Source organism: Streptacidiphilus sp. EB129, from assembly GCF_041262645.1.
In the GTDB taxonomy this organism is placed as follows: domain Bacteria; phylum Actinomycetota; class Actinomycetes; order Streptomycetales; family Streptomycetaceae; genus Streptacidiphilus.
Genome location: NZ_JBGCCS010000005.1, coordinates 115,343 through 230,384, shown reverse-complemented (window position 1 = coordinate 230,384; position 115,042 = coordinate 115,343). Strand labels below are relative to the sequence as shown.

Annotated in this window: 99 protein-coding genes, 1 pseudogene and 1 riboswitch (2 of these 101 cut by a window edge); of the genes and pseudogenes, 37 read left to right on the top strand and 63 right to left on the bottom strand. The window is 71.3% G+C overall.

Annotated elements, in window-relative coordinates; translation table 11 throughout:
* Positions 1-526, bottom strand: partial view of a cysteine desulfurase family protein gene (locus tag ABH925_RS08825; RefSeq protein WP_370146637.1) — the 5' portion only. 650 nt of this gene lie to the left of the window's left edge; only the first 526 of its 1,176 coding nucleotides appear in the window; its start codon is at positions 524-526; its stop codon lies off the left edge, out of view.
* A gap of 209 nt (positions 527-735) precedes the next feature.
* On the opposite strand from ABH925_RS08825, the gene ABH925_RS08820 reads away from it, so the two are divergent.
* Complete coding sequence (locus tag ABH925_RS08820; protein WP_370146819.1) at positions 736-1,485, top strand: IclR family transcriptional regulator; 750 nt, start codon at positions 736-738, stop codon at positions 1,483-1,485.
* 42 nt (positions 1,486-1,527) lie between these two features.
* On the opposite strand, the gene ABH925_RS08815 is transcribed toward ABH925_RS08820, so the two are convergent.
* The 8 genes from ABH925_RS08815 to ABH925_RS08780 form a co-directional block, all read right to left on the bottom strand.
* Positions 1,528-2,199: a trimeric intracellular cation channel family protein gene (locus ABH925_RS08815; protein ID WP_370146636.1), complete on the bottom strand. Its 672-nt coding sequence runs from the start codon at positions 2,197-2,199 to the stop codon at positions 1,528-1,530.
* Positions 2,200-2,338: 139 nt separating this feature from the next.
* Positions 2,339-3,397 carry an ABC transporter ATP-binding protein gene (locus ABH925_RS08810; RefSeq protein WP_370146635.1) on the bottom strand — a complete coding sequence of 353 codons (1,059 nt, stop codon included), beginning with the start codon at positions 3,395-3,397 and terminating at the stop codon, positions 2,339-2,341.
* 106 nt (positions 3,398-3,503) lie between these two features.
* Positions 3,504-4,655 (bottom strand): ABC transporter ATP-binding protein, encoded by a 1,152-nt coding sequence (locus tag ABH925_RS08805; protein WP_370146634.1) that lies wholly within the window; start codon positions 4,653-4,655, stop codon positions 3,504-3,506.
* The gene (locus ABH925_RS08800; protein ID WP_370146633.1) at positions 4,652-5,653 is read right to left on the bottom strand and encodes an ABC transporter permease; all 1,002 of its coding nucleotides are present in this window, start codon (positions 5,651-5,653) and stop codon (positions 4,652-4,654) included. Before ABH925_RS08800 ends, ABH925_RS08805 begins: the two co-directional genes overlap by 4 nt.
* Before the next feature lie 109 nt (positions 5,654-5,762).
* Entirely contained in the window at positions 5,763-7,523 is a 1,761-nt protein-coding gene (locus ABH925_RS08795) for an ABC transporter substrate-binding protein (RefSeq protein ID WP_370146630.1), read from the bottom strand.
* A gap of 94 nt (positions 7,524-7,617) precedes the next feature.
* The gene (locus ABH925_RS08790; protein ID WP_370146629.1) at positions 7,618-8,616 is read right to left on the bottom strand and encodes an ABC transporter permease; all 999 of its coding nucleotides are present in this window, start codon (positions 8,614-8,616) and stop codon (positions 7,618-7,620) included.
* 823 nt (positions 8,617-9,439) lie between these two features.
* Positions 9,440-10,213: an enhanced serine sensitivity protein SseB C-terminal domain-containing protein gene (locus ABH925_RS08785; RefSeq protein WP_370146627.1), complete on the bottom strand. Its 774-nt coding sequence runs from the start codon at positions 10,211-10,213 to the stop codon at positions 9,440-9,442.
* Positions 10,214-10,255: 42 nt separating this feature from the next.
* Complete coding sequence (locus ABH925_RS08780) at positions 10,256-11,131, bottom strand: enhanced serine sensitivity protein SseB (RefSeq protein WP_370146626.1); 876 nt, start codon at positions 11,129-11,131, stop codon at positions 10,256-10,258.
* Positions 11,132-11,326: 195 nt separating this feature from the next.
* A riboswitch (glycine riboswitch) is annotated at positions 11,327-11,442 on the top strand.
* 182 nt (positions 11,443-11,624) lie between these two features.
* Between ABH925_RS08780 and gcvT the strand changes: the two genes are divergently transcribed.
* From gcvT to ABH925_RS08760, 4 genes are all read left to right on the top strand, one after another.
* A complete protein-coding gene (gene gcvT / locus ABH925_RS08775; RefSeq protein ID WP_370146624.1) occupies positions 11,625-12,764 on the top strand; it encodes a glycine cleavage system aminomethyltransferase GcvT in 1,140 nt (379 codons plus the stop codon).
* Between the two features lie 158 nt (positions 12,765-12,922).
* Complete coding sequence (gene gcvH, locus ABH925_RS08770; RefSeq protein ID WP_370146622.1) at positions 12,923-13,300, top strand: glycine cleavage system protein GcvH; 378 nt, start codon at positions 12,923-12,925, stop codon at positions 13,298-13,300.
* Between the two features lie 25 nt (positions 13,301-13,325).
* Positions 13,326-14,594, top strand: a complete 1,269-nt coding sequence (glyA, locus tag ABH925_RS08765; protein WP_370146621.1) for a serine hydroxymethyltransferase — start codon at positions 13,326-13,328, stop codon at positions 14,592-14,594.
* A 240-nt stretch (positions 14,595-14,834) separates the two neighbouring features.
* Entirely contained in the window at positions 14,835-16,202 is a 1,368-nt protein-coding gene (locus tag ABH925_RS08760; protein ID WP_370146618.1) for an L-serine ammonia-lyase, read from the top strand.
* Between the two features lie 102 nt (positions 16,203-16,304).
* Here the strand turns inward: ABH925_RS08760 and ABH925_RS08755 are convergent, their stop codons facing one another.
* Entirely contained in the window at positions 16,305-16,562 is a 258-nt protein-coding gene (locus tag ABH925_RS08755; RefSeq protein ID WP_370146616.1) for a hypothetical protein, read from the bottom strand.
* A gap of 290 nt (positions 16,563-16,852) precedes the next feature.
* Between ABH925_RS08755 and ABH925_RS08750 the strand changes: the two genes are divergently transcribed.
* Positions 16,853-17,122 (top strand): type II toxin-antitoxin system Phd/YefM family antitoxin, encoded by a 270-nt coding sequence (locus ABH925_RS08750; RefSeq protein ID WP_370146615.1) that lies wholly within the window; start codon positions 16,853-16,855, stop codon positions 17,120-17,122.
* The gene (locus ABH925_RS08745; protein WP_370146613.1) at positions 17,112-17,570 is read left to right on the top strand and encodes a type II toxin-antitoxin system VapC family toxin; all 459 of its coding nucleotides are present in this window, start codon (positions 17,112-17,114) and stop codon (positions 17,568-17,570) included. The genes ABH925_RS08750 and ABH925_RS08745 overlap by 11 nt, the downstream gene beginning before the upstream one ends.
* 303 nt (positions 17,571-17,873) lie before the next feature.
* Here the strand turns inward: ABH925_RS08745 and ABH925_RS08740 are convergent, their stop codons facing one another.
* Together ABH925_RS08740 and ABH925_RS08735 are read right to left on the bottom strand one after the other, a co-directional pair.
* Positions 17,874-18,431 carry a hypothetical protein gene (locus ABH925_RS08740; RefSeq protein ID WP_370146609.1) on the bottom strand — a complete coding sequence of 186 codons (558 nt, stop codon included), beginning with the start codon at positions 18,429-18,431 and terminating at the stop codon, positions 17,874-17,876.
* A 73-nt stretch (positions 18,432-18,504) separates the two neighbouring features.
* On the bottom strand, positions 18,505-19,854 hold the full coding sequence (locus ABH925_RS08735; protein ID WP_370146605.1) for a carotenoid oxygenase family protein: 1,350 nt from the start codon (positions 19,852-19,854) through the stop codon (positions 18,505-18,507).
* Positions 19,855-20,002: 148 nt separating this feature from the next.
* Here ABH925_RS08735 and ABH925_RS08730 point away from each other — a divergent pair, with 148 nt between their 5' ends.
* Entirely contained in the window at positions 20,003-20,527 is a 525-nt protein-coding gene (locus ABH925_RS08730; protein ID WP_370146602.1) for a PadR family transcriptional regulator, read from the top strand.
* A 38-nt stretch (positions 20,528-20,565) separates the two neighbouring features.
* Here ABH925_RS08730 and ABH925_RS08725 read toward each other — a convergent pair whose 3' ends face one another.
* Complete coding sequence (locus ABH925_RS08725) at positions 20,566-20,775, bottom strand: hypothetical protein (RefSeq protein WP_370146601.1); 210 nt, start codon at positions 20,773-20,775, stop codon at positions 20,566-20,568.
* Positions 20,776-20,786: 11 nt separating this feature from the next.
* Positions 20,787-21,175: pseudogene (locus ABH925_RS08720) on the bottom strand (VapC toxin family PIN domain ribonuclease).
* Positions 21,176-21,336: 161 nt separating this feature from the next.
* On the opposite strand from ABH925_RS08720, the gene ABH925_RS08715 reads away from it, so the two are divergent.
* Complete coding sequence (locus ABH925_RS08715) at positions 21,337-22,212, top strand: DUF3626 domain-containing protein (RefSeq protein ID WP_370146600.1); 876 nt, start codon at positions 21,337-21,339, stop codon at positions 22,210-22,212.
* Positions 22,213-22,328: 116 nt separating this feature from the next.
* Entirely contained in the window at positions 22,329-22,664 is a 336-nt protein-coding gene (locus ABH925_RS08710) for a MazG-like family protein (RefSeq protein WP_370146599.1), read from the top strand.
* Here ABH925_RS08710 and ABH925_RS08705 read toward each other — a convergent pair.
* The 6 genes from ABH925_RS08705 to ABH925_RS08680 form a co-directional block, all read right to left on the bottom strand.
* The gene (locus ABH925_RS08705; protein ID WP_370146598.1) at positions 22,636-24,342 is read right to left on the bottom strand and encodes an ABC-F family ATP-binding cassette domain-containing protein; all 1,707 of its coding nucleotides are present in this window, start codon (positions 24,340-24,342) and stop codon (positions 22,636-22,638) included. The genes ABH925_RS08710 and ABH925_RS08705 overlap by 29 nt on opposite strands.
* Before the next feature lie 383 nt (positions 24,343-24,725).
* Positions 24,726-25,280 carry a GNAT family N-acetyltransferase gene (locus ABH925_RS08700; RefSeq protein ID WP_370146596.1) on the bottom strand — a complete coding sequence of 185 codons (555 nt, stop codon included), beginning with the start codon at positions 25,278-25,280 and terminating at the stop codon, positions 24,726-24,728.
* A 403-nt stretch (positions 25,281-25,683) separates the two neighbouring features.
* Positions 25,684-26,238 (bottom strand): ATP-binding protein, encoded by a 555-nt coding sequence (locus ABH925_RS08695; protein WP_370146594.1) that lies wholly within the window; start codon positions 26,236-26,238, stop codon positions 25,684-25,686.
* Positions 26,239-26,362: 124 nt separating this feature from the next.
* Positions 26,363-27,148 carry an enoyl-CoA hydratase/isomerase family protein gene (locus ABH925_RS08690; protein WP_370146593.1) on the bottom strand — a complete coding sequence of 262 codons (786 nt, stop codon included), beginning with the start codon at positions 27,146-27,148 and terminating at the stop codon, positions 26,363-26,365.
* A 116-nt stretch (positions 27,149-27,264) separates the two neighbouring features.
* Entirely contained in the window at positions 27,265-28,566 is a 1,302-nt protein-coding gene (locus tag ABH925_RS08685; RefSeq protein WP_370146592.1) for an Ig-like domain-containing protein, read from the bottom strand.
* A 221-nt stretch (positions 28,567-28,787) separates the two neighbouring features.
* A complete protein-coding gene (locus tag ABH925_RS08680; RefSeq protein WP_370146590.1) occupies positions 28,788-30,032 on the bottom strand; it encodes an Ig-like domain-containing protein in 1,245 nt (414 codons plus the stop codon).
* A 163-nt stretch (positions 30,033-30,195) separates the two neighbouring features.
* Between ABH925_RS08680 and glgX the strand changes: the two genes are divergently transcribed.
* The 3 genes from glgX to ABH925_RS08665 are packed head-to-tail and all read left to right on the top strand — an operon-like array spanning position 30,196 to position 33,874.
* Positions 30,196-32,619, top strand: coding sequence for a glycogen debranching protein GlgX (gene glgX / locus ABH925_RS08675; protein ID WP_370146589.1), 2,424 nt, complete (start codon positions 30,196-30,198; stop codon positions 32,617-32,619).
* Between the two features lie 44 nt (positions 32,620-32,663).
* Positions 32,664-33,200, top strand: coding sequence for a sigma-70 family RNA polymerase sigma factor (locus tag ABH925_RS08670; RefSeq protein WP_370146588.1), 537 nt, complete (start codon positions 32,664-32,666; stop codon positions 33,198-33,200).
* The gene (locus ABH925_RS08665) at positions 33,197-33,874 is read left to right on the top strand and encodes an anti-sigma factor (RefSeq protein WP_370146586.1); all 678 of its coding nucleotides are present in this window, start codon (positions 33,197-33,199) and stop codon (positions 33,872-33,874) included. Before ABH925_RS08670 ends, ABH925_RS08665 begins: the two co-directional genes overlap by 4 nt.
* A 118-nt stretch (positions 33,875-33,992) precedes the next feature.
* On the opposite strand, the gene ABH925_RS08660 is transcribed toward ABH925_RS08665, so the two are convergent.
* Positions 33,993-35,606, bottom strand: a complete 1,614-nt coding sequence (locus ABH925_RS08660; protein ID WP_370146585.1) for a purple acid phosphatase family protein — start codon at positions 35,604-35,606, stop codon at positions 33,993-33,995.
* Positions 35,607-35,848: 242 nt separating this feature from the next.
* Between ABH925_RS08660 and ABH925_RS08655 the strand changes: the two genes are divergently transcribed.
* Together ABH925_RS08655 and ABH925_RS08650 are read left to right on the top strand one after the other, a co-directional pair.
* The gene (locus ABH925_RS08655) at positions 35,849-37,774 is read left to right on the top strand and encodes an ABC transporter ATP-binding protein (protein ID WP_370146584.1); all 1,926 of its coding nucleotides are present in this window, start codon (positions 35,849-35,851) and stop codon (positions 37,772-37,774) included.
* A gap of 50 nt (positions 37,775-37,824) precedes the next feature.
* A complete protein-coding gene (locus ABH925_RS08650) occupies positions 37,825-39,711 on the top strand; it encodes an ABC transporter ATP-binding protein (protein WP_370146818.1) in 1,887 nt (628 codons plus the stop codon).
* 195 nt (positions 39,712-39,906) lie between these two features.
* On the opposite strand, the gene ABH925_RS08645 is transcribed toward ABH925_RS08650, so the two are convergent.
* The 5 genes from ABH925_RS08645 to glgP all read right to left on the bottom strand — a co-directional run bounded on the left by ABH925_RS08645 (position 39,907) and on the right by glgP (position 45,617).
* Positions 39,907-40,233 (bottom strand): hypothetical protein, encoded by a 327-nt coding sequence (locus ABH925_RS08645; protein ID WP_370146583.1) that lies wholly within the window; start codon positions 40,231-40,233, stop codon positions 39,907-39,909.
* Between the two features lie 209 nt (positions 40,234-40,442).
* A complete protein-coding gene (locus ABH925_RS08640) occupies positions 40,443-41,147 on the bottom strand; it encodes a hypothetical protein (RefSeq protein WP_370146582.1) in 705 nt (234 codons plus the stop codon).
* A gap of 88 nt (positions 41,148-41,235) precedes the next feature.
* Positions 41,236-42,462, bottom strand: a complete 1,227-nt coding sequence (locus ABH925_RS08635) for a hypothetical protein (RefSeq protein ID WP_370146581.1) — start codon at positions 42,460-42,462, stop codon at positions 41,236-41,238.
* Positions 42,462-42,785: a type VII secretion target gene (locus tag ABH925_RS08630; RefSeq protein WP_370146580.1), complete on the bottom strand. Its 324-nt coding sequence runs from the start codon at positions 42,783-42,785 to the stop codon at positions 42,462-42,464. The genes ABH925_RS08635 and ABH925_RS08630 overlap by 1 nt, the downstream gene beginning before the upstream one ends.
* 147 nt (positions 42,786-42,932) lie before the next feature.
* Positions 42,933-45,617 carry an alpha-glucan family phosphorylase gene (gene glgP / locus ABH925_RS08625; protein ID WP_370146579.1) on the bottom strand — a complete coding sequence of 895 codons (2,685 nt, stop codon included), beginning with the start codon at positions 45,615-45,617 and terminating at the stop codon, positions 42,933-42,935.
* A 1,059-nt stretch (positions 45,618-46,676) separates the two neighbouring features.
* Here glgP and ABH925_RS08620 point away from each other — a divergent pair.
* The 5 genes from ABH925_RS08620 (at position 46,677) to aroA (ending at position 56,463) form a co-directional block, all read left to right on the top strand.
* Positions 46,677-48,650, top strand: a complete 1,974-nt coding sequence (locus ABH925_RS08620; RefSeq protein WP_370146812.1) for an alpha-1,4-glucan--maltose-1-phosphate maltosyltransferase — start codon at positions 46,677-46,679, stop codon at positions 48,648-48,650.
* Positions 48,647-50,359: a maltose alpha-D-glucosyltransferase gene (gene treS / locus ABH925_RS08615; protein WP_370146577.1), complete on the top strand. Its 1,713-nt coding sequence runs from the start codon at positions 48,647-48,649 to the stop codon at positions 50,357-50,359. The genes ABH925_RS08620 and treS overlap by 4 nt, the downstream gene beginning before the upstream one ends.
* Positions 50,360-50,669: 310 nt before the next feature.
* Entirely contained in the window at positions 50,670-52,490 is a 1,821-nt protein-coding gene (locus ABH925_RS08610) for a maltokinase (protein ID WP_370146575.1), read from the top strand.
* 94 nt (positions 52,491-52,584) lie between these two features.
* Positions 52,585-55,089, top strand: a complete 2,505-nt coding sequence (gene glgB, locus ABH925_RS08605; protein ID WP_370146572.1) for a 1,4-alpha-glucan branching protein GlgB — start codon at positions 52,585-52,587, stop codon at positions 55,087-55,089.
* A 135-nt stretch (positions 55,090-55,224) separates the two neighbouring features.
* Positions 55,225-56,463, top strand: coding sequence for a 3-phosphoshikimate 1-carboxyvinyltransferase (gene aroA / locus ABH925_RS08600; protein WP_370146570.1), 1,239 nt, complete (start codon positions 55,225-55,227; stop codon positions 56,461-56,463).
* 46 nt (positions 56,464-56,509) lie between these two features.
* Here the strand turns inward: aroA and ABH925_RS08595 are convergent, their stop codons facing one another.
* Positions 56,510-57,196 carry a pyridoxamine 5'-phosphate oxidase family protein gene (locus ABH925_RS08595; RefSeq protein ID WP_370146569.1) on the bottom strand — a complete coding sequence of 229 codons (687 nt, stop codon included), beginning with the start codon at positions 57,194-57,196 and terminating at the stop codon, positions 56,510-56,512.
* Positions 57,197-57,632: 436 nt separating this feature from the next.
* On the opposite strand from ABH925_RS08595, the gene ABH925_RS08590 reads away from it, so the two are divergent.
* The 5 genes from ABH925_RS08590 (at position 57,633) to pyk (ending at position 65,221) form a co-directional block, all read left to right on the top strand.
* A complete protein-coding gene (locus tag ABH925_RS08590) occupies positions 57,633-59,060 on the top strand; it encodes an APC family permease (RefSeq protein ID WP_370146811.1) in 1,428 nt (475 codons plus the stop codon).
* Positions 59,061-59,258: 198 nt separating this feature from the next.
* Positions 59,259-60,233, top strand: a complete 975-nt coding sequence (locus ABH925_RS08585) for a hypothetical protein (RefSeq protein WP_370146566.1) — start codon at positions 59,259-59,261, stop codon at positions 60,231-60,233.
* Between the two features lie 153 nt (positions 60,234-60,386).
* Positions 60,387-62,555 (top strand): phosphate acetyltransferase, encoded by a 2,169-nt coding sequence (pta, locus tag ABH925_RS08580; RefSeq protein WP_370146563.1) that lies wholly within the window; start codon positions 60,387-60,389, stop codon positions 62,553-62,555.
* A complete protein-coding gene (locus tag ABH925_RS08575) occupies positions 62,552-63,715 on the top strand; it encodes an acetate kinase (RefSeq protein WP_370146562.1) in 1,164 nt (387 codons plus the stop codon). The genes pta and ABH925_RS08575 overlap by 4 nt, the downstream gene beginning before the upstream one ends.
* 75 nt (positions 63,716-63,790) lie before the next feature.
* Positions 63,791-65,221, top strand: coding sequence for a pyruvate kinase (gene pyk, locus ABH925_RS08570; RefSeq protein ID WP_370146560.1), 1,431 nt, complete (start codon positions 63,791-63,793; stop codon positions 65,219-65,221).
* 78 nt (positions 65,222-65,299) lie between these two features.
* Here pyk and ABH925_RS08565 read toward each other — a convergent pair whose 3' ends face one another.
* The 4 genes from ABH925_RS08565 to ABH925_RS08550 form a co-directional block, all read right to left on the bottom strand.
* Positions 65,300-66,703 carry a hypothetical protein gene (locus tag ABH925_RS08565; protein WP_370146558.1) on the bottom strand — a complete coding sequence of 468 codons (1,404 nt, stop codon included), beginning with the start codon at positions 66,701-66,703 and terminating at the stop codon, positions 65,300-65,302.
* Positions 66,693-67,256 carry a DUF6114 domain-containing protein gene (locus ABH925_RS08560; protein ID WP_370146557.1) on the bottom strand — a complete coding sequence of 188 codons (564 nt, stop codon included), beginning with the start codon at positions 67,254-67,256 and terminating at the stop codon, positions 66,693-66,695. The genes ABH925_RS08565 and ABH925_RS08560 overlap by 11 nt, the downstream gene beginning before the upstream one ends.
* A 160-nt stretch (positions 67,257-67,416) precedes the next feature.
* Positions 67,417-68,052 carry a DUF6230 family protein gene (locus tag ABH925_RS08555; RefSeq protein ID WP_370146556.1) on the bottom strand — a complete coding sequence of 212 codons (636 nt, stop codon included), beginning with the start codon at positions 68,050-68,052 and terminating at the stop codon, positions 67,417-67,419.
* Between the two features lie 640 nt (positions 68,053-68,692).
* Positions 68,693-69,673, bottom strand: coding sequence for a tetratricopeptide repeat protein (locus ABH925_RS08550; protein ID WP_370146553.1), 981 nt, complete (start codon positions 69,671-69,673; stop codon positions 68,693-68,695).
* Positions 69,674-69,992: 319 nt separating this feature from the next.
* On the opposite strand from ABH925_RS08550, the gene ABH925_RS08545 reads away from it, so the two are divergent.
* A complete protein-coding gene (locus ABH925_RS08545) occupies positions 69,993-70,613 on the top strand; it encodes a TetR/AcrR family transcriptional regulator (RefSeq protein ID WP_370146552.1) in 621 nt (206 codons plus the stop codon).
* A 16-nt stretch (positions 70,614-70,629) separates the two neighbouring features.
* On the opposite strand, the gene ABH925_RS08540 is transcribed toward ABH925_RS08545, so the two are convergent.
* The 4 genes from ABH925_RS08540 to ABH925_RS08525 form a co-directional block, all read right to left on the bottom strand.
* The gene (locus ABH925_RS08540; RefSeq protein ID WP_370146551.1) at positions 70,630-72,288 is read right to left on the bottom strand and encodes a methylmalonyl-CoA mutase; all 1,659 of its coding nucleotides are present in this window, start codon (positions 72,286-72,288) and stop codon (positions 70,630-70,632) included.
* 147 nt (positions 72,289-72,435) lie between these two features.
* On the bottom strand, positions 72,436-72,774 hold the full coding sequence (locus ABH925_RS08535) for a DUF3817 domain-containing protein (protein ID WP_370146550.1): 339 nt from the start codon (positions 72,772-72,774) through the stop codon (positions 72,436-72,438).
* Positions 72,775-72,806: 32 nt separating this feature from the next.
* Positions 72,807-73,328 carry a MarR family winged helix-turn-helix transcriptional regulator gene (locus ABH925_RS08530; RefSeq protein ID WP_370146549.1) on the bottom strand — a complete coding sequence of 174 codons (522 nt, stop codon included), beginning with the start codon at positions 73,326-73,328 and terminating at the stop codon, positions 72,807-72,809.
* Positions 73,329-73,348: 20 nt separating this feature from the next.
* A complete protein-coding gene (locus tag ABH925_RS08525; protein WP_370146548.1) occupies positions 73,349-73,657 on the bottom strand; it encodes a DUF3817 domain-containing protein in 309 nt (102 codons plus the stop codon).
* 136 nt (positions 73,658-73,793) lie between these two features.
* Between ABH925_RS08525 and ABH925_RS08520 the strand changes: the two genes are divergently transcribed.
* Together ABH925_RS08520 and ABH925_RS08515 are read left to right on the top strand one after the other, a co-directional pair.
* A complete protein-coding gene (locus ABH925_RS08520; protein WP_370146546.1) occupies positions 73,794-74,579 on the top strand; it encodes a DUF2127 domain-containing protein in 786 nt (261 codons plus the stop codon).
* 35 nt (positions 74,580-74,614) lie between these two features.
* On the top strand, positions 74,615-75,097 hold the full coding sequence (locus ABH925_RS08515; protein WP_370146543.1) for a MarR family winged helix-turn-helix transcriptional regulator: 483 nt from the start codon (positions 74,615-74,617) through the stop codon (positions 75,095-75,097).
* 5 nt (positions 75,098-75,102) lie between these two features.
* On the opposite strand, the gene meaB is transcribed toward ABH925_RS08515, so the two are convergent.
* Both meaB and ABH925_RS08505 read right to left on the bottom strand, forming a co-directional pair.
* The gene (gene meaB, locus ABH925_RS08510) at positions 75,103-76,056 is read right to left on the bottom strand and encodes a methylmalonyl Co-A mutase-associated GTPase MeaB (protein ID WP_370146542.1); all 954 of its coding nucleotides are present in this window, start codon (positions 76,054-76,056) and stop codon (positions 75,103-75,105) included.
* Between the two features lie 407 nt (positions 76,057-76,463).
* Positions 76,464-77,657 (bottom strand): acetyl-CoA C-acetyltransferase, encoded by a 1,194-nt coding sequence (locus tag ABH925_RS08505; RefSeq protein WP_370146541.1) that lies wholly within the window; start codon positions 77,655-77,657, stop codon positions 76,464-76,466.
* A 221-nt stretch (positions 77,658-77,878) separates the two neighbouring features.
* Between ABH925_RS08505 and mce the strand changes: the two genes are divergently transcribed.
* The 3 genes from mce (at position 77,879) to ABH925_RS08490 (ending at position 84,135) form a co-directional block, all read left to right on the top strand.
* Positions 77,879-78,322 (top strand): methylmalonyl-CoA epimerase, encoded by a 444-nt coding sequence (gene mce / locus ABH925_RS08500; RefSeq protein ID WP_370146539.1) that lies wholly within the window; start codon positions 77,879-77,881, stop codon positions 78,320-78,322.
* Between the two features lie 308 nt (positions 78,323-78,630).
* Complete coding sequence (locus tag ABH925_RS08495) at positions 78,631-83,088, top strand: hypothetical protein (protein ID WP_370146538.1); 4,458 nt, start codon at positions 78,631-78,633, stop codon at positions 83,086-83,088.
* 111 nt (positions 83,089-83,199) lie between these two features.
* Positions 83,200-84,135, top strand: a complete 936-nt coding sequence (locus tag ABH925_RS08490; protein ID WP_370146536.1) for a cellulose-binding protein — start codon at positions 83,200-83,202, stop codon at positions 84,133-84,135.
* Between the two features lie 111 nt (positions 84,136-84,246).
* Here the strand turns inward: ABH925_RS08490 and ABH925_RS08485 are convergent, their stop codons facing one another.
* Positions 84,247-85,041: an alpha/beta fold hydrolase gene (locus ABH925_RS08485; protein ID WP_370146534.1), complete on the bottom strand. Its 795-nt coding sequence runs from the start codon at positions 85,039-85,041 to the stop codon at positions 84,247-84,249.
* 103 nt (positions 85,042-85,144) lie between these two features.
* Here ABH925_RS08485 and ABH925_RS08480 point away from each other — a divergent pair, with 103 nt between their 5' ends.
* Together ABH925_RS08480 and ABH925_RS08475 are read left to right on the top strand one after the other, a co-directional pair.
* Positions 85,145-86,155 carry an ABC transporter ATP-binding protein gene (locus ABH925_RS08480; RefSeq protein ID WP_370146532.1) on the top strand — a complete coding sequence of 337 codons (1,011 nt, stop codon included), beginning with the start codon at positions 85,145-85,147 and terminating at the stop codon, positions 86,153-86,155.
* Position 86,156: 1 nt separating this feature from the next.
* The gene (locus ABH925_RS08475) at positions 86,157-86,924 is read left to right on the top strand and encodes an ABC transporter permease (RefSeq protein WP_370146530.1); all 768 of its coding nucleotides are present in this window, start codon (positions 86,157-86,159) and stop codon (positions 86,922-86,924) included.
* 48 nt (positions 86,925-86,972) lie between these two features.
* Here the strand turns inward: ABH925_RS08475 and ABH925_RS08470 are convergent, their stop codons facing one another.
* Entirely contained in the window at positions 86,973-87,320 is a 348-nt protein-coding gene (locus ABH925_RS08470) for an ATP/GTP-binding protein (RefSeq protein ID WP_370146528.1), read from the bottom strand.
* A 355-nt stretch (positions 87,321-87,675) separates the two neighbouring features.
* Between ABH925_RS08470 and ABH925_RS08465 the strand changes: the two genes are divergently transcribed.
* Positions 87,676-88,788, top strand: coding sequence for an LLM class flavin-dependent oxidoreductase (locus tag ABH925_RS08465; protein ID WP_370146810.1), 1,113 nt, complete (start codon positions 87,676-87,678; stop codon positions 88,786-88,788).
* Positions 88,789-88,969: 181 nt separating this feature from the next.
* On the opposite strand, the gene ABH925_RS08460 is transcribed toward ABH925_RS08465, so the two are convergent.
* Positions 88,970-89,362: an SCO5389 family protein gene (locus tag ABH925_RS08460; RefSeq protein ID WP_370146527.1), complete on the bottom strand. Its 393-nt coding sequence runs from the start codon at positions 89,360-89,362 to the stop codon at positions 88,970-88,972.
* A gap of 514 nt (positions 89,363-89,876) precedes the next feature.
* Here ABH925_RS08460 and nucS point away from each other — a divergent pair.
* Positions 89,877-90,536 carry an endonuclease NucS gene (nucS, locus tag ABH925_RS08455; RefSeq protein ID WP_370146526.1) on the top strand — a complete coding sequence of 220 codons (660 nt, stop codon included), beginning with the start codon at positions 89,877-89,879 and terminating at the stop codon, positions 90,534-90,536.
* A gap of 169 nt (positions 90,537-90,705) precedes the next feature.
* Here nucS and ABH925_RS08450 read toward each other — a convergent pair whose 3' ends face one another.
* From ABH925_RS08450 to ABH925_RS08440, 3 genes are all read right to left on the bottom strand, one after another.
* Complete coding sequence (locus tag ABH925_RS08450) at positions 90,706-93,225, bottom strand: ATP-binding protein (RefSeq protein ID WP_370146525.1); 2,520 nt, start codon at positions 93,223-93,225, stop codon at positions 90,706-90,708.
* A gap of 221 nt (positions 93,226-93,446) precedes the next feature.
* Complete coding sequence (locus tag ABH925_RS08445; protein ID WP_370146523.1) at positions 93,447-93,785, bottom strand: STAS domain-containing protein; 339 nt, start codon at positions 93,783-93,785, stop codon at positions 93,447-93,449.
* A 252-nt stretch (positions 93,786-94,037) separates the two neighbouring features.
* A complete protein-coding gene (locus ABH925_RS08440) occupies positions 94,038-94,901 on the bottom strand; it encodes a 3-hydroxyacyl-CoA dehydrogenase family protein (RefSeq protein WP_370146522.1) in 864 nt (287 codons plus the stop codon).
* A 156-nt stretch (positions 94,902-95,057) separates the two neighbouring features.
* Here ABH925_RS08440 and ABH925_RS08435 point away from each other — a divergent pair, with 156 nt between their 5' ends.
* Positions 95,058-95,387 (top strand): hypothetical protein, encoded by a 330-nt coding sequence (locus ABH925_RS08435; protein WP_370146521.1) that lies wholly within the window; start codon positions 95,058-95,060, stop codon positions 95,385-95,387.
* Positions 95,388-95,479: 92 nt separating this feature from the next.
* Here the strand turns inward: ABH925_RS08435 and murA are convergent, their stop codons facing one another.
* Positions 95,480-96,772 carry a UDP-N-acetylglucosamine 1-carboxyvinyltransferase gene (gene murA, locus ABH925_RS08430; protein ID WP_370146519.1) on the bottom strand — a complete coding sequence of 431 codons (1,293 nt, stop codon included), beginning with the start codon at positions 96,770-96,772 and terminating at the stop codon, positions 95,480-95,482.
* A gap of 163 nt (positions 96,773-96,935) precedes the next feature.
* On the opposite strand from murA, the gene ABH925_RS08425 reads away from it, so the two are divergent.
* Complete coding sequence (locus ABH925_RS08425; RefSeq protein ID WP_370146518.1) at positions 96,936-97,487, top strand: Uma2 family endonuclease; 552 nt, start codon at positions 96,936-96,938, stop codon at positions 97,485-97,487.
* Here ABH925_RS08425 and ABH925_RS08420 read toward each other — a convergent pair whose 3' ends face one another.
* The 19 genes from ABH925_RS08420 to ABH925_RS08330 form a co-directional block, all read right to left on the bottom strand.
* Positions 97,488-98,060 carry a cob(I)yrinic acid a,c-diamide adenosyltransferase gene (locus ABH925_RS08420; protein ID WP_370146517.1) on the bottom strand — a complete coding sequence of 191 codons (573 nt, stop codon included), beginning with the start codon at positions 98,058-98,060 and terminating at the stop codon, positions 97,488-97,490.
* 67 nt (positions 98,061-98,127) lie between these two features.
* Positions 98,128-98,661 (bottom strand): DUF2550 domain-containing protein, encoded by a 534-nt coding sequence (locus ABH925_RS08415; protein ID WP_370146516.1) that lies wholly within the window; start codon positions 98,659-98,661, stop codon positions 98,128-98,130.
* Positions 98,662-98,906: 245 nt separating this feature from the next.
* Positions 98,907-99,278: a F0F1 ATP synthase subunit epsilon gene (locus tag ABH925_RS08410; protein ID WP_370146515.1), complete on the bottom strand. Its 372-nt coding sequence runs from the start codon at positions 99,276-99,278 to the stop codon at positions 98,907-98,909.
* A gap of 120 nt (positions 99,279-99,398) precedes the next feature.
* Positions 99,399-100,844, bottom strand: coding sequence for a F0F1 ATP synthase subunit beta (gene atpD / locus ABH925_RS08405; protein WP_370146514.1), 1,446 nt, complete (start codon positions 100,842-100,844; stop codon positions 99,399-99,401).
* A 5-nt stretch (positions 100,845-100,849) separates the two neighbouring features.
* Entirely contained in the window at positions 100,850-101,761 is a 912-nt protein-coding gene (locus ABH925_RS08400) for a F0F1 ATP synthase subunit gamma (protein ID WP_370146513.1), read from the bottom strand.
* A gap of 28 nt (positions 101,762-101,789) precedes the next feature.
* Positions 101,790-103,364, bottom strand: coding sequence for a F0F1 ATP synthase subunit alpha (gene atpA, locus ABH925_RS08395; protein ID WP_370146512.1), 1,575 nt, complete (start codon positions 103,362-103,364; stop codon positions 101,790-101,792).
* Between the two features lie 125 nt (positions 103,365-103,489).
* Positions 103,490-104,305, bottom strand: coding sequence for a F0F1 ATP synthase subunit delta (locus ABH925_RS08390; protein ID WP_370146510.1), 816 nt, complete (start codon positions 104,303-104,305; stop codon positions 103,490-103,492).
* Positions 104,302-104,847 carry a F0F1 ATP synthase subunit B gene (locus tag ABH925_RS08385; RefSeq protein ID WP_370146809.1) on the bottom strand — a complete coding sequence of 182 codons (546 nt, stop codon included), beginning with the start codon at positions 104,845-104,847 and terminating at the stop codon, positions 104,302-104,304. The genes ABH925_RS08390 and ABH925_RS08385 overlap by 4 nt, the downstream gene beginning before the upstream one ends.
* Positions 104,848-104,890: 43 nt before the next feature.
* Positions 104,891-105,130 (bottom strand): ATP synthase F0 subunit C, encoded by a 240-nt coding sequence (gene atpE, locus ABH925_RS08380; RefSeq protein WP_370146508.1) that lies wholly within the window; start codon positions 105,128-105,130, stop codon positions 104,891-104,893.
* Between the two features lie 77 nt (positions 105,131-105,207).
* A complete protein-coding gene (gene atpB / locus ABH925_RS08375; RefSeq protein WP_370146507.1) occupies positions 105,208-106,017 on the bottom strand; it encodes a F0F1 ATP synthase subunit A in 810 nt (269 codons plus the stop codon).
* Between the two features lie 291 nt (positions 106,018-106,308).
* Positions 106,309-106,761 carry a hypothetical protein gene (locus ABH925_RS08370; RefSeq protein ID WP_370146808.1) on the bottom strand — a complete coding sequence of 151 codons (453 nt, stop codon included), beginning with the start codon at positions 106,759-106,761 and terminating at the stop codon, positions 106,309-106,311.
* Positions 106,762-106,977: 216 nt separating this feature from the next.
* Positions 106,978-108,339, bottom strand: a complete 1,362-nt coding sequence (locus ABH925_RS08365) for a glycosyltransferase family 4 protein (RefSeq protein ID WP_370146506.1) — start codon at positions 108,337-108,339, stop codon at positions 106,978-106,980.
* A 162-nt stretch (positions 108,340-108,501) separates the two neighbouring features.
* Positions 108,502-109,779 (bottom strand): serine hydroxymethyltransferase, encoded by a 1,278-nt coding sequence (glyA, locus tag ABH925_RS08360; RefSeq protein ID WP_370146504.1) that lies wholly within the window; start codon positions 109,777-109,779, stop codon positions 108,502-108,504.
* 171 nt (positions 109,780-109,950) lie between these two features.
* A complete protein-coding gene (locus tag ABH925_RS08355) occupies positions 109,951-110,547 on the bottom strand; it encodes a protein-tyrosine-phosphatase (RefSeq protein ID WP_370146807.1) in 597 nt (198 codons plus the stop codon).
* Positions 110,548-110,756: 209 nt separating this feature from the next.
* Positions 110,757-111,404, bottom strand: a complete 648-nt coding sequence (locus ABH925_RS08350; protein ID WP_370146502.1) for an L-threonylcarbamoyladenylate synthase — start codon at positions 111,402-111,404, stop codon at positions 110,757-110,759.
* A gap of 85 nt (positions 111,405-111,489) precedes the next feature.
* On the bottom strand, positions 111,490-112,356 hold the full coding sequence (gene prmC / locus ABH925_RS08345; RefSeq protein ID WP_370146500.1) for a peptide chain release factor N(5)-glutamine methyltransferase: 867 nt from the start codon (positions 112,354-112,356) through the stop codon (positions 111,490-111,492).
* 103 nt (positions 112,357-112,459) lie between these two features.
* Positions 112,460-113,542 carry a peptide chain release factor 1 gene (prfA, locus tag ABH925_RS08340; RefSeq protein WP_370146499.1) on the bottom strand — a complete coding sequence of 361 codons (1,083 nt, stop codon included), beginning with the start codon at positions 113,540-113,542 and terminating at the stop codon, positions 112,460-112,462.
* 125 nt (positions 113,543-113,667) lie between these two features.
* Positions 113,668-113,892, bottom strand: coding sequence for a 50S ribosomal protein L31 (gene rpmE / locus ABH925_RS08335; RefSeq protein WP_370146498.1), 225 nt, complete (start codon positions 113,890-113,892; stop codon positions 113,668-113,670).
* A gap of 212 nt (positions 113,893-114,104) precedes the next feature.
* Positions 114,105-115,042, bottom strand: partial view of an LCP family protein gene (locus ABH925_RS08330; protein ID WP_370146496.1) — the 3' portion only. The gene runs 181 nt beyond the window's last position; the window shows 938 of its 1,119 coding nt (coding positions 182-1,119); the start codon falls outside the window, past its right edge; its stop codon occupies positions 114,105-114,107.

Sequence of the window (115,042 nt, the reverse complement as noted above, 5' to 3'; positions counted from 1 at the left end):
GGATGCCGAACTCCCGCGCCACAGCCGAGAGTTCGGCGACCGGCTGGATGGTGCCGACCTCGTTGTTGGCCCACATCACGGTGATCAGCGCGACGTCGGCCGGGTTGGACCGCACCGCCTCGCGCAGCGCCTCGGGGTGGACCCGGCCGTAGCCGTCCACCGGCAGCCAGTCGACCCTGGCGCCCTCGTGCCGCTCCAGCCACTCCACCGCGTCCAGCACCGCGTGGTGTTCGACCGGGCTGCAGAGCACCCGGACCCGGGCCGGGTCGGCATCGCGGCGCGCCCAGAACAGGCCCTTCACCGCGAGGTTGTCGGACTCCGTACCGCCGCCGGTGAACACCACCTCGCTGGGACGGGCGCCGAGGGCCTGGGCCAGCGTCTCCCGGGACTCCTCGACGACGCGGCGGGCGCGACGGCCGGCGGCGTGCAGGGAGGAGGCGTTGCCGGTGCTGCCGAGGTGAGCGGTCATCGCCTGGACCGCTTCGGGCAGCATCGGGGTGGTCGCCGCATGGTCGAGATAGGGCATGGCGAGATCAAGTGTAGAGGTGCCCGGATCCGCCGCGTGGCCACACCCTCGACTCAGCCCGGATTCCAGCCGGGCCCCGGATTCCGGCACGGCCCGGATTCCAACAGAGACACGGTTCCCCCAGGGCCGTTGCACCCCGTGCAACGCCTGCCTAGGATCCGGTGGACACGCGAACGAGGCAGTCGCGGGCGACCGAGCGGGGCGAGGGCATGGCGCAGACGGTGGACCGGGCACTGGTGATCCTCGCCTCGCTGGCCGAGGGCCCCTCCTCGCTGGAGCAGGCCGCCACCCGGATCGGCGTGCACAAGTCCACCGCGCTGCGGCTGCTGCGCACCCTGGAGGAGCACGGACTGGTGCACCGCCAGCCGGACTACCGTTACCGCCTCGGCAGCCGGCTGTTCTCGCTGGCCCAGCAGGCCCTGGAGAGCATCGACGTCCGGGTGGTCGCCGCGCCGCACCTGGCCGCGCTCAACGAGCGCTGCGGGCACACCGTCCACCTCGCGGTGTACGAGGACGGCGAGGTGACCTACGTCGACAAACTGGAGAGCCGCTACCCGGTCCGGATGTACTCGCGGATCGGCAAGCGCGCCCCGCTGACCGCCTCGGCCGTGGCCAAGGTGCTGCTGGCGGACCTGCCGGAGGCACGCCGCCGCGAGGTCGCCGAGCGGCTGGAGTACCCGGCCTACACCACCCGTTCGCTGCGCTCTCCCGAGGCCCTGCTGGCCGAGCTGCTGACGGTGCGTGACCAGGGCTGGGCGGTGGACCGCAACGAGTACGAGGAGACGGTGAACTGCGTGGCCGCTCCGGTGCGGGGCATCGACGGACGGGTGATCGCCGCATGCTCGGTGTCCACCCCGACCGTGGTCGCCCCGATGGCCGCGCTGCGGCGACTGGTTCCCGACCTGCTGCGGACCGCCGAGGCGGTCTCCCGCGAGTACGGCGGCCTCGCCGCCTCCTGACCGCCCGCCCGCCGGCCGTTCCCGGCCGGGTCCGGCGGGGTGTCAGCCTCCGTCGCCCTCGCCCTCGGGGCTGGCGCTGCCGCGGTGCCAGGCGCGCGGCGCACGCCAGTCGTAGCGCAGGGCGAGCATCCGCAGCACGAAGGCGCTCAGCGCGGCGAAGGTGCCGGTGACGGCGGTGAGGTGGTGCACCGTGATCAGCCCCGCCACGATGGCGGAGCCGACCAGCGCCGGAACGGCGTAGAGCGCCCGGTCCCAGCGCAGCAGCGAGGGCAGCTCGTTGGCGAGCAGGTCGCGGGCGACGCCTCCACCGACCGCGGTGGCCATGCCCAGGGCGACCGAGGCGACCACGCCGAGACCGTAGTCGTGGGCCTTGGCAGTGCCGGCGACGCAGAAGAGGCCGAGGCCGGCCGCGTCCAGGAGCTGGACGGTGCGGTTGATCCGCTGGACCTCGGGGTGCAGGAAGAAGACCACCAGTGTGGCCGCCAGGGGGTCGAGGAAGTACCCCATGTTCTGGAACGCGGCCGGTGGCACCGCCCCGATGATCAGGTCCCGGAAGACCCCGCCGCCGAGCGCGGTGACCTCGGCGAGCACCGCGATACCGAAGATGTCGAGGTTCTTCCGGACCGCGAGCAGGCCGCCGGACAGGGCGAAGACGAAGATCCCGACCAGGTCGAGTGTCTCCTGCACGCCGGGCTCAAACAGTTGCGAGGTCACCCCGTAGTTCTATCCGACACCCCAGGCAACCGAAGAACCACCACAAAGGGGCGCGAGGCTCTGTTGCACTAACTGCGTGCGCTGCCAACCACCCGCCCAGCAGCAGGTAGGCAGAACAGTCCCCCGCGCCCCGACAAAACTAGGCCGGCGCGTTCTCCGGGAAGTGGCACGCCACCTGGTGGCCCGTCTTCAGGGCAACCAGCGGCGGCTCCTGCGTGGAGCACACCTCCTGGGCCTTCCAGCAGCGCGTACGGAAGCGGCAGCCGGACGGCGGGTTGATCGGCGAGGGCACGTCACCGGTCAGCAGGATCCGCTCGCGGGCCGCCGCGCCCTTGCGGGTCGGGTCCGGCACCGGCACGGCCGACATCAGCGCGTTGGTGTACGGGTGCATCGGGTTGGCGTAGAGCGACTCGCGGTCGGCCAGCTCCACGATCTTGCCGAGGTACATCACCGCGACCCGGTCGGACACGTGCCGGACCACCGAGAGGTCGTGCGCGATCACGACATAGGTGAGGCCGAGGTCCTTCTGCAGGTCGTCCAGCAGGTTCACGACCTGGGCCTGGATCGAGACGTCCAGCGCCGACACCGGCTCGTCCGCGACGATCATCTTCGGACGCAGGGCCAGCGCGCGGGCGATGCCGATGCGCTGGCGCTGACCGCCGGAGAACTCGTGCGGGTAGCGGTTGTAGTGCTCCGGGTTGAGGCCGCAGAGCTCCAGCATGTCCTGGACCGCGCGCTTGATCCCGTTCTCGGTCTTGACGTTCTGCAGCCGGAACGGGGCGCCGACGATGGTGCCGACGGTGTGCCGGGGGTTCAGCGAGGAGTACGGGTCCTGGAAGATCATCTGGATGTCCCGGCGGTACGGGCGCATCTGGGCGGTGCTCAGGTGGGTGATGTCGGCACCCTCGAAGGTCACCTTGCCACCGGTCGGCTCCAGCAGCCGGGTGATCAGCCGGCCCATCGTGGACTTGCCGCAGCCGGACTCCCCCACCACGCCGAGCGTCTCGCCCTGGCGGACCGAGAAGGTCAGCCCGTCCACAGCCTGGACGGCACCGGCCTGACGCTGCAACAGCCCCTTCTTGATGGGGAAGTGCTTGACCAGTCCGTCGACCTCCAGCAGCGGCTCGCCTTCCGAGACCGATGCGGACGCGGGCGCGGGGACCGTCGCCGTCGCGGCGGTGGAGCTGTCATCAGCCATGGTGTTTCTCGTCTCCTCGACGTGCGACGTGTCGCCGCGCTGTGGTGCAAAAGTCGGGGCCCGGTCCCGTCCGTTCGTGGCGGACGGGACCGAAACCGAGGTGCTGCTAGAGCCGGGGCTGGATCTCGTCGGTGAAGATCTGGTGCCGGGTCTCCAGGTCCATGTGGCAGGCGGCCAGGTGGGAGTCGGCGGTCTGCACCAGCTCCGGGACCTCGGTCTGGGACCGTCCGCCGGTGCGGTCCGCGTACGGGCAGCGCGGGTGGAAGGCGCAGCCCGTCGGCAGGTTGATCAGGCTGGGCGGGTTGCCCTGGACCGGGATCAGCCGCTCCTGGATCTCCCGGTCGATGCGGGGCATCGAGCCGAGCAGGCCCCAGGTGTAGGGGTGCTCCGGGTTGGTGAAGATCTGGTCCGCCGGACCCTTCTCCACGCACCGGCCGCCGTACATCACCAGGATGTCGTCGGCCAGCTCGGCGACCACGCCGAGGTCGTGCGTGATGATGATGACGGCCGAGCCGAACTCCTGCTGCAGGTCTCGGATCAGGTCCAGGATCTGCGCCTGGACGGTGACGTCCAGAGCGGTGGTGGGCTCGTCCGCGATCAGCAGCGAGGGGTCGTTGGACAGCGCCATCGCGATCATCGCGCGCTGCCGCATCCCGCCGGAGAACTGGTGCGGGTGGTCGTCCACGCGCTTGTCCGGCTGCGGGATGCCGACCCGGTCCAGCATCTGGATCGCGTGGTCGCGGGCCGCCTTCTTGCTGGCCTGCGGGTGGTGCACCCGGTAGGCCTCGATGATCTGCTGACCGATCGTGTAGAAGGGGTGCATCGCGGTCAGCGGATCCTGGAAGATCATCGCCATCTGCTTGCCGCGCAGCTTGCGGACCTCCTCCGGGGAGGAGGAGATCAGCTCCTGGCCGTCCAGCCAGATCTCGCCGGACATCCGGGCGCCGCGGGTCTTGCCGGCCGCACGGTGCAGACCCATGATCGACAGCGAGGTGACCGACTTGCCGGAGCCCGACTCGCCCACGATGCCGAGGGTCTTGCCGCGCTCCAGCGAGAAGCTGAGCCCGTCCACCGACTTGACCAGGCCGTCGTCGGTGGGGAAGTGCACCCTCAGGTCGCGCACGGAGAGGAACTCGGCCGGCGGGCCCAGCGTGACGGCGGGGGTGGCCAGCTCGACCAGCGCCGCGCCGTCGGCGTCTGCGGTCTGTACGGCGCTCGCCGCGCCGTCGGTCGCGGAGGCGTTCTTGCGGATTTTCATGCGAGCCTCACACGGGGGTCGACGACCGCGTACAGCAGGTCGACGATCAGGTTGGCCAGAACGATGAAGAAGGCGGCGAAGAGCGTGACGCCCATGATCATGGGCAGGTCGCTCTTCTGGATCCCCTCCAGCGCCCAGAAGCCCAGGCCACGAAGGTTGAACACGTTCTCGGTGAGGATCGCGCCGCCGAGCAGGCCGCCGAGGTCCATACCGAAGATGGTGAGGATGGGGGTCAGCGTGGAGCGCATCGCGTGCTTCCCGACCACGACCCGTTCACTCAGGCCCTTGGCGCGGGCGGTGCGGATGTAGTCCTCGCCCATCACGTCGAGCATGGTGGCGCGGGTGAGCCGGGCATAGGTCGCCGCGAACAGGAACGCCAGGGTGATCCATGGAAGCAGCATCCCCTGGAACCACAGCCATGGATCCGCCGTGAAGCTGATGTTCCCCGAGTTGGGCAGCCAGTTCAGCTTGTAGACCACGATGGCCGAGCTGACCAGGCCGGTGAAGTAGACCGGGAGCGAGACGCCCGCGAGTGCGGTCATCATGGTGACCCGGTCGAGCAGGCTGCGTTTGCGCAGTGCGGACACGATGCCGGTGCCGACACCGGCGATCAGCCAGAGCACGGCGGCACCCGCCGCCAGTGAGGCGGTGACCGGGAAGGCACTGGTCAGCGTGGGCCACACCGGCTGGCTGTCCTGCGAGGACAGACCGAGGCAGGGAGCCGGGCAGAAGGTCTTGTCCGGCCCGTTGTCGTAGTGCCGACCGGCGACGATCCCCTTGAGGTAGAGGCCGTACTGCTCGTAGATCGGCTTGTCGAACCCCAGCTTGACCCGGAGGCCGGCGATGGCCGCGGGGTTGGCGTTCTTGCCGACGTAGAGCATCACGGGGTCCGTCCCGGTGAGCTTCGGGACCATGAAGAAGATGCCAAAAGTGATCATGGAGACCACCAGCAGCATGACGACCACGTGCATGAGTCGCCGGATGAGGTAAAGAAGCACTGCGCTCGGCCGGCCGCCGGCCGGCCGCCTTCCCTTGTGGGGTCGGCGGCCGACCGCGGCCTGCCTTCACCTGCCCTTCGGTCTAGCTGTACTTACAGGTGAAGTGAAATCACTTGCCGTCGGAGGTACCCAGGGCGGCGAAGTTGATCATGCCCAGCTCCTCCGAGAACATGACGTTGGTCAGGCGCGGGTTGAAGTAGTTGAGCGACTGCTCGACCACACCGGGGAAGTAGAGCGCCAGGTCCATGACCCGGTGGTTGACGTTCTGGTAGTCCTGAGCGGCAACCTTGGGGTCGGTCGTGTTCTGGGCGTCGATGATCCACTGCTGGATCTGCGGGTCGTTGATCTCGGAGTAGTTGTTGTTACCGGCCGGCAGGATCTGGCGACCGTCGACCAGCACGTCCAGGAAGCCCGAGGCGGTCGGGTAGTCCGAGCCCCAGCCGAAGACGTTGAGGCCGATCCCCTTGGAGTGCATGATCGCGGGGACACCGACGGTGGAGCTGGACTTCGAGCCGTCGTACTGGAAGATGTCGGCGTTGATGCCGACCTGCTTCAGGTCGTTCTGCAGCGAGACGGCCTGCTTGACGTCCTTCGGGCTGGTGCTGCGGGCCGCGATGACGGTGTTGAAGCCGTTCGGCTTGCCGCAGAGGGCCAGCTCCTGCTTCGCCTTGTCGACCTGCGGCTGGCCGCCGGCCAGGTTGTACGGGTCGTACGCGTCGTAGCCCGGGGTGGTGGGGGGCAGCATGTTCAGCGACAGCGCGCCGGACCACTTGCCGCCACGGGCGGTCTGCTGGTTGGTGCCGCTCACCGCGTACTCGACGGCCTTGCGGCAGTGGACGTTGTCGAAGGGGGCGACCTTCGTCTGCATCGAGATGTAGCGGATGGTGTTCTCGGGCGCGTTGACCGTGTTCGCCTTGAGCGACGGGGTGGTCAGGATCTTCGCCTGGGCCGCGGTCTGCACGCCACGCTGGCCCGCGTCGATGTCGGCGGTGCCGGCCAGCAGCTGGCTGTCGATGTCATCGGCGTTGGTGTCGATGGTGAAGTCGATCGCGTCCGGCAGGGCGGCGCGGATCGGGTCCGTGCTCTGGTCCCAGTAGGGGTTGCGGACGAACTTGATGGACTTCTGCGCCACATAGGAGGCGATCTTGTACGGACCGCTGGACTGGGGGGCCTGGGCGTACTTGGCGCCGGTGTCCTTGCTCTGCTCGACCGGCGAGGCCGAACCCATGGCCAGGTGGTACAGGAAGTCCGAGTTGGGCTGGGCCAGCTTGAAGACGACCGTGTTGGCGTCCGGGGTGGTCACCGACTTGAGGCCGACCGGGCTGGTGTCCTTGTACGGGCCGGGGTAGTTCTGGCCCTCGTCCAGGTCCGCGATCAGGTACGTCGGGCCGCCGGGCAGGACGTCCTGCGCGAAGGTGCGCTCGATGCCGTACTTGATGTCCGCGGAGGTGATCGGGTCACCGTCGTCGAACTTCAGACCGCTTCGCAGGGTGAAGGTGTAGGTCTTGCCGTCCGCCGAGATGGTCGGCATGGCCGACGCCAGGTCGGGAGCCAGGGCCAGGCCGGCCGCACCGGGCTTCATCGGGTAGGCGACCAGCGTGCGGGCGTAGAGCTGCTGGAGGTTCCACGCGAAGGCGTAGTAGGCGATCGCCGTGTCCAGCGAGTCCACGTCCTGGGTGCTCAGCAGGTGGAGGGTGCCACCCTTCTTGGTGGAAGGGTTCACGATGCTGGTGGCAGCCGCGTTGAACGTGGGACCGGTGGACTTGCTGCCGCCGCCGGTCGTACTGTTCGCGTTCCCGCTGCAGGCGCTGGTCACGGTCATCAGCCCGACGACGCCAACGGCCGCAAGTGCCATAATTCGCTTGTTCACTGGGTGTCAACCTCCGAGGAGTGACCAGGCGAGTGTGCACTGGTCGGGTGGTGAAATGCCGTGCCCGAGGCCCTGGGCGCCGGGTTCGGACGAACTAGTTGCCCTTCGGGTCCAGGGCGTCACGCAGCCCGTCGCCGAAAAGGTTGAACGCGAGGACGGTCACGAAGATCGCCAGGCCGGGGATCAGCAGGTTCGTCAGGTCGACCGTGTAGTACTGGATCGAGTCCGACAGCATCTGGCCCCAGGAGGGCGTCGGCGGCTTCACACCGACACCGAGGAAGCTCAGCGCGGCCTCGTTGAGGATGTTGGTCGGGATCATCAGCGTCGTGTAGACGAGGATCGGCGCGACCAGGTTCGGGAGCAGTTCCTTGAGCAGGATGTGCACCCGGCCCGCGCCCAGGCTCTGAGCAGCCTCGACGAACTCGCGTTCGCGCAGCGAGAGGGTCTGGCCGCGGACGATACGTCCGATGTAGGGCCAGCCGAAGAAGCCGATCACGAAGATCAGCACCATGATGCGTGGTGCGCTTCCACCCATCCCGAAGAGCTTCTCGGGGACGACCGAGACCAGTGCGATGGAGAAGAGCAGCTGCGGGAAGGACAGCAGGACGTCCATGGTGCGGCTGACGACGGTGTCGACCCAGCCGCCGAGGAAGCCGGCCGCCATGCCCAGCAGCACACCGATGACGACGGCCAGAGCGGCCGCGCCGAAGGCGACGATCAGCGAGATCTGCGCGCCGTAGACGACGCGGGCGAAGATGTCACGGCCGGTGCTCGGCTCCAGGCCCAGCCAGTGCGAGCCGCTGATGCCGCTCAGCGGGCCGTTCGGCATGCCGAAGCCGAGGTCGGTGTTGAGCAGGTTGGCGTGGAAGTCGTCGGGGTTCTGACCCTCGATCCCGCACAGCACCGGCGCCAGGATGCCGACCAGGATCAGCAGCAGCACCACCGCCCCGCCGACCAGCGAGAGTTTGTCCCTCTTCAGGCGCTCCCAGGCGATTCGTCCGGGCGAGCGCCCGACAATCTTCGCGGGTGCGGCGACCGGGTCGGCAGGAACCTCCAATGTCGCGGCTCCGCTGTCGTGAAGTGGCGCAGTCATTTGTGGATAGACCCCTCAAGCCGGTGGTGACCGACACACGGTGCCCGGTCGACACGCCGTCCGGGAATCCTGTCCAGGATCCGGTCCGGCCGGCGTGGTCGCAGTTCACTGTTGGTGCCAAGTGCGGTGGAACGACGCTGCGGTGGTGCTACGTCAAGTGCGGTGGTGCGGTGATGCGTTGAAACGGGTGGTGCGGTGCTGCGTTGAAACGGTGGTGCGGGGTGGTGCGCTGCCGGGGCAGTGGTGAAGCATTGAAGCAGAGGTGCGTGTGAACCGGGGAACCCTGGATACGGGTGTCCCCGGTGCGGTCGCGCGCCGTGATGCGGTGGTGACTTGGTGATGCAGTGGTGCCTTGGTGCGGTGAAACATGGTGCGGTGCAACGAGGATGGACGCTGGTGTGTGTCCGGTTCCCGCCTCTGCCCGGCCACCACTCCGGAACCGGGGTGGCGGTCGGACAGGATCACGGGAAAGCAAGCCGTCATGGGGGCCGACATCGTCCGGTTGGACGGGGGCTTCACCACTGTCTGGCTACAGCGTGTGAGGCGCCCTCGGCTCACCACTTCGCGGCGCCACTCTTCAACACCCGACAGAGGCTCCGCCAGACCCCCCACCTAAAGGTTGCATAACCGTGATCTGCACCGATACACGCCCGAGACCTGCGAATACGGCTCTTCATACGCCTGTTACATCGCCCCGGAGCGACCGAGTCAACGCGGGTAGAACGCATTCATCCTGGTCAGGCGCGCGTCTGCCACCACTCGGAGCGGTGTCACCCGTTCGGGACGGCCCCAATTCGTCCGCCAAGTGACGTTCTTACGATTCTCAGAACCGCGGGTAGCCGTACCCGGAGCCGGGCCGCCCTCCGCCGCCGGAAACACCCCGGTCGAAAAACGGAATCGCGCGCACCCGCAGCCAGAGCGCCACCGGGTCGTACGGGTCCGACATCGCCACCGTGGAGACCGCGACTCCCTGCGGCGCGCCGGGCAGGGCGTGCTGCATCATCAGCCGGACCGACTCCACCGCCGGCGGGCTGGAATCGTACAAATCCAGACCGATCACCAGATACGGGCTGCCCCAGGCGGGCTGGACCCAGCCCCGGCGCAGCGATCGGACCGCCGCGGTGCCCTGGGCGGCCTGGTTGAGCAGGGCGTAGAACTGGTCGGCGGCGACCGGCGGCTCGCCGATCGTCAGCGGCCCGGCCGGCAGCCGGTCCAGGCCGCCGGCCACCCGGCGCAGGTCGGCCCAGGGGATGCCGACGCCGCCGCCGGGCTGGTGCGGGTTCAGCCACAGCCCCCAGCGTTCGCGGTAGAGCGAGGCGGCGATCTCACGTCCGGAGGTGATCTGGTGCGCCCGGCTCCAGCCGCTGGCGGCGAGCTGCTCGGCGGAGGTCACACACGGTGCGTAACCGAATCCGCCGACTTCCATGTTCCCGTACTGGGCGTCGGGGCGGCCGGGCTCGCCGTGCCACAGCAGCATCCACACCGAGCCCTCGGCGACGGCCCGCAGCAACCCCTCGTAGGGCTCGAACCGCCCCGGGGCCACCTCCCGCAGCGCGCGCTCGATGGCGCCCCCGCCGGCTGCCTCGACCACTGCCACCTCTCCCCGCGTCGCGTCCCCTGTCCTCTGGCGACTGTCACCCTAGTGGTCGAGTGTCCCCTGACCGAGGGGGACGCGCTCGTAGAACGGCGGCACCGAGGCCACCATCCAGTCCCCCAGCGGATCCTGCGCCACGTCCAGCAGCACGATCCCGACCTCCCAGGGCAGCGGCACCGCGCCGAGCGCGCGGCCCAGCGCCTCGGTGGCCGCCTGCTGGTCCTCCGGCCGCCAGCTGTCCAGCTCGACGCCGACGAACAGCTTCTCGGGTTCGCCCTCGACCTGCACCAGTGCCCGACGTGCCGTCAGCACCTGCGGCGTGCGGCAGAGTTCGCCGACGCAGGCGGCGAGGAACTCCACCGGGTCCTGGTGCGGCCCGGGCTCCCGCAGACCCACCCGGGCGCCGGCCGGCGCTCCCGGCGTCCCGGGGCCGGTGCCCGCGCCGGCTCCGCCGACCGGCCCGCCGCAGAGCTCGGCCACCCCGGTCGCCGGGATCGGGATGCCGACCGCGCCCTCGGGATTGACCACGATGCCCACGCCCAGCGGCATCCCCTGCGCCAGCTCGCGGACCGGGGCGATGGTGAACGACATCTGCCCGGCGATCCGGCGCAGCTGCTCCTCGGAGCTGAACACCGGCACGAAGGGCTGGCCGGCCAGTTCGGTGGTGGGCAGCTCCAGGGTCGCCCCGTCGTACCCGCCACCGCCCGGCAGCGGCACCCACACCTGGCTGCGCCGCAGCACCTCGACCACGCGCGGGGTGGCCCCCGGGTCGCCGATCGCGGCGGTGAGCACCTGCTCCAGCTCGTTCGCCGGCCAGCCGCTCTGTGCCGGAATGCTCGCGGCCGCCATGCTCTGGGCCGCCATGCTCGCGGCCGCCATGCTCTGGGCCGGATCGCCCGCGGTGTCCGTGGGGTACTGCATCTGCGTGACCGCCGTTCCCTGCTGCCCGTCACCAAGCCCTGCCGGTACCGCCCGGCGGGTTCCACCGGCGTACCGGTACGCCGCAGGATAGCGACAGCGGGTCGGCGCGCGGGGCCGGCAGCACCGGACGCGTGCTGCGCGGGGCGCGCCCAGCGTGCCATGATGAGCGCGACCAACAACTCCACACCGGCCGATCGACCCCGCGCGGGAGAGCCAGGCCAGTCCCCGTCCGCATGGACCAGGACTGCAGTCGGCGCCGAAGGAGCAAGCCCTCCCCGGAATCTCTCAGGCACAGATACCGCACGGGCTAGGCAGATCTGGAAAGCGGTCATGCCGCCGCGGCTCGCCCGCTGCCATGCCCCACCCACGGTGCAAGCCGCGTCCCTGCTCCCTGTGGAGCGGTCCGACGCGGTGAAGCTCTCAGGTTGCGACGACAGAGGGGGAGCCCCTGCCGCAGCATGCCTTCCTTGAGAGAGCACGAGGAGCACCACCGATGTCAGCTGAGAACGCAGACCTCCGCCTCACCGCCCTGGACGCCGTCCATCGGGCCCTCGGCGCGACCATGACCGACTTCGCCGGCTGGGACATGCCGCTGCGCTACGGCAGCGAGCGCGAGGAGCACCTCGCCGTCCGCACCAGGGCCGGACTGTTCGACCTCTCGCACATGGGCGAGATCACCGTCACCGGGCCGCAGGCCGCCGAGCTGCTCGACTACTCGCTGGTCGGCTTCGTCTCCGCACTGGACCTGAACCGCGCCCGCTACACCATGATCTGCGCGGCCGACGGCGGCATCCTGGACGACCTGATCGTCTACCGCACCGGTGCGGAGGAGTTCCTGGTCGTCGCCAACGCCTCCAACGCCCAGCTGGTGCTGGACGAGCTGACGGCCCGGGCGGCCGGTTTCGACGCGGTGGTGCGCGACGACCGCGACGCCTACGCGCTGATCGCGATCCAGGGTCCGCAGGCCACCGCGATCCTGGCCCCGCTGACCGAGGCGGACCTGCCCGGGCTGAAGTACTACACCGCGCTGCCCGCCACCGTGGCCGGCCGCCCCGCGCTGCTGGCCCGTACCGGCTACACCGGTGAGGACGGCTTCGAGCTGTTCCTGGCCCCGGACGACGCCGAGCACGTGTGGACCACACTGTCCGCCGCCGGCGCCGACGCGGGTCTGATCCCCTGCGGCCTCTCCTGCCGCGACACGCTGCGCCTGGAGGCGGGCATGCCGCTGTACGGGCACGAGCTCAGCACCTCGCTGACCCCCTTCGACGCCGGCCTGGGCCGGGTGGTCCGGTTCGACAAGACGAGCAACGACGGCGCGTTCGTCGGCCGCGCGGCGCTGGAGAAGGCCGCCGAGCAGGCCGCCGCCACCCCTCCGCGGGTGCTGGTCGGTCTGGTCTCCCCCGGACGCCGGGTGCCGCGCGCCGAGATGAACGTGGTCACCGCGGACGGCGCGGGCACGGTCATCGGCTCGATCACCTCCGGCGCCCCCTCCCCCACCCTGGGCAAGCCGATCGCGATGGCGTACGTGGACGCGGCGCACGCCACCCCGGGCGGCACGGTCGCGGTGGACGTCCGCGGCACCCACGAGCCGGTCGAGGTCGTGGCGCTGCCGTTCTACAAGCGAGCCCGCTGAATCACGCCCGCTGAGGCGACTCCCGCGGACGCAGTCCTGCTGACGCAGGCCCGCTGACGCGGGTCAGCCGACGCCGAGCCCCGCCGGCTCCGCCCCGCACCGCCCCCTCCGGGGGGCCGTTTCGCCGTACCCGCATCCCATCCTGGAGAATCGACGCCATGAGCAACCCCCAGCACCTCACGTACAGCAAGGAACACGAGTGGCTGACCGCCCTCGAGGACGGTGTCGCCACCGTGGGCATCACCGCCTTCGCCGCCGACGCCCTCGGTGACGTGGTCTACGTGCAGCTCCCCGAGGTCGGCCAGACCGTGACGGCAGGCGAGACCTGCGGCGAGCTGGAGTCGACCAAGTCGGTCAGCGACCTCTACTCCCCCGCGACCGGTGAGATCGTCGAGGCCAACCAGGCCGTCGTGGACGACCCCGCCCTGGTGAACTCCGCCCCCTTCACCGAGGGCTGGCTGTTCAAGATCCGCCTCGACGGCACCCCCGAGGGCCTGCTGTCCGCCGACGAGTACGCCGCGCACACCGGCGCCTGACATCTCTGCCTAGGGGATACACACCATGACGGTTCTGAACCAGTCCCTGCACACCCTGGACCCCGAGGTCGCGGCGGCGGTCGACGCCGAGCTGCACCGCCAGCAGTCCACCCTGGAGATGATCGCCTCCGAGAACTTCGCCCCGGTGGCGGTCCTTGAGGCGCAGGGCTCCGTGCTGACCAACAAGTACGCCGAGGGCTACCCCGGCCGGCGCTACTACGGCGGCTGCGAGCACGTCGACGTGGTCGAGCAGCTGGCCATCGACCGGGTCAAGGCGCTGTTCGGCGCCGAGGCCGCGAACGTCCAGCCGCACTCGGGCGCCTCGGCCAACGCCGCCGCGATGTTCGCGCTGATCAAGCCGGGCGACACCATCCTGGGCCTGGACCTGGCCCACGGCGGGCACCTGACCCACGGCATGAAGATCAACTTCTCGGGCAAGCTCTACAACGTGGCCGCCTACCACGTCGACGCCGAGACCAACCTGGTCGACATGGACGAGGTCGAGCGCCTGGCCAAGGAGCACCAGCCGCAGCTGATCATCGCCGGCTGGTCCGCCTACCCGCGCCAGCTGGACTTCGCCGCCTTCCGCCGCATCGCCGACTCGGTGGGCGCGCTGCTGATGGTGGACATGGCCCACTTCGCCGGCCTGGTCGCCGCCGGGCTGCACCCCTCGCCGGTGCCCTACGCGGACGTGGTCACCACGACCACCCACAAGACCCTGGGCGGCCCGCGCGGCGGTGTGATCCTCTCCAAGGCCGAGTACGCCAAGAAGATCAACTCCGCGGTCTTCCCCGGCCAGCAGGGCGGTCCGCTGGAGCACGTGATCGCCGCCAAGGCGGTGTCCTTCAAGGTCGCCGCCTCGGAGGAGTTCAAGGAGCGCCAGCAGCGCACCCTGGAAGGCGCGAAGATCCTCGCCGAGCGGCTCACCCGCGCGGACGCCACCGAGGCCGGCGTCTCGGTGCTCTCCGGCGGCACCGACGTGCACCTGGTGCTGGTGGACCTGCGCAAGTCCGAGCTGGACGGCCAGCAGGCCGAGGACCGGCTGCACTCGGTGGGCATCACCGTCAACCGCAACGCCGTGCCCTTCGACCCGCGCCCCCCGATGGTCACCTCCGGCCTGCGGATCGGCGCCCCGGCGCTGGCCACCCGCGGTTTCGTCGCCGAGGACTTCACCGAGGTCGCCGACATCATCGCGGAGACCCTCAAGCCGGCCTTCGACGAGCCCAAGCGCGCCGCCCTGGCCGCCCGGGTCACCGCGCTCACCGAGAAGTACCCGCTCTACCCGGACCTGTAGGCCTCCATCAGGCCGACAGCGGGTTGCGTTTCCGTGAGCGGTGAGTGACGTCACCCGTCCGTACCGCTCCCTTCGACGGGGCACCGAGCACACTGGACAGTGAGCCGGTGCCCCCTCGTCTGCACTGCCGCACCGCATCACCACCGGCGCACCGCACCACCGCCTCCCGACGACGGGGCACCCACACCCCACCCTCGTCATCGCCGTCCCTCACCACCCACCCAGACAAGGGCGTCTCCCGTGGCCATCAGCGTCTTCGACCTCTTCTCCATCGGCATCGGGCCCTCCAGCTCGCACACCGTCGGACCGATGCGCGCGGCCCGGATGTTCGCCCGGCGGCTGAAGTCCGAGGGCCTGCTGGCCTCGACCGCCACGGTCCGGGCCGAGCTGTTCGGCTCGCTGGGCGCGACCGGGCACGGCCACGGCACCCCCAAGGCGGTCCTGCTCGGCCTGGAGGGCAACTCGCCGCGCACCGTCGACATCACGCAGGCGGACCTGGACGTGGACCGGATCAAGGCCGGCAAGCGGCTCTCGCTGCTCGGCGTCCACGAGATCGCCTTCGACCCGGACACCCAGCTGATCCTGCACCGCCGCCGGTCCCTCCCGTACCACGCGAACGGGATGACCATGTGCGCCTACGACGCGGCCGGGGTACCGGTGCTGGAGAAGACCTACTACTCGGTCGGCGGCGGCTTCGTGGTGGACGAGGACGCCATCGGCGCGAACCGGGTCAAGCCCGACGACAAGGTGCTGAAGTACCCCTTCCGTACCGGCGCGGAGCTGCTGCGGCTGGCCAACGAGACCGGCCTGTCGGTCTCGTCGCTGATGCTGGAGAACGAGAAGGCCTGGCGCACCGAGGAGGAGATCCGCAGCGGACTGCTGGCGATCTGGCAGGTCATGCAGGAGTGCGTGCGCAACGGCATGAACCACGAGGGCATACTCCCCGGCGGCCTCAAGGTGCGCCGCCGTGCGGCCACCGCGGCCCGCGCCATGCGGGTCGAGGGCATCGGCCCGGCCAACGCGATGGAGTGGGTCACCCTCTACGCGATGGCCGTGAACGAGGAGAACGCGGCCGGCGGCCGGGTCGTCACCGCCCCCACCAACGGCGCGGCCGGGATCATCCCGGCGGTCCTGCACTACTACCTGAACTTCATCCCGGGCGCCGACGACGACGGCATCGTCCGCTTCATGCTGACGGCCGGCGCCATCGGCATGCTCTTCAAGGAGAACGCCTCCATCTCCGGCGCCGAGGTCGGCTGCCAGGGCGAGGTCGGCTCCGCCTGCTCCATGGCCGCCGGCGGCCTCGCCGAGGTGCTGGGCGGCACCCCCGAGCAGGTCGAGAACGCCGCCGAGATCGGCATCGAGCACAACCTCGGCCTGACCTGCGACCCGGTCGGCGGCCTGGTCCAGATCCCCTGCATCGAGCGCAACGGCATGGCCTCGGTCAAGGCCATCACCGCCGCCCGCATGTCCCTGCGCGGCGACGGCCGCCACCACGTCTCCCTCGACAAGGCCATCAAGACCATGAAGGAGACCGGCGCCGACATGAAGGTCAAGTACAAGGAGACCAGCCGCGGCGGCCTCGCGGTCAACGTCATCGAGTGCTAGTCGAACAACCCCTGACCTGCAACCTTCTCCCTTTCGGGACTGTCAGGGCATTTCCTGCTCGCACAGCAAAAGGTCCCTGAAAAGTCCCTGGCGAACCCCTGGTCAGCAGCACACTGACCAGGGGTTTCTGGTCTCACCGGTTCCAGTCAGCCCGTGTCCCAAGACGCAACCGGCTTCAGAAGCGTTGTTGTAAATCGCCAGCCGCAGCCGCCAGCGACGCAACACACCCGCGATCTCATCCTCATTGGCAGACCCCATGTCGCGATAGAAAGCCATCCGCTGGGAAGGCGGCAGCGCGGCCCCGATCTCGTCCTGCGTCCGGGGATGCGCGCCGTACGCCTCGGTGGGCTGTGCGCTCATCGGCTCCTCCTGCTCTGCGCTGTGGCCAGCAACTTCTGTGGGAGCTCCTGGCAGCTGGCCTCCACTCCAGCGAGCAGCACGCGCGCTGGGGGCGCCGCTGCGAGGCACAGGCGCCGACAGTGCGACTCGGCCTCCGCCGACGCCCGTGCATCCACACCTGGGTCAACGTCATCGAGTGCTGAAACATCGAGCTCCAGGAGGTGACCTGCTGTCGAACATGCCCCATGCCCTGTAGCCGAACCAGGTGCAACCCTGTAGCACCGCGTGGCACGCACCGGTAGCCTGGTGGCATGACAGCGCAACCGGAGATCACCCAGCGAGACCTGCGCAGCAGGTCGAGAGAGATCATGGATGCCGTCGAGGCGGGCCAGTCCTTCACCGTCACTCGTGACGGCCACCGGATCGGGGAGCTGATCCCGTTGAAGCGCCGTCGGCGCTTCGTTCCCCGAGCCGAGTTCGCCGCGATGTCGCGAAGCGCACCCGACATCTCACTGGATGCCTTCCGGGCAGATCAGGACGCCACCGCTGCACAGGAGACGGACGATCCCTATGCCCGTTGAGCATGAGCGGGGTCTGCTCGACACCAACATCATGATCCTGCGTCGATGGGTGGACCCGGCCGAGTTGCCGGTTGAGATGGCCATCAGCGCAATCACGCTGGCAGAACTCTCCGCCGGACCGCACGAGGTCCGGCGGAACGAGGAGCAGGGCGACTACGACGAATACGCGGAGCGGGCCCGCCGGCTCGACGTCCTCCAACGCGCCGAGAACGAGTTCGATCCCATCACCTTCGACACCGAGGCAGCACGCATCTACGGCCGGATCTGTGCTGCCGTGATCGGCGCGGGGCGGAAACCGCGGAGGCGTGTGGCCGACCTGATGATCGCCGCCATCGCCATCGCCGAGGACCTCCCTCTGTTCACCACCAACCCCGACGACTTCAAGGGCCTGGAGACACTCCTGACCGTCGTCCCGGTCACCAGCCCGGCGCTTCCGCACGATCGCTGAGCAGGTGCCGGCCGAATTGTCCCTGGCAAGTCCCTGAGACCGGCGCCAGCACCGGAAAGGCAGCAAAATGCCTGGTCAGAGCCATGATCGAATGGCGCCGACATGAAGGTCAAGTACAAGGAGACCAGCCGCGGCGGCCTCGCCGTCAACGTCATCGAGTGCTAGCAAACCCGCGCTGACCTGCGACTCCGCCTCTTTCAGAGCATGCACCGCGGAGAGGGGCCGCCTGCCGCCGCCAAACACCCGAACCACCACCCGTACGCCCGACCGACCGGGATCCGGTGAGGGTTCGACGAGCGAGGGTCAGGAGGCCAGGCCGCGGAGCGCGGCAGCCTTGGCCTGGATGCGACGGGAGTAGTGGATCGTGAAGGTCGCCGGGGCGACGAACGCGGCGATCTGGACGACGGTCCGCGTGGTCGAGTCGTGAGCGACAGCGGCGAGCGTGATGGCGCCGATCACGAAGCTCGCCGTCCAGACGGCGGTGATGACGACATTGGTGCGGATGAAGAGCGGCTGGTCCCAGAACTCGCGCGGGGTGCTCTGTTTGGCGATGCCGAGGGTGAACGGGCGCCCGGCGGCCAGTGAGGCTCCGGCGATCACGGCCAGCGCGGTCGACGAGAGCGCCGGCGCGTAGGGGTGCAGCGCGGTGTGCGGGTCCGCAAAGGCGAGCACGGTCATCGCGGCGAAGAAGACGGCGGAGCCGATCTCGATGATCTGTGCGTCCAGGGTCCGGCCGGCGCTCGTCTGCCGGGCGACGACCAGGAGGGCGACGAGCAGAGCGGCCAGCGAGCCCCAGTTCCAGTTCGCCGAGGGGATGACGGCATAAACGATCCACGGGGCGAAGGTGCGCAGGTACGACATGACGTACTCCTTGAGGCTCCTCGCAAGGCTCCTGCCTTGACATGTCAAATCTAGAAGGTCCGGATTCAACCTGTCAATACTGGAATGTCAGTACATCGACGTCGGGGAGCCAGTTGCCGTGGAAGCCGGAGGGAACGCGTCGGGGCAGGTGAACGGTGGCGACCGGGGGGCCGGTGAGGTTGTCGGCGTCCAGGATGACCAGATCACTGCGATCGGTGGCGGCGTCGTGGACATACGCCATCAGCCAGCCGGGGCCTCCCGGCCTGTCGTCGGCGGGGACGAACGAGGCCTCGCCGGGTGTGCGACCCGGGCCGAAGAGGTGGCTGGCGACAGTGTTCGCACCGAGGTCGTAGCGGTGGATCGCGCCGCCGCCGGGGCCTTTCGCGGTGCTGGTGTGGCCGTGACCGTAGTGAAGGCCGGTGAGGCGGTCATCGATGCGGGGGAACTCGGTGCTTCGGTCGTCCAGTTGCTCCTCATGAACCACCCCTGCAGCAAGGTCGATGGTCCAGCGCCACAGTGACCCGTGGCCGTTGACGTCCACACCGTCGCCCAGTTTGTCCCAGCGGATGACGTGCAGGACCAGTCGCTGCCCGGCCGCCTCCTCGTGCGCACCCAGGGTGTGGAAGACGTAGCAGGGCTGGATCTCGAACCAGCGCACGGTGCCGTGGGGATCGTCGCGGCGCAGGACGCCGAGGCGGGCACCGTAGTCGGGTGTCCAGGTGTAGGGCATGCCGGCAGCGCCCGCCTTGGCCTTGGCCAGGTCGAAGACGACCGGCAGGTCCATGAAGACCACGTGCGCGGAGGTGAGCTGGAAGTCGTGCATCATCGTGTGCGCGGGTACTTGGATGGGGCGACTGACCGTCAGTTCACCTGTCGCGTCCGCTCGATGATAGGTCAGATAGGGGGCGGTCAGGCCGCCGTAGCCGAAGAAGTGCAGTTCGCCGGTGGTGGGGCAGGTCTTGGGGTGGGCGGTCATCGGGGTCTGCAGGCGCCCGTTGAAGTCGTAGGCGCCGATGGTTTCAAGCTCGCGCCCGGGCCGGAGGTCGAGTTCGTAAGGATAGGCGGACTCGACCAGGGCCAGCGTGCGCCCCGCGTGCCGCACGACGTGGGTGTTGGCGACGCCGGCGGTCAGGTCGTGATTGCCGTGGTCGTCGTACGGGCGGGCGCCGCGCGTGAAGGTGGCCGTTCGGACCCAGCGATTGCGGTAGGACGTGGCCCTCCCGCCCTCCAGTCGCACGCCGTGGACCATGCCGTCGCCCAGGAACCAGTGCGCGGAGGCGGCTTCGCGCGGGTTGGGCCCATTGCGCAGGTACCAGCCGGCCAGTTCGGGCGGTATGGAACCAGTGACGGACAGTTCGGTGACGGTGAGTTCGTCGGGGACGGGGGCGAAGTTGCCCAGCAGATGGGGGACGGTGGTGGTCATGGCGCACTCCGAAGGGCGTTGGCCGGGCCGGGCGGGGTGAGTTTCCGCCCGGCGAGACGGGCAAAGAGCCTGGATATTCCAAGCCAGATCGGTCAAAACTAGAATGTCGTGATCCGACCTGTCAATAGAGGAATGTAGGATGGTCGGCATGAGCCTTCGCCACGCAGTCCTCGGCCTCCTCGTCGACCAGCCCGCCAGTGGCTACGACCTGATGAAGCGCTTCAACACCTCGCTGGCCAATGTCTGGCCCGCGACCCAGAGCCAGGTCTACGGCGAACTCGCCCGCCTCGCCGACAACGGCCTGATCGACGTCGCCGCAGAGGGTCCACGCGGGCGCAAGGAGTACACGCTCACCGATGCGGGCCTGGCCGAGCTTCGACGCTGGCTGATCGAGGACAAGCCGGAGCCGCGGCGCAGCAGCGTCCTGCTGCGTGTCTTCTTCATGGGCGTGCTCACCCCGGAACAGGCCGCGGACTATCTGACCAAGGCGGCCGAGCAGGCTGCAGCGGACCATGCCGCACTACGGCAACTGCAGGACTCCCTCGACTGGACCGCGCAGGGCCCGCTGACCGCCAACGGCCGACTGGCGCTCGAATACGGCCTGCGCCTGTACGCGATGCAGGAGGAATGGGCACAGTGGGCCGCCGGCCAGATAGCTCCCGCAACTGGCTGATATCCGCACCGGATCGCATCGGCTACGACGGGGCACGTTCACAGGTCGGTGTCCTTGCGGTCGTCGGCCCAGGCGCGGGCGGAGGCGGCCATGTGCCGCTGCCGACTGCTGCCCTGAGGGGCTTGGTCGGCGATCTCGTCCCACAGGTGGACGCTGCCGTGGGCGAACGCGGCGAGCGACGCCGCCGGGGCGGTGTCCGGGCGCGGAGCTTTCCGGTTCGCACAGACAGCATCCGGAGACGAGGACAACCGGGGTGACGTCAGGTGCGGATGTCCCGCTGCTGCAGGTCCTTGAGGACTGAGGCCACGGCTACGAAGTCGTTGTCAACGTGAAGGACAGTGTGCCCGCGGTGGACGGCGGTGGCGCACACGAGCAGGTCGGGAACTCCCGCGCTGCGATGCTGACCGGCCTGGGTGAGCTTGTACTGCGCCGTGTCCACCCAGCGCCACGCCGCCTTGGGCACGGAGGGACGACACAGGGCGTCAAGGTCCTCCGCCAACTCGTCCCGATGCGCAGGACCCTAGCCGTTGGATCGGCGAGGTAGAACACCCTGACCTTGATGTGACCCGTCCAGGCCTGCCGAGTTCCGGCATTGCGCAGCAGATGCCAAGGTGCGGAGGTATCGAGCAGGCAGGTCACTTGGCCCATGCCTCGTTGCGGGCGCGCTTGGCGGCGGCCTGCGCTTCAGCTGCCTCCATGGTGGGTTCGGCCGCGTGGCGGGACGGTCCAGGCTCAGTAGTCCAGAGGCCTGATGGGCGAGCACTGCGGCGCGGCGTGCGGGCAGGGGGGTGTTCGGGCAGACTTCGGCGATGGGTATTGCTGGTGGGTCGGCGCCGCAGGAGCGGGCGGTGCGGCATGTTGCGGCGCGGTCGGTCGGGGGGCCGATGGACGGTGGGCTGCGGATCACGCTGAACTTCCATCCGGACCGGATGGTGCGTGGGGTGCCGATCCTGGACTCCCTGGCGGCGGACGGTGTCTACTGGTCGCAGTTCGTCACCGGGACGAGCAACGGCGGGCTGTCGGCCTTCCCCGGCGGTGACCGGTGGCGGTGGGAGAGCCGGATCTTCGGCGGCGCCTACGACGACGCGGCCCCGCACCAGCGGCCGATCTACGGCGCGCTGAACTTCCGCCAGAAGCCGGTCGGCGCGGCGCCGCGGTTCGGGTCGGCACACTTCCGGCTGACGGCTGCCGCGTTGCAGCGGGCCACCTTCTGCTATCCGGACAGCTTCGTCGAGCCGGAGCACTTCGGCGTCGCGGGCCGGATGTCCCTCCTCGAACTGGCCCGCGCCGACGACAGGGACGCGCTCGACGACTACGTCGAGGCGCAGGTCCACGGCACGGTCCGGCTGGACCGCGACGTGGAGGCGCTGGTGCTGGACCCGAGCTACCGGGGCAGCGAGGTGGAGGCCGCCGCACGGCGGCTGCCGTGCGCGGTGGAGTGGCACGGCGGCTTCCGGCTCGGCGTCGACGAGCTGCGCCGCCACCCGGCCTACCGGGGACCGGAGTTCGTCGCACTGGGAGCAGCGGTGGCGGTGGACGACGTGCTGGATCCGCGGATCGTCGGCGCCGCGGTGCGTACCGGGGCGCACGACGACCAGGCGCTCAAGCGGGTCTGGCACTACGTCGCCCGGTTCGGACTCACCTCGCCCGCGCCGGCCGTGGAGCCGGCTGACGCCCCGCCCTGACGCCGCATCAGATCAGGTCGGGGTTCGCCGTGGCGCCGCTCGACCGGTCGGCCGACCCATGTCGCTGGCTAGAGTGGGACCGGACCACGACGCCTCCGGAGAGGACCCCCACCACCGTGAACGACCCCGCATGGGACACCGTCGGCCGACTGGCCGGACGGCTCGACCAGGCCAGCGAACTGCCCTCGGAGACCAGGATCCTGCTGCAGATCCTCAAGATCACCGAAGAGGCCGGCGAGGTGGCCGAGGCGGTGATCGGGGCGACCGGGCAGAACCCGCGCAAGGGCTACTCGCACACCTGGGACGACGTGCAGAACGAGCTCTGCGACGTCATCGTCACCGCCATGGTCGCCCTCACCCGGCTCACCCCGGACGCCCGCGAGGTCTTCGCCGCCAACCTCGACCGGATCGCCGCCCGCCCGTTCACTCCTCCGGCGGCTGCCACGGGCTGAGGCCCGTCGCGCGGTCGAGGCGCAGCCAGCGGGTGACCCCGATGCCGCGCAGGAACGGCAGGTCGTGGCTGACCACGACCAGCGCGCCCCGGTAGCAGGCGAGCGCGCTGGACAGCTGGCGCACGCTGGCCAGGTCCAGGTTGTTGGTGGGCTCGTCCAGCAGCAGCAGTTGCGGGGCCGGGTCCGCCAGCATCAGTGCGGCGAGGGTCGCACGGAACCGTTCGCCGCCGGAGAGGGTGGACACCCGCTGGTCCGCACGGGCGCCGCGGAACAGGAAGCGGGCGAGCCGGGCCCGGATCTCGTTGGCGGTGACGGACGGCGCCAGCGCGGCGACGTTCTCGGCCACGGTACGGTCGTCGTCCAGGACGTCGAGCCGCTGCGGCAGATGGCGCAGCGGCACCCATGGCTCCACCGTCCCTGCCAGCGGCGGGAGTTCACCGGTGAGGGTGCGCAGCAGGGTGGTCTTGCCCGAACCGTTGCCGCCGACCAGCGCGATCCGCTCGGGACCGCGCAGGTCCAGGTCCAGCGACACGCCCTCGGGCGCGTAGCGGGTCCGCACCCCGCGCAGCGTCAGTACGGTACGGCCGGCCGGGACCTCGCCGGCGGCGAGGTCCACCCGGATCTCGGCGTCCGCGCGCACCGCCAGCTCGGCCTCGGCGAGACGCTCGCGCGCCTCGGCCACCTTCTCCTGCTGCTGGATCCGCAGTTTGCCCGAGGACACCTGCGCCTGCCGCTTGCGCTCGTTCATCACCGCCCTGGGTTCGCGCTTGGTGTCGTACATCTTCTGGCCGTAGCGCTTGCGGCGCCCCAGCACGACGTGGGTGTCCGCGAGTTCGCGCTGCTGGCGCTTCACGTCGGCCCCGGCCACGCGGACCGTCCGCTGCGCCGCCTCCTGCTCGACCGCGAGGGCCTCCTGGTAGGCGCCGAAGCCGCCGCCGTACCAGTGCACGGCGCCGTCGCGCAGCTCGGCGATGCGGTCGACCCGGTCGAGCAGCTCGCGGTCGTGGCTGACCACGACCAGCGCTCCGCGCCAGGAGGCGACGAGCTCGTAGAGGCGCTGCCGGGCGTCCAGGTCGAGGTTGTTGGTCGGCTCGTCCAGCAGCAGGACGTCAGGACGGCGCAGCAGCTGACCGGCCAGGCCCAGCAGGACCGTCTCGCCGCCGGAGAGTTCGCCGACGGTGCCGTCCATCGGGACGGCGGCGAGGCCCAGACGGTCCAGGGTGGCGCGGGCGCGCTCCTCCACGTCCCAGTCCTCGCCGATCACGGCGAACTTCTCCTCGGTGGCCTCGCCGCGCTCGACCGCGAGCAGCGCGTCCCGGACCGTGTCGATGCCCAGCGCGGTGGCGACCGGCAGGTCGGCCGCGAGGACCAGGTCCTGCGGGAGGCAGCCCAGGGTGCCGGTGACGCCGACGCTGCCCGCGTCGGGGCGGAGCTCGCCGGTGATCAGCCGGAGCAGGGTGGACTTGCCGGAGCCGTTCAGCCCGACCAGGCCGGTCCGGCCGGGGCCGACGGCGAGGTCGAAGCCGTCGAAGACGGGGTCGCGGCTGTCCGGCCAGGAGAAGCCGAGTCCGGAGCAGACCAGGGAGGCGGCGGCCGGGGCGCGGTGCCGGCTCTCCTGTCGGCTCTGGTGCGGGTTCTGGTTCGAGTTGTGGTGGTGCGGGTCGGTCGGATGTGACATGCGTGTCTCCAGGTGATGGCGTGGCGTCCGGCGGCAACATGGAGGGAGACACACACCGACAGCCCTGCAGGTGACGTCACTGCGGGGCGGGCACGGCAAAGCCGCCCGAAAGAGCACGGGGGCAGGACCGATCGCCGAGGTCGGAGGGCACGCTTGCGCTGTGGCAGCGGTGTGTCTCCGGGCTCAGACGGACAACGGCCTACTCCTGTCGGGCGGTGTTGGGTACGCCTGAAGGCTAGGCGCGGACGCGACGGAGTCGCAACGGATTTACCGGCAGCGCCGGTTCAGGCCGGTTCAGGCCGGTTCAGGCCGGTTCAGGCCGGTTCAGGCCGGTTCAGGCCGGTTCAGGCCGGATCAGGCCGGATCAGCGGGGTCACGCCGGGTCAGGCACGGTGGTGTTCCCAGACCCGGAGGGTGATCCGGGTGCCGGCCGGGTCCTCGATGGTGATCGGGTCCTCGTCGGCGAGGCGGAACCCGGCCGAGCGGGCCACGCCGGAGCTGGGGGCGTTGTGGGGTTCGATCCGGAGCGTCACCCGGCGGGCGGCGAGCAGCTCGTAGGAGAACGCGGTGAGCAGCCGCACCGCCCGGGTGGAGAGACCGTGGCCGCGGTGCGGGGCGCCGACGGCGTAGCCGAGCTCGACCGTACGGCCGTCATTGCCCTTGGCCATGGCGAGTATCTCGCCCAGCGCGGAGCCACCGTCGGTGGTGACGGCGAGCTGCATGCGGCGGCCCTCGGCGCGGGACTCACGGCTCAGCGCGAGGTACTCCTTGGCCGCCGCGAGGTCGAACGGGGAGGGCAGCGGGGTCCAGCGGGCGATCTCCGCCTCGTCGAACAGATCGACCATCGCCGGGAGGTCCTCGTCCGTCCACTCACGCAGCACGAGGCCGTAGCCGGTGAGGCGGACCGGGGGTTCGGGGATGGGGCGCGGCGTCGTCATGATCCGATCCTGCCCTCCAGGGCCGGGCGAGGGTAGCGACTTCCAGCGTTCTGCGATCAAAGGAACAGGACGGGACGGGGAAACCAATGCAAGGTGGATTGCCGTTGTGGACCTTGTGATCCACGGCTCACTTGGGCGATATGTCCGACATTTCCCGCTCTGCGGCTTGCCCATATACTGAGAAACGTGCCATAGTCGGCCAGGTCGGACAGCCTCCATGCACATGCCGACAGTCGCCGGAATGCCTCCGACCCGAGCGCTACCGCGACGCCGCCCGGCACACCCCCTTCGGCCGCGCGGCACACCATGCCCGGGCCCCCGTCGCACCGAAAACCCGGTCGTCGGGGGCCCCGCATGCGTTCCGGGCCCCACGGGCCCACGGGACCACGGGCCCACGGCCCGCTCAGCCCGCCGCGGCCTCGCGTGCGCGCAGCTCGAACCAGACCGCCTTGCCGCGCGACATCAGGTCCACGCCCCACCGGTCCGCCAGCAGGTTCACCAGCTGCAGTCCGCGCCCCGCGTCGTCCTCCGGCTCTCCGACGATCAGGCAGGGCAGCGCCCGGGAGGGGTCGCGCACCTCGAAGCGCACCACTCCCGAACGGCGCACCAGCCGCATCCCGAAAGACCGTCCGCCGGTGTGCCGGACCACGTTGGCGACCAGCTCGGAGACGAGCTGCTCCGCCGTCTCACCCAGGCCGCCCAGTCCCCAGGACTCCAGGGCGGACCGGATCAGACGGCGGGCCCTGGCCGGGGATTCCGGGCCCGCGGGCAACCGCACCTCGTCCGTCGCCGGGTCGACCAACTGCCCGAAGAGGGCCAGCTCCAGCTCCTCGGGGGACGCGGACAGCTCAAGGAGGTCGTCCGGCCACAGCCCCGGGCAGTCGTCAGCCCAGACCGTACCTGCGGCAGTCCCGACCGTTACCGAGTGCTGCCGTTCCGCTTCGCCCCGTGCCGCCATGGACCTATCATCGCCACTCTGGGGTCACTTGGGGAGCACAATGCGTAAAGAATCATCATTGCGCCTGGCATATGACTCTTTCGTGGCATGACGTTCGCAGGTCAGACCGATGGCGACGTGTGTGTCAGCGGAACTTTGCCTTCCCCGGTCCCTCCTCGACGAAACTGCGCATCCCGATCTCGCGGTCCTCGGTCGCGAACAGGCCCGCGAAGAGCTGCCGTTCGATGGTCAGACCGGTCGTGAGATCGGTCTCCAGGCCGCCGTCGACCGCCTCCTTGGCCGCGCGCAGCGCGTACCCGGGGCCCTGGGCCAGCCGCGCCGCCCACTCGCAGGCCGTGGCGTAGACCTCGTCGGCCGGCACGACCTGGTTGGCCAGCCCGATCGCCAGCGCCTCGTCCGCCCGCACCTGACGGCCGGTGAAGATCAGCTCCTTGGCCCGGGAGGCGCCGATCAGCCGGGACAGCCGCTGGGTGCCGCCGGCGCCGGGGATCAGGCCGAGCAGGATCTCGGGCTGGCCGAACTTGGCGTTCTCGGCCGCGATCCGGAAGTCCGCGCACAGCGCCAGCTCGCAGCCGCCACCGAGGGCGTACCCGGTGACCGCGGCGATCACCGGCTTGGGGATCCGGGCCACGGCGTTGAAGGAGTCCTGCAGCGCTCCGGCCCGCTCGACCATGTCCGTGTAGGACATCCGCTGCATCTCCTTGATGTCCGCGCCGGCCGCGAACACCTTCTCGCCGCCCCAGATCACCACGGCGCGCACGTCCGAGCGGGCCGCGGCCTGCTCGGCGACCAGCTTCAACTGGTCCTGCATCGCCGCGTCGAGGGCGTTCATCGGCGGCCTGGCCAGCCGGATCGTACCGACGGCGTCCTTCACGTCCAGGGTGACGAGCTCGGTGCCGGGATCGGTCATGGGTGCCTCCGTGGTTGCCCTGAGGGTGGGTGAACCGATGTTAACGGGAAGCACCGCGGCCCGGTCCCCCGCCTGGGGGACCGGGCCGCGGTGGCGCGCCGGAGCATGCCGGACCGTCAGGAGGTCCAGGCCGCCCAGCTCATGTTCCAGCCGTTGAGCCCGTTGGACGGGTCGACGATCTTGTCGGGCGAGTGCACCACCTGCACCACGTCGCCGATCATCGAGTTGTTGTAGAACCAGGCCGCCGGGGTGTTCGGGTCCCCGCCGCCCTGGACGTCGTGCAGGCCGACGCAGCCGTGCGAGGTGTTCTCGCTGCCGAAGACCGAGACCGGCCGCCAGTAGTTGCCGTGCACGAAGGTGCCGCTGGTGGTCAGCCGCATGCCGTGCGGCACGTCCTTGATGTGGTACGCCGCGCCCAGACCGACCGTGGTCGAGTCCATGTCGACCACCGGGTCCTTCTCGGTGATCACCATCTTGCCGTTGTAGGTGGTGTGGTCCGGGTCCCCCAGGCTGGCCGGGAGAGTCCGGTAGACCGCCCCGTTGCGGTAGACCGTCAGCGTGTGCGCGGTGTTGTCGGCGACGCTGGTCTGGCTGCGGCCGATGGTGAAGCTGACGTCCTTGTACTGCTTGCCGTAGACGCCGGAGGCGGTCTGCACCCCGTCCAGGTGCAGGTGCAGGGTCACCTTCGTGCCCGGGGCCCAGTAGTTCTGCGGGCGGTAGTCGATGCGGCTGCCGCCGAACCAGTGGCCCTCGACGTCGACGGCCGGGTCGGCGGTGACCGTGATCGCCTGCTTCACCGCGGCCTGGTCGGCGGCGGACACGTCGTGGGTGAAGGTGACCGACACCTCCATGCCGACGCCGTAGGTGGCCCCGGCGTCGACGTTGAAGTTTCCGATGGTGGTGTCGCCGGGCGTCAGCGTGGTGAACGAGGACTGGTCGGTGACGCTCAGTCCGTTGGCGTCCACGGCCGTCGCCGACACCGCGTACTTGGTGCCGCTGCGCAGCGCCCCGGTCGGGGTCCAGCTGCCGCCGTCGGCGGCGAGGGTGCCGGCTATCGCGGTGCCGTCGCTCGCGGCGACCTTGACGGTGGTCAGCTTCCCGGAGGCCGCGCTGACCTTCAGCGTGCCCGAGGTGTCCACGTTGGTGGAGTCGTTCTTGGGCAGGATGGTGATCTGCGCGACCGAGTTGGCGGGCGCCGCCGAGGCGCTCGCGGACGGGCTGCCGGCCGCCGCTCCCACGTTCTCCGTCGAGGTGTGCGCGGCGCTGCCGCCGCTGCTGCACGCCGTGGCGAGCAGCAGTACCGAACCGACGGCGGCGGCCAGCAGCCCCCGCCGCGCCCGGTTCCGGCGCGCCCCCCGCGCGCCCGAGCCGCCGTCAATCCCGTCCCTGGTGGCGTCAAGCGCCCGTGCCGACTTCAACCGACTCTCCCCTCCCGGATGTTCCACCCTTATGACTGCCCGGATACCCCTCCCAGTTGCGTCATGGGACGAGGGTTTTTTCCGGTGCGTCAGCAAGGCGTCACAGCGAGCCTAACCGGCGATTCTGGGAGATCACTGCGGGTCGGCCCAGGCTGCCCTCGATCGAGGGGTTCCGGTACCGGATCGTTGTGCGGGGGCGCCGCGCCTGCTGCCGGCGACGGCTACTGCGGGACGCCGCCGGCCTGCCACCGGGCCCAGGAGAGGTTCCAGCCGTTGAGGCCGTTGTCGGGCTCGACGGTGTCGCCGCCCGAGCCGACCACCTGGACCACGTCGCCCGGGATGGAGTGGTCGAAGAACCAGCCCGCCGGGGTGGTGTCGCTGCCGCCGCCCTTGGTGTCGTGCAGGCCGATGCAGCCGTGCGAGGTGTTCTCGCTGCCGAAGACCGAGGCCGGCCGCCAGTAGACACCGTGCACGAAGGTGCCGGAGTCGGTGAGCCGCATCGCGTGCGGCACCGCGGGGATGTCGTACTCGCTGCCCAGGCCCACGCTCTCGGAGTTCATCCGGGTCACCCGGTCCATCTCGGTGATCACCATCACCCCCTCGTAGCTGGCGTGCCCGGGACCGCCGGCCGAGATCGGCAGGGTGCGCAGCACCGCGCCGCCGCGCCGCACGGTGAGCTCGTCCGAGCTCGCGTCGGCGGTGCTGATCTGCTCCCGGCCGATGGTGAACACGACCTGCTTGGCCTGGGTGCCGTAGACGCCGGGGGCGCCCTCGACGCCCTTGAGCGACAGCGTCAGGGTGACCCTGGTCCCGGGCTGCCAGTAGTGCTCGGGCCGGAAGTCGATCCGCTGCGCCCCGAACCAGTGGCCCACCACCGGAACCGACGGCACCGCGCCCACGTGCACGGCGCGCTGCACCGCCGCGCGGTCCACGATGTCGCGGTTGAAGCGCAGCGAGACCTCCATGCCCACGCCGACGGTGCTGTCGTCCTCGGGGGTGTAGAAGGCGATGAAGGTGTTCTTGGGGACGAAGGTGGTGAAGACCGCGTGCTTCGCCGCCTGCAGGCCGCTGCCGTCGGTGGCCACGGCGTCCAGGGTGTAGCGGGTGGCGGGCATCAGCTTGCCGACGGGCTTCCATGACCCGCCGTCGGCGGAGACCGTTCCGGGCACCAGGGTGCCGTGGTCGTCCTTGAGCTGCACCTCGCTGAGCTTCCCCGCACTGACGGTGACCGCGACGCCGCCCTGGGCCGGGACCTGGGTCGCCCCGTCGCCCGGGGTGAGGGTGACCACCGCGGCGGAGACCGCGGCGCCGTCTCCGGAGGCGGGGGCCGGGTGCGCCGCGCTGCCGCACCCGGCCAGCAGCAACGCCAGCACACCCGCCGCGGCGGGTGCCAGCAGTCGCGCCGCCGCCCGTCCGAACCGGCCCCGCCGTACTGGTGGCCGTCCGGCCCCGCTCTGCTGACTCACCGTCACAACTCCTCGTTCAGTCCGCAGGGATCAACGAGGGTTGGTGAGCGAGGACACGTCCCGCGGACGGATCGGTCGCCACCGGCACGTGACAGATGGGGGCTGCGGGGGAACGTACATTCCAGCCGGGGAAAGGGACTCCCCGCAGCGGGGAGGTCAGGTCATGGCTGCTTGGCAGGCAGCGGGCGATCGTGCGGACGACACCGCGGAGCCCGACCGCCCGGACGGTTCGACCGAGCGGACCCGGCTGCAGCTGGTCGCGCCCGAGGCGACCGCCGCGCGGACGGTCACCGCGGAGCCACGCGCGGCGGAACCCCGCTCCAGCCTGGCCCCGACCGACCTGGAACTCCCCGGCGCACGACCGCAGCCCGCCACGGCGCCGGTGTGGCCGGGCAGCTGGCAGCCGCTGGGCGCCCGCTTCCACACCGGCCCGGACGGCCGCCCGGGCACCAACTTCGCGCTCTGGACCGCCGGCGCCGAGGCCGTCGAGCTGTGCCTCTTCGACGAGGACGGCGCCGAGACCCGGCACCCCCTGCGCGAGCAGACCTTCCAGACCTGGCACGGCCACGTCCCCGGGGTGCTCCCGGGCCAGCGCTACGGCTTCCGGGTGCACGGCCGCTGGGACCCGTGGACCGGCGCCCGCTGGAATCCGGCGAAGCTGCTGCTCGACCCCTACGCCCGGGCCGTGGACGGGGCGTTCCGGCTGCACGACTCGATGTACGGGCATGTCCGCAACTGGCCGGAGCAGGACGTCGCGGACACCGTCAGGGACAACCGCGACTCGGGTCGCCACATGCCCAAGGCGGTGGTGGTCCACGACGACGACGACTGGTCGGACGACCGCCGGCCGAAGACCGCCTGGGCCGACACCGTCCTGTACGAACTGCACGTCAAGGGCTTCACCCAGCGCCACCCCGGCGTCCCGGAGGAACTGCGCGGCACCTACGCGGGGCTGGCCCACCCCGCCGCGATCGACCACCTCACCCGGCTCGGCGTCACCGCCGTCGAACTGCTGCCGGTGCACCAGTTCGCCGACGAGGAGCACCTGCAGCGGCAGGGGCTGCGCAACTACTGGGGCTACAACAGCATCGCCTACTTCGCCCCGCACGCCGGCTACGCGGCCTCCGGCACCCGCGGCCAGCAGGTCACCGAGTTCAAGCGGATGGTGCGGACGCTGCACGCGGCCGGGATCGAGGTGATCCTGGACGTCGTCTACAACCACACCGCCGAAGCCGCCGAGGGCGGCCCGACGCTGTCACTGCGCGGTATCGACAACGCCGGGTACTACCGGCTGCAGCCGCACAACCGCCGCAGCTACGCCGACTTCACCGGCTGCGGCAACACCCTGGACAGCAACCAGCCGCAGGTGCTGCGGCTGATCACGGACTCGCTGCGGTACTGGGTCACCGAGATGGGCGTGGACGGGTTCCGGTTCGACCTGGCGGCGGCACTGGCCCGGTCGCCGTTCGAGGTGTCCCTGCTCGCGCCGTTCCTCTCCACCATCTCCCAGGACCCGGTGCTGAGCCGGGTGAAACTGATCGCCGAGCCGTGGGACGTCGGCATCGGCGGCTACCAGGTCGGCGGCTTCCCGCCGCTGTGGACCGAGTGGAACGACCGCTACCGGGACACCCTGCGGGACTTCTGGCGCGGTGCGCGGCCCGACGTCCGGGAGCTCGGCTACCGGCTGGCCGGCTCCTCCGACCTCTACCAGCAGCGCGGGCGGCGACCGTACGCGTCGGTCAACTTCGTCACCGCACACGACGGCTTCACCCTGCGCGACCTGGTCAGCTACAACGGCAAGCACAACGAGGCCAACGGCGAGGACAACCGGGACGGCACCAACGAGAACCGCTCCTGGAACTGCGGGGTGGAGGGCGAGACCGACACCCCGTCGGTGAACGCGCTGCGCAGACGGCAGCTGCGCAACCTCACCGCGACCCTGCTGCTCTCCACCGGCGTGCCGATGCTGGTCGCCGGCGACGAGATGGGGCGCACCCAGGGCGGCAACAACAACGCCTACTGCCAGGACAGCCCGGTCAGCTGGATCGACTGGACGCTGCTGCGCGAGGACGCCGGCTGGCAGGCCCTGTTCGACCTCACCGCCCGGCTGATCCGGCTGCGCCGCAGGCATCCGGTGCTCCGGCAGCGCGCGTTCTTCTCCGGCCGCGCGGCGCATCCCGGCGGGCTGCGCGACCTGGCCTGGTTCACGTCGCGCGGCCGGGAGATGACCGAGAGCGACTGGTACGCGCCCGGCGCGACCCTGGGGATGTTCCTGTCCGGCGAGGAGATGGCGGAGCAGGACCAGCTGGGGCGCGAGGTGCACGACGACAGCTTCCTGCTGATCCTGCACGCCCACCACCGGGCCACCAGGTTCGTGCTGCCGGGCGCCCCGTGGGCGGAGTCGTACCGGACCGTGGTCGACACCTCGCTGGACACCCAGGACACCGCACCGGACCGGTTCTGCGAGGCGGGCAGCACGATCACCGTGCCGAGCCGTTCGCTGCTGCTGCTCCGCGCCACCGGCAGCAGCGGCGGCGGTACGGGCGGAGGGGCCGGCGCGGGGAACAGCGTCAACGGCAGCTCCTGACCGATCCGGTTGAACCATGGGGCCGCCGGGTGCGTACTTGAACCGTGGACCACTCGACGGCGCGCGACTCGGAGTTCGTGCGCTCCCTCTACTCGCGGTACGGGCGCTCCGTGCTCGGCCGGGTACTGGGACTCGTCCACGGCGACTACCAGCGGGCGGAGGACATCGTGCAGGAGACCCTCCTCCGCGCCTGGCAGCACCAGGAGTCGCTGGACCTGGACCGGGCGGGCCCCTGGCTGCACACCGTCGCCCACAACCTGGTGGTGTCGGCCTACCGGCGGGCGCAGGCCCGGCCGCCGGAGACCGCGCTGCCTCAGGACGAGGCCGGGCGGTGGGCCCGCGACCAGGACGGCGAGCAGGAGCTCGACCGGATGCTGGAACGCTGGCAGATGCTGGACGCCATGCGCGGGCTGCGACCCGAGCACCAGGCGGTGCTGATCGAGGTGTACTACCTGCGGCGCACCGTGGCCGAGACGGCGGAGCACCTGGGTGTGCCGCTGGGCACGGTCAAGTCCCGCTGCTACTACGGGCTGCGGGCGCTGCGCAATGTTCTGGAGGAGAGAGGAGTGACTTCCCGATGACACCGTGCCAGCAGAGCGTCTCGCTCGGCGCCTATCTCCTCGGGGCCCTCGACCCCGAGGAACGCAGGGCGATGGAGACGCATGTGGCGGGATGCCCGCACTGCCGGGCGGAGCTGGTGGAACTGGCCCCGCTGCCGGGGCTGCTCCGGCACACCCCGTTCGAGGAACTGGAGGCGTCGGCTCAGGCCGCGGAGTCGCTGACCCCGGTCCGCGGGCAGCCGCAGCCCCCGTCGCCCGCGCCGGCACAGCAGCCGCACCGGCACCGGATCCGGCGCGGCCGGGCGGCGGTCGCGGCAGGGCTGACACTGGCCGCGGCGGCGGCCGGGGTACTGGTCTACCAGGGGGTGAGCGGCGGCGGTCCGCGGCCGGCCGCGGTCGCCGCGACCTGGAGCGCCACCGACCCGGGCACGCATGTCTCGGCGAGCGCGGCGATGACGGCCGAGAGCTGGGGCACCGAGTTCCAGCTGAAGCTCGCCGGACTGCCCTGGGGCATCACCTGCCACCTGGTGGTGCACGCCGGCAACGCGACCGAGACCGCCGGGACCTGGGGCTCCGGCTACAGCTCCGGCGCGACCGTCCCCGCGTCCACCTCGCTGGCACCGTCGCAGATCACCGGCCTGGACGTGGTCAGCGGCTCCGGCTCCCTGCTGGTGCATCTCCGGCCGGGAACCTAGAGACCGGACGCACGCGGTTTGTCGGGCGCGGCCCCGCGTCCCGGAACGGCGGCCCATGGACCGTGGACCGCCGTTCCGGGCGCGCGGCCCCGCGAGAGCGTCAGTCGTCGCGGGGACGTCAGTCGTTGCGGGGACGCTGCAGGACGAAGGTCTCCAACGGCGAGATGGAGCCGTCCGGCTGGGCGACGGTGTAGTAGGTGACGTGGATCCGGGTGGTGGAGCCGGGGTGGGTGCCCGGGTCGACCGTGAACGCGGCGAAGCCGTAGGAGTGGGTCAGGTCGCGGGCGCCGACCCAGGCCGCGTCCTCGAAGACATAGGTCGGGGTCTTCTTGCCGTTGGAACCGACCGCGCCCACACCGGTGATGACCTTGGCCTTGCCCGGAGCGAAGAACTTGTTGTTGGTCGGCGAGGAGGTGCCGCCGCCGCCCAGGACCATGTGCACCGTGCCGGCCGAGGTGTCGATGACGTCGGTGGCGGTGGAGACCGGGCTGGGTTCGAGCGTCTCGCTGCCGGAGACCGTGCCGCGGACCGCGAGCGATCGCTCGTAGTCGTGCTCGTGGCCGCAGAGCACCAGGTCGACGCCGTAGCGGTCGAACAGCGGACCCCACTGCTCGCGGATGCCGCGGTCCGCGCCGTTGGCGTCGGAGGAGCTGATGATCACCTGGTGCATGCAGACGACGATCCAGTCGATGCCCCGGTCGGCCCGCGCCTTGCGCAGCGTCCGCTCCAGCCAGAGCCGCTGCGCGCCGCCGCTGTAGCCGTTGACGTAGGCGTCGCCGGCGTCCTGGTAGGCCACGTCGTCGTTCTGCAGCACCACGACCTGCACCGAGCCGACCGCGAAGGTGTACCAGAGGCCCTTCAGCTCGGGGTCGGTGGAGCCGTTGGACGGCAGGTCGAAGCGGGTCTGGTAGGCGGTGAAGCCGACCGGGCCGTTCTTCAGCTCGTTCTCGTGGTTGCCGGCGGCCGGCATCCACGGGCGGAAGCGGGCCGAGCGGGTGTTGTTGGCGTGGAAGCCCTGCCAGGTGCGCAGCCGGTCCGGGCTGATGTTGGCGTAGCAGAGGTCGCCGTTGAGCAGGTGGAAGGTCGGGTCGACCTGCTCGATCCCGGCGACGATGTCGGCCGAGGCCGGGGAGGCGATCCCGGACGGGACCGAGGTGAAGCCGCCCTTGCCGTCGGGCTGCCAGGTGGTGATCGGCACGGCCTGGTCGCCGAAGCTGGTGAAGGTGAAGGCCCGTCGGCCGCGCGGCGCGGTACGGAAGGTGCCGGCGTCCGGGCGGCCGCCGTCGTGCATGGCCGCGTAGGTGTAGTAGGTGTCGGCGTCGAGCCCGTGCAGCCGGGCGTGGTGCACGTGGACGACCCGGTCACTGGTGCCGTCGGTGTAGGTGACGGTCTCGGCGGTGACGGTCCGGCCGTGGCCGCCGTCGGCGGTGCCGTAGCGGACCCGGGGGTTGCGGACGTCACCGTCGGTGGTCCAGGAGACGGTCATCTGGCTGGTGGGATCCGCGCCGAAGGTCAGGTGCAGACCCTCCACGGCGGGTGCGCCGAGCACCTCGGGACGGGTGAGCAGCAGCGGCGAACCGGCCTGGGCCTGCGGCTGGGCCGCCGGTTGTCCCTGGGCCGAGGCCTCGGTGGCGTTGCCGAGCAGGGCGGGGGCCACCACGGTGAACGCCCCTCCGACTCCGGCGAGACGTAGTGCGGAGCGGCGGTCAAGACCGGGATTCTCATCACTCATGCGGACACCGTAGGGACCCCTGACTCCCCTGGTGTGAACGGAGTCTGACGGCCGGTTGAACGGCCCGGGGGACGGCTGCCGCCCGCCCCGGCAAAAACCAGATGAGCGATGTCAGTGGTCAGCCGTACGCTCACAGACGATGCCCGTACTCCTCGCTGACCCCCACGCGCCACGAACGCCGCCCCCTACCGGAATCAACAGCTCCGGATACCCCGGAAGCCGACAGACCGGACGTACCTGCCATGAGTGAGCCGACCACCGCGGACCCCTCGACATCGGGGTCCTCACCCGCACCGACCGACAGCGCCACCATCCCGCCACCACCGACACCGCCTCCGGCGCCTGCGCCTGCGCCCCGGAAGCGCAGCACCGTGCGCTCGCTGCTGCGGCTCTGGCCGTACGCGCGCCCGGTCCGCTGGTTCCTGGCCGCCTCCACCCTCTCCGCCCTGGTCGCCTCGCTGGCCGGGCTGCTGATCCCGCTGGTGCTGAAGCAGATCGTGGACGGGCCGGTGGCACACCACGACGCCGGTGCGCTGGTCCGGCCGGCCGTGGTGCTGCTCGTGCTCGGGCTGGCCGAGGCGCTGCTGTTTGGTCTGCGGCGCTGGCTGGTGGCACGCCCGCTGTCCCGGGTCGAACGCTCGATGCGTGCGGAGCTCTACAACCGGTTGCAGCGGCTCCCGGTGTCCTTCCACGACCGCTGGCCCTCCGGCCAGCTGCTGTCGCGGGCCACCTCGGACATGTTCACGCTCCGGCTGTTCCTGGCGTTCCCGCTGGTGTTCCTGATCGTCAACTCGATGGTGTTCCTGGTGGGCATCGCCATCATGTTCGCCCTGGACTGGCAGCTGGCCGTGATCGCGGTGGTCCCGGCCGGTCCGCTGATCGTGCTCTGCTCGTACTTCGAGCGCCGCTATTCCACCGCCGCGCGCCGGGCCCAGGACCAGAACGGCGACCTGGCCACCATCGTCGAGGAGTCGGTGCTGGGCATCCGCATCCTCAAGGCCTTCGGCCGGCACCGCACCATGGCCCACCGGTTCCGCGACCAGGCCCGCGAGCTGCGCGGCACCGAGCTGCACAAGGCCCGGCTGCTGGCCGACCTGTGGGCGGTCATCGTCGGCCTGCCCGAGCTCGCGCTGGCCTGCACCCTCGCGGTCGGCGTGGTGCAGGTGGCCCACGGCAGCAGTTCGGCGGGAACGCTGGTGGCGTTCCTGTCCACCGCGCTGGCCCTGCGCTGGCCGGTGGAGTCGCTGGGCTGGCTGCTCGCCTACAGCAACGAGGCCGCCACCGCGGCCGACCGCTTCTTCGAGGTACTGGACGCCCCGCTGGCCGACGTCGACGACGCCCCGGCACCGGCGAGCAGCACCGGCACCGGGACGGCCGCGCCCCCCGCCGCGGCGGCCAGGGACGGCATCCGCTTCCAGGGCGTCCGCTTCCGCTACCCGGACGCGCCGGCCGACACCCCGGACCTGCTGTGCGGCGTGGACCTGCACATCCGCCCCGGCGAGACGATGGCCCTGGTCGGCGGCACCGGCAGCGGCAAGACCACGATGACGGCTCTGCTCCCCCGCCTCTACGACAGCACCGCGGGCCGGATCACCCTGGACGGCACGGACATCACCACGCTGTCCCGGCCCCGGCTCCGCGAGCTGGTGTCGATGGCCTTCGAGGAGCCGACGCTCTTCTCGGCGTCGGTCCGCGAGAACGTGCTGATGGGCGCGCCGGACGCGGACGAGGAGGCGCTGCAGCGGGCCCTGGACACCGCCCAGGCGCAGTTCGTGCGGGCGCTGCCACAGGGCTCGGACACCCAGGTCGGCGAGCAGGGCCTGAGCCTGTCCGGCGGCCAGCGGCAGCGGCTGGCGCTGGCCGCCGCCGTGGTCGGCCGGCCCGAGTTCCTGGTGCTGGACGACCCGCTGTCCGCGCTGGACGTGCACACCGAGGCGCTGGTCGAGAAGGCCCTGCGCCGGGTGCTGGCCGACACCACCGCGCTGGTCGTGGCGCACCGGCCGAGCACGGTGCTGCTCGCGGACCGGGTGGCGCTGCTGTCCGGGGGACGGATCGAGGCCGTCGGCACCCACCACGAGCTGCTGGAGAGCTCGCCCGCCTACCGCGAGCTGATGTCCGGCGAGCTGATGTCCGGCGAGCCGGCCGCCGCCGAGCGGAGCCGGGTGTGACCGCCGGCAACCTGACCGACCGACCGTCGAGCGAGAGGGAGACCGCCGCCGTGGAAGCGGAAACGCTGGACCCAGCCACTGCCGAGGACGGCGGGCAGTCGCTGACCGAGCCGCCGCCGGAGGAGACCGGCGCCTCGTCGGGGCCGCCCGCCGAGAGCGAGGACATCCCCGTCCCCGAAGGCGCCCCCCGGGCGCTGCTGCGTTCGCTGATGGGGCCGCACCGGCGCCGCATCGTCATCGCCATGGCGATGATCGTGCTGCAGCAGGCAGCGCTGCAGATCGGCCCGCTGCTGGTGTCGCTCGCCATCGACCAGGCCCTCCCGGCGCTGCGCGACCACCACGACGCGGGGCCGCTGATCGCGATCACCGCCGGGTACCTGTTCTGCGCGGCCCTGGCGACGCTGCTCCAGCGGGCCTTCATCCGGCTGTCCGGGGTGATCAACCAGGACATCCTGCTGGAGGTGCGGCAGCGGATCTTCCGTCATGCGCAGTTGCTGAGCCTGGACTTCCACGAGCGCTACACCTCGGGCCGGATCATCTCCCGGGCCACCAGCGACGTGGACGCGGTCCGGGAACTGCTGACCGAGGGCCTGCAGGAACTGCTGTCGGTGGCGCTGCAGATCATCTACATCTCCGGGCTGCTGCTGATCCTGGACTGGCGTCTGGGCCTGGCCTCGCTCGCGTCCGCCGTCCCGATCTTCCTGCTGCAGCGCGCCTACCGGCGCCGGTCCAAGAACATCTACCGGCGCTCGCGCACCGCGGTGGCCTCGGTGATCGTGCGTTTCACCGAGACCATGAACGGTATCCGCCCGGTCCAGGCCTTCCGCCGCGAGCAGGCCAACGACGAGGCCTTCTCGGTCCCCAACGCCGAGTACGCCACCTCCAACGCGGACAGCATGCTGTCCATGGCGCGCTTCATCGCCTCCGCCCGGAGCACGGCCAACGTCTGGCTCATCGGCGTGGTGCTCTGGGGTGCCTACCTGGTCGCGGGAAACGCGCTGCAACTCGGCGTGCTGGCGGCCTTCGTGCTGTACCTGCGCCGGCTGTTCGACCCGATCGACCAGCTGGCGATGTTCGTCAACAGCTACCAGTCGGCCGCCGCCGCGCTGGAGAAGATCGCCGGACTGCTGGCGCACGACCCCTCCGTGCCCGACCCGGCCGAGCCGACGGCGCTGCCGGCGCAGCCCGCCGACGCGCACGTCGGCCGGGAGATCACCTTCGAGGGCGTCGGCTTCTCCTACCGCACCGGCAAGCAGGTCCTGCCCGCCTTCGACCTCAGCATCCCGGCAGGTCAGAGCATCGCCGTGGTCGGCGCCACCGGCGCCGGCAAGTCGACGCTGGCCAAGCTGCTGGCCCGGTTCTACGACCCGACCGCCGGCCGGGTGCTGCTGGACGGAGTGGACCTGCGCGAGCTGTCCACGGTCGAGCTGCGCCGGGGAGTGGTGATGGTCACTCAGGAGTCCTTCCTGTTCTCCGGGACGGTCGCCGACAACATCGCGATCGGGCGCCCCGGCGCCTCCCGCGAGGAGGTCGAGGCCGCCGCCAAGGCCATCGGAGCGCACGCCTTCATCGACGCGCTGCCGGAGGGATACGACACCGACGTGCGGAAGCGCGGCGGCCGGATCAGTGCGGGCCAGCGCCAGCTGGTGGCCTTCGCCCGTGCCCTGCTGGCCGACCCGGCGGTGCTCATCCTGGACGAGGCCACCTCCTCGCTGGACATCCCCGGCGAGCAGGCGGTGCAGGAGGCGATGCGCACCGTACTGGCCGGGCGCAGCGCCGTGATCATCGCGCACCGGCTCTCCACGGTGGAGATCGCGAACCGGGTCCTGGTCATGGAGCAGGGCCGGATCGTCGAGGACGGCACCCCCGCCGAGCTCATCGCCGGCACCGGCCGCTTCAGCCGGCTGCACGAGGCCTGGCGCGACAGCCTGGTCTGACCTGGCGTGATCCAGGTTCCGCGCAATGGTGCGCACCGCACCCGTGAGATGCGCAGCGGACGCGCATTTCCATGGAACTGTGCGCACCACTCCGGAACGGAACCGGCTCCCGTTGTTTGGCCACGATGCATCGGTTCGGAGGATTCCGTTCAGGGATCCGCGGCTGGCGGAGGAATCCGTTCGGCCGGAGGCGGATCAGATGATCCAGTCCATCGGGAAGTTGATGATCGGGGTCAACGTCACGCCGACCGCCTTCATCTCCCCGACCGCGTCGACGATCATCTCCTTCAGCTGGGCCATCTGCGACGCGTGTTCGTCGGTGTCCCAGACGCTGATGTGCACGACTTCACCGGCCGGCGAGACGCCCGTGTGGTACTGGATGAGCCCGGGCAGCTGCTTGATGGCCGGAATCAGGTACTCCGAGATGTGCTTGTTGCAGGCCGCGACGTCGGCGAACCGGCTCGGGTCGAAAAGGTTGCGGGAGAGCCGGATAACCGCGGTCGCCGGCAGTGTTTCAGCCATGGTGGATCTCCTTCGATGAATTGCTTTCCGGGATCCAACCCTAGGCGCGAATGGCTGTTCCGTGCAGGAATCTTGGGGCCGTTCAGTTGACTTCGTTAAGTTAGCCGCGACTCTTTCCGGATGGCGAATTGTTGTGCGAGATTCCGCATGGGAGCCGACGCTCACAGCGCTTACTTCAGACGGAATCGGGCATCTGGCGTGACCGGCCGTCAGCCCAGGGCGTTCCTGATCGTGGAGGGGCGCACCCGGGGGGCGGCCGCTGCGGGGAAGCGGAGGCTGCGCAGCAGGTCGGCGACCATCGGGCAGTAGACCTCCCAGTGCTGGATGCTGGGGGTGCTGAAGGTGACCACCAGCAGCGCGTCCTGATCGGGGGCGACCTCGGCGGGAAACGGGACATACGCCTGGAGGGTGGCCACCGGGACCGGGAGGTCGGACTCCGTGCCCACATCCGCGGCCGGGAGCACCAGTCCCACCGCCGACTCGACCACGACCGCGGCCGGGCCGCAGGGCAGGTCGTAACGACGGGCGTCCCGGGTCGCTCCGCCCGGTCCGCGACCCATGGTCTCGATGATGCCGGCGACGGTCGTCTCCGGGTCCCCGAAGACCGGGGACCCGGCGTCCGCGTTCACCCGGGCCAGGGTCAGCGAGGAGAGGGTCGGGGCGCCGTCGATCAGGCCCAGGCAGGCCGACGCGTGGAACACCCCTGCCTCCTCCAGCCAGTGCGACGCGGTCAGGTACTCCGCGACGGCCGCCTCCAGCACCAGCGCGGGCAGCGCGGCGACGGCGTCCGGACCGAAGCGCTCGACGACCGCCGCCCTGGCCTGCTCCGGAGAGGCGCCGGCGAGGATCTCCCGGAAGTCGGGCGGGAGCTGGAACTCGACCTCGACATCGGGCCGCGTCGTCGCTGTGGTCACTGCTGCCACCTTCCTGGCTGGTTCGGCGTACTGTCCTGCGGTGGCTGGTGCGGGTGGGCGGATCCCGGTCTGTTCCATCCGGCCCGCCTCAGTGCGCGCCGGCGCGGGACGGGACGGCGGCGCGGTCCTTCGCGCTGCCGGCGTTCCAGGCGTTCTCGAAGCCCACGGCGAGCACTCCCGGGAACGGGGTCGCCGGGTTGACGCCCTCCTCGGCGCCCTGGCGGCCGTTCTTGGGCAGGAGATAGCCAAGTCCGCTGGGGTCGTCCTTCGCGTCCTTGACGGACATGGCGGTACCGGCCGCACCGAGGGCCGTGCTCAGCGTCTCGCCCCTGGCGACGGCGCTGACCACCCTGGGCACCGCGGCGCCGGCCTCCGCCGCCCTGCCGGCCGCGCCCACCGCCCGGGACACCCCGAAGCTGACGCTGCCCATCGCGTCCTCCGCCAGGGTAGTGCCGGAGACCGGGGCGCCGGCCGCCCTGGCGATCAGGTGCGTGCCGAGCGCCGCCACCGACAGCCCGCCGGACACCGCGTCCAGCACCGCCCCGGCCGGGGCGAGCGGGGTGCAGTCCAGGACCACCCCGACGATGCCGATCACCGTGCTCGCGGTGCCCAGCATGTCGCCCACCGCCGCGATGGCGTTGGCGTGGTCCTTCACCCAGTTCAGGACAGCGTCGGCGAGCTTGATCTGATCCCGGACCGCCGCTTCGAGGCCGTCCAGGATCCTGGCGAAGAAGCCGGGCCCGGGCGGGGCCGACTGCGCGGCCCGCTCGACCGCCCCGGCGGCGGTCTCGGCGAGCTCACGGTGCTGGGTCAGCAGCCTCGTGGCCTGATCGACGAAGCCCCGCAGGTCCGTCTCGGCGGCGTTCAGCGTGGTCACGGCGGCCTGGTAGCGCTGCTCCGCCTGCCGCAGCTCCGCGCCCGCGGCGAAGGTCTGCCCGGCGAGCTCCAGGTCGGGATTGTCCCTGGCCTGCTCACAGCCGGTACGGGCGGCCACAGCCTGCGCCTCCAGCGACCGGGCCTGCGTCTTCATCCCGGCCAGCTGGGACTGCCAGCCCTCCAGCAGCGCGGCCACGGCACCGAAGGACTGCTGCGCGGTGTCCAGGTGCCTGGGCAGCTCACCGACGCGGTGGGCGAAGGCCTCCGCCGCTTCGCCGCTCCACTCCCTGCCACCGGAGGCGGCCTGACGGACCATCGCGTCCGCCTCGGCCAGCTGGTTCCGCGCGCCGCGCAGCGCGGCGGCCAGCGAGGTGACCTCGGCCAGGTTGCCGGGAGCGGGATCGAAGCCCAGACCGGGGAAGCCGTGGCCGTCGCCCATCACGTCCCCCCGCCGGCCGCGCCCGTGGAACGGCCGGTCGCGCCCAGGGATCCGCTGACCTGGTCCTCGACCGCCCGGTAGGCGGTCGCCGTGGTGTGCAGGCCATCGGCCAGTGCCCCGGTGGTCGTGGCGAGCTGCTTCAGCCCGTAGCCCCACTTGTCCTGGAACTCGCCGCAGGCCCGGTCCAGCGAGGCCTCGCCGGTCTGCTTGTCACTCGCCGTCGCCAGCGCCCGCCGCGCCGCCGACATGGCGTCGACGGCGCCGTGCAGGCCCTTCGCCAGTGCGCCCAGCTGTCCCGGATCGACCCGGTATCCCGCCGCCATCCGCATCCCCCGTCGTGGTCCGTCACTGGATGAACGGTCAGCGTACAGAATCGGTGCACTCCCACCCGAACCACCCGTACGACGCATCAGGGGCCGGAACATGACTTGTCGTCATGTTCCGGCCCCTGTTGCACGCGGTGGTACCGGTCAGCGCAGCAGACCGGAGTCCATCCCGGCCGTCTCCGCCGGCACCGCGATCAGGCCCAGCTCCGCGCCCGAGGCCAGCAGCCGGTGTGCGGGCAGGATCCGTACGGTGTAGCCGAACGGCCCGGTGCGGCCCAGCTCCAGCGGGCCCTCGTAGCGCCAGCGGCCGTCGAGGTCGGCCCGGTCGGCCGGCTTCAGCGACACCGCGGTGGCGTCGGTGATCCGGTCCGCGTCGTCCACCCGCCCGGAGACCACCTGGACGTCGACGTCGGCCGGGTCGAGCCCGTCCAGCGCGACATGGACCCGCAGCGCCAGCGTGCTGCCGAGCTCGGCGTGGTCCGCGCTGTCCGCGGTCTCGCCGTGGTCGACGCTGACCCGCGGCCACGCGGCCCGGACCCTTGCCTTCCAGACCGCGAGCTCGCGGGCGCCCTCGAAGTCACCGCCGCCCTCCAGCACCCGGTGCGCCTCGGCGGCCGGGGTGTAGAGGCGCTCCACGTAGTCCCGGACCATCCGGCCGGCCAGCACCTTCGGGCCGAGGGTGACCAGCGTGTGCCGGACCATCTCGATCCACCGCTGCGGCAGCCCGTCCGCGCCCCGGTCGTAGAACCGGCGCGCGACCTGGTGCTCGATCAGGTCGTAGAGCGCGGCGGCTTCCAGCTCGTCGCGCCGGTCGGCGTCCGGACCCTCGGGGTCCAGGCTGCCGATGCCCTCGGCGGTCGGGATGGCCCACCCGTTGCTGCCGTCGTACCACTCGTCCCACCAGCCGTCGAGCACCGACAGGTTCAGCCCGCCGTTGAGCGCGGACTTCATCCCCGAGGTGCCGCAGGCCTCCAGCGGGCGCAGCGGGTTGTTCAGCCAGACGTCGCAGCCGGGGTAGAGCGCGGCGGCCATGTCCATGTCGTAGTCGGGCAGGAAGATGATCCGGTGCCGCACCTCCGGGTCGTCGGCGAACTTCACCATCTCCTGGATCAGCCGCTTGCCGCCGTCGTCCGCCGGGTGGGCCTTGCCCGCGACCACGATCTGGACCGGCCGGGTCGGGTGCAGCAGCAGCGAGCGCAGCCGCTGCGGGTCGCGGAGCATCAGCGTGAGCCGCTTGTACGAGGGCACCCGCCGGGCGAAGCCGATGGTCAGCACGTCCGGGTCGAGCACCTCGGAGACCCAGCCCAGCTCGGCCTCGGCCGCGCCGCGCTGCCGCCAGGAGGCGCGGACCCGGTCGCGGGCCTCGTCCACCAGCTGCCCCCGCAGCCGGCGGCGCAGCTCCCAGATGTCCTGGTCCGGGATGCCCTCGATGCCGTGCCAGCGGCGCGCCTCGCCGATCATCATGGCGTCCTCGGTGCGCTCGGCACCGATCTCGCGGGCGCCGAGCCGGACCACCTCGGGGTCGATCCAGGTGGGCGCGTGCACGCCGTTGGTGATCGAGGTGATCGGCACCTCCTCGGCGTCGAACCCGGGCCACAGGCCGTTGAACATGCCCCGGCTGACCTGGCCGTGCAGGGTGCTCACGCCGTTGGCGCGCTGCGCCAGCCGCAGCCCCATCGCCGCCATGTTGAACAGCGCCGGGTCGCCGTCCGGCCAGCTCTCACTGCCCAGCGCCAGCACCCGGTCCACCGGCACGCCCTCCAGCTGGGCCTCGCCGGAGAAGTGACGCTGCACCAGCTGCCGGTCGAACCGGTCGATCCCGGCCGGGACCGGGGTGTGCGTGGTGAACACGGTGCCGGCCCGGACCGCCTCCAGCGCGGCGTCGAAGTCGAGCGGGTCGCCCTTGGCCCCGGCCTCGCCGCTGACCAGCTCGCGGATCCGCTCCACCCCGAGGAAGCCGGCGTGGCCCTCGTTGGTGTGGAAGACCTCCGGCTCGGGGTGTCCGGTGAGGCGGCAGAAGGTGCGCACCGCGCGGACACCGCCGATCCCGAGCAGCATCTCCTGCAGCAGCCGGTGCTCGCTGCCGCCGCCGTAGAGGCGGTCGGTCACATCGCGTTCGGAGGCGGCGTTCTGCTCGATGTCGGAGTCCAGCATCAGCAGCGGCACCCGCCCGACCTGGGCCTTCCAGATCCGGGCATGCAACTGCCGGCCGCCGGGCAGCTCCAGCACCACGCCGGCGGGGGTTCCGTCGGTCTCCCGCAGCTGGCTGACGGCGAGTTCGTTCGGGTCGAGCAGGGGATAGCGCTCCTGCTGCCAGCCGTCCCGGGAGAGCGACTGGCGGAAGTAGCCGTGCCGGTAGAGCAGGCCGACACCGATGATGGGAGCACCCAGGTCGCTGGCGGCCTTGAGGTGGTCCCCGGCCAGGATGCCGAGGCCGCCGGAGTACTGGGGCAGGGTCGCGGTGATGCCGAACTCGGGCGAGAAGTAGGCGACGGCCGCCGGCAGCGTGCCCTGCTGCTCCGACCGGGCCGTCTGCTCCTGGTACCAGCGGTCGCCACCGAGGTAGTCACGGAGGTCCTCGGCGGTGTCATGGAGCCGTCTCAGGAAGCGGCGGTCGACCGCGAGAGCCGCGAGGCGCTGCGGTGCGACCTCGCCGAGCAGTCGGACCGGGTCCCGGCCGGCGGTCTCCCAGGTCTCCGGATCGACCTCGCGGAAGAGGTCGCGGGTCTCCGGATGCCAGGACCAGCGCAGGTTCAGCGCCAACTCACCGAGGGCTTGGAGGGGTTCGGGCAGGACGGTGCGCACGGTGAAACGTCTGATTGCCTTCACCCAAGCGAAGATAGCGTGACCGCGAGCCCGTTTACAGGAGGGTCCGGGGGCCACCTGGGGGCGGTTGCCCCCGTTCGGTGCACAGCCGACCGACACCGGTGGCGGACGCTCACTCGAACGGTCGAACAGCGCACGACGGCGCGCGGGGGCGCGTGCGGGAGCGCGTTCACACGAAAGAAATCAGATGGTCGCACAGCCGTCGCACGACCGGCCTCCGCGCTCCGGCGGATCCGCCGAACGGCCGTTCCGATCGATCTGATCATGCGGATACCCGTGCGTAGCCGGGCCCTTCGGTGCGAGGATCGGAGCAGGTCGAGAGGGCTCCCGTACGGGCCGGACCCGGCACTGCCGGCTGGCGTCCCACGGGTGCTCCCTGTCGTCCTGAGCCAGCTTGTGGCGCTTCGAGACCTCCGGTCAGCGACTCCTGACGCACCATCCGATCCGGCCTCCGGCGTGTCCCCCCTCCTCGCCTGCTCGTTGTACGCAGCGGACCACGCGGTCCGGCACCGCTCCCGCGATTCGCGCGCCCCTGTCGCGCGCCGGCGTGCGCGGTGGTGGCGAATCCAGGGAGTACCGGGGTCGTCGGCGTCGGGCAGGTTGGCGGGCAGGGAGGTGGGGGAAGGCTCTCGGGGTCACTCGTTTGGGTCCATCGGTGGCGGACCGCCGATGGACGGTCCTTGCGACCCTCGCCGTCCTCAGGTGCCTTACGGACGCGCCCGACGCCTGCGAAAGTGGGTTCCGGGCTGATGCCCCGTGAGGTTTCCGCCGATCAGTGGTCAGGAGCGGGATATGCACGAGGAGCAGCGGTTGAACGCCGAGACGCCGCAGCAGGACGACATCCGTCCTACGACGACAGCGCCCACGGCGACCGCGCCACGTGCCTCGCGGTCCCGGCGAACGCCGGCGGCTGATCCCTCGTCAGCAGTCGGGACCGGCGCGCCCGGGGCGAGCGCCACCAAGCGCGGCACCAGCACCGGCACCGGCACCAAGAGCCGCACCGGCACCACCCGTACCCGTACCGCTGAGTCAGCGAAGACCGCAGAGGGCGAGCAAGAGCGCATGATCGGCCGTATCCCTGTCCTGGATGTCAGCCCGCGGGTGGACTGCGGCGGGCGTGCCGCGAAGTCCGTGGTCGGCGAACCCTTCGAGGTCAGCGCCACGGTGTTCCGCGAGGGACATGACGCCGTCGGCGCCAATGTGGTGCTGCGGGACCCGAAGGGCCGCAGCGGCCCGTGGACCCCGATGTGCGAGCTCTCGCCCGGCTCCGACCGCTGGGGCGCCGAGGTGGTGGCCACCGGCCCCGGCCGCTGGACCTTCACGGTCGAGGCCTGGAGCGATCCGGTCGCGACCTGGCGCCACAACGCCGGGATCAAGATCCCGGCCGGGATCGACGTCTCGCTGATGCTGGAGGAGGGCGCGCTGCTGCTGGAGCGGGCCGCCGCCGGAGTACCCAAGAAGGAGGGCCGCGCCGTCGTGCAGGCCGCGGCGGCCCTGCTGCGCGACGGCGAGGGCCCTGCCGAGGAGCGGATGCGCTCCGCGCTGAGCGAGGACCTGCTCCGGGCCCTGGCCCGGTACCCGCTGCGGGAGCTGGTGTCCGCCTCGCGTCCGGCGCCGCTGCAGGTGGACCGGGAGCGGGCGCTGTTCGGTTCCTGGTACGAGTTCTTCCCGCGCTCCGAGGGCGCGGTGCTGGACCCGGACGGCCGCCGCGCCCCGGTGTCGGGGACGCTGCGCACCGCCGCCGAGCGGCTGCCCGCGGTCGCCGGGATGGGCTTCGACGTGGTCTACCTGCCGCCGATCCACCCGATCGGCCGTGCCTACCGCAAGGGTCCCAACAACAGTCTGGAGGCGGGTCCGCACGACGTCGGCTCGCCCTGGGCGATCGGTTCGCCCGAGGGCGGCCACGACACGGTCCACCCGGACCTCGGCACCATGGAGGACTTCGACGCCTTCGTGGCCCGCGCCGCCGATCTGGGCCTGGAGGTGGCGCTGGACTTCGCCCTGCAGTGCTCCCCGGACCACCCCTGGGTGGAGAAGCACCCCGAGTGGTTCACCCAGCGCGCGGACGGCACCATCGCCTACGCCGAGAACCCGCCGAAGAAGTACCAGGACATCTACCCGCTCGACTTCGACCGGGACTTCGACGGCCTGGTCGCCGAGACGCTGCGGCTGCTGCGGCTGTGGATGGCGCACGGGGTGCGGATCTTCCGCGTCGACAACCCGCACACCAAGCCGGTGGCCTTCTGGGAGAGGGTGCTCGGCGAGATCGCCAGGACCGACCCGGACGTGCTGTTCCTGGCCGAGGCCTTCACCCGGCCGGCGATGATGCGCACCCTGGCCGCCGTCGGCTTCCACCAGTCCTACACGTACTTCACCTGGCGCACCGGCAAGCAGGAGCTGACCGAGTACCTCACCGAGCTGTCCGGTCCGGCCGCCGCCTGCATGCGTCCGAACTTCTTCCCGACCACCCCGGACATCCTGCACGCCTACCTGCAGCACGGCGGCCGCCCGGCCTTCGTGGTACGCGCGGTGCTGGCCGCGACGCTCTCCCCCAGCCTGGGGATCTACGCCGGCTACGAGCACTTCGAGAACGCCCCGGCCCGCCCCGGCTCGGAGGAGTTCCTGGACTCGGAGAAGTACCAGCTGCGCCCGCGCGACTGGGACCGCGCCGACAGCCTCGCCCCGCTGCTGACCACGCTCAACCGGCTGCGCCGCGAGCACCGGCCGCTGCAGCTGCTGCGCAACCTGCGCTTCCACCACACCGACAGCGACCAGATCCTGGCGTACTCCAAGCGCCACGGCGAGGACACCGTGCTGGTGGTGGTCAACCTCGACCCGCACCACATCCAGGAGGCCACCGTCACCCTCGACCTCACCGCGCTGGGGATCCACACCCAGGACGCCGACCGGATCGCCCTCGACGTCCACGACCAGCTCAGCGGCGCGCAGTACCGCTGGGGCCGCCACAACTACGTCCGGCTCGACCCCACCCAGCAGCCGGCCCACATCCTCACGGTCCGGAGGGCCGAGCAGTGATCGTCAACGAGCCCGTTCCCGACACCTTCACCGACACGCCGCAGAAGGACCGCGACCCCGACTGGTTCAAGCGTGCCGTGTTCTACGAGGTGCTGGTCCGCTCCTTCCAGGACAGCAACGGCGACGGGGTCGGCGATCTGCGCGGACTCACCACCAAGCTGGACTACCTCCAGTGGCTCGGCGTGGACTGCCTGTGGCTGCCGCCCTTCTTCGCCTCCCCGCTGCGCGACGGCGGCTACGACGTGGCCGACTACACCGCGGTGCTGCCCGAGTTCGGCGACCTGGCCGACTTCGTGGAGTTCGTCGACTCCGCGCACCAGCGCGGGATGCGGGTGGTCATCGACTTCGTGATGAACCACACCAGCGACCAGCACCCCTGGTTCCAGGCCTCCCGCAGCGACCCCGAGGGCCCCTACGGGGACTACTACGTCTGGGCCGACAACGACAAGCAGTTCCAGGACGCCCGGGTCATCTTCGTCGACACCGAGACCTCCAACTGGACCTTCGACCCGGTCCGCAAGCAGTACTTCTGGCACCGCTTCTTCTCGCACCAGCCCGACCTCAACTTCGACAACCCGGCGGTGCAGGAGGAGATCCTGGCCGCGCTGCGGTTCTGGCTGGACCTCGGCATCGACGGCTTCCGGCTGGACGCCGTGCCCTACCTCTACACCGAGGAGGGCACCAACTGCGAGAACCTGCCGGCCACGCACGAGTTCCTGAAGCGGGTCCGCGCCGAGATCGACGCCAGCTACCCGGACACCGTGCTGCTGGCCGAGGCCAACCAGTGGCCCGAGGACGTGGTCGACTACTTCGGCGACTACGCCAAGGGCGGCGACGAGTGCCACATGGCCTTCCACTTCCCGGTGATGCCGCGGATCTTCATGGCGGTGCGCCGTGAGTCCCGCTACCCGGTCGCCGAGATCCTGGCCAAGACGCCGACCATCCCGGCCGGCTGCCAGTGGGGCATCTTCCTGCGCAACCACGACGAGCTGACCCTGGAGATGGTCACCGACGAGGAGCGCGACTACATGTACGCGGAGTACGCCAAGGAGCCGCGGATGCGGGCCAACGTCGGCATCCGCCGCCGGCTCGCGCCGCTGCTCGACAACGACCGCAACCAGATCGAGCTGTTCACCGCCCTGCTGCTCTCGCTGCCGGGATCGCCGGTGCTCTACTACGGCGACGAGATCGGGATGGGCGACAACATCTGGCTCGGAGACCGCGACGGGGTCCGCACCCCGATGCAGTGGACCCCGGACCGCAACGCCGGCTTCTCCTCCGCCGACCCGGGCCGGCTGAACCTGCCGACCATCATGGACCCGGTCTACGGCTACCAGGTGACCAACGTCGAGGCGCAGATGAGCAGCACCAGCTCGCTGCTGCACTGGACCCGCCGGATGATCGAGATCCGCAAGCTCAACCCGGCCTTCGGGCTCGGCTCCTACGCGGAGCTGCCGTCCAGCAACCCGGCGGTGCTGGCCTTCGTCCGCACGCTGCCGCTGCCCGGCGGCGGGGACGACCTGGTGATGTGCGTCAACAACTTCTCCCGCTTCGCCCAGCCGACCGAGCTGGACCTGCGCGAGTACCAGGGCCGGCACCCGGTGGAGCTGATCGGCGGGGTCCGCTTCCCGGCCATCGGCGAGCTGCCCTACCTGCTGACGCTGGCCGGGCACGGCTTCTACTGGTTCCGCCTGCGCAGACCCGAGTAACCGCCCGTCCGTCCGTCCCGACCCGCCGGTCCGACCGGTCGGGTCCGGTCGGGTCGGGTCGGGTTCGGTCGGGACGGAACTCATCCCGATCACGCCGACGCCCACGCCCCTTCGATTCTTCCTACTGTCCGACCATCCTCCAGGAGCAGCGCGCATCCCACTCAGTCATTCGGCGTGACACACGGCCGGCCACCGCGTGCCGAAGCGCTCACGCCATCGGATTCCGGAAGACTGGCAGACCCGGCAGCACCTCCGGCCCAGCACGGGCCGCTCGCTGCCGGGGTTGCCGCGTCCCCGGGGAAAGGGAGAAATGTCCGACACCTCCCGTTCTCGTATCGCCGCCGCCCAGCCCACCTCGTATCCGCCCGCAGCCGAATCCCCGATGCCCCCACTCTCCACCGCGTCCACCGCACGGTCCGTCACCCACCGCGCCGATCCCGGCTCCCTGGTCCGGGACACGCTGCCGCTGCTGCGCGACTGGCTGCCCAGGCAGCGCTGGTTCTCCGGCAAGGGCCACCCGATCACCGCCCTCACCCCCGCCTCCGTCACCCTGCTGCCCAGTTCCCCGGGGCCGCGCCCGGACGAGCCGCTGCTGCTGCACCTGCTGCTCACCGTGGAGCAGCGCTCCCCCAGCGGCGCGACCAGTACCGACCGCTACCAACTGCTCCTCGGCGCCCGCCCACAAGCCCCTGTCGCCCATGACGCGAACGGAAACCACCCGAACGCCGGCACTCCGAACGGCGGCACCCCGAACGGCGGCGACCCGCTCGACCGTGCCCCCAGCGACCGCGACCCGGAACGAATGCGGGCAGCGGTCATCGGCCGGATCAGCGGGGGCCCCCACGACGGCCTGCTGACCTACGACGCAGCCTACGACCCGGCACTGACACGCCGGCTGCTGCGCTTCCTCGCGGACGGCGGGCCGCAGGGATCCCGACTCGGGGCGCTGCGATTCAGCACGCTGCGGTTCAACAACCTCTACGGTCCCGCGCTCGCCGACCTGGCCACCCCCGGGGTGTCCGCCCAGGTCGGCACGGCCGAGCAGAGCAACACCTCGGTGATCTACGGCGACGCGGCGATCCTGAAACTGTTCCGCCGGATCAGCCCCGGCCTCAATCCGGACCTGGAGCTCTCGCTGGCGCTCGGCCGGGCCGGGTCCAGCCATGTGCCTACCCCGCTGGCCTGGTTCGAGGCCGATCTGCCGGACCTGCCGGACACCGCCCCGCCCGAGGACCACCGAGCCGACGCCGCGGCCACCCGCCGCGCGCAGTCACAGCCCCGGCCACAGCAGCCGCAGCCCGAGCCGGCCACCCTGGGCCTGCTGCAGCGCTACCTCCACGGGGCGAAGGACGGCTGGGAGTTCGCCCTCACCCACGTCCGCCGGCTGCGTACCGACCCGGAGTGGCAGAGCACCCGGAACGGACGCCCCAGCGACCACATCACCGGCAACTTCTCCGCAGAGTCGTTTCTGCTGGGCCGGGCCACCGCCGAGGTGCATCTCGCCCTGGCTCGTACCCTGCCCGTCGCGGTGCTGGACCAGCGCGAGTCCGAGGCGCTCGCGGACGCGATGGCGCTGCGCCTGGACGCCGCCGTGCTGGCCGTCCCGGCACTCGCCCCGTACCGCGCGCCGCTGCGCCGGATCTTCCGCGACCTCGCCGAGGCGGCCCGGGACGGCCGGGTGCTGCGGGCCCAGCGGATCCACGGTGACCTGCACCTCGGTCAGGCCATGCGCACCCAGCAGGGCTGGGTGCTGCTGGACTTCGAGGGCGAGCCGGCCAAGCCGCTGGAGGAGCGCCGCCGCCCGCAGCCCGCCGTCCGGGACGTCGCCGCGATGCTGCGGTCCTTCGACTACGCCGCCGCGCACCTGCTGGCCGAGGTCGCCCCGGCCGAGCCGACGAGGCCCCGGCTGGCAGCGCTCGCCGCGACCTGGGCGCTGCGCAACCGCGCCGCGTTCTGCGCCGGGTACGCGGCCTCCGGCGCGGCGGACCCCGCCGCCGACCCGGTGCTGCTGCACGCGCTGGAGACCGACAAGGCCATCTACGAGGTGGTCTACGAGGCCCGCAACCGGCCCGACTGGCTGCCCATCCCGATGTCCGCGATCGCCCGCCTCGCCGAGGCGGCCTCGCCGTAGCACCCTCGCCCCGCACCGCGACCCGTCGCCGCTCGACCCGTCGACGCGTCAGACCGCCGATCCGCCGCCGCACCCGACCAGGAAGGCACCCGCCGTGACCCAGTCCGACCCGCCCCGTCCCACCGCCGAGAATGCCGACAGCACCGGCGTGCTCGGGACCGGAGGCAGCGCAGAGGGGGTCCGGGTCCCGGACACCTTCCGGGCAGGCCGTCCGGCCGCGGTGGTGCAGCCTCACCGAAGGGTCCGGCTCTCCGGATCGAGCACCGGCCCCACCACCACCGCCTCGGCCGCCCCGCAAGCGGCGGCCGTCGACTACACCGCCGTCGCACCCGTGACCGCGGCGGCCGGCGCCGTCACACCGGGCGCGCCCGGCAGGTCCGGCCCGCCGGACCCGTCCCCGTTCACCGACGCCACCCTCGCCCCCAGCGAGATCACCCGGCTGGTCGGCGGCTGGCACCACGACCCGCACGGCGTGCTCGGCATGCACCGGGTCCCGCAGGGCGCGGCCGTGCGGGTGCTGCGGCCGCTCGCCGAGCGGGTCGTCGCCGAGACCGACGCCGGCCGCTTCGAGCTGACGCACCAGCAGGACGGGCTGTTCACCACGCTGATCCCGCTGGCTGAGGACCAGGAACCGCCGCAGTACCGGCTCCGGGTCAGCTACGCCGACGGCCCCGAGCTGCTGCAGGAGGACGGCTACCGCTTCCTGCCCACCCTGGGCGGCACCGACCTGCACCTGATCGGCGAGGGCCGGCACGAGCAGCTGTGGGACGCCCTCGGCGCACAGCCGCGCACCATCGACGGCGTCGCCGGGACCGGCTTCGCGGTCTGGGCCCCCAACGCCTCCGGAGTGCGGCTGATCGGCGACTTCAACGGCTGGAACGGCGCCGCACACCCGATGCGCTCGCTGGGCGGTTGCGGGGTCTGGGAGGTCTTCGTGCCCGGCGTCGGCGAAGGGGATCGCTACAAGTACGAGATCGCCACCCGCGACGGCCGGATGCTGCAGAAGGCCGACCCGCTGGCGCGGCGCACCGAGATGCCCCCCGCCACCGCCTCGATCGTGCACCGCTCCACCCACGTCTGGCAGGACCAGGACTGGTTGGACCGGCGTTCCTCGGCCGGCGCGCACGACCACGCGATGTCCGTCTACGAGGTCCACCTGGCGTCCTGGCGGCCCGGTCTGAGCTACCGGCAGCTGGCCGAGCAGCTCCCGGCATACGTCCGCGACCTCGGCTTCACCCATGTCGAGCTGATGCCGATCATGGAGCACCCGTTCGGCGGGTCCTGGGGCTACCAGGTCTCCGGCTTCTACGCCCCCACCGCCCGCCTGGGCACCCCCGACGACTTCAAGGTCCTGGTCGACGCGCTGCACGCGCACGGCATCGGCGTGATCGTGGACTGGGTCCCGGCGCACTTCCCCAAGGACGACTTCGCCCTGGCCCGGTTCGACGGCCAGCCGCTGTACGAGCCGGCCGACCCGCTGCGGGCCGAGCACCCGGACTGGGGCACCCTGGAGTTCGACTACGGCCGCACCGAGGTGCGCAACTTCCTGGTCGCCAACGCCGTGTTCTGGTGCCAGGAGTACCACGTGGACGGGCTGCGGGTGGACGCCGTGGCGTCGATGCTCTACCTGGACTACTCCCGCGAGGGCGACGCCTGGAGCCCCAACGCCGACGGCGGCCGCGAGAACTGGGACGCGGTGCGGTTCCTGCAGGAGATGAACGCCACCGTCTACCGCCGCTGCCCCGGTGTGGTCACCCTCGCCGAGGAGTCCACCGCCTGGCCGGGGGTCACCCGGGCCACCGAGCACAGCGGCCTGGGCTTCGGCCTGAAGTGGAACATGGGCTGGATGCACGACTCGCTCCAGTACATGTCCCACGAGCCGGTGCACCGCAAGTACCACCACAACGAGATGACCTTCTCGATGGTGTACGCGTACTCGGAGAACTACCTGCTGCCGATCTCGCACGACGAGGTGGTGCACGGCAAGAGGTCACTGGTCGCCAAGATGCCCGGGGACTGGTGGCAGCAGCGCGCCAACCTGCGTGCCTACCTCGCCTACATGTGGGCCCACCCCGGCAAGAAGCTGCTGTTCATGGGGCAGGAGTTCGCCCAGGGCGCGGAGTGGGACCACGACCACGGCCCGCAGTGGTGGGTCCTGGCCGATGACTGGCCGGCCGCGGCGGAGCACCGCGGCGTCCAGGACCTGGTCCGCGATCTGAACGGGATCTACCTGGACTCGCCCTCGCTGTGGCAGCTGGACAACGAGCCGGCCGGCTTCTCCTGGATCGACGGCGGCGCGGCCGAGGACAACGTCTTCTCCTTCATCCGGTCCGACCGGGCCGGGCGGCCGCTGGTCAGCGTCACCAACCTGTCCCCCGTGGTCCGGCACGGCTACCGGGTCGGCCTGCCCACGGTCCGCGGGGACGTCCGGGACTCACGGTGGCTGGAGGTCCTCAACACCGACACCGAGGTGTACGGCGGCAGCGGGATCGGCAACCCCGATCCGGTCAAGGCCGAAGCCGTCCCGTGGAACGGCCGGGACACCAGCGCGGAGCTCACCCTCCCGCCGCTCGCCACCATCTGGCTGACCCCGGCCTGACCCCGGCCCGAGCAGCCCGACGGCGAACGGACGGCTCCCGGACGCGGGTCCTGCGGCGCGGGTCCGGCGCGGGCTCTCGCGTCCGGGAGCCGGACGGGCGGGACGGGGCGAGCGGTGCCCGCATAGGGTCGGGGCATGACCGTCGTCGCCGTCCCCGGCTCCAAGTCCATCACCGCCCGTGCCCTGTTCCTGGCCGCCGCGGCCGAGGGCACCACCGTCCTGCGGCGGCCACTGCTGTCCGACGACAGCGAGGGCTTCGCCGAGGGCCTGCGCACCCTCGGCTACCGGCTGGACCAGCAGCCGGGCCACTGGACCGTCGAGGGCCGCCCGGCCGGCCCCGCGGTGGAGGCGGCCGAGGTCTACTGCCGGGACGGGGCCACCACCGCACGCTTCCTGCCGGCGCTGGCGGCCGCGGGCCACGGCACCTTCCGCTTCGACGCCTCCGCACAGATGCGCCGCCGGCCGCTCGGTCCGCTGACCACCGCGCTGCGCGAGCTGGGCGTGGACCTCACCCATGAGCTGGCCGAGGGCCACCACCCGCTGACGGTCCGCGCCGACGGCATCAAGGGCGGCGCGCTCACCCTCGACGCCGGACTCTCCTCGCAGTTCCTCACCGCACTGCTGCTCACCGGCCCGCTGACGGCCGACGGCCTGGACATCACCGTCTCCGACCTGGTCTCGGTCCCGTACGTGGAGATGACCCTGGCCATGATGCGCCGCTTCGGCAACGACGCCCGGCGTGTCGGCGACACCTTCCACGTGCCGGCCCAGCCCTACCGGGCCACCGACTACCTGATCGAGCCCGACGCCTCCACCGCCAGCTACTTCCTGGCCGCCGCCGCGCTGACCGGACGCACCGTCACCATCCCCGGCCTGGGCTCCGACTCGCTGCAGGGGGACGTCCGCTTCGCCGAGGTGCTGGCCGCGATGGGCGCGGAGGTGGACCTGCGCCCGGACTCGGTCACCGTCACCGGGCCGGAGCGGCTCCGCGGCGTCACCGTCACCATGCGCGACATCTCCGACACCGTCCCGACCCTGGCCGCCATCGCTCCCTTCGCGGACGGCCCGGTCCGGATCGAGGACGTCTACAACACCCGGGTCAAGGAGTGCGACCGGCTCGCGGCCTGCGAGGAGAACCTCACCGCCCTCGGCGTCCCGGTCCGCACCGGGACCGACTGGATCGAGATCCAGCCGGCCCGACCCCGTTCGGCGGCCATCGCCTGCCATGGCGACCACCGCATCGCGATGTCCTTCAGCGTCGCCGCGCTGCGCGTGGACGGCGGCGTCACCCTCGACGACCCGGGCTGCGTCCGCAAGACCTTCCCCGGCTTCCACGACGCCCTGGCCGCGCTGCGCGGCGACTGGGGCCTGTGACCAACCCCTGACCGGCACTGACCGGCGCTGACCGGCGCGGGTGCGGCTACGTCGTCCGTCGCGCGGCGATGTGCTCCGGCACCGGAATCCCCGCCGGCAGCGCCGGGTCGGGGACCGGGCTGCCCCAGCCGGTCAGCAGCGGCAGCTCGCCGGCCCAGAGGCCGAGCGCGGCGTCCGGTCCCTCCCCGTCGTCGGGCGGCCCCGCGCTGATCTTCACCGAGGCCTCGTCCAGGGCGAGCGCCAGCAGCGTGGTCGCCGCGAGCTCCTTGCGGTTGGGCCGCCGGGCGTAGTCCCACTGGCCGGGGGCGGCCTGCTCGGTCAGCAGCCGCAGACCCTCCAGCTTCTCCTCCGGGTCGGTGACCACGCGGGGCACGCCGTAGATCATGGCGCAGCGGTAGTTGACGCTGTGCTCGAACACCGAGCGGGCCAGCACCAGCCCGTCCACATGCGTGACCGTGACGCAGACCGTCGCCTCCGGCGAGGCCACCAGGCTGCGGCTGGCCACCGAGCCGTGCAGATAGAGGGTGTCGGCGTCGGCGCCGTAGACGGTGGGCACCACCATCGGCACACCGTCGACCGAAACGCCCAGGTGGCAGAGGAAGCCCGCCGCGAGCACCGCGTTCAGGTCGGCACGCCCGGACCGTCCGTTCTCACGCATCCGACGCAGCCGGGTCCGGTCGGTGGCCGACAGCGGAAGCCCTTCGCTCGTCGCGACGGATGATGTTTCGGTCATGTTGCGCCCCAAGCTCGACGAAATCAGTTGTGATATTTGAATTCTTACATGGAATTCGTAGTTCTGGAAGGCCGGTAAACGAAATCCGCCAAACCATTGCCAAGGTCCTTAACGGAACGGCACCATGTGGCACGCGCTCTAGCCCCAGGTGCCGAAGCAGCGATCCTGACTCCGGCTGTGCACGCCCCACGAAGCCCGTCGCACCCATGCGCCGCGCGAACCTCCGACGCGTGCCCCCGCCCTGCACGTCCCCGCCGCACCACCCCCCTTCCGCATGCCCCGCCGCCGTGAGGCACCCCTGTCGCGCGCCCGCACGCGCACCTCCGGCCGCGGCCCATGGAGAGGCACCACCGTGAGCACTTCGCGCAACGAGATACCCGTCGAGAGCAGAACCGGCCTGCGCGCCAATGTCCTCGGCGGCTTCGACACCGTCATCATGGCCCTGGCCGGCAGTGCCCCCGCCTACTCGCTGGCCTCCACCACCGCGGTGCTGGTCGGCGCGGCCGGCCTGGTCAGCCCCGCAGCCCTGCTGTGGTGCGCGATCCCGATGCTCGGCATCGCCTGGGCCTTCAACTACCTGGGCCGGCTGGACGTCAACGCGGGCGCCAGCTACTCCTGGGTCGGCCGGGCGCTGCACCCCTCACTGGGCTTCCTCAGCGGCTGGTCCCTGGTCGTCTCGGCGACGATCTTCATGGTGGCCGGCTCGCTGCCGGCCGGGCAGTACACCCTGTCGCTGTTCAGCAGCGACTGGGCCAACAACACCTGGGCCTCGATCGGCGTCGGCGCGGTCGCCTTCCTGATCATGGCCCTGCTGGTGCTGCTGGGAGCGCGGATCACCGCGCACGCGCAGTGGATCATGACCGGTATCGAGGTCGCCATCCTGGTCGCCTTCGGCCTCGCCGCGCTGATCCACGGCGGCAGCGCCGCCACCTTCTCCTGGAGCTGGCTCTGGGGCTTCGGCCACTTCGGCGGCATCAAGGGCTTCTCCGCCGCCGCCCTGGTGGCCGCCTTCTACTTCTGGGGCTGGGACGTCACCGCCAACCTCAGCGAGGAGACCAGCAACAGCAAGCGCAACTCCGGGCTCGGCGGCCTGGTCGGCGTGGTCGGCGTCTTCGCCCTGTTCGAGGTCATCACCATCGCGGTGAACCTGATCATCAGCCAGAAGGACATCACCGACCCCAACTCGCCGCCGCTGCTCACCACCCTGGGCAACACCGTGTGGCCGGGCGCGGGCGGCAAGATCATGGTCATCGCGGTCGTGCTCTCCACCATCGCCACCCTGGAGACCACCCTGATCCAGGTCACCCGCTCGCTGTTCGCCATGGGCCGCGACCGGACCGTCCCCTCGGTCTTCGGCCGGTCGCACTCGCGCTGGCAGACCCCGTGGGTGGCCATCGCCGTGGTCGTGGTGGTCTCGCTCGGCCTGTTCGTGGCGTCCAACTCGCTGGGCTCGGTCAGCAAGATCATGGCGGACGCGGTCGCCGCCATCGGCCTGCAGATCGCGGTCTACTACGCGCTGGCCGGCTTCGCCGTGGTGGTCGCCTACCGCAAGCTGGTGCTGAAGTCGGTGTCCAACGCCATCTTCGTCGGCCTCTGGCCGCTGGCCGGCGCGGTGTTCATGGCCTTCCTCTTCGTCGAGAACTGCATGAACCTGCCCGGTGTGCAGATCGCCATCGGCCTCGGCGCGCTGGCCCTCGGCATCATCCCGATGACCTGGTACTGGATCAAGGGCAGCGAGTACTACCGCACCGGCACCCAACGCCTGGACGCCACCGCGGCCGACGCCGTGGACGCCCTGTACGGGGAGAGCACCCTGGCGGCGAGCGCCTCCGGCACGGGCGATAGCCTCGCCACGGACATCTGACGGGCACCCATATATCCGTCCGTAGACGGACGTTGTCAGAGATTGCAGCGTAAGACATTGCAGCGCATGCCAGCGCAGCAGCCGCGGATGTCGGGCCGGTAGCCACCGGTCCCGGCATCCGCTTGCGGCGTTCTCCGCCCAGCCGACCGAAGCTCCATCCTCAGCTCCATCGTCCCAGCCGAGAAGCGGTCCCCCTCCATGGCCAGAGCACGACGACGCAATGCCGCAGCAAACCGGTTCGACCCCACCTTCGGCGACCACGCCCTCGCCACCGCCCGCCAGGACCTGGTCGTCGGCCGCTGGCAGGGCGCCCGCGACCTGCTCCGCGACACCGGCCGCGACTGGGACCGGCGCACCCACCGGATGCGGCTGCTCGCCGACACCGCGGCCGGCATCCGTACTGTGGAGACCTGGCAGTCCGCCGAACCGGACAACCCCGACGCGCTGGTGCTGCGCGCCGAGACCGAGGTGATGCGGGTCTTCTCCGCCGTCGCCGAGGCCAACCGCAGCGCGGGCGCGCCGCCGCCGAACCAGGACAGCCTGGAACGCGCCCACCTCGACCGGGCCGCCCGGATCTGCCTGCAGGCCGCGGAGAAGAACCCGGCCGACCCGATCCCCTGGGTCTCGCTGATGACCCTGGCCCGCCTCTACGGCAGGGGCCACCCGCACGTCTGGCACTGGTGGCGCGAGCTGCAGGCCCGCGACCCGTACAGCCGCGAGGGGCACCACCAGGTGCTGCGCCACCTCTCCGCCCGCTGGCACGGCTCGCACGGCGAGATGTACAACTTCGCCCGGGACAGCGCCGCCTTCGCCCCGCCCGGCTCCCCGCTGGCCGCCCTCACCCAGGCGGCGCGTGCCGAGCACTACCGGCAGCTGATCGACACCGAGGGCGCGCACGCCGTGGGCCTCACCTACCACTGGAGCCACGAGGTCGCGGTACAGGCGCTGCACACCACCATGCGGCACTGGATCGGCCACCGCAGCGGCATCGAGTACGCCCAGGACGTGGCCGACCTCAACCTGCTGGCGCACGGCCTGGTCTTCGCCGGGCTGAGCGCCGAGGCCGCCGAGGTGCTGCGCCACCTGGGCGACCGGCCCACCCGCGTGCCCTGGTCCTACTCCGGCGACCCGGAGTCCCAGTTCGACCACTGGCGCGGCCAGCTCCTGCGCTGACCGCCGCACCGGCCCGCGCGCCGTGGGACGTTGGTCACCCTGCCCCGGCGGGCACTGGTGCCGACCGGGTGCGAGGGTAATGTCGTGGAGCGGGTCTGCGTCCGCGCCGGGCCTGTCGTCAGCGATCGACCAGGCAAGGAACGGAGTGCCTCCGTGGCGCGCAGCGTGTATGTGACCGGGATCGGTCGGGGGGACGGCCGGCAGGCGGTCGAGCTGGGGGTCATGGAGCTGCTGACCCGCCAGGTGGACCGGGTCGGCGTGTTCCGCCCGCTGCGGCACGGGCACACCGACCATGTGGTGGAGCTGCTGCGCGGCCGCTACCGGGTGGACCTGCCGACCGAGGAGCTGTACGGCCTCAGCTACGACGAGGCCGCCGCCCTGCAGGCCGAGCGCGGACCGGACGAGCTGGTCGGCATCCTGGTGGAACGTTTCCGCGCGGTGGAGCGCCAGTGCCAGGCCGTCCTGGTGCTCGGCACCGACTTCGCGAGCACCAGCATCCCGGACGAACTGGCGGTCAACGCCCGCCTGGCCAACGAGTTCGGCGCCCTGGTGCTGCCGGTGGTCGGCGGCCACCGGGAGACCGCCGACGCCGTGGTCGCCGAGGTCCGCAACGCCCACCGCGCCTACTCCGACCTGGGCTGCAGCGTGCTGGCCATGGTCGCCAACCGGGTCGCCGGACGGGACAAACAGGAGGTCTCCCGGCGACTGACGGGCCGTCCGGACGTGCCGGTGTACGTGATCCCGGACGAGCCCGCACTGTCCGCGCCCACCGTCGCCCAGGTCGTCGAGACCACCGGCGCCGAGGTGCTGCTCGGCGACGCCTCCGGGCTGGCCCGGGACGTGCGCCGGTTCGTGTTCGGCGGGGCGATGCTGCCCAACCTGCTCGGCGCGCTCTCCGAGGGCTGCCTGCTGATCACCCCGGGCGACCGCGCCGACCTGCTGGTCGGCTCGCTCGCGGCCCACTCGGCCGGCTCCCCGCCGATCGCCGGGGTGCTGCTGACGATGGGCCAGCACCCGGACGGCGAGGTGATGCGGCTGGCCGCGCGGATCGCCCCCGGCACCCCGGTGGCCGCCGTCGCCACCGGCAGCTTCGAGACCGCGACCTCGCTCTCCACGCTGGAGGGCAAGCTGACCGCCGCCAGCCCGCGCAAGGCGGAGACCGCGCTCGGGCTGTTCGAACTCCATGTCGACACCGCCGAACTGACCAGCCGGATCGAGCTCAGTCGCTCCGAGCGGGTCACCCCGATGATGTTCGAACACGAGCTGCTGGAACGGGCGCGCGGCGGCGCCCTGCGCGAGGTGGTGCTGCCGGAGGGGACCGAGGAGCGGGTGCTGCGGGCCGCCGAGGTGCTGCTGCGCCGCAACGTCTGCCACCTCACCCTGCTCGGCCCCGACAGCGCGGTCCGCCGACGGCTCGCCGAGCTGGGCCTGGACCTGGGCCTGGACCGCGAGGACGCGCCGGAACGGGCCCGGGCCCGGATCATCGACCCGGCCACCTCCCCGCTGCGGGACCGGTTCGCCGAGCTCTACGCGGAGATCCGCAGGCACCGGGGGATGACCGTGGAGGCCGCGCACGACGTGGTCACCGACGTCAGCTACTTCGGCACCCTGATGGTCCAGGAGGGCCTGGCCGACGGCATGGTGAGCGGCGCGGTGCACTCCACCGCGGCGACCATCCGACCCGCCTTCGAGATCATCAAGACCTCGCCGGGCGCGGCCATCGTCTCCTCGGTCTTCTTCATGTGCCTGGCCGACCGGGTGCTGGTCTACGGCGACTGCGCGGTCAACCCCGACCCGGACGCCGAGCAGCTCGCCGACATCGCCGTCCAGTCCGCCGACACCGCGGCCCGCTTCGGGGTGGAGCCCCGGGTCGCGATGCTCTCCTACTCCACCGGGACCTCCGGCAGCGGCGTGGACGTGGACAAGGTCCGCAAGGCCACCGAGCTGGTCCGGCGGCTGCGACCGGACCTGATGGTCGAGGGCCCGATCCAGTACGACGCCGCGGTCGAACCCGACGTCGCCGCGACCAAGCTGCCCGGCTCCGCGGTGGCCGGCCGGGCGACGGTGCTGGTCTTCCCTGACCTGAACACCGGCAACAACACCTACAAGGCGGTCCAGCGCTCGGCCGGGGCGGTGGCCGTGGGCCCGGTGCTGCAGGGTCTGCGCAAGCCGGTGAACGACCTGTCGCGCGGCGCGCTGGTCCAGGACATCGTGAACACCGTGGCCATCACCGCCTGCCAGGCCCGCAGCGCCCAGGAGGCACTGCAGTCCGAACAGGCACCGCAGGCCGAGCAGGCAGCAGGCAAGGAGCAGCAGTCGTGACCGACGCCACCCGCGTTCTCGTCCTCAACTCCGGTTCCTCCTCCGTGAAGTACCAGCTCATCGAGATGACGGACGGGAGCCGCCCGGCCTCCGGCCTGGTCGAGCGGATCGGCGAGCCCGGCGACTGCCCGGACCACACCGCCGCCCTCGATCTGGTCGCCGACGAGCTGGCCGCCAGGGGCCTGGGGCTGGACTCCCCGCAGCTCGCCGCCATCGGGCACCGCGCCGTCCACGGCGGCACCCGTTTCACCGCGCCCACCCTGATCACGGACCAGGTGGTGCAGGCGATGCGCGAGCTGATCCCGCTCGCTCCACTGCACAACCCGGCCAACATCACCGGCATCGAGATCGCCCGCAAGCTGCGGCCCGACCTGCCGCAGGTCGCGGTGTTCGACACCGCCTTCCACGCCACCATGCCGGAGAGCGCCGCCCGCTACGCCATCGACACGGCCACCGCGGACCGTTACTCCGTCCGCCGCTACGGCTTCCACGGCACATCCCATCAGTACGTGTCCCGGCGTACCGCCGAACTTCTGGGGAAGTCACCCGAAGCGGTGAACGTGATCGTGCTGCACCTCGGCAACGGCGCCAGCGCCGCGGCCGTGGCCGGCGGTCGCTGCGTGGACACCTCGATGGGCCTGACCCCGCTGGAGGGCCTGGTCATGGGCACCCGATCGGGGGATCTGGACCCGGCGATCCTGCTGCACCTGCACCGGGTCGGCGGTCTGTCCGTGGACGAGATCGACACCCTGCTGAACCGCCGCAGCGGCCTGGCCGGCCTGTGCGGCGACAACGACATGCGGGAGATCACCCGCCGGATCGCCGAGGGCGACGAGCAGGCGAGGCTGGCCTTCGACATCTACGTGCACCGGCTGCGCAAGTACCTGGGCGGCTACTACGCGGTACTCGGCCGGGTGGACGCGATCGCCTTCACCGCCGGGGTCGGCGAGAACGCGGTCCCGGTCCGCGAGGCGGCACTGGCCGGCCTGGAGGACCTCGGCATCGACCTCGACCACGCCCTCAACCAGGTCCGTTCCACCGAACCGCGGCTGATCTCGACCCCCACCTCCCGGGTGGCGGTCGCCGTGGTGCCCACCGACGAGGAATTGGAGATCGCCCAGCAGACATTCGGCCTGGTCCGTCGGATCCAGAGCGCCTGAGAAGGATCCAGAGCGTCGATTGAGCATCGTTTGTTCGAGAATGCACCCGAAAGGTGACCCGATAGAATGAGCCATATGCGCCGAGCCAAGATCGTCTGCACCCTGGGTCCCGCGACGGACAACTTCGAACAGTTGAAATCACTGATCGAAGCTGGCATGAACGTCGCCCGTCTGAACATGAGCCACGGCGTCCACGCCGACCACGAGGAGCGCTATCGCAATGTGCGCGCCGCCTCGGAGGCGACCGGACGCGCCGTCGGCGTTCTCGCCGACCTGCAAGGTCCCAAGATCCGTCTGGCGACCTTCGCCGACGGTCCGGTGACCGTCGAGAACGGTGACACCTTCACCATCACCACCGAGGACGTCCCCGGTGACCAGCACATCTGCGGTACCACCTACAAGGGCCTGCCCGGCGACGTGAAGCCCGGCGACCCGGTCCTGATCAACGACGGCGTGATCGCGCTGGAGGTCGTCAGCGTCGACGGCCCGCGTGTGGTGACCCGGGTCGTCGAGGGCGGGGTGCTCTCCAACAACAAGGGCATCAACCTGCCCGGCGCGGCCGTCAACGTCCCCGCCCTGTCCGAGAAGGACAAGGACGACCTGCGCTTCTCGCTGCGTCTGGGCGTCGACATGGTCGCGCTCTCGTTCGTGCGCAACGCCGCCGACATCGACGACGTCCACGCGGTGATGGACGAGGTCGGGATCCGCGTCCCGGTCATCGCCAAGGTGGAGAAGCCGCAGGCGGTGGAGGCCATGGAGGAGATCGTCCTGGCCTTCGACGCGGTCATGGTGGCCCGCGGCGACCTCGCCGTGGAGTACCCGCTGGAGCGGGTGCCGCTGGTGCAGAAGCGCCTGATCACGCTCTGCCGCCGGAACGCCAAGCCGGTCATCGTCGCCACCCAGATGATGGAGTCGATGATCACCGCCTCGCGCCCCACCCGCGCGGAGGCCTCCGACTGCGCCAACGCCATCCTGGACGGCGCGGACGCGGTCATGCTCTCCGCCGAGTCCAGCGTCGGCAAGTTCCCGATCGAGACCGTGCAGACCATGTCGCGGATCATCGAGGCGGCCGAGGAGGAACTGCTGTCGCAGGGCCTGCAGCCGCTGAACCCGGGCCGCAAGCCGCGCACCCAGGGCGGGGCGGTCGCCCGGGCCGCCTGCGAGCTGGGCGACTTCCTCGGCGCCAAGGCGCTGGTGGCGTTCACCAAGTCCGGTGACACCGCCCGCCGGCTGTCCCGCTACCGCTCGCCGATCCCGGTGCTGGCCTTCACCCCGGACGCCTGTACCCGCAACCAGCTGACCCTGAGCTGGGGCGTGGAGACCTTCGTGACCCCGCAGGTGGACAACACCGACGCGATGGTCGACCAGGTCGACGGCGCGGTACGGCAGTTGGGCCGCTACGGCCAGGGCGACACCTTCATCGTCACCGCCGGTTCGCCCCCCGGCGTGGTCGGCACCACGAACATGCTCCGGGTGCACCACCTGGGCGAGAGCGCGAGCGGCTGACCGCACCCGCGCGGGTGAACGACAAGGCCGGCCCGGTCGAGGTTCGACCGGGCCGGCCTTCGTCGTGCCGAGGGCCCGTCAGGAGGCGGTGTAGAACAGGTGCATGCCGGGGATGGTCAGCGTGCCGCCGACCTGCCCGGCCTGGATCGCCGTGGCGTCGCTGAACTCCAGCGTCAGCGGGACCGGAATCGAGCCGACCAGGTTGTACAGCCAGTCCGGCAGGGTGTCCGGGGTGAGCGTCAGGCTGAGGTTCAGCCAGCCCAGCGGGATGCCCTCGGCCGCCTTGAGCGTGCCCGAGAGGCTGGTGACATACATGGTCACCGTGCTGTCGCGCATGGTCGAGGTGGTGCCGGCACCGCCCTGGACGTGCAGCCGCTGGCCGTTCTGCTGCGTCGACATGTCCAGGTCGCCGATGTTGACTTCCTGGGCCGTGAACTTCAGTACCCGGACGTCCCCACCGGCGGTCGGGATGGTCTTCACGCCCCAGAACTGGGTGTTGATCAGCTCCAGGTCGCTCGACTTCAGCGTCCAGGGGTCCTTGGGGAACTCCCCCGCGCCGATGACGCTGGTGTCCATCGGCGCGGCCAGGTGGCTGGCGTCGCACATCACGTGCGTGGCGGCGCCGGGGGTGGCCGTGGCGGCGGGCGTCGTCGGCGCCTTCGTGGGCGTGCCGGTGGACGGCGCGGACGGCGTGCCGGGCGCGGTCGTCGGCGCCGTCACGGGCGCACCGACCGGCGCCGCCGGGGCGGTGGTGTGGCTCGCCGCAGGAGCGGTGGTGGCGGCAGCGGCCGGGACCGCGGCGGCCCGCGGCGCGGTCCTCGCGGCGGCGGTGGGGGTGGCGGTCGCGGTGGGGGTGGCCACGCCGGTGCCGGCACCCGCGTGCTGGTTCAGGCCCAGCAGGGTGCCGATGCCGTGCAGCAGCCCGTCGATGGGATTGGCCGGGTCGGGGCTCTGGACCGGCGCGGAAGCCGGCGCCGTGGTCGGGGCCGCGCTCGGCGCGGTCGTCGGCGCGGTGGCCGGAGCCGCCTGCTGCGGCGCGCTCTGGGCCCGCTGCACCGGCACCGCGGTCGCGGTGGGGGCCGTCGCGGCCTTCACCGGTGTCCCGGTCCGCGGCGCCGCCTTGGAGGTCGAGGACTGCGTGGCGGAGGACTTCGCGCTGCTCCCCTGCTGCGGCGCCGTCGAGGCCGCCGCGCTCTTGGCGGCCGCCGCCTCCTTGGTGCAGTCGGTACCGGTGGCCGCGGGGCCGGAGCTGCCGGTCGAGATCGGGGCAGCGGTCCTGGTGTCGGCGGCGAAGGCCAGCTTGGGCGCGATGGAGCCCATCAGCAGCGCCGTCGGCACCGCGGTGAGCGCCAGGGCGCGGCCGACCGGGAGCTGCATCCGGCCCCGGACGGTACGGCGCGGGGCCGCGTGCCGGGCGGACCGGCGGACCGGCGGCTGCGACTCGTCGGCCGACATGGCGGTGCTACCGCTGTCACTGGCCATCGCTCGTCGCCTCCCCGCCGTCGGCCGCGTGCGCGGCACCCGCCTCGTTCTGGGCAGCCGCCCGAGGTGCGGCGGTCTCCTCGGCCATCAGCTCCGTCAGCCTCGTCTCGGCCACCGGGTCCGCCACCGACTCGGCGTTCCTGGGCGCCTTCAGCGGCGCCCAGGAGCAGACCAGCGCCCCGCCGAGGAGCCCCGGGATCAGGCCGAGACCGAAGCCGCCGAAGTTCGCCATCGGCAGCGACACCAGGGACAGCACGATCGCCGCGATGCCGGCGAACACCCGCACCAGGGGCTGGAACCACACCGAGATGCCGAGCGAGATCAGCAGCAGGCCGATGATCAGCGCCCCGGCTCCGGCGGTGGTCGAGAGCTGGATGCGCAGCCCGCTGACGTTCAGGGAGGCATAGGGGAAGTACAGGATCGGAAAGCCGGCGAGAAGGACCAGCAGGCCGCCCCAGAAGGGACGACTACGGCGCCAGTTCCGGAACGCCCGGCGGGCCTTGCTGAAGCCGGTCCCGGGCTCGGGCCGCGCCTGTGCGGTCGCGCTCGTCACGTGGCAGCTCCCTGGTGGAGTAGTGCAAAGCTTGTCGACTGCGGTGTGGGGGCCACCGCAGGAGTCTGGAACGGACGGCGGGGAGGGACCTGGGCCCCTCCCCGCCGCGCTTGACGGAGCATCAGAACTCCGCCGGTGGTTCAGCGGCGAGCCGCAGCGGTCACGGCGAGGGGCACGGGGAGTCGCCCGAGGCCAGGCTGAGGTGCATCCCGTTGAGCGAGAAGGTGCCCGCCGAGGTGGCCCACGACTGCTGGACGACGCCGGTCAGGGTGGCCGAGTCGGCCTCCTGCGCGAAGCCGGTCGGGTCGGTCTTGCCCGCGTCCTGCGGGTTCACCGGGCCCTTGGTGATGCCGCCGACGGCGACACCGATGTTGATGTTGGTGAAGGTCGCAGTCTTGGCCTGGAGGTCGGTCATGTCCAGGAAGATCTGCTTGGCGGTGACCGGGTTCGCCGGGTCGTCACCAGCATGGATGGTGAGGGTGTAGGTCCCGAACGGGGTCGACACCGGCACCGACTGGCAGAGGCTCTTGATGGTGGCGGACGTGAAGCCCGACACCGCCACCGGGAAGCCGGTCTTCGGGTCCTTGGCATTGTGGAAGTCCACCGTGCCGTACTGGGTGAACCCGGTGCCGTCGAGCTCACCGGCGGTCACCTTGGCCTGCACACCCGAGACGCTGAACGATGCGGCAAGCGCACCCTGGGCAATGCTGACCCCGACGGCCGCGGTGGCGGCGATGGTCGGGACCATGACGACGGCGAACCGCTTCCAGCGGGTCTTGCCGTAAGTCTGAGACATAACGAGGTCCTCCTTCTCGGACGTGCATCTCCGGCCTGCCCCGCTTGGGCCCCGGCCTGGGATGGGGAGAAGAGCTACGTCCTCGGGAAGGGGAGCGCGTCGGCTGCGTGTGATCCGTGAGCCCCGTGAGGTCCCTCACCTGAACAACCACGTCTGATCGGCAGCATCGGCGATCACCCCCGAGCGACAACCACCGGCCGTGCTGGATGCGCGGCCGTGAGAGGACAGGCTTCACCGGGGAAGGCGAAGACCCCCCTGCCCTCACGGGACCGGCTGGCCGGCCCCGGCCCGGTGGGGATTCCGTCGCCCGCACCCCCGACCGGCTGTCGGGGCTGTGGAAACGGACCGAGCGAGCCTGATGTTGGTCCAAACGGGCCCACTGCACAAGTACTTCATTACTGGCGAGTAAGGAGAGGGTGATGCCAATCGTTCACGTGACCGAGGGGTGAATCACGGCGCGTGACGATGCAATGATCGAGTAACCGGGCAATCCAGGGGAAACATGGAGTTAACAGACGAAGGCGGCCACCCAGGGTGACCGCCGACGCTGAATATCAAGATTTGATAAAACTCGGCCCTCGTGCCGCCTTTGTCGGCAAATCGTCAAGCCGCTCCGGGCCGGAATCCCGCCCCCGGCCGGTCAGAACAGCCGTCGTGCCAGCGCTCCGCGAGCCTTCGTCACCCGCGGGTCGTCCGCGCCGATGACCTCGAACAGCTGCAGCAGATGCGTCCGCACCCGGTCACGGTCCGTGCCCGCGGTCAGGCCGACGGTGTCGACCAGGCGCGCGAAGGCGTCCTCGACATGGCCGCCGACCAGGTCCAGATCGGCTGCGACGATCTGCGCCTCCGGATCCGCCGGACGCTCGGCCGCCGCCGCGCGGGCCGCCTGCGGGTCCACCCCCTGCACCCGCTGCAGCAGCTCGGCCTGGGCCAGGCCGAGCGACGCCTCGGCATTGCCGGGCCGGTCGGAGAGGACGTTGCGGTAGGCCTGGATCGCGCCGCCCAGGTCACCCTGGTCCATGGCGTCATGCGCGGCCTGCAGCGCCGGATCGGCCGGCGGCTCGGCGGCGGCCTCGACCACACCGCCACGCCCCGAGCGGATCCCGACCTCGCCGACCACGCCCAGCCGCTCCCCGGCGACCTTGATCAGCTCGTCCAGCAGCTGGCGGATCTGCGGCTCCGTCGCCGGACCCTCGAACAGCGGGATCAGCTGCCCGGCCACCACCGCGAGCACCGTGGGCAGGTCCCGGATCTGCGCCTGCTGGGCCAGGTTCTGACTGGTGCGGATGTCGACCATGGCGAGCACGAAGCGGCCGTCGTACTCCTCGGCCAGCCGCTCCAGCACCGGGTTGAGCTGCTCGGCGGGCGCATAGCCCTCGGCCCAGAAGTTCAACAGCACCGGCACCTCGGCCGACAGCTGGACCACCCGGTCCTCGAACTCGGTCTCCGTGACGTCGAACACCAGTGGCCCGGCCGAGGGGGCGGCATCGTCGCCCCCCGCCTCCTGGGCCTGACGGGCGCGGGCGGCACGAGCCTGCTCCGCCTTCTGGGCGGCCTCCGCTGCCGCCTTGACCGCGGCGAGGTCGACCGCACCGCGCATGGACATGTTCCGTGGCTGCATGGCTCTATCCTCCCCCGTCCGCGCGCTACTACGTGAATCGTCCGGAAAGCTGACCGACATTCACTCCGTGGACTCCCGCCGGCTGCGGGGCCCAGGGAGGCGGTCGGCACCGTCCCGGGGTACTGGTGCGCGAATCCCCATCCGCGCCGGCGTGGCTGTCGCAAGCTTTCGCTACGAGTCGTAGCGTATATGCCTTCGGTCGCCGCGTGCACACGCTCCGACGTGAACTGCGCCACGTTCCCGGTCGCGCCCCTTCCGCCACCCCGGACGAACACAGGTAACCTCCGCAGACGCACCTTTCCCACCTGCGAGGATCCCCATGACCGAGCTCACCACGCCGCGCCGGGGCCGTCCCCGTAGCGCCGACGCGGACCTGGCGATCCTCGCCGCCACCCGCGCCGCGCTCGCCGAGCACGGCTGGGGCGGGCTGACCATGGGGGACGTCGCCACCCGCGCGGGGGTCGCCAAGACCACCCTCTACCGGCGCTGGCCGTCACGGAACGAGCTGGTGGTGGACGCCGTCGCGGTGCTCTTCGACGACCTGGAGATGATCGACCTCGGCAGCCTGCGCGCCGACATCGAGGCCGTGGTCCAGCAGTTCGCCGACCTGCTGGCGCTGCCGGAGAGCCAGGCCGCCCTGCTGGCGCTCTTCGCCGAGGCCACCCGCGACCCGGCGCTGCGGCAGCGGGTCCGCGAAGCCATCATCGACCCGCAGAAACGCCTGGTGCACCAGGGCCGGGCCGCCGCCCAGGCCCGCGGCGAACTCCCCCCGGACGCCGACCCGGAGGTGGCCGCCCAGGACGTCGACATCATCTTCGACACCATCGCCGGCGCGGTCGAGCACCGGGTCCTGGTCCTGGGCGCCTGCGCCGACCCCCAGTGGATCAGCCGCTTCACCACGCTGCTCCTGGCCCCCCTGACGGCCCTTCACCAGGACTGACGCTGCTGACCGGGGCTCAGAACCCGGCGGGCTCCGTGTAGGTGCCCCACTCGGCGCGCAGCGCGTCGCAGATCTCGCCCAGGGTGGCCTCCGCCCGCACCGCGTCCAGCATCGGCGGGAGCATGTTCGTGCCCTCCCGCGCCGCCGTCAGCATCGCCGCCAGGCCCGCCCGCACCGCCGCCTCGTCGCGCCCGGCCTTGCGCGCCGCGAGCACCGCGACCTGCTCGGTCTCCACCTCGTGGCTGACCCGCAGGATCTCCAGCGGCGGGGTGACGCTGCCGGTGTGGCAGTTGACGCCGACGACCCGCTTCTCGCCCTTCTCCACCGCGGTCTGGTAGGCGAAGGCCGCCTCCGCGATCTCCCCGGTGAACCAGCCGTTCTCGATACCGCGCAGGATGCCCGCGGTCATCGGGCCGATGTCGTGACCCGGCGCGCCCATGCCCATGATCTTCTCGAAGATCGCCTCCGCCTGCGCCTCGATCCGGTCCGTCAGCGCCTCGACGTACCAGGAGCCACCCAGCGGGTCGGCGACATTGGCCACCCCGGTCTCCTCCAGCAGCACCTGCTGGGTCCGCAGCGCGATCTCCGCCGCCTGCGCCGAGGGCAGCGCCAGGGTCTCGTCCAGGGCGTTGGTATGCAGCGAGTTGGTCCCGCCGAGCACCGCCGACAGCGCCTCGACGGCCGTGCGCACCACGTTGTTGTACGGCTGCTGCGCGGTCAGCGAGACCCCGGCCGTCTGCGTGTGGAACCGCAGCCACTGCGCCTTCTCGGTCTTCGCGCCGTACTTCTCCTTCAGCCAGCGCGCCCAGATCCGCCTGGCCGCGCGGAACTTGGCGATCTCCTCGAAGAAGTCCAGATGGGCGTCGAAGAAGAACGACAGCCCCGGCGCGAAGACGTCCACGTCCAGCCCCCGCGACAGCCCCAGCTCCACATACGCGAAGCCGTCGGCCAGCGTGAACGCCAGCTCCTGCGCGGCGGTCGACCCCGCCTCACGGATGTGGTAGCCCGAGACCGACAGCGGCTTGTAGTCCGGGATGTTCGCGGCGCAGTACTCCATCAGGTCGCCGATCAGGCGCAGATGCGGCTCAGGTGCGAACAGCCACTCCTTCTGCGCGATGTACTCCTTGAAGATGTCGGTCTGCAGCGTGCCGTTGAGCACCCCCGGGTCGACACCCTGGCGCTCCGCCGCCACCAGGTACATGCAGAACACCGGGACGGCCGGCCCCGAGATGGTCATCGAGGTCGTGACGTCACCCAGCGGCAGGTCCGCGAACAGCACCTCCATGTCGGCGGCCGAGTCGATCGCGACCCCGCAGTGCCCGACCTCGCCCAGCGCGCGCGGGTCGTCCGAGTCGCGGCCCATCAACGTGGGCATGTCGAAGGCCACCGACAGACCGCCACCACCGGCGTCCAGAATCATCCGGTAGCGCTCGTTGGTCTGCTGGGCGTTGCCGAAACCGGCGAACTGCCTGATGGTCCAGGCCCGGCCCCGATAACCCGTCGCGTAGAGCCCACGCGTGAACGGGTACTCCCCGGGCCAGCCGATCCGTTCCGGCACCTCACCCTGCTCCGGCCCGTACACCGGCTCGACGAGATCACCGCTGAGCGTGGTGAAGTCGGCGTCGCGCTTACGCGCACCGTCGTACCGTCGCTGCCAGCGCTCGCGTGCGTCCATCGGTCGACCCCAGGTTCCAGGAGATAGGTGGATGTCCTACTAATTTACTCGGACGTCCTACTATTTGTCGACGGCCCCATACTGCGCCGATCCAAAGAATGCCCAAAGGGCGCGTCTCCCCAGGAGACGCGCCCTCAAGAACCGCAATCAGACGCTGACGAGCGCCTCGTCCTGCTCCGCCAGCTGCGCGCGGACGTCCTGCATCACGCGGCGCTCGGCGATGAACGAGCAGGTCGGGATGGTGCCGGCGAGGATCACCCAGGCCATCCGGCTCATCGGCCAGCCCAGCTTGTTGCCCAGGGTGAAGGCGACCACGGCATAGAGCATGAACGCCCACCCGTGAATGGTGCCGACCACGGCCACCGCGACCTGGGCGGTACCGAAGCCGTACCAGGCGACACACGAGGCACACAGCAGCAGCAGCCCGACACCGGTCACGTACGCCAGCACCCGGTAGGCCTTCAGCAGAGCAGTCGAGTTCTTCACGGAACGAGCGTAGCCGCCCAAAAGTGGATCTCTCACACCACCCCAGGCCCCTCGCTGAAGTCTCCCGCGGCGACCCGCAACGGCCGCAGCACCTCGAAGAGCTCGCGGCATCCGGCGTCGTCGTACCCCTCGAGGCCGAAGTCCATCGCCATCAGGTCCCTGGTGGCGTCCTCGACCACGCGCCGCCCCTGCACGGTGATCGCCGCCAGCACCCCCCGCCCGTCCAGCGGATTGGGACGCCGGGCCACCAGCCCGGCGCGCTCCAGCCGGTCCACCGTGTTGGTAACACTCGTGGGATGCACCATCAGCCGCTCGCCGATCTTCGACAGCGGCAGCTCACCGGCCTGGCTGAAGGTCAGCAGCACCAGCGCCTCGTACCGGGCGAAGGTCAGCCCGTACGGCTTGACCACGGCGTCCACCTGCGCCAGCAGGATCTGCTGGGCCCGCATCACCGAGGTGATCGCCGCCATGGCCGGCACGGCGCCCCAGCGCCGGGTCCACAACTCGTCGGCGCGGGCGATGGGATCAAAAGAGAGGCTCAGCGGCTTGGGCACAGCCCTACCGTACCGGCCGGTCAGGACGCGAAGGCGAGCCCCTGCTTCTCTTCCCTGGCCAGCAGGCGCTCGGCGTAGAAGCCGCCGCCGGGGATGACCGAGAGCGCCATGATCCACGCGGCCCGTCCGAAGGACCAGCGCTGCCGGCGCCAGGCCTCCAGCGCGAACACCACGTAGAAGATGAAGAGGATGCCGTGGATCGGGCCCAGAACCGGCACCGCGTTGAACGACGTCGTGTACTTCAGCACCGTGCAGACAAGCAGCAGCACAAACGACATGCCCTCCGGCATCGACACCAGGCGCAGGCGGTGCACGGCACTGTTCTTCACTGGGGACCTCTCTCCACGACCCGGACACACAACGCCCCCAGTATCACCGACCCCAGCCCCCCTTCCCGACACGGGGTCGGCAACCGCGCCCCGCTATCCTGCTCGCCAGAACCAGGAACGATCACACGGGGGAACCATGAAGTGGGACTGGGACCGGCGCACCTGCTCGCGTCGCGGGCACGTCACCTACGCACCCACCGAGCCGCACCTGCACGACCGGCTGCGTGCCGACACCGCGCTCGGCGAGGCCTGGCGCTGCCTGCGCTGCGGGGACTTCGCCCTCGGCGCCCCGCACGGCACCGGCAAGGCCACGGACGCCCCGCTCGTCCCACGCGGCAAGGCACTGCGCGACCTCTTCATCCTCCGGCTCCTCGCCGTGGAGCGGATAGTCCGCGGGGTGTTCATCGTCCTGGTCGCGGTCGCGGTCTGGGAGTTCAGCAACAGTCAGACCTCGGTGCAGCAGTTCTTCCAGGACAACCTCACCCTCCTGCAGCCGATCGCCGCCCACTTCCACTACGACCTGAACAACTCCCCGATCGTCGGCAGCATCCAGAAGACCTTCAGCTACAAGCACTCCACCCTCCTGATCACCGCCGCCGCCCTCCTCGGCTACGCGCTGATCGAGATCGTCGAGGCCTTCGGCCTGTGGGCGGCCAAGCGCTGGGCCGAGTACCTCACCGTCGTGGCCACCGCCGCCTTCCTGCCCCTTGAGGTCTACGAGCTGACCCACAAGATCAGCTACCTCAAGATCGGCACCCTCCTGCTCAACGTCGCAGCGGTGCTCTACATCCTGCTCGCCAAGCGTCTCTTCGGTCTGCGCGGCGGCGCGGCGAAGTTCGAGGCCGAACGGCACAGCGCCTCACTCCTGGAGGTCGAGACCTCCGCCGGCGAGCACCCCCAGGCAGCCCAACCCACAAAGTAGTCAAACATTAAACTTCCGCAGGTATCATGAATCCCATGGAAACCAGCAGCACGGAGAACGCCCCCTGGCTCACCGCCGAGGAACAGCGGCTCTGGCGCGCCCACCTGGAGGTCAGCCGTCTGCTGATGTACCAGCTGGAGCGCGATCTCCAGCCCTTCGGGCTGGCCACCAACGACTACACGATCCTGGTGGAGCTCTCCGAGGCGCCCAAGCGCCAGATGCGGATGACCGACCTGGCCACGGCGACCCTGCAGTCCAAGAGCCGGCTCTCGCACCAGATCACCCGGATGGAGACGGCCGGCCTGGTCACCCGCGAGGGCTGCCCCGGTGACCGCCGCGGGCTCTACGCCGTGCTCACCGACCAGGGCTGGGAAACGCTGCGCCAGGTCGCCCCGCACCATGTGCGGAACGTCCGGGACCACTTCATCGACCGGCTCGAACCCGAGCAGATCGCCTCCATGTACGAGGCCCTCGCCCCCATCGCCGAACGCCTGCGCACCCTCCGCGGCCGCGGCTGACGCCGTCACACCGCGGTAACCCCCGACACCAGCTCATCAGCCGCCGCATAGGGATCGAGCTCGCCCTTCGCCACCCGCTTGGCCAGGGCGTCCAGCCGCCGGTCCCCGTGCAGCGTGGCAAAGCGCTCGCGCAAAGCAGTGACAGCGATGGTCTCCACCTCCTGCGCCGCCCGCCGGATCCGCCGCAGCGTCAGCTCGCCGTGCTCCTCCATCCAGGCCCGGTGCTTCTCCAGGGCCTCGACGACCTCCTCGACGCCCTCACCCCGCGCCGCGACCGTCTTCACGATCGGCGGGCGCCAGTCCCCCGGCCCCCGGGACGCCCCCAGCCCCAGCATGTTGTTCAGCTCCCGCGCCGTGGCGTCCGCCCCGTCCCGGTCGGCCTTGTTGACCACGTACACATCGCCGATCTCCAGGATCCCGGCCTTCGCCGCCTGGATCCCGTCCCCCATCCCCGGCGCGAGCAGCACCACGGTCGTGTCGGCCTGAGCAGCGATCTCCACCTCCGACTGCCCCACCCCCACCGTCTCCACCAGCACCACATCGCACCCCGCCGCGTCCAGCACCCGGATCGCCTGCGGCGCGGCCCACGCGAGCCCGCCCAGATGACCACGGGTCGCCATCGACCGGATGTAGACATCCGGATCGGTCGCGTGCTCCTGCATCCGGACCCGGTCGCCCAGCAGCGCCCCGCCCGAGAACGGCGACGACGGGTCGACCGCGAGCACCCCCACCCGCTTCCCCCGCCGCCGATACGCGCCCACCAGAGCGGACGTCGACGTCGACTTCCCCACCCCGGGCGACCCGGTCAGCCCGACCGTGTAGGCACGGCCGGCCAGCGGCGCCAGGGCGGCCATGACCTCCCGCAGCTCCGGGGACGCCCCCTCCACCAGCGAGATCAGCCGCGCGACGGCACGCGGCCGTCCCTCACGCGCCTGCTCGACCAGCGTCCCCACATCCATCGCACAACTCCCTAGATCAGAACCGACACCGCTCCGCGCCCGCGCTTTTCACCCCCCTCCGCACGGAAGGGGGCGGGACGGGGCGGGGTGGTCGCGGCAGGGGCCGTATCAGCGTATTTGCGGGCGCAACGGCCGGCACCACCTCCCACCGGGTCCGCCCGAAAATATGCAGGCCCCAGAGCGACCACCCCGCCCCCGGCCCGCCCCCCCCCCCCCCCCCCCCCCCCCCCCCCCGCGCCCCCCCCCCCCCCCCCCCCCCCCCCCCCCCCCCCCCCCCCCCCCCCCCCCCCCCCGCCCCGCGCACCCAACCCCCGCCGGAGGCAAGCCCGCGCCCACCCCCGCCGGAGGCAAACCCCCGCCCCGCGCACCCACCCCCACCAAAGGCACCCCCCGCCGGAGGCGACCCCTCAGCGCACCCGCACGATCAGAGCGTCGCCCTGCCCACCACCCCCACACAGCGCGGCAGCGCCAACCCCCCCGCCCCGCCGCTTCAGCTCCATCGCCAGCGTCAGCACCACCCGCGCCCCGGACATCCCGATCGGGTGACCCAGCGCGATCGCCCCGCCATTGACGTTCACCTTGTCGAGCGAAACACCGAGGTCCTTCACCGACTGCACGGCGACCGCCGCGAACGCCTCGTTGATCTCGACCAGGTCCAGATCCTCAACCCCCAGACCCTCCTTCGCCAGCGCATGCAGAATCGCGTTCGAGGGCTGCGACTGCAGCGAGTTGTCCGGCCCGGCCACGTTCCCGTGGGCGCCGATCTCGGCGATCCACTCCAGACCCAGCTCCTCCGCCTTGGCCCGGCTCATGACGACCACGGCCGCCGCGCCGTCCGAGATCTGCGAGGACGTCCCGGCCGTGATCGTGCCGTCCTTCGTGAACGCCGGGCGCAGCTTGGCCAGCGACTCCACCGTCGTCTCGGCCCGAATCCCCTCGTCCGTCGCGAAGACCAGCGGCTCACCCCTGCGCTGCGGGATCTGCACCGGCACGATCTCCGCCTCGAAGACCCCGTTCTTCTGCGCCGCCGCGGCCAGCTGGTGCGACCGGGCCGCGATCGCGTCCTGCTCCTCGCGGCCGATGCCCAGCCGGGCGTTGTGGATCTCGGTGGACTCGCCCATCGGAATGTTCTCGAAGGCGTCGGTCAGCCCGTCGTACGCCATCGTGTCCAGCAGCTCCACCGCACCGTACTTGTAGCCCTCGCGGGACTTCGGCAGCAGGTGCGGGGCGTTGGTCATCGACTCCTGGCCACCGGCCACCACGACGTCGAACTCTCCCGCGCGGATCAGCTGGTCGGCCAGCGCGATCGCGTCCAGCCCGGACAGGCAGACCTTGTTGATCGTCAGCGCCGGCACGCTCATCGGGATGCCGGCCTTCACCGCGGCCTGCCTGGCCGGAATCTGGCCGGCCCCGGCCTGCAGCACCTGCCCCATGATCACGTACTGGACCTGGTCCCCGCTCACCCCGGCCCGCTCCAGCGCGGCCTTGATGGCGATGCCGCCGAGGTCTGCGCCGGAGAAGCCCTTGAGGGAGCCGAGGAGACGGCCCATGGGGGTGCGCGCACCTGCGACGATCACGGACGTGGTTGCCGAGTTGCTCATGTCGAGCCCCTTTGCTGCGACGGGCCTGGGCGCGGCGCTGCCACGGTCACTGCGTTCCAGGGAGAGGTTTTGGCCCAATCTACTGATGCGTACCCCGGCCGTCACGACGGCACGGGTGTGATCACGGGCACGGTGGGGCCGGGTTTCGCCCGAGCGCCGGTTGCGGTGCACTGATAGCCGGCCCACCGCATCGACAAACCCCCAGCAGCCAGGAGACTTCCGTGCTCACCCGCATCGACCACATCGGCATCGCCTGTTTCGACCTGGACAAGACGGTCGAGTTCTACCGTGCCACCTACGGCTTCGAGGTGTACCACAGCGAGGTCAACGAGGAGCAGGGGGTGCGCGAGGCCATGCTGAAGATCAACGACACCGGCGACGGCGGCGCCTCCTACCTCCAGCTGCTGGAGCCGACCCGGGAGGACTCCGCGGTCGGCAAGTGGCTGGCCAAGAACGGCGAGGGCGTGCACCACATCGCCTTCGGCACCGCGGACGTGGACGGCGACGCGGCGGACATCCGCGGCAAGGGCGTGCGGGTGCTCTACGACCAGCCCCGGATAGGCTCGATGGGTTCCAGGATCACCTTCCTGCACCCCAAGGACTGCGGCGGAGTGCTGACCGAGCTTGTCACGGCGAACCCGGCCGGTCACGACACTCACGAGTAACCAGAGAAAGCATTCCCACCCCCCTGCGCACCAGGGCCATGACGTGAGAAAATGCGCCGGTGCCACGCCCTCTCGGGGTGCGGGGGGCCGGGGATGCGTCGCGCACCGTCTCCATGCAAGGGTGGCGGGAGGGCAGGGGCAGCGGGTTCCTCAGGATCTGTCACCATTCTCCCTAGGCACCATGACATCAAGGAGCTCATCCGAACGGCCGAACCGGTCGTGGGGTGGCGACCCGACCAGGAGACGGATGGGACCGCGGAGTGCGGGGCTACGAGGCTGACGATCACCTCTCCAAGTTCGAAGCCGAGATGGATCGGCTACGAACGGAGCGTGAGAAGGCCGTCACACACGCCGAGGACCTCGCCTACCAGGTGGAGGTGCTCCGGGCGAAGCTGCACGAGTCACGCCGGCAGCTCGCCCAGCCGCGCGCGTTCGACTCCGTGGCCGGCCAGGCCGAGCAGATCCTCCGCAACGCCGAGATGCAGGCCGAGCAACTCCGCCAGGATGCCGAGCGGATGCGCCTGGAGGCGCAGAACGCCACCGCCCGGATCATGGCCGAGGCGGCCGACCGCAGCGCCCGGGTCCAGGCCGAGTGGCAGGCCGAGGCGGAGAACCGCCGTCGCCAGCTCGAGGCCGAGCTGATCGAGCTGCGCCGCAACGCCGAACGGCATGTCAACGAGAACGTCTCCTGGGCGGAGCAGACCCGGGTCGGCACCGAGGAGCAGGCCCGCCGGGTCCTGGACGAGGCCAGGGTCGAGGCCGAGCGGATGCTCGGCGCCGCCAGGGCCGAGGCGATGGCGGTGTCCGAGCAGGCCACCTCGCAGGTCGCCGCCGATGTCGAGTCCACCCGCGCCGAGGCCGACCAGGTGCTGCTGCGGGCCAGGACCGAGGCCGAGCGGCTGCTGACCGCCGCCGCGGCGCAGGCCCAGGACGCCACCGAGCGCGCCGAGCGGGTCACGCTGTCCGCCCACAGCGAGGCCGACGAGCAGCTGCACCACGCGCAGGCCGAGATCGACTCGCTGCGCCGCGCCGCCGAGGAGCAGAAGACCGCCGCCGAGGTGGAGCGCGCCGAACGGGTCGCCGAGGCGGAGCGTTACCGCCGTGAGGCCGAGGAGCTGCGCGCGGCGGCGGAGACCGCGGCCGAGCAGCTTCAGGCCGACGCCGAGGCGGCGGCCGAGCGCCGGCTCACCGAGGTCGAGGCGTCCAGCGAGCAGCGGACCGCCACCGCCAAGTCCGAGGTGGCCCGGATGGTGGCGAGCGCCACCAGGGAGGCCGAGCAGCTCAGGGCCGACGCCCAGCGACTGCTGGAGGAGGCCCACGCCGAGGTCGAGCGACTGCGGGCGGAGGCCGAAGAGACCGCCGAGACGCTGCGCCGCGAGGCCGAGGAGTCCGGTCGCACCGAAGGCGCCGCGAGCGCCACCGTGCACCTGGCCAAGGCCGCCCGTACCGCCGAGGACGTGCTGTCCCGGGCCAGCCGCGAGGCCGAGCAGACCACCGCCGCCGCGGCCGCGGAGGCCGAGCGGATCCGCGGCGAGGCCAGGGCCGAGGTCGAGCGGCTGCGGGCGGAGGCCCGTGCCGGTGTGGCGCAGGCCCAGGGCACCGCGCTGGACGAGATCCAGGCCCACCAGGACGAGGCGGCCCGGCTGCGCGGCGAGGCCGAGCGGCTGCGCGCCGACGCCGAGCGGGAGCACGGCGAGCGCCTGTCCGAGGCCCGCCGGCAGGCCATAACCCAGATCGAGGAGGCCGCCCGCTCCGCCGAGGAACTGCTGATCCGGGCCAAGGCCGACGCGGACGAGCTGCGCGCCGGCGCGGCGGCCGAGCTGGCGCGGCTGCGCGAGCGGGCTACCGAGCAGGCGACCGAGGTGCAGGGCCGGGCGGAGGCGGTGCTGACCCGGGCCCGCACCGAGGCGCAGCGGCTGCGTACCGAGGCGGAGCAGGTCCGCGACGCGGCGGTGGAGGCGGTCGAGCGCGAGCGCACCGAGGTGGTCGCGGCGGCGGAGCAGGCCGCGGCGCGGCGCGCCGAGGAGGCCGCGACGGCGGCCACGGCGCTGCTGGAGCAGGCCCGCGCGGACGCCGAGCGGCTGCGCGGCGAGGCCGGCCAGGAGCGGGACGAGATCCTGCTGGCCGCCGAGCGGCTCGCCAGGGAGCGTGGCGAGGAGGCCGCGGCCGCGGCCGCGGCCCTGCAGGAGCTGGCCCGCGCGGACCGGGCCGGTGCCGCCGAGGACGCCGCCAGGCTCGCCGAGGAGTCCCGCCAGGCGTACGCCGACGCGGGCGAGGAGCTGGAGCGGCGCCGGAACCAGGCCGAGGCCGACGAGGCCGCAGCGGCGCGGGCACTGGCCGAGGCCGAGCAGGCCGCGGTGGCGCTGGTGGCGGAGGCGGAGCAGGCCGGTGCGGCGCTGCGGGCCGAGGCCGAGGCGGAGCGGGAGCGGCTGATCGGGCTGGCCCAGGAGGACGCCGAGCGGCTCCGGGCCGAGGTGGCGACCGAGCTCGCGGCCACCCGTACCGAGTCGGCGGCGCAGGCCGAGGCGGAGTACGCCGAGGCGCAGCGCCAGCGCGGCGACGCGGCGGAGGCGCTGGGCGCCGCCCACGCGGAGGCCGAGCGGCTGCGCTCCGAGGCCGCCGCGACGGTGGCCGCGGCCGAGCTGGAGGACGCCCGGCTGCGCGAGGCGGGGGCCAGGGCGCTGGCCGAGGCCCAGGAGGCCGCGGCCGTCGCCGGCGCCCAGGCCGAGCAGGAGCGCGGCGAACTGCTCGCCGCCGCCCAGGCGGAGGCCGCCCGGCTGCACGCCGAAGCCGAACAGACCCTCACCCAAGCCGGCGCCGAAGGCCAGGACCTCCTCGCCGCCGCCCAGGCCGAAGCCACCCGGCTGCACGCCGAAGCCGAACAGACCCTCACCCAGGTCGGCGCCGAAGGCCAGGACCTCCTCGCCGCCGCCCAGGCCGAAGCCACCCGGCTCCACGCCGAAGCCGAACAGACCCTCACCCAGGCCGGCGCCGAAGGCGAGGAGCTGCGCGCGGCGGCCCGCGCCGAGGCCGAGCAGGTGCACGCGGAGCTGGCCGAGGCCGCCCGGCAGGCCGAGCGGGAGCGCGAGGAACTGGTCGCCGCCGGCGTCGAGGAGCTCCGCCGCGCGGAGCTGGAGGCCTCCCAGGTACGGGAGTTGGCCACCGGGGAGGCCGCCAGGGTGCGCGCCGAGGCGGAACGGTCCGCCGTCGCCGCGGTGGCCGCCGCCGAGGACGAGGCCGCTCAGGTACGCCAGTCCGTGGCCGGCATGTACGAGGCCGCCGAGCAGCAGACCACACAGTTGCGGGCCACCGCCGAGCGGGAGACCGCCGAGCTGCGCGAGGCCGCCCAGCGCGAGAGCGCGGCGCTGCGCGAGGCCGCGGACCGCGAGGCCGCGGAGGCGCGCGAGACGGCTGCCGCCGACGCCGCCAGGACCCGCGCGGAGGCCGACGCCGAGGTGGCCGCGCTGCGGGAGAGCGTCGCCACCGAGGCCGCGCAGATCCGGGAGCTGGCCACCACCGAGGCCGCCCGGGTGCGGGCCGAGGCGGCCCAGGTGCTCAGCGAGGCCGAGGCCGAGCACGACCGGCTGTTCGCCGAGGGCGAGGGGTACCGGGTCGCCGCCGGCGTGGAGTCGGCGCAGGTCGTCGCGGACGCGCAGGCGCTGGCCGAGTCGGTCACCACCGACGCCGAGACCGCCGCGCTGGCGACCACCGCCGCCGCCGAGGAGCAGGCCGACGCCATGGTGTCGGCGGCGCGCAAGGAGGCCGAGCGGCTCGCCGCCGAGGGCGCCGTCGAGGGCGCGTCCCTGGTCGAGCAGGCCCGCGCGGACTCCGACCAGATGCTGGTCGAGGCCCGGAGGGACGCCACCGCGATCCGCGAGCGCGCCGAGGAGCTGCGCGAGCGCACCGACGCGGAGACCACCGCGCTGCACCAGCGGGCCCGCAAGGAGTCCGCGGAGGCCATGAAGGCCGCGGGCGAGCGGGTCGACAAGCTGGTGGCGGCGGCGACCGAGCAGGTCGAGGAGTCCCAGCGGGAGGCCTCCGCGGCCCTCGCCGAGGCACAGGAACGTGCGGCGGCCCTGGTGGCCGCCGCCGAGGAGAAGGCCGGCGAACTGGTCGCCGCCGCCGAGCGGGAGGCCGCGGAGACGCAGTCCGACGCGTCGACGGAGGCGAGCAAGGTCCGGCTGGCCGCGGTCCGCAAGGCGGAGGGGCTGCTCAAGGAGGCCGAGCAGAAGCTGAGCGGGTCCACCGCCACGGCGGAGGCGCGCATGGCCGAGGCCGAGGAGCAGCTGGCCACCGCCCGTACCGAGGCGGAGCAGTTGCGCGCCGCCGCGGCGGAGGCCGCCGAGCGGGTCCGCCGGGAGTCCGTCCAGGCCGCCGAGTCGGAGCTGGCGAGGTCGCGTGAAGAGGCCGAGCAGCTCACCGACGAGGCGCTGGCGGAGGCCCAGCGGATCACCGACGAGGGCCGGCGGGAGCTCGACGAGCTCGTCAACCGCCGGAAGGACATCAACACCGAGATCGCCCGGGTGCAGGACGTGCTGCAGGCGCTGGAGTCCTTCGAGGCTCCGTCCGCCGGAGCGGGCGCGAGCCCGGCCTCGGCACCGGGCAAGGGCAACGGGGGCAGCAGTACCAACGGGGGGAGTAGGAACGGCGGCGGCCGGGGCGGTGCCCCGGCGGGCGTCGGTGCCGGAACGGCGCGAACGGGGGGCACCCGGCCGGGGGCAACTCGTTCGGGCGATAGACATGGTGACGCCACGCCACCCGATTGAGCGGACATTCTCCACTCTTCGCTGGCTTTCGGCCGATGACACTCCGAATCCGTGCCAGGATTCGCCTATTCACCTCACACCTCACCGGGCATACGACAGGAACTCCACCCCATGAGCGATCCACACTCTCCGCACGGCTTCGACACCGTGCGCCGCGGGTACGAGCGTGCTCAGGTCGACGAGCGCATCAGCAAGCTGGTCGCAGACCGGGACAGCGCCCTCGCCCGCATCACCGCCCTCGAGAAGCGCATCGAGGAGCTGCACCTCGAAACCCAGAACGCGCAGGCACAGGTCTCCGACTCGGAGCCGTCCTACGCGGGTCTCGGCGCGCGCGTCGAGAAGATCCTGCGCCTGGCCGAGGAGGAGGCGAAGGACCTTCGCGAGGAGGCCCGCCGCGCCGCCGAGCAGCACCGTGAGCTCGCCGAGGCTGCCGCGCAGCAGGTCCGCAGCGAGGCCGAGACCTACGCCAAGGACCGCAAGGCCAAGGCCGAGGACGAGGGCCTGCGCATCGTCGACAAGGCCAAGACCGACTCGGCGCAGCTGCGTGCCGAGGCCGCCAAGGACGCGCAGACCAAGCGCGAGGAGGCGGACGCCCTCTTCGAGGAGACCCGCACCAAGGCCTCCCAGGCGGCGCACGACTTCGAGACCAACCTGGCCAAGCGCCGCGAGCAGTCCGAGCGCGACCTGGCCGCCCGTCAGGCCAAGGCCGAGAAGCGCCTCGCGGAGATCGAGCACCGCGCGGAGCAGCTCCGGCTGGAGGCCGAGAAGCTGCGGACCGACGCCGAGCGCCGGGCCCGCCAGACGGTGGAGACCGCACAGCGCCAGTCCGAGGACATCGTCGCGGACGCCAACGCCAAGGCCGACCGGATCCGCAGCGAGTCCGAGCGCGAGCTCGCCGCGCTGACGAACCGTCGGGACAGCATCAACGCGCAGCTGACCAATGTGCGCGAGATGCTGGCCACCCTCACCGGCGCGGCCGTCGCCGCGGCCTCCATCCCGGAGGACGACGCCCTCACCCGCGGCGTCCCGGCCCAGCAGTCCCGCTGAACCGGCTGCCAGCCGGCCGCAGTGAAGCGCCGGAAGGCCCCGCCCTCGGGCGGGGCCTTCCGCGTACCCGGGACGGCGGTGCGCCAATCGGACCGGCTCAGCCGGACCCGCTCAGCCCACCCGGGCCAGCAGCGTCCGGACCGCCGCGTTGAAGGCGTCCGGCGCCTCCAGCGCCGAGAGGTGGCCGACGCCGGGAAGGACCGTCAGTTCGGCGTCCGGAAGCGCCGCGGCCATCGCCTCGGCATCGCTCACCGGCGTGATCGTGTCCGCTCCGCCGACCACCACCAGCGCCGGGACGTCCAGCCCCGCCAGCACCTCCAGCGAGTCGCCGCGCGCGGCCATCGCCCGCTGCGCCCAGGCGACCGCCGCCGGACTCGCCTGCTCGACCATGGTCCGGGTCCTGGCCACCACGCCCGGGTGCCGCGCCGCCGCGGTCGGGCCGAAGTACGGCTCCGGCAACTGCTCGTCCACCAGCAGCCGGACGCTGTTGCGGGCCAGCACCGCGGTGGCGACCCGCTCCCGGTTGGCCCGCCCCTGCTCGGTGTCCGCCGTGGCCCTGGTGTCGGCCAGCAGCAGCCCGGCCAGCAGCTCGGGGTGACGCCGCGCCAGCGCCATCGCCACGTAGCCGCCCATCGACAGCCCGCCCACCACGGCCCGCTCGAAGCCGGTCCGCTCCAGCAGCAGCGCCACATCGTCGGCGAGCAGGTCCAGCGAGGGGGCGTCGGTGCCCAGGCTGGTGCCGCCGAACCCGCGCAGGTCGACGGCGACGACCCGGGCCTCGCTGCCGTCGGAGCCGGGGAGGTCGTCCAGCTGGGCCTGCCACATGGCGGAGTTCAGCGGGAAGGCGTGCAGCAGCACCAGCGGAGTGCCGGATCCGGTCTCGCGTACCGAGAGTCGATCGATCATGGGGTCAGCCTATGCGCCGAGCGGAGGCATCCACTGGGCACAGCTATCCCTTTCGTCCTATTCTGGCGCGGAATAGCCAACTTCGGGGCAGGGAGCGGCAGCGATGATCGAGGTCCATGAGCTGACCAAGCGCTACGGCGAGACCCTCGCCGTCGACCGGCTCAGCTTCCAGGTGCCTCAGGGCGTGGTCACCGGCTTCCTCGGACCGAACGGCGCGGGCAAGTCCACCACCATGCGGATGATGCTGGACCTGGACCGTCCCACCAGCGGCCGGGTGAGCATCGACGGCAAGGCGTACCACCAGCTCAGCGAGCCGCTGAAGTACATCGGCGCGCTGCTGGAGGCCAAGGCGGTGCACCCGGGCCGGACCGCCTACAACCATCTGCTCTGGCTCGCCCAGAGCAACCGCATCCCGCGGCGGCGGGTGGACGAGATGCTGGACCTGGTCGGCCTGCGCGAGGTGGCCAGGCGCAGGTCGGGCGGCTTCTCACTGGGCATGGGCCAGCGCCTGGGGATCGCCGCGGCGCTGCTGGGAGACCCCAGGATCCTGATGTTCGACGAGCCGGTGAACGGGCTCGACCCCGAGGGCATCCTGTGGATCCGCAACCTGATGAAGTCCCTCGCCGAGGAGGGCCGCACCGTCTTCGTCTCCTCGCACCTGATGAGCGAGATGGCGGTGACCGCGGACCACCTGGTGGTGATCGGCCAGGGCCGGCTGCTGGCCAACCTGTCGATGAACGACTTCATCGACCAGAACTCGCACAGCTTCGTCCAGCTCCGCACCCCGCAGCCGGAGGCGCTGCTGGACGCGCTGGCCGGCGCCGGGATGACGGCGACGCCGAAGGACGACGGCGCGTTCGAGGTGGTCGACGGGGACCCGGCGCGGATCGGGGACCTGGCCCGGGACCACGGCATCGCGCTGCACGAGCTCAGCCCGCAGCGCGCCTCGCTGGAGGAGGCGTTTCTCCGGATGACCGCCGACTCGGTCGAGTACCGCACCCATGGTGAGGACGTGCACCGCACCATGCCCCCGGCGGCGAACGGCTGGGGCGCGGACTGGCAGCGGGCCCAGGACCGGAACCGTCAGAAGATCAAGACGAAGAAGGAGAGCTGAGATGGCGCAGCCGGGAGCGGTGCTGCTCTCCGAGTGGACCAAGGTCAAAACGGTCCGCTCCACCTGGATCACCCTGGTGGTCGCCTTCGTGGTCACGGTCGGCCTGGGCGCGCTGATCAGCGCGGTCTCCAGCAGCCAGTTCAAGAACCTGTCGGACACCGAGAAGCTGACCTTCGACCCCACCGCGGTGAGTTTCTCCGGGATCATCCTGGGGCAGCTGGCGGTGATCGTCTTCGCGGTGCTGGTGGTCGGCAACGAGTACAGCAGCGGCATGATCCGGGCGACCCTGGCCGCGGTCCCGCAGCGGACCACCCTGCTGGTCTGCAAGGCCGCGGTGGTGCTCGCCATGGTGCTGCCGGTGTCACTGCTGACCAGCTTCACCGCGTTCTTCCTCGGGCAGGCGCTGCTGGGCAGCCACCGGACCACCCTGGGCGCGGACCACGTGCTGCGGGCGGTGCTGGGGATGGCGGTCTACATGACCCTGATCGCGCTGCTGTCGCTCGGTGTCAGCTTCATGCTGCGCAAACCGGTGCTGTCGCTGGGCCTGCTGATGCCGTTCTTCTTCCTGATCTCGCCGATCCTGTCGGCGGTGCCCAAGGTGAAGGCGGTCGCGCACTACTTCCCGGACACGGCCGGCTCGCAGATGGTGCACGTGGTCAGCAGCACCACCGTCCCGTTCGGGCCGCTGGAGGGGTTCTTCATCTGCCTCGCCTGGGTGGCCGCGGCGCTGCTCGCCGGCCTGCTGCTGCTCCGCGGCCGCGACGCCTAGCGCCGGCCCCGAGCCGACCGCCCGGAGCGCGGCGCCTCAGTCTCGGTCTCAGTGCTTCGGCGCGCCGCGCCCGCGCTGGACGGCCGTGCTGCGGCGCTCGCGCGCGGACCAGCAGGCCCGGTGCCAGTGCCGGCGGTCGTCCACGCCGCCGACGCCGCCGATCCCGGACGAGGGCCAGGCGACCACGTGCCCGACCCCGGGCCGGATCTCCTGGTCGCAGCCGGGGCAGCGGTAGAACTTGCCGCTGTCCCCGGCGACCTGGCGGACCGTCCAGTCCTCGCCCCGGTAGCTCTCGGTCTGCTCGCTGAGCCAGCCGAACCCCACACTCGAACCATCCGCACTCGAACGCGGTTCCTGGGGTTCACTCCCTCGGGGGCGACTTCGGCGCGGCGACACGGGACTCCCTCGGCAGGGTGGATGCTGGTGCCACCAGAATACGAGGAAGCGGCGCGGGAAGTCGCTCTAGCACAAGATCTCCGGAAGCTCCAGAGCGCGTGCCCAATTCCACCCGTAATCGCGCCCGTCGCCTTGAAACCTCGTGCCAGCGGCACATGACATGAGTTACTCCAATGGGAGATGCGGGATCGAAGTTTCCCGCGGGACCAAGGAGTTGATTCGCGTGTCGCGCAGACGCCATGACACCGCCACCGCTGTCAGGGTGCCCCACCTGTCCCGGGTGCCGCAGCAACGGCCCGCGCGGACCACCGTGACCAGGCCCGTCGCCGAAGCGGTGAGCGGTGGGCCGCCACCGATCCGGACCGGGGCGTTCCTGCTCTCGGCCCAGTTCCCCGGCCAGGGCCACGCCGAGGCGCTGGACCGGGCGGTGTCCGCGGCGGTGGCGGCCGAGCAGGCCGGACTGGACAGCGTCTGGCTCGCCGAACACCATTTCGTGCCGTACGGGGTCTGCCCCTCCGCCGCCACCCTGGCCGCGCTGCTGCTCGGCCGGACCAGCCGGATCAAGGTCGGCACGGCGGTGAGCGTGCTGCCGACGCAGCACCCGGTCTCGCTGGGCGAGCAGGCCGCGCTGCTGCACCTCACCTCGGGCGGCCGGTTCACCCTCGGGGTGGGCCGCGGCGGCCCCTGGGTCGACCTGGAGGTCTTCGGCACCGGGGTCGAGGCGTACGAGAGCGGCTTCCCGGAGTCCCTGGCCCTGCTGCTGCGCTGGCTGCGCTCGGCGCGGGTGGGCGCGGACGGGCCGCGCTACCGCTTCCCCGAGGTCCCGGTCGTTCCCCGGGCGACCGAGCAGCCGCTGGCGCTGCCGCTCAGCGGCGGCAGCAGGGGCCCCGAGTACGCCCGGGGTCCGGAGTACGCCGGTACCCGTCCCACCGCCACGCCCGGCGGTCCGCCGGTCATGGTCGCCTGCACCTCGCTGGGCACCGTGCGGCTCGCGGCGCAGCACGGCGTGCCGATGCTGCTGGGGATGCACTCCGGGGACGAGGACAAGGCGGCCATGGTCGCCGCGTACCGCCTCGCCGCCCGGGAGGCCGGACGCAGCCGGGAGCAGATCGAGCGGCTGGAGTTCGAGCACATGGCGGCCGGCGTGGTGCAGATCGAGGACAGCGGCGCCGAGGCCCGCCGGATCCTGCTCAAGTCGATGCCCGACTGGTTCCAGTACGGCCTGTCGGCGCACCGCACCGTGGACGGTCGCGAGCGCCGGATGCGCGACCCGCACGAGTACACCGAGCTGCTGTGCGACCTGCATGCGGTGGGCACTCCGCAACTGTGCGCGGACCGGCTGGCGGCGACCGCCGAACGGACCGGGGTGCGCCGCTTCGCCCTGATGGTGGAGGGATCGGGCGACCGGGAGCTGACGCTGCGCAATGTGCAGCGGCTCGGCGCGGAGGTACTGCCGCTGCTCGCCTGACGCGTCGCCCCGCCGACGTGAGGGCCGCGGCGGGACGACGGAGGTGATGCGTCGGAAGTGCGTGGAGTGGATCGGTGTGGTTCCGTACGTGGCGTGGTTCAGTGCCGGGTGGTGTGCGGTGCGGGGCGTGGTTCGGTGCTCGGTACAGCGGCTCCGGTGACGACCGGGCTGTGACGAGGGGTCAGCAGTCCCGGAGTTCCTCGGACTGGTTCAGCAACTGCGCGCGGATGGACGTGAACAGCGCGAACCGGGCCTCGGAGCCGGGGCCGAGCGGGAACACCGCGACCCGATGACAGTTCTGGAACGCCAGGCGGACACCGAAGTGCCGCTCCAACGACCCCCGGATCGCATCACTCGCCATCGCGCGGAGCAGCTGTCCTCGCGCCTGCTCCGAGGGCGGCGGGGTCTGGTTGTCAGCGAACGGGCTACCGTCCACCTTCTGCTGGGCGACCAGCGAACTGATCAACTCCCAGGCGTAGGGCAGGGAGGTACGGACGCAGTCGACGAATTCCCTCTCATCGACCTCGCCTCGCTCGGCCTTCTCTAGCAGGGCCGGTGAGACGTCGAGCGACATGGGTTCTCCTCTCGCGGACCTCGGGGGCCGGGCGACTCCCGAAGGTGGTGCTGCGGCGCGAAGGTGCGGTGGTGCGACGCCGTGAACGACGTGGAAGCACACATGCCTGACTGATACGGCCTCCGGCAACGGAAAGACGTATCCATCAGCGTCCCAGGGAACGCTCCCACGGGGGGCGGAACAGCACATTCCCCCCGGAGTCGGTTCAGAACCGACGCACCCCGGCGGCGCGAAAGAGCCCTCGGACGTCCCATCCGATCACCCTCCCGCCGCTACCGTGGCGTACCGGTTGTGACTCACCGTATGGCACCGTGCACAGAGGCACCAGGTCGCCGCAATTGGATCCAGCCACTCCGGGTGCATCCGGGGAGCCACGCGGCGCGCGCCCCGGGACCGCAGCCCTTCGCATCCGTTGAACGCGCCGGTGCGCGCAACCGGTTTCGACGGACCGGACTTCGGCCGGTTCTCCGCCCGAATCGCTCCCAATGGCCTCGGTGGGCTAGCGTGGTCGGCCGTGCGTCTCGTAATTGCCCGCTGCTCAGTCGACTACGCAGGCCGGCTCACCGCCCACCTGCCGTCCGCCCCGCGGCTCATCCTGGTCAAGTCCGACGGCAGCGTCGCGATCCACTCGGATGACCGCGCCTACAAGCCGCTCAACTGGATGTCGCCGCCCTGCTCGCTCAAGGAGGAGGACGGCCGCTGGACGGTGGAGAACAAGGCCGGAGAGAAGCTCATCATCACTCTGGAGGAGGTCATGCTCGACTCCTCGCATGAACTGGGGATCGACCCCGGACTGATCAAAGATGGCGTGGAAGCACACCTTCAGGAACTGCTCGCCGACCGCATGGAGGTCCTCGGCGCGGGCTGGACCCTGGTCCGGCGCGAGTACCCGACCGCGATCGGCCCGGTCGACATCCTCTGCCGGGACGCCGACGGATCGACCGTCGCGGTCGAGATCAAGCGGCGCGGCGAGATCGACGGCGTCGAGCAGCTGACCCGCTACCTGGAACTGCTCAACCGCGACCCGCTGCTGGCGCCGGTGAAGGGCGTGTTCGCGGCCCAGCAGATCAAGCCCCAGGCCAGGGTGCTCGCCTCGGACCGGGGCATCGACTGCGTGATCCTGGACTACGACGGCCTGCGCGGCATCGAGGACGACAAGCTCAAGCTGTTCTGACGCCGTTGCGCTGATTGTCCGTAATCGATCGGCCGGCGGTGACCGAGAGTCACCGCCCGCCCCGGGCCCGGTGATCGGCCCCGGGGTGATCCACCGCCGGGACGCGGTCGGGAGCGCGGGGCGGGCGCGGGATTCGCACCCGCGCCCGCCGCCGCGCCCCTCGGCCTCCCTAGGAGGACGACGCGGTGCCGGGGACGGCCGCCGTACTGGTCGAGGCCGGGGTGGTCGGCGGCTGAGTCGGCGGCGTCGTCGAGGGGGGCGGGGGCGGCGGCGTGGTCTTCGTCGGGCTCGGCGGCGGGGTCGGCGACTGGGTGTGCGGCGGCGGCGTGGACGGGCTGAGACCCGGATCCGGGGTGCTGGCGCTGGGTGACGGGCTCAGCGCGCCGGAGGGACCGCCGCTGGGCGTGGCCGAGCTGCTGGACGCGCCGGCCGAGGCGCTCGCGGAGCCGGAGGCCGACGTGGACGGGCTCGCGCCCGCCGGCACCGCCGGGCCGCTGCCGTCCGCGCCGCTCGACGCCGGTCCGGCCGGAGACGTGGTGGCCGGCGGCACGGATATCTGGTCGCCGGAGCCCACGTTCTGGAACGCGCCCACACCCACCGCCACACCCGCCCCGAGCACGCCCATCAGCACCACGCCCAGCGCCGCGGCGGCCAGCTGACGACGGGTCACCGGACCCTCGTCGGGCCGGCGACGGGCGAACGGGGCCAGCCGGCGCAGCCCGGGCAGCGCCGCACCGGCGCGGCCGCCGAGCGCGGCCGTGGAGCCCGAGGGAAGCCGCAGCGCGGCACCGAGGCGCTCCAGGGCCGCCCGGCCCGCCGCGGTGCCGCGCTGGTCGCCCAGCGCGCCGCGGAGCGCCACCGAGGCCTCCAGCTCCGACCGCGCGCGGTCGTAGGCGCCGACGGCCAGCGCCAGCACCCCGAGCTCATGGTGGAACCAGGCCTCCTCGGCGACCGCGCCGAGACTGCGGGCGGACTCCAGGCCGAACCGCAGCGCGCGCTCCCACGCGCCCCAGCGCAGGGCCAGGGCGAAGGACGGCGCCGCGGCCCGGGCCAGCAGCACCACCTGCGGGTGCCGTCCGGCCTCGCGGTCCGCGTGCATCGCGCCGAGCAGCACCTCGGCCTCGGCCGCGACCTGCTCCTCGGTGACCGAGGAGTGCCCGGTCCACCAGGTGAAGTGCTGGGCGGCCTCGCGGGCCGTGTCGGCGACGTCCGGCCACTCCGCGAGCAGCAGCGCGCTCACTCCGTCGATCAGCCGGTACTGGCCGCCCGAGACCGTCGCCAGACCGGCCTCGACCAGCTCGTCCAGAGCGGCCTCGCCGTGGCCGACGTCGATCAGCGCGGGCAGGTGCGGGGCGTTGGGGCACTCCCCGCCGAGGGCGGTGGCCAGGCGCAGGGTGCGGCGCGCGGGCTCGCTGAGGCCGCGGGCGATCCGGACCGCCGGGGCGGCGCTCTCCGCGACCGAGGGCAGCGGGACCGGGTCCGGGAGCGGGCCCTCGTCGGTACCGCCGTGCTGGCGCAGGTACGCCTCGAAGCCGCCCGGGGTGGGCCGGGCCTCGTCCAGCTCGATCCTGCGCATCGTGCCGGTGTCCAGCAGCTCGACACTGGGGTCGCCGTTCGCCGGGCCGAGCCACTCCGGGCCGGGCAGTCCGGCCGCGAGCGCCTCGATGGCCGCCTCCCGGTGCCGCAGCAGCACGCCCGCCTGGACGAACCGCTGCGGAAGACCCTCCGACTCGAACCACAGGTCGACCGCCCAGGCCCGCTCGGTCTCGTCCAGGCCGCGTCCGGCCAGCCGGGAGAGCAGCATCAGGCAGGTCTGCCGGGAGAGTCCCGGCAGCCGCAGCTCGGTCAGCCGCGAGCCCGTCACCGAGGCCTGCACGTCGGGCCGGGTGGCGAGCAGGAAGGCGCAGTCGGGGGCGGTCGCCAGCAACTCCTCCAGCATCTCGCCGCCGAACGGGACGTCGTCGATGACCACGATCGCGCAGACGTCGCGGAGCAGTTCCGGCAGCAGTCCGCGCCCCGGCCGGAAGCCGGGGTTGTCGTGGGTGGCCGCGAAGAGGTCCTGAAGCAGGTCGCCCGAGGTGCGGGCGTGGCCGCTGAGGCGGACCACCCCGGCCGGTGCCAGTCCCCCGCAGGCGGCCGCGACGGCGTCCAGCACGGCGCTGCGGCCGGAGCCGGCCGGCCCGGTGAGCCGGACCGAGCGCCCGCTCACCAGCAGGTCGCGGAGCTGGTCGAGCAGTGCGCCGCGCTCCAGCAGTCCGGGGGTGGCGGCGGGTGAGCGGCGGCCCAGGTGGGCGGCGGCCGGCACCGGCTGCGGGCGGCGCTGCGGCGGGCAGTCCTCGACGACCGTCCCGTCCGGGGCGTTGACGTGCAGCAGCAGGTCGCCGGCGACGACGGTGCCGCTGCGGAGCCGGCCGTCGGCGGCGCCCTCGGCGGGCGGCTCCGCCGTGGGGACCAGGGCCGGAACGGCGGCGGTGCGGACCAGGTCGGTGGACCCGCCGCGGAGCGCCGGCAGGTTGGCCGTGGTCCAGTCCTGGGCAGCGGGAGGCTGCACGGGTATCCGTGGCCGGTCGTCCATGGGCGACGCGGCGTCCATCGGCGACGTGGCGTCCATCGGCGACGCTGCCGTCGGAACGTCGTGCGACGGCCGGCCGTCGGGGCCGTTGCCGCCGCCCACCGTACGTGGGTTCATGATCCTCTTTCGCCCCTGCACCAGAGCTCGCGGACGGACCTGAGCCACGCTCAGGGCAAGCTCTCACGCGCCGCGCGCACCGCACTGGCGGCCGGCCGCGTGACGCCGGGACATTCTCCCGCCCCAGGAGCACACTCCTGTCACCGGGCCCCGGACTTTTGCACACTCTTCACCAGCGCGACGGTTCTGGCGAGGGCCGGGTCCACTCCGTTATCCGAGCGTCACCCGGCGGGGACGGCGACCTCGGTCGCGAGTGCCTCAGGTGCGTAACCCTCGATCGCGAGGATCCGGTGCAGCTTGGTCGCCACCAGCAGCCGCTGGAGCTGCGCCGGCACGCCGCGCAGCACCAGCCGGCGGCCACCCCGGCCGGCCCGGCGGTGGGTGCCCATGATCACGCCGAGGCCGGTGGCGTCCCAGGAGTCCAGCCGGGTCAGGTCCAGCACCAGGTCGCCGTGTCCGAAGTCGACGGCCTGGTGCAGGACGGAGCGCGCGTCGGCGGCGGTGCGCACATCGAGGCGTCCCTCAATGGCGACGTGGGCATGGTCACCCCTGATCCGCATGTGCGCACTCCTCGACGACCACTCTGGTGAAAGACCTACGGCGCGGAAAGACCACTGTGTTGAACTGATGCTTCTCTCATCTGACGCTGAACCAGGTGTCCGAGTTGCTGGCCACGGCGAAATCTGATGCGAATTCACTCCCACGGGTGAGCACTTCTCTTCACAGCCCGAAGGTGTGAACGATTATCGTGCAGACCACCCGTGGCCACAGCGTCAGGTGAGGAAGCTCACGGCCTCAGTTGGCCGCGGTGCTCAGTTCGTGCCCTCTCCGTAACCGTAGAACCCGCGGCCGCTCTTGCGGCCGAGGTCGCCGGCGGTGACCATACGCGCCATGATCTCCGGCGGCGCGAACTTCTCGTCCTGGGTCTCGGTGTAGATGTTCCGCGCCGCGTGCAGCAGGATGTCCACGCCGGTCAGGTCGGCGGTGGCCAGGGGGCCCATCGCGTGCCCGAAGCCCAGCCGGCAGGCGGTGTCGATGTCCTCGGCCGAGGCGACGCCCGACTCGTAGAGCTTCACCGCCTCCACCACCAGCGCGGAGATCAGCCGGGTGGTGACGAACCCGGCCACGTCACGGTTCACCACCACGCAGGTCTTGCCGACACCCTCGGCGAACGCACGCGCGGCGGCGAGCGTCTCGTCGCTGGTCTTGTAGCCCCGGACCAGCTCACAGAGCTGCATCATCGGCACCGGCGAGAAGAAGTGCACGCCGACCACCGACTCCGGACGCTCCGTCACCGAGGCGATGTGGGTGATCGGGATCGCGGAGGTGTTGGTGGCCAGCACCGCACCCGGCTTGGCGATCCGGTCCAGCGCCCGGAACACCTCCTGCTTGACGTCCATCTGCTCGAACACGGCCTCCACCACCAGGTCCGCGCCGGAGACGGCCTCCAGGTCGGTGGTGGTGGTGATCCGCGCCAGGGCCGCCTCGGCGTCCTCGGCGCCGAGCTTGCCCTTGGCGACGAAGCGGTCGTAGGAGGCCCTGATGCCGGCCAGTCCGCGCTCCAGTGCGGCATCCGTCACATCCCGCAGCACCACGTCGTATCCCGCCTGTGCGGAGACCTGTGCGATGCCGGAACCCATCAGTCCCGCCCCGATGACGGCGATCTGCTTGGTCACGATGCTTCCTCTCGTCCTGGCGCTCTCGTCGCTGAGCCGCTCCGCCTGAATCTAACGCCCGCGGTGCCGGGTCCACGGGCAGGGGGCGGTTCGGGCCCCTTTCCGTCGACGGGTCCCAGCGCGGATACTGGGAATGCAGGGAGAGGGGTGGCGTCGATGGCGCGACTGGACCAGGTGCTGCAGATCGTGCTCCCCTTCGTCATCGTGGGCGCACTGGTACTGCTGCTGCGCTGGACCTGGTCCCCCCGGCGCGGACACTCGCTGGTACCCAGGACACCCAGGCGCGGCGCCCCGACCGAGTACGGCCTGCTGGTCCCGGTGGCCGCACCGGCCGACGACGCCGAGGCGCTGCGGCTCACCGCCCGGCTCGACGCGGCCGGCATCCGCTGGACCCTGGTCAACACCACCCAGGGCCTCCGCCTCATGGTCTGGCCCGACTCCGCACCCAGCGCAAGGCGGCTCCTCCGGGACAGCACCGCACCCTGAGCAACCACTTACGGCCTAAAGGGGCGCGGGGAGAACTGCGCTGCCAAGCGTGCACCTACGTAGAGGGCTGATCGCGCAGTTCCTCGCGCCCCTTAGGTGGTAGCGGGCTCAGGTTCTCTGGTCACCTCGGCACCGAGGGCTGTGAGCTGCTCGACCAGGCCCGCGTAGCCGCGGTCGATGTGGTGGATCTCGGAGACCAGGGTGACCCCCTCGGCGACCAGTCCGGCCAGCACCAGCCCGGCGCCGGCCCGGACGTCCGTCGCCTGCACCGGGGCGCCGGAGAGCCGGGGGACGCCGCGCAGCACCGCGTGGTGCCCGTCGGTGCGGACCTGGCCGCCCAGCCGCGCCAGTTCCTGCAGAAAGACGAACCGCGCCTCGAAGATGTTCTCCGTGATCATCGACACACCCTCGGCCACCGCGTTCAGCGCGGCGAACTGCGGCTGCAGGTCGGTCGCGAAGCCCGGGTACGGCAGCGTCACCACGTCGACCGCCCGCGGGCGCCGGTCCATCACCACCCTGAACCCGTCCGGCACCACGCTGACCTGCGCACCTGCCGCGCCGAGCTTGTCCAGGGCGATCCGCAGATGCTCGGTGCGGGCGTGCTCGACGGTGATGTCGCCCTGGGTCATCGCCGCCGCGACCGCGAAGGTCCCGGCGACTATCCGGTCCGGGACGGTCTCGTAGGACACCGGCGCGAGGCTCCGCACGCCCTGGACCTCGATGGTGGAGCTGCCCGCCCCTCCGATCTTGGCGCCCATGGCCTGCAGCATCCCGCACAGGTCGACGATCTCGGGCTCCCGGGCGGCGTTGTCGATGACCGTCGCGCCGTCCGCCAGCACCGCCGCCATCAGGATGTTCTCGGTCGCACCGACGCTCGGGAAGTCCAGCTCGACGGTGGTGCCGACCAGCCCGTCGGGCGCCGAGGCCACCAGGTAGCCGTGCTCGTTGGTGATGGTCGCGCCGAGCCGGGTCAGCCCGTCGATGTGCATGTCCAGGCCGCGCGAGCCGATGGCGTCGCCGCCCGGCCGGGCCACCCGCACCCGGCCGCAGCGGGCCAGCAGCGGGCCGAGCACCGCGATCGAGGCGCGCATCCGGCGGACCAGGTCGTAGTCGGCCTCGTGGCCCGGCTCGGCGGGGACGTCGATGACCGCGGTGCCGTGGTGGTGGCCGGGCTGCCCGGACCACTCCAGGGTCACCGTGCAGCCCATCCGGCGCAGCAGCTCGGCCATGATCTCCACGTCGAGGATCCGCGGCAGGTTCCCCAGCCGGGTCTCCCCCTCCGCCAGCAGAGCGGCCGCCATCAGCTTCAGCGCACTGTTCTTCGCTCCCGGCACCCGCACCCGTCCCACGAGCCGCGCGCCGCCCACCACCCGCAACCGTTCCATCCGCGCATCGTACGGGTCCCGGATTCCGGCCCCGACCCCCGCCCGCACGTCCGGCTACGCCGACCGAGTGACCTGCTTGTGGCGATCTCGTTGTCCAGACGGGCCGCAGGTGGTCTGCTGGTGCCAACGGCACACGCACTCGGCGGCGAAAGGACACATCGTCATGGGGAACGACGGAAGCCTCGCGGCCTTCTGGGACACCTATGACTTTCCGGAAGAAGTGCGTGTGGAGTTCATCGACGGCGAGATCGTCATGCAGGCCAATCCCATGATGCTGCACAACGTGCCGGGCCGGACCTTCGTCAGGCACGTCACCACCCCGTTCGAAGCCTGGATGGAGTGCGGCATCGAGGTCGGCCCCGAGGACAAGCCCAAGCCGGACATCGTCATCCTCCGGGCAGGAGACTGGTCCGACGAGATGCGGGACCTCCCCACGGAACTGCTCCTCGCGGTGGTCGAGGTGGTGTCCACCGGCCGGGCCTCGATCCGGCGTGACTATCAGGACAAGTACCTCAAGTACCAGGACTGCGGCATCCCGGTGTACGTGATCATTGATCCCAACATCGGCAAGTGGATGCTGTTCACGCTCGACGGGAACAAGCGCTACACCGAGACGGAACGCGGCCTGTTCGGCGATCCGATCCCGTTCCCGGAACCGCTCGGCTTCGAGATCCCCACCACCGCGTTCCACCGCTACCCCGGTGCCCAGGACTGATCAGCGGTTCTCTCCCGGGACCCAGAGGACGTCGCCGACGGCCTTGTTGGCGGTCCTGGCCAGGATGAACAGCAGGTCGGACAGGCGGTTGAGGTAGGTGGCGGCGAGCGGGTTGACGCTGTCGCCGTGTGCCTCGATCGCGGCCCAGGTGCTGCGCTCGGCGCGGCGCACCACGGTGCAGGCGACGTGCAGGTAGGCGGCGCCGGGGGTGCCGCCGGGCAGGATGAAGCTGCGCAGCTTCTCCAGTTCCCCGTTGAACCGGTCGCAGTCCTCCTCCAGCCGGTCCACGTACGACTGGATCACCCGCAGCGGCGGGTACTTCGGGTCCTCGACCACCGGGGTGGCCAGGTCGGCACCGACGTCGAAGAGGTCGTTCTGGATCCGGGTCAGCACGGTCGTCACGTCGTCGTCGAGACCCCCGCAGGCGATGGCCACGCCGATCGCGGCGTTGGCCTCGTTGCTGTCCGCGTAGGCGGCGAGCCTCGGGTCCGTCTTCCGGGTGCGGCTCATGTCGCCGAGGGCGGTGCTGCCGTCGTCGCCGGTACGGGTGTAGATGCGCGTGAGGTTGACCATGGCCCGAGCTTAGGGCCTGAGCCACCGCCGGTCGCGGGTGCCCGTCGGACGGGCCGGGCGACGTGGCTCAGGCGACGTTGACGCGCTGGCCGGGCGGCGCGGCTTCGAGCCAGGCCAGGAAGCCGGTGAGGGCGTCCTCGCTCATGGCGAGCTCCAGCGGTTCGCCGGCGTGCAGGCAGGTGAGCACAACCGCGCCGGAGAGCAGCGCCAGTTCCTCCTGCCCCTGCGGGGTACGTCGGTGCAGCACCTCGATGCCGGACCGCTGCAGCACCCGGCGCGGGCGGGGCGAATAGCTGAAGACCCGGAACCACTCCACCGCGTCGTGGTTGTAGCGGCCGATGCCGAAGACCCAGCCCTTGCCACCGTCGTCACCGACGGGGCCGGGGGCGGAGCCGGACGGCAGCTGGGCGTCGCCGTCGGTGCCGGTCGCGGGTACGCCGGAGGACGGCGTCGGCGCCCGCAGCGCGGGCATCCGCAGCCGGACCGAGCAGTCGAAGGTCCCGCCCGGGCGCTGGATCAGACGCCGCCGCACGGCGAACGCGCCCAGCCCCAGCAGGGCAGCCAGCAGCACCACGATGACGATCACCACTGCGAGGACCATGCCCTGCCACCTCCTCGCCTGTCGGCTCGTGTGCCTCTTCAACGGCCGCACCGCCCCGGGGGTAACTCTCGTTCTCCCGTGCGATCCGGCACCTGACGCGCTGCCTGTGCTGTTGATGAACGGTGCGGTGGATCCCGTGCTGTGGATACAGCGGTCCCGGGGTCACTCTCGTGCCCCGGGACCGGTCGTACAAGTCGAACAGAATCTCAGTGGCCGCCGACCGCGAAGGCCGGCGCCCGTTGCCCCTAGCGGCCGGCCGCGGCCTGCAGCCGGACCGCGGCGCGACGCGCGGCCGCCGCCTCGGAATCGGCCTTCGCCGTCGCCAGGGCTCGCTCCGCGCGCTCGACATCGATCTCTTCGGCGAGCTCGGCCACCTCGGCGAGCACCGACAGCTTGTTGTCCGCGAAGGACAGGAAGCCGCCGTGCACCGCCGCGACCACCGAGGTGCCGTCCGCCAGGCGGATGGTCACCGGGTCGGACTCCAGCACACCCAGCACCGGGGTGTGCCCGGCCTGGATACCGATGTCACCGGACTTGGTACGGGCAAGGACGATCGTGGCCTCGCCCGACCAGACCTTGCGGTCGGCCGCGACCAGCTCGACGTGCAGCTCAGCCACCGTGGGCTCCTAGGTCTTGATGCCCGCGCCGTGAAGCCCGGGTTACGGAAAGAATAACGTGTGCAGAGGGGCGGTCCCGTACGGGGCCGCCCCTCGACACCTGGCCCGACCGGCGAAGAGTTACTTCTTCGCCAGCTCGGCGGCGTTGCGCTCCAGGTCCTCGATGCCACCGCACATGAAGAACGCCTGCTCGGGAACGGCGTCGTACTTGCCGTCCGCGATGGAGTTGAACGCGTGGATGGTCTCGTCGAGCGGAACCGTCGAGCCCTCGACACCGGTGAACTGCTTCGCCACGTAGGTGTTCTGCGAGAGGAAGCGCTCGATGCGGCGGGCGCGGTAGACGGTGGTCTTGTCTTCCTCGCTCAGCTCGTCGATACCGAGGATCGCGATGATGTCCTGGAGGTCCTTGTACTTCTGCAGGATCCCCTTGATACGGATGGCCGTGTCGTAGTGGTCCTGCGCGATGTAGCGCGGGTCCAGGATGCGGGACGTGGAGTCCAGCGGGTCCACGGCCGGGTAGATGCCCTTCTCCGAGATCGGACGGGAGAGCACCGTCGTCGCGTCGAGGTGGGCGAAGGTGGTGGCCGGGGCCGGGTCGGTCAGGTCGTCCGCGGGCACGTAGATCGCCTGCATCGAGGTGATCGAGTGACCGCGGGTCGAGGTGATGCGCTCCTGGAGGAGGCCCATCTCGTCGGCCAGGTTCGGCTGGTAACCCACCGCGGAGGGCATACGGCCGAGCAGGGTCGACACCTCGGAACCGGCCTGGGTGAACCGGAAGATGTTGTCGATGAACAGCAGAACGTCCTGCTGCTGCACGTCACGGAAGTACTCGGCCATGGTCAGGGCCGAGAGCGCGACGCGCAGACGGGTGCCCGGGGGCTCGTCCATCTGGCCGAAGACCAGCGCGGTCTTGTCCAGAACGCCGGAGTCCTTCATCTCCTCGATGAGGTCGTTGCCCTCACGGGTACGCTCACCGACACCGGCGAAGACCGACACACCACCGAAGTTCTCGGCGACGCGGTAGATCATCTCCTGGATGAGGACGGTCTTGCCGACACCGGCACCACCGAACAGGCCGATCTTCCCACCCTGGACGTACGGGGTGAGCAGGTCGATGACCTTGATGCCGGTCTCGAACATCTCGGTCTTGGACTCGAGCTGGTCGAAGCGCGGGGCGACCCGGTGGATCGGCCAGCGGGTCTCGACCTGCGCGTTGAACTCCGCGCGGTCGACGTTCAGGACCTCGCCCAGGGCGTTGAAGACCTTGCCCTTGGTGATGTCGCCGACCGGGACCGAGATCGCGGAGCCGGTGTCGGTGACACCGGTGCCGCGGACCAGGCCGTCGGTGGGCTGCATCGAGATGGCGCGGACCAGGCCGTCACCCAGGTGCTGGGAGACCTCCAGGGTCAGCGTCTTCTTGCCGGTGCCGTCCGTGGCGTCGATCTCGACGTGCAGAGCGTTGAACATGGCCGGCATGGCGTCGACGGGGAACTCCACGTCGACGACCGGCCCGATGACCCGCGCGACACGGCCGGTGGCCGTCGCGGTCTCAACAGTGGCAGTCATGTTAGTTAGTCACTCCCCGCGTTCGCGTCGGCCAGGGCGCTGGCGCCACCGACGATCTCGCTGATTTCCTGGGTGATCTCGGCCTGTCGGGCCGAGTTGGCAAGCCGCGAGAGCGACTTGATGAGCTCTCCCGCGTTGTCGGTCGCGCTCTTCATCGCACGACGCCGGGCGGCGTGCTCCGAGGCGGCCGACTGCAGCAGCGCGTTGTAGATCCTGCTCTCGACGTACCGGGGGAGAAGAGCGTCCAGGACGCCCTCCGCCGACGGCTCGAAGTCGTACAGCGGGAAGGGGCCGTGCTCCTTGGCCGCCGCCTGCGTCTCCTCCAGCTTGAGCGGGAGCAGACGCACGTCCACCGGGTTCTGGGTCAGCATCGAGACGAACTCGGTCGACACCAGGTGCAGCTCGTCCACGCCGCCGTCCGCCGTCTTCGTCACGAACGCGTCGATCAACGCGGCCGAGACGTCCTTGGCGTCCTGGTAGGTGGGCTTGTCCGAGAAGCCGGTCCACGAACCCGCGATGGGCAGCTCACGGTAGGCGTAGTAGCCGACCGCCTTGCGGCCGACCACGAACCGCTCAACCTGCTTGCCCTCGGCGCGGAGCCGCTCCGCCAGCAGCTCCGCGTGCTTGAGAGCGTTGGAGGAGTAGCCGCCGGCCAGACCACGGTCGGACGTGACCACCAGCACCGCCACGCGAACCGGGTGCTCCGGCTCGGTGGTCAGCGGGTGCTTGGCGTTGGACCTCGTCGCGACCGCGGTCACCGCACGGGTGAGCTCGTCCGCGTACGGGGAGGAGGCGGCCACCGCGCGCTGCGCCTTCATGATGCGCGACGCGGAGATCATCTCCATCGCCTTGGTGATCTTCTTCGTCGCGGTGACAGAGCGGATCCGGCGCTTGTAGACCCGAAGCTGTGCTCCCATGGGCCGTTACCGTCCTTTCCGTCTCTCGTCAGGCCGAGTCGCCGAGAAGCGCGCCCTGGGAGGTGGTGAACTCCTTCTTGAACGAGGTGATGGCCTCGGTCAGGGAGGTGATCGTGCCGTCCTCGAGCTTGCTGGTCTCGACGATCGTGGTCAGGACGCCCTTGTGCTCGCGGCGCAGGAAGTCCAGGAACTCACGCTCGAACTTGCGGATGTCCTCGACCGGGACGTTGTCCAGCTGACCGGTGGTGCCGGCCCAGACCGAGACAACCTGCTCCTCGACCGGGAACGGCTGGTACTGGCCCTGCTTCAGCAGCTCGACCAGACGGGCACCGCGCTCCAGCTGGGCCTTGGAGGCCGAGTCCAGGTCGGAACCGAAGGCCGCGAAGGCCTCCAGCTCGCGGTACTGGGCCAGGTCCAGACGCAGCCGGCCGGCGACCGACTTCATCGCCTTGATCTGCGCGGAGCCACCGACGCGGGAGACCGAGATACCGACGTTCACGGCCGGGCGGATGCCGGCGTTGAACAGGTCGGACTCCAGGAAGCACTGACCGTCGGTGATCGAGATCACGTTGGTGGGGATGTACGCCGAGACGTCGTTGGCCTTGGTCTCGATGATCGGCAGACCGGTCATCGAGCCCGCGCCCAGCTCGTCCGACAGCTTGGCGCAACGCTCCAGCAGACGGGAGTGCAGGTAGAAGACGTCACCCGGGTAGGCCTCACGCCCCGGCGGGCGGCGCAGCAGCAGCGACACGGCGCGGTACGCCTCGGCCTGCTTGCTCAGGTCGTCGAAGATGATGAGGACGTGCTTGCCGTCGTACATCCACTCCTGGCCGATGGCCGAGCCGGTGTACGGGGCGAGGTACTTGAAGCCGGCCGGGTCGGACGCCGGGGCGGCGACGATGGTCGTGTACTCCAGCGCGCCCGCCTCCTCCAGCGCACCGCGCACGGAGGCGATGGTGGAGCCCTTCTGGCCGATGGCGACGTAGATGCAGCGGACCTGCTTCTTCGGGTCGCCGGAGCGCCAGTTGTCGCGCTGGTTGATGATCGTGTCGATCGCCACCGCGGTCTTGCCGGTCTGGCGGTCGCCGATGATCAGCTGACGCTGGCCGCGGCCGATCGGGGTCATCGCGTCGATGGCCTTGATGCCGGTCTGCATCGGCTCGTGCACCGACTTGCGGACCATGACGCCGGGAGCCTGCAGCTCCAAGGCGCGGCGGCCGCTGGACTCGATCTCGCCGAGGCCGTCGATCGGCTGGCCCAGCGGGTCGACCACGCGGCCGAGGTAACCCTCGCCCACGGGGACCGACAGGACCTCGCCGGTGCGGCGGACCGACTGGCCCTCCTCGATTGCGCTGTACTCGCCGAGGACGACGACACCGATCTCGCGGGTGTCGAGGTTCAGCGCGAGGCCGAGGGTACCGTCCTCGAACTTCAGCAGCTCGTTCGCCATGACCGAGGGCAGGCCCTCGACTCGGGCGATGCCGTCCGCCGTGTAGACGACCGTGCCGACCTCTTCACGCGAGGCGGCGTCCGGCTGGTACGACTGGACGAAGTTGTCCAGCGCGTCCCGGATCTCCTCCGGCCGGATCGTGAGCTCCGCCATCTGGGTTCCCTGCTCTCCTAGTTGCGATCCTCGGCCCGCCCGTGGAGGGCCGCAAGTATTCGACTCTCGGCCAGCCTGACGAACTGACCGTGTTTACCGACCGAGGGTCGGATGCTGCTTGGGCTTCAGCCCGCCAGGCCCTGTCGCGCGCCGTCGAGACGGTTCGCGATGGTGCCCTCGATGATCTCGTCGCCGATCTCGACCCGGACACCGCCGAGGACCGCGGGGTCCACGTCGACGTTCAGGTGGACCTGCCGGCCCACCAGCCGGGCCAGCGAAGCGCCGAGGCGCTCCTTCTGCGCGTCCGACAGCGGCACCGCGGTGGTCACCAGGGCGACCACGCGCTCGCGCCGACCGGCGGCCAGCCGGGAGTACTCCTCCAGGCCGCCTTCCAGGCTACGTCCACGCGGCTGGGTCACCAGGGCGGCGACCAGACGCACGGTCTGCGGCTTGGCCTTGCCGTCCAGCAGACGCTTGACCAGCTCGCCCTTGGCGGTCGCGGTGGCGGCTCCGTCGGTGAGCGCGGAGCGCAGCTCGGTGCTGCTCGCCACGACCCGGCCGAAGCGGAACAGCTCGTCCTCGACCTCGTCCAGCGCACCGGCCTTGTCCGCACCGATGATCTCCGCGTACGCGGCCAGCACCTCGATGCCGTCCACCAGGTCGCGCGAGACGGCCCAGCGGGAGCGCACCATGCCGGCGACCAGGTCGAGCGCCTCGGCGCCGATCTTGCCGCCGAAGAGCGCGCCGACCAGGTCGGCCTTGCGCTGACCCGACGCGGCCGGGTCGGTGAGGGTCCGGCGCAGCGAGACCGAGCGGTCCAGCACACCGGTCACGGCCAGCAGGTCCGCACCGAGCGCGGCGAGGTCCACGGACGTGCTGTCCGTCAGGGCCTCAAGGCGCTCACGGGCTGCGGCGTTCGACTGACGCGTGGCACTGCTCACTTGGCACCCGCAGACTCGGCAGACTTCGCGTCGAGCTCGTCGAGGAAGCGGTCGATGATCCGGCTCTGCCGCGCGGCGTCCTCAAGGGACTCGCCGACGACCTTGCCGGCCAGGTCGGTGGCGATGCGGCCGACGTCCTGTCGGAGCACGTTCGTCACCTGGCGGCGGTCCGCCTCGATCTGGGCGTGGCCCGCGGCGATGATGGCCTCGCGCTGACGCTGGCCCTCTTCCTTCATCTCCGCGATGATCAGGGCACCCTGCTCACGGGCGTGCTCGGTGATCCGAGCGGCCTCGTGACGGGCCTCCGCGAGCTGGGCCTTGTACTCCTCCAGCGTGCGGTTGGCCTCGGTCTGCGCCTTCTCCGCCCGTTCCAGGCCACCCTCGATCGCGTCGTGCCGCTCGTCCAGGGTCTTCTGGATGCCGGGCAGGAGCTTCTTACCGAGGAAGCCGAAGACGATGAAGAAGCAGAGCAGGCCGATGATCAGTTCTGCCGTGTCGGGGATCAGAGGATTCTGAGCCCCGGTCTCAGCGATGAACGTCATCATGTCTGAGCCTTTCGTCGAGTGTGGCTACTGGCTGGTCGGCTTACTTGAAGATGAAGGGGACGACCAGGCCGAGGAGCGCCAGAACCTCACAGAGGGCGAAGCCCAGGAACATGTTCTGGCGGATGATCGGCATGGCTTCGGGCTGACGCGCCATGGCCTCGATCGAGTGGCCGAAGACCAGGCCGATGCCCACGCCGGGGCCGATGGCGGCGAGACCGTACGCGACGGCGCCGAGGTTGCCGGAAACGCCGGCGGCGAGCTCAACTGCAGCAGCAGACATGATTATCCGTGTCTTCCTGTGTCATACGGTCCGCTGGGGGGCTTCCCAGCGGAAGTCTTGGGGTGGTGCGGGGCGGGTCAGTGACCCTCTTCGAGCGCTCCGTTGATGTACAGCGAAGTCAGCAGCGTGAAGATGTAGGCCTGCAGGAACTGGATCAGGACCTCGAAGGCGGTCATGCCGACGGCGAGGATGAACGAGCCGCCCGCGAAGGCCGACATGATCGAGGGGGTCAGCAGGTACCAGCTGGCGACGCTGAACATCACGATCAGCATGTGGCCGGCGAACATGTTGGCCCAGAGCCGCACCGCGAGGGTGAACGGCCGGGTGATCACGTTCTGCAGGAACTCCAGGAACACGATCAGCGGGATGAGCGGCTTGGGCAGCCCGTCCATCCAGACCAGGTTCTTGACCCCGCCCTTGAAGCCGTGGGTCTTGAACGTCAGGTACATGTACGTGACCCACACCACCAGCGCCAGCGCCACCGGGTACCCGAAGCGGGAAGCCACAGGGAACTGGGCGAGCGGGATGATGGACATGATGTTCATGAACCACACGAAGAAGAAGATCGAGGTCAGGAAGGGAACGAACTTGTCGCCCTTCTTGCCGATCACATCGCGGGCGATGCCACGGGCGATGAAGGTGTAACCGATCTCGCCGACCAGCTGGAGCTTCCCCGGGACCAGCTTGGGCTTGCGGAACGCCGCCCAGAAGAATCCGACGACCAGCACCATGCAGATGAGCGCGAGCAGCATCGGCTTGGTGAAGTGGAAGCTGCCGATGCTGAAGATCGGCTTGAAGTCGAACGTGTTGAGACTCGGGGCCGGGAATCCACAGCCAGAGGGCTGAATGTGGCAACCGCTCTCAGCGAGCAGCGTTTGGGCACTCACCCGTGACTCCTTCGTCGTGACGCATCAGAACTGCAACCTTGTGTGTCGGCGCGGCCTTCATGGCCACTGGTCGGCACTGGGACGTGGGGTTGGTGGTGCGGTCGACCCGGTTCGAGGACCGAGGACCTGACACCGCCGGGATCTGCACCGTTGCTACAGCTGCTGATCCGGGCACGCCGCACGCCGAGGGGGCTGTCTAGCCCTCCCCCGCCCTTCGGGCGGGAGGTGCTTCCTCGGCCGGATGCGATTCCGGACGATAGCAGATCAGGATGAAGCGTCTTTAGCCCGCCCTTATGCCCCATCTCGGGGCTTCGCCTTCGCGGACCGTGCCTGTTCCTGGGGCACCGAGGGCTCAGGGTCGACGTACAGCGTTTTGGAGCGCATGGTGTGCAGGACCTGACCGCCCACCCAGGCCAGCGTGGTGACCAGCAGCGTGAGGGCGAAGGCCTTGCCGTTGAACAGCGTGGTGTTCTTGAACACGACGATGAAGAGGCCGACCATCAGCATCTGCACCGCGTAGACCAGCAGTCCTGCCGTCATCACCAGCTGTGGCTTGTCCTGGGTGATCCGCATCAGTGCCCAGAACCCCAGTCCGAAGAACACGAGCACCACAGCCAGCCCGACCAGGGCACCGACCAGCCCCTTCTCACCAGCCACCACGGTGCTGACGACAGCGGCGACGACCCCCACGGGAGCGGCAAGGACTGCCGATCCTCTGAGGATCCGGGCGTCGTTGGACAGCATCGTCGTCAACTCCGGCGCGATGGGGGAAACAGGTGACCAAGTAAGGGAGGAGAGAGCACTGCGTCAACTACCCGCGTCACAGACCCGCGAGGCGGGTCGCAACCGAACAACCTTCTCCCGTAAGGTCCTTCGGCTCTTCTCCTGATGTCGTGAACGGTATCACAAGCTATTTGGCCGAGTCTTTACCCTAGCCGTGTGCTCCATGCCACACGGAGGTCACCCGGAGGAGTTACGCACGATTCGTCCGGATGCACCCGACTGCCGTCCCGAGGCGTGTGCGCCGGTCCCGATCTTCCTGAGCAGCTCTTCGTCCGCCTGCGAGAACGTGGCGGTGACCGCGAGCTCGGGAACCGACGGCTCGGTGAGAACTTCTCTTACCGGCTCGACCGGCGCCCCGTCCGGCTGGCGGTAGCGGGGCGGTACGAAGCGCTCGGCTATCCGGGGGGCGTGCGGTTTGAAGCGCGGCATCAGCAGCACCACGATGCCCACCACGCAGGCGGACATGGCGATCTCCACCACCAGCAGCGCGGTGTGGTTCAGCGAGAAGGCGACGGTGGCGAAGGCGAACAGCGCCGCCCAGAAGTACATGATCATGACGGCCCGGCTGTGCGAGTGCCCGATCTCCAGCAGCCGGTGGTGCAGATGCCCCTTGTCGGCCGCGAACGGCGACTTGCCGGCCCAGGTCCGCCGCACCACCGCGAGCACCAGGTCCGCCAGCGGAATGGCGATCACCGTCAGCGGCAGCAGCAGCGGGATGTAGATCGGCACCATGGCGTGGGTGGCCTGGGTCTGCGACCCGTTGTTCAGCGCGGTGATCACGCTGGGGTCGATGCGGCCGGTCAGCGAGATCATCGAGACCGAGAGCAGCAGCCCGAGCAGCAGCGCCCCCGAGTCCCCCATGAAGATCCGCGCCGGATGCAGGTTGTGCGGCAGGAAGCCCAGGCAGATGCCCACCAGGATGGCGCTGAACAGGGTGGCCGGCAGCGCGTCCGGGATCCCGTAGGTGTAGGACAGCCGGTACGAGTAGGCGAAGAAGGCCAGCGCCGCGATGCAGACCATGCCGGCCGCCAGGCCGTCCAGGCCGTCGATGAAGTTGACCGCGTTGACGCTGATCACCACCAGCGCCACGGCGATGAAGGTGCCCCAGGTCGGCCCGACCGACACCGCGCCGTAGCCCGGCACCGGCAGGTAGAGCACGGTGACGCCCTGGTAGACCATGACGCCGGCGGCCACCATCTGGCCGCCCAGCTTCACCAGCGCGTCCACGCCCCACTTGTCGTCCAGCACCCCGATGATCCACATGATCGCGGCGCCGGAGAGCAGTGCCGGGACGTCGCTGCCGCCGTCGCCGCCCTGGAAGATGCTGGTCATGGTGCTGAGGTTGGCCGCGACCAGCAGGCCCGCGCACAGCCCGCCGAACATCGCGATGCCACCGAGCCGGGGGGTCGGCTCCTTGTGGACGTCGCGTTCCCTGATCTGGGGCATCGCCCCGGCCATGATGGCGAACTTCCGGGCCGGGCCGGTCAGCAGGTAGGTGACCGCAGCCGCGACGCACAGCGTCAGCAGGAACTCGCGCACCAGCGCCCTCCATCCCTAGAGCTAGCGGTCGGCACCCCCGTGACTCCGGCAGAGCATAGCGGCCGAGTCGTAAGAGCCGGGTGGGATCCAAGGTGCGTCACAGCGCCCCACCCTATTCACCTGGACGCCCGAAACCACCATTGCGGTTTTGTCTATACGTACCTATGCCGATGATTCGGCGGGCCTGCGGGCGTCCCGGTCGACCGGGAACCGCCCGACCAGCGAGGCCACCTCGGCGGCCAGCTCCGCGGTCGCAGCCGACGCCTCGCCGCTGCGGACCGCGCGGCCGACCAGGTCGGCCAGCGCCGCCATCTCCGCTCCGCCCATGCCCTGGGTGGTGACGCAGGCCGTGCCCAGCCGCACCCCGGACGACTGCACCGGCGGGACGTCCTCGAACGGGACCGCGCAGGTGCCCAGCAGCAGTCCGGCGGCCTCGCAGGCGCGCTCGACCTCGTGCCCGGTCCGGCCCAGCGGCCGGGCGTCCGCGGTCACCAGGTGGGTGTCGGTGCCGCCGGTCAGCAGGCGCAGGCCCTGCTCGGCCAGCCCGGCCGCCAGCAGCCGGGCGTTGGCCACCGACCGCCGGGCGTAGCCGGCGAACTCCGGCTTGGCCGCCTCCCCCAGCGCGAGCGCCTTGGCCGCGATCTGGTTCATCTCCGGACCGCCCTGGGTGAACGGGAACACCGCCCGGTCCACCCGTCCGGCCAGCTCGGCACTGCACAGCAGCAGTCCGCCGCGCGGTCCGCCGAGTACCTTGTGGGTCACCCCGCACACCACGTCCGCATACGGCACCGGGGAGTCCAGCACCCCGCCGGCCACCAGTCCGATGGTCTGTGCGGCCGCCGCCACCAGATAGGCGCCGACCTCGTCGGCGATGGCCCGGAACGCGGCCCAGTCGATGGCCCGGGGGTAGGAGATCGCCCCGGCCACGATCGCCTTCGGGCGCACCGCCCGGGCCAGGTCACGCACCTGGTCCAGGTCGATCAGGCCGTCGCTCTCGCGCACCCCGTAGCCGGTGAAGTCGAACCAGCGGCCGGAGAAGTTGGAGCCCGAGCCCTGGGACAGATGGCCGCCGTGCGCCAGCGACATCGCCAGCACCGCGTCACCCGGCCGCAGCAGCGCGGCGTACGCGGCCAGCACGGCGGAGGTGCCGGTGTACGGCTGGACGTTGGCGTGCTCGGCGCCGAACAGCGCCTTCGCCCGGTCGACCGCCAGCCGCTCGGCGGCGTCGGCCTGCGCACACCCGCTGTGGTGCCGCCGGCCCGGGTAGCCCTCGGCGTACTTGTCGCCCAGCGGCCCGGCGAGGACCGCCCGCACTTCGGGTGAGGCGAAGTTCTCCCCCGCCAGCAGGTGCACCTCGCGCTGCCGCCGGTCCAGCTCGGCGTCCAGGATCGCGGCCAGCGCGGGGTCGCTCTGCTGGAGCGTGCCACTGACCTCTGTCATAGCCGCCCACTCCCTACCGGTAGAGCCCTGCAGCTCACTGTAGGACGGCAACCCCCGCCCCGCCCGGCCTGAAAGCCGTCCGAAGGACGGCTCGGGGGCGCGAGGAACTGCGCTGCCAACCAAGCGCCTCCGTAGCGGGCTGATCCCACCGAACCCCGCGCCCCCAAGGTCCTAAGCAGGGACCCGGGCTACGCCCGTGAGTGCGGTGACGATCGGGTCCAGCGCGTCAAAGATCTCCTCGCCGCAGTTGCGGAACATCCCCAGCGGCGCACCGTACGGGTCGTCGACCTCGTCCGCCTCCGGAGTGGCCGCCAGCAGCCACCCGCGCAGCGCCGCCGCCGCGCGGACCAGCGCGCGGGCGCGGTCGGCGACCTCGCCGGGGTGGTCCGCCGCCTCGGGCAGGGTCGCCGGATCTATCGCCCGCACCAGCCGGGTGAACTCCTTCAGCGTGAAGGTCCGCAGCCCGGCGGCGTGGCCCATGGAGATCACCTGGGCCCGGTGGTCGCGGGTCGCGGTCAGCACCAGGTCCGCGCCGATCACATGCTCGTCCAGCAGCTCGCGGCCGACGAAGCCGCGCGGGTCCGCGCCGTACTCGCCGAGGATCTCCGCCGCGTTGGACTCCATCGGAGCACCCTCGTGGCCCCAGGTGCCGGCGCTCTCGACCACGATCCCGCCGGCCCGGTCGCCGAGCCGGTGCACCAGCTCGTGCCGGGTCAGCCGCTCGGCGATGGGCGAGCGGCAGACGTTGCCGGTGCAGACGTAGAGGATCGTGAAGGCACCGTGCCGGGGCTCCGCGCCGCCGTAGTACGGGCGCGGGACCGGACGGGAGTGCCGGCCGGTGCTCTGGCCGCCGTTACCGTGGCCGACGACCGTGCCGGGCAGCGGGACGCCGGCCGACGGCGCGGCGGCGCTCAGCGGCACCGCGCGACGCGGTCCGATCAGCTGCGTACCGCCGGGATGCCCTCCGGGGTGTGCGGTCACCTGCCGACCTCCAGGTCGGGTACCACCTCGCGGAGCTGGGCGGCGGTCAGCGCACCCTCCCGCAGCAGGACCGGGACCTTGCCGGTGACGTCGACGATCGAGGACGCGACGGCGTGGTCGGCCCGTCCCCCGTCCAGGTACACCGAGACACTGTCGGCGAGCTGGCGCTGCGCCTCGTCGCAGTCGGCCGGCGGGGTGCCGCCGGTGCGGTTGGCGCTGGAGACGGCCAGCGGGCCGGTGATGGTCAGCAGTTCGATGGCGACCGGGTGCAGCGGCATCCGGATCGCGACGGTGCCCCGGGTGTCGCCCAGGTCCCAGCGCAGCGACGGCTGGTGCCGGGTGACCAGGGTCAGGCCGCCGGGCCAGAACGCGTCCACGAGCTCCCAGGCCGACTCGGAGAAGTCGCTGACCAGGCCGTGCAGCGTGGTCGGGGAGCCGACCAGCACGGGGGTGGGCATGCTGCGGCCCCGGCCCTTGGCGGCCAGCAGGTCGGCGACCGCCTCCGGCTTGAAGGCGTCCGCGCCGATCCCGTACAGGGTGTCGGTGGGCAGCACGACCAGCTCGCCGCGGCGGATCGCCGAGGCGGCCTCGCGCAGTCCCGCCGCGCGGTCGCTCGGATCGGCACAGTCGTAGCGGCGGCTCATCGGTGCGGGCCCCTTCCCTGGGCGGCGGACATCACGGTGGGAGACATCACGGTCGCGGCCGGCATCACGGTTGCGGATGGCACGGTCACAGCGCGGCCCGGCGGGCCGTGGCGAAGCGCGGGCGGTTGTTCAGGTCGCGGTGGTCCGCCGCGTCGGTCCAGCCGGACTCCTCGCGGAAGATCCACGGGACCAGGCCGCCCTGGGTGTCGGCGTGCTCGATCACGACCACGCCGCCGGGGCGGAGCAGCCGGGCGGCGACCTTCTCGATCCCCCGGATGGTGTCCAGGCCGTCCTCGCCGGAGAACAGCGCGAGCTCCGGGTCGTGGTCCCTGGCCTCGGGGGCGACGTACTCCCACTCCGTCAGCGGGATGTACGGCGGGTTGCTGATCACCAGGTCGAAGCGGCCGTGCAGCTCCGGCTGGTCGTCGAAGGCGGTGGTGGCGTCGCCCTGGACCAGGCTGATCCGGGGGGCGTCCGGGCTGGCGTCCACATTGCGGCGGGCCCAGGCGTACGCCTGGTCGGACAGCTCCACGGCGTGCACCCTGCTGCGCGGGACCTCCTGCGCCAGCGCCAGCGCGATCGCGCCGGATCCGGTGCAGAGGTCGACCACCAGCGGCTCGGCGACGTCCATGGAGCGCAGCGCGTCTATGGCCCAGCCGACCACCGACTCGGTCTCCGGGCGCGGCACGAATACCCCGGGGCCGACCTGGAGCTCCAGATAGCGGAAGAAGGCCCGCCCGGTGATGTGCTGCAGCGGCTCGCGGGCCTCGCGGCGGGAGATGACCTCCCAGTAGCGGGCGTCGAAGTCGCCGTCCGCGACGGTGTGCAGCTCACCCCGCTTGACCTCGTGCACGAACGCGGCGAGCTCCTCGGCGTCGAAGCGCGGCGAGGGCACGCCCGCGGCGGCCAGCCGTTGGGTGGCCTGGGCCACCTCGGCGAGCAGCAGGTTCACTGCGTGCCTCCTCCGACTCTGTGTGGGTCGACTCGTCTGTGGGTCGACTCTGTGTGGGCCGACTCTGCGTGGGTCCGGCGTGGTCAGGTGCGGGTCGTGCGGGTCAGTTGTTCTGCGCCGCGGCTTCCAGCCGCGCCGCGGCGTCGGCGTCGACCGCCGACTGGATCAGCGGGTCGAGCTCGCCGCCGAGCACCTGGTCCAAGTTGTACGCCTTGAAGCCGGTGCGGTGGTCGGAGATGCGGTTCTCCGGGAAGTTGTAGGTGCGGATGCGCTCGGAACGGTCCACGGTACGCACCTGACTGCGGCGCGCGTCGCTGGCCTCCCGGTCGGCCTCCTCCTGAGCGGCGGCCAGCACCCGCGAGCGGAGGATGCGCATGGCCGCCTCCTTGTTCTGCAGCTGGCTCTTCTGGTTCTGGCAGGAGGCGACGATACCGGTCGGCAGGTGGGTGATGCGGACCGCCGAGTCGGTGGTGTTGACCGACTGGCCGCCGGGCCCCGAGGAGCGGTAGACGTCGATCCGCAGGTCGTTCGCGTTGATCTCGACCTCCACGTCCTCGGCCTCGGGGGTGACCAGGACACCGGCTGCGGAGGTGTGGATCCGGCCCTGCGACTCGGTGGCCGGGACGCGCTGGACGCGGTGCACGCCGCCCTCGTACTTCAGCCGGGCCCAGACGCCCTGGCCGGGCTCGGTGGCCCCGCCCCGGGTCTTCACGGCGACCTGGACGTCCTTGTAGCCGCCGAGGTCGGACTCGTTGGAGTCGATGATCTCGGTCTTCCAGCCGACCTTCTCGGCGTAGCGCAGGTACATCCGCAGCAGGTCACCGGCGAACAGCGCCGACTCCTCGCCGCCCTCGCCCGCCTTGACCTCAAGGATGACGTCCTTGTCGTCGTTGGGGTCGCGCGGCACCAGCAGCAGGCGCAGGTCCTCGGTGAGCTCGTCGCGGCGCTGCTCCAGCTGCTTGATCTCGGCGTAGAAGTCGGGATCGACGTCGGCGAGCTCGCGCGCGGTCTCGATGTCCTCGCCGGTCTGCCGCCAGGCGCGGTAGGCGGCGGTGATCGGGGTCAGCTCCGCGTAGCGCTTGGACAGCTTGCGGGCCTCGCCCTGGTCGGCGTGCACGGCGGGGTCGGCGAGCCGCTCCTCAAGGACCGCGTGCTCACTCAGGAGCTCCTCGACTGCCTCGAACATGGGGCTGTGCCTTCTTCCGACGATACGTGACGAGCTGTGGACCGGGTGGGGACAGTGCAACGCGAACGGCGCCGACCGGGTGCACCCCCGCTGGGAGGATGCATCCGGCCGGCGCCGACAGGTCGCTAGCCCTGCTTGGCGGCGTGCTTCTTGCCGAAGCGAGCCTCGAAGCGGGCGACGCGGCCACCCGTGTCCATGAGCTTCTGCTTGCCCGTGTAGAAGGGGTGGCACTGCGAGCAGATCTCAGCACGGATCTGGCCGGACGGCTCGGTGCTGCGGGTGGTGAACGAGGCGCCACAGGTGCAGGTGACCTGGGTGACCACGTAGGTCGGGTGAATCTCGGGCTTCAAGGGATGCTCCTAGGTTCGGGAGGGTTCCGGGTCGGAGAGCGGGCTGCCGTCCGTGAACCGGGACCGACGTACCAGTCTGCCAGCACTGGCCGTATCTCCCAAAACGGGGACGTCCCGGCATCTATTCCGGGGGCGCGCCCCTGTCGCGGCCCCGGGCTCGGGACGGCCGGAGCACGGGCCTCGGCCGACGGCGGTACCGGCTCAGCGCGGGGTCAGCGCGGGGTCAGTGTGGCCGGGTTGGGCTGCTGCAGCGCCAGTACGGCCTGCGGGACCGGCAGGTCCGCCCGCAGCGCGGTCCAGAGCGCGGTGGCCTCCGGCTCCAGCGGCACCACCCGGTTGGCGTCGCTGGGCGCGACCGTGTTCGGCATGGTCACCCCGGCGGTCCGGTCCGCGCCGATCCCCTTGAGGCTCTCCGCGAAGGAGATCAGCGAGGCGACCGAGCCCAGGTCGCTGTCGGTCGTGATCGAGCTGGTCGCGGTGTCGGCCATGTCGTAGAGCTTGGTGGGGCTGCTCCACAGGTCCAGGCTCTGGAGCTGCACCAGGATGGACTTGATCATCTGCTGCTGCAGCTGGATCCGGCCCAGGTCGCTGCCGTCGCCCACCCCGTGCCGGGTGCGCACGAAGGCCAGGGCCTGGTCACCGCCGAGGCGGTGGGTGCCGGCCTGGAGGTGCAGGCCGCTGTCGGTGTCGTCGATGTCGACCGTGGTGGTCACGGTGACCCCGCCCAGCGCGTCGATCAGCTTGGCGAAGCCGGAGAAGTCGACCTCGACGAAGTGGTCCATCCGCAGCCCGGTCATCGCCTCCACGGTCTTCACCGCGCAGGCCGGCCCGCCGACCTCGTAGGCGCTGTTGACCATGGCCCCCTGGACGGCGGCCACCGTACCGGTGCCCTTCACCGACGTGCAGGCGGGCCGGTCGACCAGGGTGTCCCGGGGGATGCTGACCACGTCGGCGTGGTCGTGCCGCTCGTTGATGTGGACCACCATGGACGTGTCCGAGCGCGAGGTGCCGTCGTCGGCGCCGCCGGCCAGCTGCCCGTTGGCGCCGGACCGCGAGTCGGAGCCCAGCACCAGGATGTTCATGGCGCCGGCGGCGGAGGCGGCCGGACGGTCGCTGCCCAGCGCCGCGCCGATGTCGACGGTCCTGAGGT

Excerpts from the sequence above, each read along its gene's own strand:
- ABH925_RS08515 (WP_370146543.1), top strand. The coding sequence starts at position 74,615 with ATGGAAACCAGCAGCACGGAGAACGCCCCCTGGCTCACCGCCGAGGAA.
- ABH925_RS08460 (WP_370146527.1), bottom strand. The coding sequence starts at position 89,362 with ATGTCGCTCGACGTCTCACCGGCCCTGCTAGAGAAGGCCGAGCGAGGC.
- ABH925_RS08550 (WP_370146553.1), bottom strand. The coding sequence starts at position 69,673 with ATGCAGCCACGGAACATGTCCATGCGCGGTGCGGTCGACCTCGCCGCG.
- gcvH (WP_370146622.1), top strand. The coding sequence starts at position 12,923 with ATGAGCAACCCCCAGCACCTCACGTACAGCAAGGAACACGAGTGGCTG.
- ABH925_RS08590 (WP_370146811.1), top strand. The coding sequence starts at position 57,633 with ATGGCCCTGGCCGGCAGTGCCCCCGCCTACTCGCTGGCCTCCACCACC.
- ABH925_RS08545 (WP_370146552.1), top strand. The coding sequence starts at position 69,993 with ATGACCGAGCTCACCACGCCGCGCCGGGGCCGTCCCCGTAGCGCCGAC.
- ABH925_RS08435 (WP_370146521.1), top strand. The coding sequence starts at position 95,058 with ATGGCGCGACTGGACCAGGTGCTGCAGATCGTGCTCCCCTTCGTCATC.
- pyk (WP_370146560.1), top strand. The coding sequence starts at position 63,791 with ATGCGCCGAGCCAAGATCGTCTGCACCCTGGGTCCCGCGACGGACAAC.
- ABH925_RS08665 (WP_370146586.1), top strand. The coding sequence starts at position 33,197 with ATGACACCGTGCCAGCAGAGCGTCTCGCTCGGCGCCTATCTCCTCGGG.
- glyA (WP_370146621.1), top strand. The coding sequence starts at position 13,326 with ATGACGGTTCTGAACCAGTCCCTGCACACCCTGGACCCCGAGGTCGCG.
- ABH925_RS08740 (WP_370146609.1), bottom strand. The coding sequence starts at position 18,431 with ATGTCGTACCTGCGCACCTTCGCCCCGTGGATCGTTTATGCCGTCATC.
- ABH925_RS08805 (WP_370146634.1), bottom strand. The coding sequence starts at position 4,655 with ATGAAAATCCGCAAGAACGCCTCCGCGACCGACGGCGCGGCGAGCGCC.
- ABH925_RS08480 (WP_370146532.1), top strand. The coding sequence starts at position 85,145 with ATGATCGAGGTCCATGAGCTGACCAAGCGCTACGGCGAGACCCTCGCC.
- ABH925_RS08485 (WP_370146534.1), bottom strand. The coding sequence starts at position 85,041 with ATGATCGATCGACTCTCGGTACGCGAGACCGGATCCGGCACTCCGCTG.
- glgX (WP_370146589.1), top strand. The coding sequence starts at position 30,196 with ATGGCTGCTTGGCAGGCAGCGGGCGATCGTGCGGACGACACCGCGGAG.
- atpD (WP_370146514.1), bottom strand. The coding sequence starts at position 100,844 with ATGACTGCCACTGTTGAGACCGCGACGGCCACCGGCCGTGTCGCGCGG.
- ABH925_RS08540 (WP_370146551.1), bottom strand. The coding sequence starts at position 72,288 with ATGGACGCACGCGAGCGCTGGCAGCGACGGTACGACGGTGCGCGTAAG.
- ABH925_RS08495 (WP_370146538.1), top strand. The coding sequence starts at position 78,631 with ATGGATCGGCTACGAACGGAGCGTGAGAAGGCCGTCACACACGCCGAG.
- ABH925_RS08695 (WP_370146594.1), bottom strand. The coding sequence starts at position 26,238 with ATGGCGGCACGGGGCGAAGCGGAACGGCAGCACTCGGTAACGGTCGGG.
- ABH925_RS08645 (WP_370146583.1), bottom strand. The coding sequence starts at position 40,233 with ATGGCTGAAACACTGCCGGCGACCGCGGTTATCCGGCTCTCCCGCAAC.
- ABH925_RS08745 (WP_370146613.1), top strand. The coding sequence starts at position 17,112 with ATGCCCGTTGAGCATGAGCGGGGTCTGCTCGACACCAACATCATGATC.
- ABH925_RS08630 (WP_370146580.1), bottom strand. The coding sequence starts at position 42,785 with ATGGCGGCGGGATACCGGGTCGATCCGGGACAGCTGGGCGCACTGGCG.
- ABH925_RS08715 (WP_370146600.1), top strand. The coding sequence starts at position 21,337 with ATGGGTATTGCTGGTGGGTCGGCGCCGCAGGAGCGGGCGGTGCGGCAT.
- ABH925_RS08700 (WP_370146596.1), bottom strand. The coding sequence starts at position 25,280 with ATGACGACGCCGCGCCCCATCCCCGAACCCCCGGTCCGCCTCACCGGC.
- ABH925_RS08780 (WP_370146626.1), bottom strand. The coding sequence starts at position 11,131 with ATGCAGTACCCCACGGACACCGCGGGCGATCCGGCCCAGAGCATGGCG.
- ABH925_RS08655 (WP_370146584.1), top strand. The coding sequence starts at position 35,849 with ATGAGTGAGCCGACCACCGCGGACCCCTCGACATCGGGGTCCTCACCC.
- ABH925_RS08635 (WP_370146581.1), bottom strand. The coding sequence starts at position 42,462 with ATGGGCGACGGCCACGGCTTCCCCGGTCTGGGCTTCGATCCCGCTCCC.
- ABH925_RS08520 (WP_370146546.1), top strand. The coding sequence starts at position 73,794 with ATGAAGTGGGACTGGGACCGGCGCACCTGCTCGCGTCGCGGGCACGTC.
- meaB (WP_370146542.1), bottom strand. The coding sequence starts at position 76,056 with ATGGATGTGGGGACGCTGGTCGAGCAGGCGCGTGAGGGACGGCCGCGT.
- murA (WP_370146519.1), bottom strand. The coding sequence starts at position 96,772 with ATGGAACGGTTGCGGGTGGTGGGCGGCGCGCGGCTCGTGGGACGGGTG.
- ABH925_RS08370 (WP_370146808.1), bottom strand. The coding sequence starts at position 106,761 with ATGCTGTCCAACGACGCCCGGATCCTCAGAGGATCGGCAGTCCTTGCC.
- ABH925_RS08690 (WP_370146593.1), bottom strand. The coding sequence starts at position 27,148 with ATGACCGATCCCGGCACCGAGCTCGTCACCCTGGACGTGAAGGACGCC.
- ABH925_RS08585 (WP_370146566.1), top strand. The coding sequence starts at position 59,259 with ATGGCCAGAGCACGACGACGCAATGCCGCAGCAAACCGGTTCGACCCC.
- ABH925_RS08350 (WP_370146502.1), bottom strand. The coding sequence starts at position 111,404 with ATGAGCCGCCGCTACGACTGTGCCGATCCGAGCGACCGCGCGGCGGGA.
- ABH925_RS08660 (WP_370146585.1), bottom strand. The coding sequence starts at position 35,606 with ATGAGTGATGAGAATCCCGGTCTTGACCGCCGCTCCGCACTACGTCTC.
- ABH925_RS08620 (WP_370146812.1), top strand. The coding sequence starts at position 46,677 with ATGATCGGCCGTATCCCTGTCCTGGATGTCAGCCCGCGGGTGGACTGC.
- ABH925_RS08755 (WP_370146616.1), bottom strand. The coding sequence starts at position 16,562 with ATGAGCGCACAGCCCACCGAGGCGTACGGCGCGCATCCCCGGACGCAG.
- ABH925_RS08810 (WP_370146635.1), bottom strand. The coding sequence starts at position 3,397 with ATGGCTGATGACAGCTCCACCGCCGCGACGGCGACGGTCCCCGCGCCC.
- glyA (WP_370146504.1), bottom strand. The coding sequence starts at position 109,779 with ATGACAGAGGTCAGTGGCACGCTCCAGCAGAGCGACCCCGCGCTGGCC.
- atpE (WP_370146508.1), bottom strand. The coding sequence starts at position 105,130 with ATGTCTGCTGCTGCAGTTGAGCTCGCCGCCGGCGTTTCCGGCAACCTC.
- ABH925_RS08735 (WP_370146605.1), bottom strand. The coding sequence starts at position 19,854 with ATGACCACCACCGTCCCCCATCTGCTGGGCAACTTCGCCCCCGTCCCC.
- ABH925_RS08450 (WP_370146525.1), bottom strand. The coding sequence starts at position 93,225 with ATGAACCCACGTACGGTGGGCGGCGGCAACGGCCCCGACGGCCGGCCG.
- ABH925_RS08400 (WP_370146513.1), bottom strand. The coding sequence starts at position 101,761 with ATGGGAGCACAGCTTCGGGTCTACAAGCGCCGGATCCGCTCTGTCACC.
- ABH925_RS08555 (WP_370146556.1), bottom strand. The coding sequence starts at position 68,052 with ATGTCTCAGACTTACGGCAAGACCCGCTGGAAGCGGTTCGCCGTCGTC.
- ABH925_RS08610 (WP_370146575.1), top strand. The coding sequence starts at position 50,670 with ATGTCCGACACCTCCCGTTCTCGTATCGCCGCCGCCCAGCCCACCTCG.
- ABH925_RS08750 (WP_370146615.1), top strand. The coding sequence starts at position 16,853 with ATGACAGCGCAACCGGAGATCACCCAGCGAGACCTGCGCAGCAGGTCG.
- ABH925_RS08595 (WP_370146569.1), bottom strand. The coding sequence starts at position 57,196 with ATGACCGAAACATCATCCGTCGCGACGAGCGAAGGGCTTCCGCTGTCG.
- ABH925_RS08790 (WP_370146629.1), bottom strand. The coding sequence starts at position 8,616 with ATGACTGCGCCACTTCACGACAGCGGAGCCGCGACATTGGAGGTTCCT.
- ABH925_RS08415 (WP_370146516.1), bottom strand. The coding sequence starts at position 98,661 with ATGGTCCTCGCAGTGGTGATCGTCATCGTGGTGCTGCTGGCTGCCCTG.
- ABH925_RS08820 (WP_370146819.1), top strand. The coding sequence starts at position 736 with ATGGCGCAGACGGTGGACCGGGCACTGGTGATCCTCGCCTCGCTGGCC.
- ABH925_RS08475 (WP_370146530.1), top strand. The coding sequence starts at position 86,157 with ATGGCGCAGCCGGGAGCGGTGCTGCTCTCCGAGTGGACCAAGGTCAAA.
- gcvT (WP_370146624.1), top strand. The coding sequence starts at position 11,625 with ATGTCAGCTGAGAACGCAGACCTCCGCCTCACCGCCCTGGACGCCGTC.
- ABH925_RS08490 (WP_370146536.1), top strand. The coding sequence starts at position 83,200 with ATGAGCGATCCACACTCTCCGCACGGCTTCGACACCGTGCGCCGCGGG.
- ABH925_RS08420 (WP_370146517.1), bottom strand. The coding sequence starts at position 98,060 with ATGGTCAACCTCACGCGCATCTACACCCGTACCGGCGACGACGGCAGC.
- ABH925_RS08425 (WP_370146518.1), top strand. The coding sequence starts at position 96,936 with ATGGGGAACGACGGAAGCCTCGCGGCCTTCTGGGACACCTATGACTTT.
- prfA (WP_370146499.1), bottom strand. The coding sequence starts at position 113,542 with ATGTTCGAGGCAGTCGAGGAGCTCCTGAGTGAGCACGCGGTCCTTGAG.
- ABH925_RS08505 (WP_370146541.1), bottom strand. The coding sequence starts at position 77,657 with ATGAGCAACTCGGCAACCACGTCCGTGATCGTCGCAGGTGCGCGCACC.
- ABH925_RS08565 (WP_370146558.1), bottom strand. The coding sequence starts at position 66,703 with ATGGCCAGTGACAGCGGTAGCACCGCCATGTCGGCCGACGAGTCGCAG.
- aroA (WP_370146570.1), top strand. The coding sequence starts at position 55,225 with ATGACCGTCGTCGCCGTCCCCGGCTCCAAGTCCATCACCGCCCGTGCC.
- ABH925_RS08730 (WP_370146602.1), top strand. The coding sequence starts at position 20,003 with ATGAGCCTTCGCCACGCAGTCCTCGGCCTCCTCGTCGACCAGCCCGCC.
- atpA (WP_370146512.1), bottom strand. The coding sequence starts at position 103,364 with ATGGCGGAGCTCACGATCCGGCCGGAGGAGATCCGGGACGCGCTGGAC.
- ABH925_RS08445 (WP_370146523.1), bottom strand. The coding sequence starts at position 93,785 with ATGCGGATCAGGGGTGACCATGCCCACGTCGCCATTGAGGGACGCCTC.
- ABH925_RS08705 (WP_370146598.1), bottom strand. The coding sequence starts at position 24,342 with ATGTCACATCCGACCGACCCGCACCACCACAACTCGAACCAGAACCCG.
- ABH925_RS08385 (WP_370146809.1), bottom strand. The coding sequence starts at position 104,847 with ATGACGTTCATCGCTGAGACCGGGGCTCAGAATCCTCTGATCCCCGAC.